General features: G+C 62.5%; 113 protein-coding genes and 1 pseudogene (2 of these 114 only partly in view). 48 read left to right on the forward strand and 66 right to left on the reverse strand.

Features of this window, described 5'->3' with window-relative positions; translation table 11 throughout:
* The 14 genes from recR to KSW38_RS01385 form a co-directional block, all read left to right on the forward strand.
* Positions 1–457, forward strand: the 3' portion of a protein-coding gene (gene recR / locus KSW38_RS01320) for a recombination mediator RecR (protein ID WP_216921891.1). The gene continues 143 nt to the left of window position 1, outside the view; only the last 457 of its 600 coding nucleotides appear in the window; its start codon lies off the left edge, out of view; the stop codon is at positions 455–457.
* A 216-nt stretch (positions 458–673) separates the two neighbouring features.
* Positions 674–1,459 carry an amino acid ABC transporter ATP-binding protein gene (locus tag KSW38_RS01325; protein ID WP_216921894.1) on the forward strand — a complete coding sequence of 262 codons (786 nt, stop codon included), beginning with the start codon at positions 674–676 and terminating at the stop codon, positions 1,457–1,459.
* A 1-nt stretch (position 1,460) separates the two neighbouring features.
* A complete protein-coding gene (locus KSW38_RS01330; RefSeq protein WP_216921897.1) occupies positions 1,461–2,105 on the forward strand; it encodes an amino acid ABC transporter permease in 645 nt (214 codons plus the stop codon).
* Positions 2,102–2,755 carry an amino acid ABC transporter permease gene (locus KSW38_RS01335; RefSeq protein WP_216921899.1) on the forward strand — a complete coding sequence of 218 codons (654 nt, stop codon included), beginning with the start codon at positions 2,102–2,104 and terminating at the stop codon, positions 2,753–2,755. Before KSW38_RS01330 ends, KSW38_RS01335 begins: the two co-directional genes overlap by 4 nt.
* A gap of 46 nt (positions 2,756–2,801) precedes the next feature.
* Positions 2,802–3,674, forward strand: coding sequence for a substrate-binding periplasmic protein (locus KSW38_RS01340; protein ID WP_216921902.1), 873 nt, complete (start codon positions 2,802–2,804; stop codon positions 3,672–3,674).
* A 140-nt stretch (positions 3,675–3,814) separates the two neighbouring features.
* On the forward strand, positions 3,815–4,720 hold the full coding sequence (locus KSW38_RS01345; RefSeq protein ID WP_216921905.1) for a dihydrodipicolinate synthase family protein: 906 nt from the start codon (positions 3,815–3,817) through the stop codon (positions 4,718–4,720).
* An 84-nt stretch (positions 4,721–4,804) separates the two neighbouring features.
* Complete coding sequence (locus tag KSW38_RS01350) at positions 4,805–5,806, forward strand: proline racemase family protein (RefSeq protein WP_216921908.1); 1,002 nt, start codon at positions 4,805–4,807, stop codon at positions 5,804–5,806.
* Positions 5,803–6,756 carry an ornithine cyclodeaminase family protein gene (locus tag KSW38_RS01355; RefSeq protein WP_216921911.1) on the forward strand — a complete coding sequence of 318 codons (954 nt, stop codon included), beginning with the start codon at positions 5,803–5,805 and terminating at the stop codon, positions 6,754–6,756. The genes KSW38_RS01350 and KSW38_RS01355 overlap by 4 nt, the downstream gene beginning before the upstream one ends.
* Positions 6,753–7,478 carry a GntR family transcriptional regulator gene (locus tag KSW38_RS01360; protein ID WP_216921913.1) on the forward strand — a complete coding sequence of 242 codons (726 nt, stop codon included), beginning with the start codon at positions 6,753–6,755 and terminating at the stop codon, positions 7,476–7,478. The genes KSW38_RS01355 and KSW38_RS01360 overlap by 4 nt, the downstream gene beginning before the upstream one ends.
* The gene (locus KSW38_RS01365) at positions 7,475–8,656 is read left to right on the forward strand and encodes an NAD(P)/FAD-dependent oxidoreductase (RefSeq protein WP_216921916.1); all 1,182 of its coding nucleotides are present in this window, start codon (positions 7,475–7,477) and stop codon (positions 8,654–8,656) included. The genes KSW38_RS01360 and KSW38_RS01365 overlap by 4 nt, the downstream gene beginning before the upstream one ends.
* A complete protein-coding gene (locus tag KSW38_RS01370; RefSeq protein ID WP_216921918.1) occupies positions 8,653–9,003 on the forward strand; it encodes a (2Fe-2S)-binding protein in 351 nt (116 codons plus the stop codon). Before KSW38_RS01365 ends, KSW38_RS01370 begins: the two co-directional genes overlap by 4 nt.
* Positions 9,000–10,460: an NAD(P)/FAD-dependent oxidoreductase gene (locus KSW38_RS23300; RefSeq protein WP_216921921.1), complete on the forward strand. Its 1,461-nt coding sequence runs from the start codon at positions 9,000–9,002 to the stop codon at positions 10,458–10,460. Before KSW38_RS01370 ends, KSW38_RS23300 begins: the two co-directional genes overlap by 4 nt.
* Positions 10,461–10,498: 38 nt before the next feature.
* A complete protein-coding gene (locus KSW38_RS01380; RefSeq protein WP_216921924.1) occupies positions 10,499–11,983 on the forward strand; it encodes an aldehyde dehydrogenase (NADP(+)) in 1,485 nt (494 codons plus the stop codon).
* Between the two features lie 2 nt (positions 11,984–11,985).
* The gene (locus KSW38_RS01385) at positions 11,986–12,183 is read left to right on the forward strand and encodes a hypothetical protein (RefSeq protein WP_216921927.1); all 198 of its coding nucleotides are present in this window, start codon (positions 11,986–11,988) and stop codon (positions 12,181–12,183) included.
* A 36-nt stretch (positions 12,184–12,219) separates the two neighbouring features.
* Here KSW38_RS01385 and KSW38_RS01390 read toward each other — a convergent pair whose 3' ends face one another.
* Positions 12,220–13,308 carry a hypothetical protein gene (locus KSW38_RS01390; RefSeq protein WP_216921930.1) on the reverse strand — a complete coding sequence of 363 codons (1,089 nt, stop codon included), beginning with the start codon at positions 13,306–13,308 and terminating at the stop codon, positions 12,220–12,222.
* Positions 13,309–13,507: 199 nt separating this feature from the next.
* Between KSW38_RS01390 and KSW38_RS01395 the strand changes: the two genes are divergently transcribed.
* Positions 13,508–14,854 (forward strand): aspartate kinase, encoded by a 1,347-nt coding sequence (locus KSW38_RS01395; protein ID WP_216921933.1) that lies wholly within the window; start codon positions 13,508–13,510, stop codon positions 14,852–14,854.
* 253 nt (positions 14,855–15,107) lie between these two features.
* Here KSW38_RS01395 and KSW38_RS01400 read toward each other — a convergent pair whose 3' ends face one another.
* From KSW38_RS01400 to KSW38_RS01415, 4 genes are read right to left on the reverse strand one after another with little or no spacing between them, the layout of a single operon-like run.
* Positions 15,108–16,376, reverse strand: coding sequence for an FAD-dependent monooxygenase (locus KSW38_RS01400; RefSeq protein ID WP_216921935.1), 1,269 nt, complete (start codon positions 16,374–16,376; stop codon positions 15,108–15,110).
* 46 nt (positions 16,377–16,422) lie between these two features.
* Positions 16,423–17,436 (reverse strand): NAD(P)/FAD-dependent oxidoreductase, encoded by a 1,014-nt coding sequence (locus tag KSW38_RS01405; protein WP_216921938.1) that lies wholly within the window; start codon positions 17,434–17,436, stop codon positions 16,423–16,425.
* 7 nt (positions 17,437–17,443) lie between these two features.
* Positions 17,444–18,346 carry an alpha/beta fold hydrolase gene (locus tag KSW38_RS01410; RefSeq protein WP_216921941.1) on the reverse strand — a complete coding sequence of 301 codons (903 nt, stop codon included), beginning with the start codon at positions 18,344–18,346 and terminating at the stop codon, positions 17,444–17,446.
* A gap of 58 nt (positions 18,347–18,404) precedes the next feature.
* Positions 18,405–19,220 carry an oxidoreductase gene (locus KSW38_RS01415; protein WP_216921944.1) on the reverse strand — a complete coding sequence of 272 codons (816 nt, stop codon included), beginning with the start codon at positions 19,218–19,220 and terminating at the stop codon, positions 18,405–18,407.
* 137 nt (positions 19,221–19,357) lie between these two features.
* On the opposite strand from KSW38_RS01415, the gene KSW38_RS01420 reads away from it, so the two are divergent.
* Positions 19,358–19,981 carry a TetR/AcrR family transcriptional regulator gene (locus tag KSW38_RS01420; protein ID WP_216921947.1) on the forward strand — a complete coding sequence of 208 codons (624 nt, stop codon included), beginning with the start codon at positions 19,358–19,360 and terminating at the stop codon, positions 19,979–19,981.
* Here the strand turns inward: KSW38_RS01420 and KSW38_RS23770 are convergent.
* Together KSW38_RS23770 and KSW38_RS01430 are read right to left on the reverse strand one after the other, a co-directional pair.
* The gene (locus KSW38_RS23770) at positions 19,930–20,172 is read right to left on the reverse strand and encodes an IS3 family transposase (protein WP_428982339.1); all 243 of its coding nucleotides are present in this window, start codon (positions 20,170–20,172) and stop codon (positions 19,930–19,932) included. The two genes, KSW38_RS01420 and KSW38_RS23770, sit on opposite strands and share 52 nt — an antisense overlap.
* A 164-nt stretch (positions 20,173–20,336) precedes the next feature.
* Positions 20,337–20,927 carry a TetR/AcrR family transcriptional regulator gene (locus KSW38_RS01430; protein ID WP_216921953.1) on the reverse strand — a complete coding sequence of 197 codons (591 nt, stop codon included), beginning with the start codon at positions 20,925–20,927 and terminating at the stop codon, positions 20,337–20,339.
* Positions 20,928–21,112: 185 nt separating this feature from the next.
* Here KSW38_RS01430 and KSW38_RS01435 point away from each other — a divergent pair, with 185 nt between their 5' ends.
* Both KSW38_RS01435 and KSW38_RS01440 read left to right on the forward strand, forming a co-directional pair.
* Entirely contained in the window at positions 21,113–23,611 is a 2,499-nt protein-coding gene (locus KSW38_RS01435) for a beta-glucosidase family protein (RefSeq protein ID WP_216921956.1), read from the forward strand.
* A gap of 157 nt (positions 23,612–23,768) precedes the next feature.
* Positions 23,769–24,068 (forward strand): DUF4193 domain-containing protein, encoded by a 300-nt coding sequence (locus KSW38_RS01440; RefSeq protein ID WP_216921958.1) that lies wholly within the window; start codon positions 23,769–23,771, stop codon positions 24,066–24,068.
* 102 nt (positions 24,069–24,170) lie between these two features.
* Here the strand turns inward: KSW38_RS01440 and KSW38_RS01445 are convergent, their stop codons facing one another.
* From KSW38_RS01445 to KSW38_RS01460, 4 genes are all read right to left on the reverse strand, one after another.
* A complete protein-coding gene (locus KSW38_RS01445) occupies positions 24,171–24,350 on the reverse strand; it encodes a hypothetical protein (protein ID WP_216921960.1) in 180 nt (59 codons plus the stop codon).
* The gene (locus tag KSW38_RS01450) at positions 24,347–24,706 is read right to left on the reverse strand and encodes a LapA family protein (RefSeq protein WP_428982340.1); all 360 of its coding nucleotides are present in this window, start codon (positions 24,704–24,706) and stop codon (positions 24,347–24,349) included. Before KSW38_RS01450 ends, KSW38_RS01445 begins: the two co-directional genes overlap by 4 nt.
* A gap of 178 nt (positions 24,707–24,884) precedes the next feature.
* Positions 24,885–25,115 (reverse strand): hypothetical protein, encoded by a 231-nt coding sequence (locus KSW38_RS01455; protein ID WP_216921968.1) that lies wholly within the window; start codon positions 25,113–25,115, stop codon positions 24,885–24,887.
* A 120-nt stretch (positions 25,116–25,235) separates the two neighbouring features.
* Positions 25,236–25,460 carry a hypothetical protein gene (locus tag KSW38_RS01460; protein WP_216921971.1) on the reverse strand — a complete coding sequence of 75 codons (225 nt, stop codon included), beginning with the start codon at positions 25,458–25,460 and terminating at the stop codon, positions 25,236–25,238.
* Positions 25,461–25,546: 86 nt separating this feature from the next.
* On the opposite strand from KSW38_RS01460, the gene KSW38_RS01465 reads away from it, so the two are divergent.
* Entirely contained in the window at positions 25,547–26,017 is a 471-nt protein-coding gene (locus tag KSW38_RS01465; protein WP_216921973.1) for a MarR family winged helix-turn-helix transcriptional regulator, read from the forward strand.
* A gap of 40 nt (positions 26,018–26,057) precedes the next feature.
* Here KSW38_RS01465 and map read toward each other — a convergent pair whose 3' ends face one another.
* Positions 26,058–26,828 (reverse strand): type I methionyl aminopeptidase, encoded by a 771-nt coding sequence (gene map / locus KSW38_RS01470; protein WP_216921975.1) that lies wholly within the window; start codon positions 26,826–26,828, stop codon positions 26,058–26,060.
* Positions 26,829–26,894: 66 nt separating this feature from the next.
* Between map and KSW38_RS01475 the strand changes: the two genes are divergently transcribed.
* The 4 genes from KSW38_RS01475 (at position 26,895) to KSW38_RS01490 (ending at position 29,121) form a co-directional block, all read left to right on the forward strand.
* Entirely contained in the window at positions 26,895–27,161 is a 267-nt protein-coding gene (locus KSW38_RS01475) for a helix-turn-helix domain-containing protein (protein WP_216921977.1), read from the forward strand.
* Between the two features lie 24 nt (positions 27,162–27,185).
* A complete protein-coding gene (locus tag KSW38_RS01480) occupies positions 27,186–27,764 on the forward strand; it encodes an SSI family serine proteinase inhibitor (protein ID WP_216921979.1) in 579 nt (192 codons plus the stop codon).
* Positions 27,739–28,665, forward strand: coding sequence for a 3-methyladenine DNA glycosylase (locus KSW38_RS01485; protein ID WP_254185949.1), 927 nt, complete (start codon positions 27,739–27,741; stop codon positions 28,663–28,665). Before KSW38_RS01480 ends, KSW38_RS01485 begins: the two co-directional genes overlap by 26 nt.
* Before the next feature lie 66 nt (positions 28,666–28,731).
* Positions 28,732–29,121, forward strand: coding sequence for a serine protease inhibitor (locus KSW38_RS01490; protein ID WP_216921981.1), 390 nt, complete (start codon positions 28,732–28,734; stop codon positions 29,119–29,121).
* Between the two features lie 64 nt (positions 29,122–29,185).
* Here KSW38_RS01490 and KSW38_RS01495 read toward each other — a convergent pair whose 3' ends face one another.
* Both KSW38_RS01495 and KSW38_RS01500 read right to left on the reverse strand, forming a co-directional pair.
* A complete protein-coding gene (locus KSW38_RS01495) occupies positions 29,186–32,353 on the reverse strand; it encodes a S8 family serine peptidase (RefSeq protein ID WP_308169265.1) in 3,168 nt (1,055 codons plus the stop codon).
* Between the two features lie 258 nt (positions 32,354–32,611).
* The gene (locus KSW38_RS01500; protein ID WP_254185950.1) at positions 32,612–35,536 is read right to left on the reverse strand and encodes an exo-alpha-sialidase; all 2,925 of its coding nucleotides are present in this window, start codon (positions 35,534–35,536) and stop codon (positions 32,612–32,614) included.
* 262 nt (positions 35,537–35,798) lie between these two features.
* Here KSW38_RS01500 and KSW38_RS01505 point away from each other — a divergent pair, with 262 nt between their 5' ends.
* Entirely contained in the window at positions 35,799–36,737 is a 939-nt protein-coding gene (locus KSW38_RS01505) for an NAD(P)-dependent oxidoreductase (RefSeq protein ID WP_216921983.1), read from the forward strand.
* Positions 36,738–36,867: 130 nt separating this feature from the next.
* Here the strand turns inward: KSW38_RS01505 and KSW38_RS01510 are convergent, their stop codons facing one another.
* The gene (locus tag KSW38_RS01510; RefSeq protein WP_144650113.1) at positions 36,868–37,158 is read right to left on the reverse strand and encodes a DUF1540 domain-containing protein; all 291 of its coding nucleotides are present in this window, start codon (positions 37,156–37,158) and stop codon (positions 36,868–36,870) included.
* A gap of 123 nt (positions 37,159–37,281) precedes the next feature.
* A complete protein-coding gene (locus tag KSW38_RS01515; protein ID WP_216921986.1) occupies positions 37,282–37,467 on the reverse strand; it encodes a hypothetical protein in 186 nt (61 codons plus the stop codon).
* A 256-nt stretch (positions 37,468–37,723) separates the two neighbouring features.
* On the opposite strand from KSW38_RS01515, the gene purS reads away from it, so the two are divergent.
* From purS to purL, 3 genes are read left to right on the forward strand one after another with little or no spacing between them, the layout of a single operon-like run.
* Positions 37,724–37,975, forward strand: a complete 252-nt coding sequence (purS, locus tag KSW38_RS01520; protein ID WP_011773385.1) for a phosphoribosylformylglycinamidine synthase subunit PurS — start codon at positions 37,724–37,726, stop codon at positions 37,973–37,975.
* A gap of 1 nt (position 37,976) precedes the next feature.
* Positions 37,977–38,750 carry a phosphoribosylformylglycinamidine synthase subunit PurQ gene (gene purQ, locus KSW38_RS01525; RefSeq protein ID WP_216921989.1) on the forward strand — a complete coding sequence of 258 codons (774 nt, stop codon included), beginning with the start codon at positions 37,977–37,979 and terminating at the stop codon, positions 38,748–38,750.
* The gene (purL, locus tag KSW38_RS01530) at positions 38,747–41,056 is read left to right on the forward strand and encodes a phosphoribosylformylglycinamidine synthase subunit PurL (RefSeq protein ID WP_216921991.1); all 2,310 of its coding nucleotides are present in this window, start codon (positions 38,747–38,749) and stop codon (positions 41,054–41,056) included. Before purQ ends, purL begins: the two co-directional genes overlap by 4 nt.
* Positions 41,057–41,140: 84 nt before the next feature.
* Here purL and KSW38_RS01535 read toward each other — a convergent pair whose 3' ends face one another.
* Genes KSW38_RS01535 through KSW38_RS01550 form a run of 4 tightly spaced genes read right to left on the reverse strand, consistent with a single transcriptional unit; the run spans position 41,141 to position 44,739 of the window.
* Positions 41,141–42,595: a putative bifunctional diguanylate cyclase/phosphodiesterase gene (locus KSW38_RS01535; protein WP_308169266.1), complete on the reverse strand. Its 1,455-nt coding sequence runs from the start codon at positions 42,593–42,595 to the stop codon at positions 41,141–41,143.
* Positions 42,592–43,095 (reverse strand): hypothetical protein, encoded by a 504-nt coding sequence (locus tag KSW38_RS01540; RefSeq protein ID WP_216921993.1) that lies wholly within the window; start codon positions 43,093–43,095, stop codon positions 42,592–42,594. Before KSW38_RS01540 ends, KSW38_RS01535 begins: the two co-directional genes overlap by 4 nt.
* Positions 43,092–44,270, reverse strand: a complete 1,179-nt coding sequence (locus KSW38_RS01545) for a GGDEF domain-containing protein (protein WP_216921995.1) — start codon at positions 44,268–44,270, stop codon at positions 43,092–43,094. Before KSW38_RS01545 ends, KSW38_RS01540 begins: the two co-directional genes overlap by 4 nt.
* Positions 44,271–44,304: 34 nt before the next feature.
* Positions 44,305–44,739 (reverse strand): hypothetical protein, encoded by a 435-nt coding sequence (locus KSW38_RS01550; RefSeq protein ID WP_216921996.1) that lies wholly within the window; start codon positions 44,737–44,739, stop codon positions 44,305–44,307.
* A 128-nt stretch (positions 44,740–44,867) separates the two neighbouring features.
* Here KSW38_RS01550 and KSW38_RS01555 point away from each other — a divergent pair, with 128 nt between their 5' ends.
* A complete protein-coding gene (locus KSW38_RS01555; protein WP_216921997.1) occupies positions 44,868–45,161 on the forward strand; it encodes a DUF503 domain-containing protein in 294 nt (97 codons plus the stop codon).
* Between the two features lie 212 nt (positions 45,162–45,373).
* A pseudogene (locus tag KSW38_RS01560) lies at positions 45,374–45,935 on the forward strand (MBL fold metallo-hydrolase); the annotation flags it as partial.
* A gap of 11 nt (positions 45,936–45,946) precedes the next feature.
* Here the strand turns inward: KSW38_RS01560 and KSW38_RS01565 are convergent.
* Both KSW38_RS01565 and KSW38_RS01570 read right to left on the reverse strand, forming a co-directional pair.
* On the reverse strand, positions 45,947–46,432 hold the full coding sequence (locus KSW38_RS01565; RefSeq protein ID WP_216921998.1) for a hypothetical protein: 486 nt from the start codon (positions 46,430–46,432) through the stop codon (positions 45,947–45,949).
* A 44-nt stretch (positions 46,433–46,476) separates the two neighbouring features.
* Positions 46,477–47,199: a VIT1/CCC1 transporter family protein gene (locus tag KSW38_RS01570; RefSeq protein WP_216922000.1), complete on the reverse strand. Its 723-nt coding sequence runs from the start codon at positions 47,197–47,199 to the stop codon at positions 46,477–46,479.
* 349 nt (positions 47,200–47,548) lie between these two features.
* Between KSW38_RS01570 and KSW38_RS01575 the strand changes: the two genes are divergently transcribed.
* Complete coding sequence (locus KSW38_RS01575) at positions 47,549–47,905, forward strand: hypothetical protein (RefSeq protein WP_216922002.1); 357 nt, start codon at positions 47,549–47,551, stop codon at positions 47,903–47,905.
* 8 nt (positions 47,906–47,913) lie between these two features.
* Complete coding sequence (locus KSW38_RS01580; RefSeq protein WP_308169267.1) at positions 47,914–48,453, forward strand: hypothetical protein; 540 nt, start codon at positions 47,914–47,916, stop codon at positions 48,451–48,453.
* Positions 48,454–49,608: 1,155 nt separating this feature from the next.
* Here KSW38_RS01580 and KSW38_RS01585 read toward each other — a convergent pair.
* From KSW38_RS01585 to KSW38_RS01625, 9 genes are all read right to left on the reverse strand, one after another.
* Positions 49,609–50,502 carry a carbohydrate ABC transporter permease gene (locus KSW38_RS01585; protein WP_216922004.1) on the reverse strand — a complete coding sequence of 298 codons (894 nt, stop codon included), beginning with the start codon at positions 50,500–50,502 and terminating at the stop codon, positions 49,609–49,611.
* The gene (locus tag KSW38_RS01590) at positions 50,502–51,527 is read right to left on the reverse strand and encodes a carbohydrate ABC transporter permease (RefSeq protein ID WP_223947838.1); all 1,026 of its coding nucleotides are present in this window, start codon (positions 51,525–51,527) and stop codon (positions 50,502–50,504) included. The genes KSW38_RS01585 and KSW38_RS01590 overlap by 1 nt, the downstream gene beginning before the upstream one ends.
* Positions 51,524–52,933, reverse strand: coding sequence for an N-acetylglucosamine/diacetylchitobiose ABC transporter substrate-binding protein (gene ngcE, locus KSW38_RS01595; protein ID WP_216922006.1), 1,410 nt, complete (start codon positions 52,931–52,933; stop codon positions 51,524–51,526). The genes KSW38_RS01590 and ngcE overlap by 4 nt, the downstream gene beginning before the upstream one ends.
* Before the next feature lie 176 nt (positions 52,934–53,109).
* Positions 53,110–53,736: a hypothetical protein gene (locus KSW38_RS01600; RefSeq protein WP_216922008.1), complete on the reverse strand. Its 627-nt coding sequence runs from the start codon at positions 53,734–53,736 to the stop codon at positions 53,110–53,112.
* A gap of 116 nt (positions 53,737–53,852) precedes the next feature.
* On the reverse strand, positions 53,853–54,263 hold the full coding sequence (locus tag KSW38_RS01605; protein ID WP_216922010.1) for an MmcQ/YjbR family DNA-binding protein: 411 nt from the start codon (positions 54,261–54,263) through the stop codon (positions 53,853–53,855).
* A gap of 23 nt (positions 54,264–54,286) precedes the next feature.
* Positions 54,287–55,165 carry a polysaccharide deacetylase family protein gene (locus tag KSW38_RS01610; RefSeq protein ID WP_308169268.1) on the reverse strand — a complete coding sequence of 293 codons (879 nt, stop codon included), beginning with the start codon at positions 55,163–55,165 and terminating at the stop codon, positions 54,287–54,289.
* An 83-nt stretch (positions 55,166–55,248) separates the two neighbouring features.
* Complete coding sequence (locus tag KSW38_RS01615) at positions 55,249–55,674, reverse strand: CoA-binding protein (protein WP_216922015.1); 426 nt, start codon at positions 55,672–55,674, stop codon at positions 55,249–55,251.
* A 9-nt stretch (positions 55,675–55,683) separates the two neighbouring features.
* Entirely contained in the window at positions 55,684–56,571 is an 888-nt protein-coding gene (locus KSW38_RS01620) for a hypothetical protein (RefSeq protein WP_216922018.1), read from the reverse strand.
* Positions 56,568–57,122, reverse strand: a complete 555-nt coding sequence (locus tag KSW38_RS01625) for an RNA polymerase sigma factor (RefSeq protein WP_216922021.1) — start codon at positions 57,120–57,122, stop codon at positions 56,568–56,570. The genes KSW38_RS01620 and KSW38_RS01625 overlap by 4 nt, the downstream gene beginning before the upstream one ends.
* Positions 57,123–57,503: 381 nt before the next feature.
* On the opposite strand from KSW38_RS01625, the gene KSW38_RS01630 reads away from it, so the two are divergent.
* The 5 genes from KSW38_RS01630 to KSW38_RS01650 all read left to right on the forward strand — a co-directional run bounded on the left by KSW38_RS01630 (position 57,504) and on the right by KSW38_RS01650 (position 63,812).
* Complete coding sequence (locus tag KSW38_RS01630; RefSeq protein ID WP_216922024.1) at positions 57,504–58,526, forward strand: LacI family DNA-binding transcriptional regulator; 1,023 nt, start codon at positions 57,504–57,506, stop codon at positions 58,524–58,526.
* A 114-nt stretch (positions 58,527–58,640) separates the two neighbouring features.
* Positions 58,641–59,615: an ABC transporter permease gene (locus KSW38_RS01635; RefSeq protein WP_308169269.1), complete on the forward strand. Its 975-nt coding sequence runs from the start codon at positions 58,641–58,643 to the stop codon at positions 59,613–59,615.
* Positions 59,616–59,622: 7 nt separating this feature from the next.
* Positions 59,623–60,582 (forward strand): carbohydrate ABC transporter permease, encoded by a 960-nt coding sequence (locus tag KSW38_RS01640; RefSeq protein WP_216922026.1) that lies wholly within the window; start codon positions 59,623–59,625, stop codon positions 60,580–60,582.
* A 40-nt stretch (positions 60,583–60,622) separates the two neighbouring features.
* Complete coding sequence (locus KSW38_RS01645; RefSeq protein ID WP_216922029.1) at positions 60,623–62,236, forward strand: ABC transporter substrate-binding protein; 1,614 nt, start codon at positions 60,623–60,625, stop codon at positions 62,234–62,236.
* 79 nt (positions 62,237–62,315) lie between these two features.
* On the forward strand, positions 62,316–63,812 hold the full coding sequence (locus KSW38_RS01650) for a glycoside hydrolase family 32 protein (RefSeq protein WP_216922032.1): 1,497 nt from the start codon (positions 62,316–62,318) through the stop codon (positions 63,810–63,812).
* Positions 63,813–64,178: 366 nt separating this feature from the next.
* Here KSW38_RS01650 and KSW38_RS01655 read toward each other — a convergent pair whose 3' ends face one another.
* Positions 64,179–64,619: an iron chaperone gene (locus tag KSW38_RS01655; protein ID WP_216922035.1), complete on the reverse strand. Its 441-nt coding sequence runs from the start codon at positions 64,617–64,619 to the stop codon at positions 64,179–64,181.
* 310 nt (positions 64,620–64,929) lie between these two features.
* Between KSW38_RS01655 and KSW38_RS01660 the strand changes: the two genes are divergently transcribed.
* Positions 64,930–65,535: a TasA family protein gene (locus KSW38_RS01660; protein ID WP_216922037.1), complete on the forward strand. Its 606-nt coding sequence runs from the start codon at positions 64,930–64,932 to the stop codon at positions 65,533–65,535.
* A gap of 197 nt (positions 65,536–65,732) precedes the next feature.
* On the opposite strand, the gene KSW38_RS01665 is transcribed toward KSW38_RS01660, so the two are convergent.
* From KSW38_RS01665 to KSW38_RS01685, 5 genes are all read right to left on the reverse strand, one after another.
* Positions 65,733–66,845, reverse strand: coding sequence for an NAD(P)/FAD-dependent oxidoreductase (locus tag KSW38_RS01665; RefSeq protein WP_216922040.1), 1,113 nt, complete (start codon positions 66,843–66,845; stop codon positions 65,733–65,735).
* Between the two features lie 48 nt (positions 66,846–66,893).
* Positions 66,894–67,937 (reverse strand): Gfo/Idh/MocA family protein, encoded by a 1,044-nt coding sequence (locus tag KSW38_RS01670; RefSeq protein ID WP_216922043.1) that lies wholly within the window; start codon positions 67,935–67,937, stop codon positions 66,894–66,896.
* Positions 67,937–68,785 (reverse strand): amino acid ABC transporter ATP-binding protein, encoded by an 849-nt coding sequence (locus KSW38_RS01675; protein ID WP_308169270.1) that lies wholly within the window; start codon positions 68,783–68,785, stop codon positions 67,937–67,939. Before KSW38_RS01675 ends, KSW38_RS01670 begins: the two co-directional genes overlap by 1 nt.
* On the reverse strand, positions 68,782–69,570 hold the full coding sequence (locus KSW38_RS01680; protein WP_216922046.1) for an amino acid ABC transporter permease: 789 nt from the start codon (positions 69,568–69,570) through the stop codon (positions 68,782–68,784). The genes KSW38_RS01675 and KSW38_RS01680 overlap by 4 nt, the downstream gene beginning before the upstream one ends.
* Positions 69,571–69,662: 92 nt before the next feature.
* Entirely contained in the window at positions 69,663–70,529 is an 867-nt protein-coding gene (locus KSW38_RS01685; RefSeq protein ID WP_216922049.1) for an ABC transporter substrate-binding protein, read from the reverse strand.
* Positions 70,530–70,709: 180 nt separating this feature from the next.
* On the opposite strand from KSW38_RS01685, the gene KSW38_RS01690 reads away from it, so the two are divergent.
* Positions 70,710–71,807, forward strand: a complete 1,098-nt coding sequence (locus tag KSW38_RS01690) for a LacI family DNA-binding transcriptional regulator (RefSeq protein ID WP_216922052.1) — start codon at positions 70,710–70,712, stop codon at positions 71,805–71,807.
* Positions 71,808–71,985: 178 nt separating this feature from the next.
* Here KSW38_RS01690 and KSW38_RS01695 read toward each other — a convergent pair whose 3' ends face one another.
* From KSW38_RS01695 to KSW38_RS01720, 6 genes are all read right to left on the reverse strand, one after another.
* Positions 71,986–72,363: a cupin domain-containing protein gene (locus tag KSW38_RS01695; RefSeq protein WP_216922055.1), complete on the reverse strand. Its 378-nt coding sequence runs from the start codon at positions 72,361–72,363 to the stop codon at positions 71,986–71,988.
* Positions 72,364–72,394: 31 nt separating this feature from the next.
* Positions 72,395–72,943, reverse strand: a complete 549-nt coding sequence (locus KSW38_RS01700; protein WP_216922058.1) for a hypothetical protein — start codon at positions 72,941–72,943, stop codon at positions 72,395–72,397.
* 89 nt (positions 72,944–73,032) lie between these two features.
* Complete coding sequence (locus tag KSW38_RS01705) at positions 73,033–74,682, reverse strand: LuxR C-terminal-related transcriptional regulator (RefSeq protein WP_216922061.1); 1,650 nt, start codon at positions 74,680–74,682, stop codon at positions 73,033–73,035.
* Between the two features lie 134 nt (positions 74,683–74,816).
* Complete coding sequence (locus KSW38_RS01710; RefSeq protein WP_216922064.1) at positions 74,817–75,959, reverse strand: App1 family protein phosphatidate phosphatase; 1,143 nt, start codon at positions 75,957–75,959, stop codon at positions 74,817–74,819.
* 30 nt (positions 75,960–75,989) lie between these two features.
* On the reverse strand, positions 75,990–76,283 hold the full coding sequence (locus tag KSW38_RS01715) for a putative quinol monooxygenase (RefSeq protein WP_216922067.1): 294 nt from the start codon (positions 76,281–76,283) through the stop codon (positions 75,990–75,992).
* A gap of 38 nt (positions 76,284–76,321) precedes the next feature.
* Positions 76,322–77,320, reverse strand: a complete 999-nt coding sequence (locus tag KSW38_RS01720) for a LacI family DNA-binding transcriptional regulator (protein ID WP_216922070.1) — start codon at positions 77,318–77,320, stop codon at positions 76,322–76,324.
* A gap of 177 nt (positions 77,321–77,497) precedes the next feature.
* Here KSW38_RS01720 and KSW38_RS01725 point away from each other — a divergent pair, with 177 nt between their 5' ends.
* The 5 genes from KSW38_RS01725 (at position 77,498) to KSW38_RS01745 (ending at position 83,233) form a co-directional block, all read left to right on the forward strand.
* Positions 77,498–78,610, forward strand: coding sequence for a substrate-binding domain-containing protein (locus KSW38_RS01725; protein WP_216922074.1), 1,113 nt, complete (start codon positions 77,498–77,500; stop codon positions 78,608–78,610).
* A gap of 18 nt (positions 78,611–78,628) precedes the next feature.
* Positions 78,629–79,675, forward strand: a complete 1,047-nt coding sequence (locus KSW38_RS01730; RefSeq protein ID WP_216922077.1) for an ABC transporter permease — start codon at positions 78,629–78,631, stop codon at positions 79,673–79,675.
* Positions 79,672–80,466 carry an ATP-binding cassette domain-containing protein gene (locus tag KSW38_RS01735; protein WP_216922080.1) on the forward strand — a complete coding sequence of 265 codons (795 nt, stop codon included), beginning with the start codon at positions 79,672–79,674 and terminating at the stop codon, positions 80,464–80,466. The genes KSW38_RS01730 and KSW38_RS01735 overlap by 4 nt, the downstream gene beginning before the upstream one ends.
* Before the next feature lie 118 nt (positions 80,467–80,584).
* On the forward strand, positions 80,585–81,544 hold the full coding sequence (locus tag KSW38_RS01740) for a carbohydrate kinase family protein (protein ID WP_216922084.1): 960 nt from the start codon (positions 80,585–80,587) through the stop codon (positions 81,542–81,544).
* A gap of 324 nt (positions 81,545–81,868) precedes the next feature.
* Complete coding sequence (locus KSW38_RS01745) at positions 81,869–83,233, forward strand: MFS transporter (RefSeq protein WP_216922087.1); 1,365 nt, start codon at positions 81,869–81,871, stop codon at positions 83,231–83,233.
* A gap of 2 nt (positions 83,234–83,235) precedes the next feature.
* Here the strand turns inward: KSW38_RS01745 and KSW38_RS01750 are convergent, their stop codons facing one another.
* The 4 genes from KSW38_RS01750 to KSW38_RS01765 form a co-directional block, all read right to left on the reverse strand.
* Positions 83,236–84,498: an MFS transporter gene (locus KSW38_RS01750; protein ID WP_216922090.1), complete on the reverse strand. Its 1,263-nt coding sequence runs from the start codon at positions 84,496–84,498 to the stop codon at positions 83,236–83,238.
* Complete coding sequence (locus KSW38_RS01755; protein ID WP_216922808.1) at positions 84,495–84,869, reverse strand: MarR family winged helix-turn-helix transcriptional regulator; 375 nt, start codon at positions 84,867–84,869, stop codon at positions 84,495–84,497. Before KSW38_RS01755 ends, KSW38_RS01750 begins: the two co-directional genes overlap by 4 nt.
* A 307-nt stretch (positions 84,870–85,176) precedes the next feature.
* Positions 85,177–86,106 carry an NADP-dependent oxidoreductase gene (locus tag KSW38_RS01760; protein WP_216922093.1) on the reverse strand — a complete coding sequence of 310 codons (930 nt, stop codon included), beginning with the start codon at positions 86,104–86,106 and terminating at the stop codon, positions 85,177–85,179.
* A 50-nt stretch (positions 86,107–86,156) separates the two neighbouring features.
* The gene (locus KSW38_RS01765; protein WP_216922096.1) at positions 86,157–86,729 is read right to left on the reverse strand and encodes a TetR/AcrR family transcriptional regulator; all 573 of its coding nucleotides are present in this window, start codon (positions 86,727–86,729) and stop codon (positions 86,157–86,159) included.
* 103 nt (positions 86,730–86,832) lie between these two features.
* Between KSW38_RS01765 and KSW38_RS01770 the strand changes: the two genes are divergently transcribed.
* Together KSW38_RS01770 and KSW38_RS01775 are read left to right on the forward strand one after the other, a co-directional pair.
* Complete coding sequence (locus KSW38_RS01770; RefSeq protein WP_254185954.1) at positions 86,833–88,074, forward strand: MFS transporter; 1,242 nt, start codon at positions 86,833–86,835, stop codon at positions 88,072–88,074.
* Positions 88,075–88,237: 163 nt separating this feature from the next.
* Positions 88,238–88,669 (forward strand): YybH family protein, encoded by a 432-nt coding sequence (locus KSW38_RS01775; RefSeq protein WP_216922099.1) that lies wholly within the window; start codon positions 88,238–88,240, stop codon positions 88,667–88,669.
* Here KSW38_RS01775 and KSW38_RS01780 read toward each other — a convergent pair.
* Both KSW38_RS01780 and KSW38_RS01785 read right to left on the reverse strand, forming a co-directional pair.
* Complete coding sequence (locus tag KSW38_RS01780; protein ID WP_216922812.1) at positions 88,666–90,060, reverse strand: MFS transporter; 1,395 nt, start codon at positions 90,058–90,060, stop codon at positions 88,666–88,668. The two genes, KSW38_RS01775 and KSW38_RS01780, sit on opposite strands and share 4 nt — an antisense overlap.
* 303 nt (positions 90,061–90,363) lie before the next feature.
* Positions 90,364–91,653 (reverse strand): adenylosuccinate synthase, encoded by a 1,290-nt coding sequence (locus tag KSW38_RS01785; protein ID WP_216922102.1) that lies wholly within the window; start codon positions 91,651–91,653, stop codon positions 90,364–90,366.
* A 520-nt stretch (positions 91,654–92,173) separates the two neighbouring features.
* Here KSW38_RS01785 and KSW38_RS01790 point away from each other — a divergent pair.
* Positions 92,174–92,806 (forward strand): uracil-DNA glycosylase family protein, encoded by a 633-nt coding sequence (locus tag KSW38_RS01790; RefSeq protein ID WP_216922104.1) that lies wholly within the window; start codon positions 92,174–92,176, stop codon positions 92,804–92,806.
* A gap of 144 nt (positions 92,807–92,950) precedes the next feature.
* On the opposite strand, the gene KSW38_RS01795 is transcribed toward KSW38_RS01790, so the two are convergent.
* The 4 genes from KSW38_RS01795 to KSW38_RS01810 form a co-directional block, all read right to left on the reverse strand.
* Positions 92,951–93,373, reverse strand: coding sequence for a DUF3151 domain-containing protein (locus tag KSW38_RS01795; protein ID WP_216922107.1), 423 nt, complete (start codon positions 93,371–93,373; stop codon positions 92,951–92,953).
* A complete protein-coding gene (gene fbaA, locus KSW38_RS01800) occupies positions 93,373–94,392 on the reverse strand; it encodes a class II fructose-bisphosphate aldolase (protein ID WP_216922110.1) in 1,020 nt (339 codons plus the stop codon). Before fbaA ends, KSW38_RS01795 begins: the two co-directional genes overlap by 1 nt.
* A 198-nt stretch (positions 94,393–94,590) precedes the next feature.
* Positions 94,591–95,304 (reverse strand): TrmH family RNA methyltransferase, encoded by a 714-nt coding sequence (locus tag KSW38_RS01805; RefSeq protein ID WP_216922113.1) that lies wholly within the window; start codon positions 95,302–95,304, stop codon positions 94,591–94,593.
* 44 nt (positions 95,305–95,348) lie between these two features.
* A complete protein-coding gene (locus KSW38_RS01810; protein ID WP_216922116.1) occupies positions 95,349–96,611 on the reverse strand; it encodes a hypothetical protein in 1,263 nt (420 codons plus the stop codon).
* A gap of 301 nt (positions 96,612–96,912) precedes the next feature.
* Here KSW38_RS01810 and KSW38_RS01815 point away from each other — a divergent pair, with 301 nt between their 5' ends.
* Both KSW38_RS01815 and KSW38_RS01820 read left to right on the forward strand, forming a co-directional pair.
* Positions 96,913–97,743, forward strand: a complete 831-nt coding sequence (locus KSW38_RS01815) for an HAD-IIA family hydrolase (protein WP_216922814.1) — start codon at positions 96,913–96,915, stop codon at positions 97,741–97,743.
* A gap of 18 nt (positions 97,744–97,761) precedes the next feature.
* A complete protein-coding gene (locus tag KSW38_RS01820) occupies positions 97,762–98,499 on the forward strand; it encodes a tyrosine-protein phosphatase (RefSeq protein ID WP_216922120.1) in 738 nt (245 codons plus the stop codon).
* Between the two features lie 129 nt (positions 98,500–98,628).
* Here the strand turns inward: KSW38_RS01820 and KSW38_RS01825 are convergent, their stop codons facing one another.
* The 13 genes from KSW38_RS01825 to KSW38_RS01885 all read right to left on the reverse strand — a co-directional run.
* Positions 98,629–99,765 (reverse strand): thioesterase domain-containing protein, encoded by a 1,137-nt coding sequence (locus KSW38_RS01825; protein WP_216922124.1) that lies wholly within the window; start codon positions 99,763–99,765, stop codon positions 98,629–98,631.
* A 106-nt stretch (positions 99,766–99,871) separates the two neighbouring features.
* Positions 99,872–100,456, reverse strand: coding sequence for an orotate phosphoribosyltransferase (gene pyrE, locus KSW38_RS01830; RefSeq protein WP_216922127.1), 585 nt, complete (start codon positions 100,454–100,456; stop codon positions 99,872–99,874).
* 5 nt (positions 100,457–100,461) lie between these two features.
* Positions 100,462–101,487: a LacI family DNA-binding transcriptional regulator gene (locus KSW38_RS01835; protein ID WP_216922130.1), complete on the reverse strand. Its 1,026-nt coding sequence runs from the start codon at positions 101,485–101,487 to the stop codon at positions 100,462–100,464.
* A gap of 160 nt (positions 101,488–101,647) precedes the next feature.
* Entirely contained in the window at positions 101,648–102,931 is a 1,284-nt protein-coding gene (mmsB, locus tag KSW38_RS01840) for a multiple monosaccharide ABC transporter permease (RefSeq protein ID WP_216922132.1), read from the reverse strand.
* Positions 102,932–102,936: 5 nt separating this feature from the next.
* Entirely contained in the window at positions 102,937–104,466 is a 1,530-nt protein-coding gene (mmsA, locus tag KSW38_RS01845) for a multiple monosaccharide ABC transporter ATP-binding protein (protein WP_216922134.1), read from the reverse strand.
* 113 nt (positions 104,467–104,579) lie between these two features.
* A complete protein-coding gene (gene chvE / locus KSW38_RS01850) occupies positions 104,580–105,704 on the reverse strand; it encodes a multiple monosaccharide ABC transporter substrate-binding protein (protein ID WP_428982342.1) in 1,125 nt (374 codons plus the stop codon).
* A 332-nt stretch (positions 105,705–106,036) separates the two neighbouring features.
* Positions 106,037–106,603 carry a gluconokinase gene (locus KSW38_RS01855; RefSeq protein WP_254185955.1) on the reverse strand — a complete coding sequence of 189 codons (567 nt, stop codon included), beginning with the start codon at positions 106,601–106,603 and terminating at the stop codon, positions 106,037–106,039.
* Entirely contained in the window at positions 106,593–107,822 is a 1,230-nt protein-coding gene (manD, locus tag KSW38_RS01860) for a D-mannonate dehydratase ManD (RefSeq protein ID WP_216922140.1), read from the reverse strand. The genes KSW38_RS01855 and manD overlap by 11 nt, the downstream gene beginning before the upstream one ends.
* Positions 107,823–107,846: 24 nt before the next feature.
* A complete protein-coding gene (locus tag KSW38_RS01865; RefSeq protein WP_216922818.1) occupies positions 107,847–109,115 on the reverse strand; it encodes a mannitol dehydrogenase family protein in 1,269 nt (422 codons plus the stop codon).
* A gap of 77 nt (positions 109,116–109,192) precedes the next feature.
* Positions 109,193–110,587, reverse strand: coding sequence for a glucuronate isomerase (gene uxaC, locus KSW38_RS01870; RefSeq protein ID WP_216922142.1), 1,395 nt, complete (start codon positions 110,585–110,587; stop codon positions 109,193–109,195).
* Positions 110,588–110,590: 3 nt separating this feature from the next.
* Complete coding sequence (locus KSW38_RS01875) at positions 110,591–111,517, reverse strand: sugar phosphate isomerase/epimerase family protein (RefSeq protein WP_216922145.1); 927 nt, start codon at positions 111,515–111,517, stop codon at positions 110,591–110,593.
* Complete coding sequence (locus KSW38_RS01880) at positions 111,514–112,704, reverse strand: Gfo/Idh/MocA family protein (RefSeq protein WP_216922148.1); 1,191 nt, start codon at positions 112,702–112,704, stop codon at positions 111,514–111,516. The genes KSW38_RS01875 and KSW38_RS01880 overlap by 4 nt, the downstream gene beginning before the upstream one ends.
* Positions 112,701–113,212, reverse strand: partial view of a sugar phosphate isomerase/epimerase family protein gene (locus KSW38_RS01885; RefSeq protein ID WP_216922150.1) — the 3' portion only. The gene runs 337 nt beyond the window's last position; the window shows 512 of its 849 coding nt (coding positions 338–849); its start codon lies beyond the right edge, outside the window — the gene reads right to left on this strand; its stop codon occupies positions 112,701–112,703. The genes KSW38_RS01880 and KSW38_RS01885 overlap by 4 nt, the downstream gene beginning before the upstream one ends.

Raw genomic sequence — 113,212 nt, forward strand, 5'->3', positions numbered from 1 at the left:
GGTGAAGGAACGGGTCAAGTTCTGCACTGTGTGCGGCAACGTCACCGAGCAGGAAATGTGCAACATTTGTCGCGATCCTAGGCGGGATCCGTCCGTCATTTGCGTGGTTGAGGAGTCCAAGGACGTTCTCGCTGTAGAGCGCACGCGTTCCTTCCGCGGCCGGTATCACGTGCTGGGAGGAGCCATCAATCCCATTGCGGGCATTGGCCCGGAGCAGTTGCGGATCCGCGAACTCCTCACACGCCTCAACGACGGCGCCATCCAGGAAATCATCATCGCCACGGATCCCAACCTTGAGGGCGAGGCCACTGCCACCTACTTGGCCCGCATGCTCAAGTCGATCGGGATCACCGTCACGCGGTTGGCTTCCGGCCTGCCAGTGGGTGGGGACCTTGAGTACGCCGACGAAGTCACGCTTGGCCGGGCGTTTGAGGGCCGACGGAACGCGCTGACGTAAGGCGGCGTGAGGACAACCAGCGCCCCGGCAGGAGCACCGTGCGGGTACTCGCCTGGAACTAGAAGCAAAGCTTCTTGATAATCGTCAATTACCGAGCATTTGGGATGCCGAAAAAGGCCCTTCCCTTTTTCTACTAGTGCCATGTACCATTTCACATATCACGTGACATGGCCCACATCTATCGACGGCCTCCAGGTCCCCACATGGAAGATCGCTATGACCCTTTCAGACATTGCAGACGGCAAACTCGCACCACGTCTGGGCATTAGGCTCGACAACATTTCAAAGCGCTACGGTGCCCACACTGTCCTCGACGACGTATCCCTGCACGTCGAACCAGGTACGGTCACCGCTCTCATTGGCCCCTCCGGCGCAGGAAAGAGCACCTTCCTGAGGTGTATCAACCTCTTGGAACGCCCGGATTCCGGCAGCATCCAGGTGGCCGGACACATCATCGAACCCGGCAAGGACGTCAACGGCCGCGACCTCGCTGCACTCCGGCAGACGGTGGGCATGGTGTTCCAGTCCTTCAATCTCTTCCCCCACATGTCCGCCTTGAAGAACATCAGCTTCCCGCAGCAGAAGGTGCTCGGGCGGAGCAAGGACGAAGCGGACGCCCGCTCCATGGAATTGCTCAAGCGCGTTGGCCTTGAGGAGAAAGCCACCCAACACCCCGGCAGGTGCTCCGGCGGTCAGCAACAACGCATCGCCATCGCCCGGGCGTTGGCGCTTGATCCGAGCATCATGCTGTTCGATGAGCCGACGTCGGCGCTGGACCCTGAGGTGGGGCTCGAGGTCCTGGCCGTCATGCGCGAACTGGCGGCCGATGGCATGACGATGATCGTGGTCACTCACGAGATGCAGTTCGCCCGGGACGTTTCAGACACCTTGGTGGTCATGGCCGACTGCAAGATCATCGAACAGGGCGATCCTCGTGCCATCATGAGCGACCCCCACGAGGCACGGACCCGGCGCTTCCTGCGTGCAGTCCTGGAGCGCTGAAATGGACGCCTTTTCCGCAGTACTCCAAGGCCTGCCCATGACCATCATCCTGACACTGTCAGCATTCGCCATCGGATTAGTAGGTGCCATTCCGCTGGCCGTCGGATTGTCGTCGTCGAACATCATTGTCCGCCTGGCTTCACGGCTCTTCGTGGACTTGGTCCGGGGAGTGCCCATCATCGTCTGGTTGTTCCTGCTCAAGTTCGGCATTCAGATCGGAACCTTCAAATTCAACCCAGTCGGCGCAGCAATCGTTGGCCTGGGCGTCGTCTCAATTGCCTACCTCGCCGAGATCTACCGAGGCGGATTGCAGGCCGTTCCACGCGGACAGGGCGAAGCGGCCAACGCACTGGGCTTGGATCGCGGCGCTGCCTTCTACGGAGTGATGGTTCCGCAAGCTTTCAGGATCGTGTCGCCATCCATCGCCACCTACCTGACGGGCCTGCTCAAGGATTCGTCGATCGCTTCCACCATCATCGTCTCCGAGATGGTCTTCCAGTCCCAGGCATTTGCCCGGCAGCACCCCACGGTTGAAGGGATCCTGCCATACATCCTGGTGGGGATTCTGTACATCGTACTGAGCCTGCCGGTCGCTTACCTGTCCCGCAGACTCGACTCCCGAATGAGGAAGGCTGTCTTCGCATGACTTGGCTTACGGAATGGGCGGGCTACCTCCCGCAGATGATGTCCGGCCTCAGTGTCAGCATCATGATCGCCGCTGTTTCGATCCTGGTGGGCTATCCGCTGGGACTTGGGCTCAGCCTCATGGTGGGCGCCAGGAACCTCGCGGTGCGCACCCTCGGCCTGGTAGTGGTTGAGGTGGGACGAGGGGCGCCCGCGCTGGTCATTCTCTACCTCTTCTACTACGGCCTGCCAAAGTTCGGAATCGCTTTCGAAAGCATCACCGCAGCGTGCCTGGCGCTCACGTGGAACGCAGCTGCCTACTCCAGTGAGATCATGCGGGCCGGCCTCCAGTCCGTGTCCCGGGGACAACTCGAAGCGTCAAGCGCGCTGGGACTCGCACGACGTGACACGTTCTTCAGGGTCATCCTGCCCCAAGGCATGCGTTCGGCCACCCCCGGGCTCATGGGCGTGGCCATCCAAATGTTCCAAGGTACGTCGCTGGCCTACGTCATCGCCGTGCCGGAGCTGATGAAGACCGCGTACAACATCGGCAGCCAGGACTTCAACTACCTCCAAGTCTTCACACTGGCGGGCCTCTGCTACGCCGCCATTTCGATGCCGGCGACGTGGATCACCGTCTTTTTCGAGAAGCGAATGGCCCGGCATGCCTGAGCACAACACTTTCAACCGTTACCAACCCAACATCACAGGAGCAATCATGATCAGCAACCGCATCAAGACAGCCGGACTCCTTACGGCGAGCGCGCTCACTCTGGGCTTAAGCGTCTCTGCCTGCGGAGGGACTTCGGACGCCAGCAGCTCTGGGTGTACGCCCAAGCACGCAGACATCCAAACCGTCGCTCCAGGCAAGCTCACCATCGGAGTCATTGATATCCCACCCTTCAGCAGTTACGGCTCCGGCAACCCGACGGGCATCGACATCCAGATCGTCAACAAGATCGCCAAGGATGAATGCCTCACTCCGGCCTACCAGCAGGCCACCTACGCCGACGCCGTCCAGTCCATCTCAGGCGGAAATATCGACCTCGCCCTCGGCACGATTGACGCCACCGAGAAGCGGCTCAAGGCCGTTGATTTCTCTGCCTCCACCTACCTCGACGGCATGGGCATCGCTTCCAAGTCCGGGGCCACCACGGTTAACGACTTGGAGAAGATGAACAAGGTGGGCACCATCGACGGCTACCTCTGGGTGGAGGACCTCAAGAAGATCTTGGGCGACAAACTGGTGACCTACCCCAGCAGCGTGGAGTTGAAGGCCGATTTCGATGCCGGTCGACTTGACGCGGACGTCGACGCCTACGGGGTTCAGGTGCTCCAGTTCAAGGATGTCCAGGGCGTGACGGTGGCCTTGGCCAACGAGAAGCCGGATCCGCGCGTCGGCGCTATCAAGAACGCCCCGGAAGCCGCGTTCCCCATCACCAAAGGCAACACGAGCCTCAAGGAAGCCCTCGACGCCGGAATTGTCGCCCAGCGCGAGGATGGAACCATCGCGAAGCTGCTCACTGATGCCGGCCTGTCAGAAGCCCTTGGCAAGGTCGCAGCCAAGCAGTACGTAGTTCCCGCCAGCTAAGGCTGGCGGAACCTCACGTCAACGAATTCGATCAGCAAAAAACCAACGATCTGTGCAATGTCACATGGTAGATTTGGCCGTGAGGTACGTCACGGCCGCAGCACACGCGCCAAGCGTGCCAACCGAGAGGACCAACCATCATGACCGAAACCCGCAAGCCGTGGCACGGAGTGCTCGTCGCCACCGCTCTGCCTTTCAACGATGACCTGAGCGTGGACTACGACGCCTTCGCCGAGCATGTTCGCTTTCTGGCAAATGCAGGCTGCCAGGGTGTGGCCCCCAACGGTTCCCTGGGTGAATACCAGACCCTGAGTGAAGAAGAACGCGCCCGCGTCATCAGAACGGCGGTGGAAGCTTCCCCCGAAGGGTTCACCGTCATGGCTGGTGTAGGCGCCTATGGTGGCCTTCAAACCCGCAAGTGGGCGGAACAGGCCGCAGAGGCGGGCGCCGGAGCCCTCATGCTGCTCCCGCCCAACTCTTACCGCGCCAACGAAGAAGAGGTAGTGGAACACTACCGCCTCGCAGCCGATGCGGGGCTGCCCGTGGTGGCGTACAACAACCCGATCGACACCAAGGTTGACCTGACCCCGAAGCTGATCGCCAGGCTGCACGGGGAAGGTCTGATCGTCGGCGTCAAGGAGTTCAGCGGTGATGTCCGCCGGGCTTACGAGATCAAGGAACTCGCACCGGACGTGGACCTCCTGATCGGGACCGACGATACTGTGGTCGAAATGGGCCTGGCTGGTGCCGTGGGCTGGGTGGCCGGCTACCCGAACGCCATCCCGGAGTCCACGCTGGAGCTCTACCGCCTCTCCACCTCCGGCGATGTAGCCGACCTTGAGCGGGCCCGCGAGATCTACCGCGACCTGCACTCGCTGCTCCGCTGGGACAGCAAGACGGAATTCGTACAGGCCATCAAGCTGTCCATGGACATCGTTGGCCTCCGTGGCGGTGCATGCCGCCCACCGCGCGGGCCGCTGAGCCCGGCGGTGCGTGACGCCGTCGTCCGCGATACCGAAACAGCCCTGGGTAAGGGCTACAAGTAACCAACCAGGTCATCCACCGCTCCGCAGCCGCCCTTGAGGACTCCTAAGAGGGCAGCTGCGGAGCAGCAGAAGGAAAGGTCCTCCATGAGAACAAGCCGCATTTTCCACGCCGTGGACTCGCATACCGAAGGCATGCCCACGCGCGTCATCACCGGTGGAATCGGGACGATCCCCGGCGTCACCATGGCCGAGCGCCGTCTGTGGTTCATGGAAGACAGCGACTGGATCCGCACCCTCCTGATGACCGAGCCGCGCGGACACGCATCGATGAGCGGGGCGATCCTCCAGCCATCCACCCGGTCGGACGCGGACTTCGGCGTGCTCTACATCGAGGTTTCCGGCCTCCTGCCGATGTGCGGCCACGGCACCATCGGCGTCGCAACCGTCTTAGTGGAGACCGGCATGGTGGAGGTGGTGGAACCGGTCACCACTGTTCGGCTCGATACACCTGCCGGCCTTGTGGTGGCCGAGGTAGCAGTCAAGGATGGGCACGCCGAGTCCGTAACCATCCGCAACGTCCCCTCGTTCGTGGACCGGCTGGACGCCACAGTGGAAGTACCCGGATTCGGCCTGGTGTCCTACGACCTGGCGTTCGGGGGAAACTTCTACGCAATCGTGGACTTGGACAGCCTGGACTTGCCGTTCGAGCGCGGCCGCAAGGACGATCTGCTTAAGGCCGGGTTGGCGATCATGGATGCCATCAACGCCACTGATGAACCTATCCATCCAGAGCGTGAGGACATCCGCGGCTGCCATCACGTGTACCTCAAAGCGCCCGGCTCCACGGCGGAGCATTCCAGGCATGCAATGGCGATCCACCCCGGCTGGTTCGACCGCTCCCCCTGCGGCACAGGTACCAGCGCCCGGATGGCACAGCTGCACAGCCGCGGCGAACTGCCAATGAATACGGACTTCATCAACGAGTCCTATATAGGCTCCCGCTTCGTCGGCCGGCTGGTGGAGGAGACCACAGTGGCTGGCCGCCCAGCGGTGGTTCCCACAGTTACCGGCCGGGCCTGGCTCACCGGAACCGCACAATACTTCCTCGACCCCTCCGATCCCTTCCCCGCGGGGTTCCTGCTGTGAACCTTCCGTACTTTGACTCGACGGCGGTGCGGGCAGCCGCTCCCTGGACCGCGGCCATCGCGGCCCTTGAGCAAGCGCTCTTGAACGTGGTCGACCCCGAGGACGACAGTGCACGGTTGTTCAGCCCCGCGCCAAACGGCGAGTTCCTGCTCATGCCAGCATCGAACCGCGAGTACAGCGGGATCAAGGCACTCACCGTCGCGCCCGCCAACCCTGCGAGGGGCCTGGAAAAGATCCAAGGGGTTTACATCCTCTTCGATTCGGACACATCGGCGCCACTGGCCACGATGGACGGCAACGAACTGACCGCCATACGCACGCCGGCCACCACACTGCTGGCCATGAAGCACATCCTTGCAGCTGACACCGGCGCCGTTCACCCACGCCCCGAGAAGGCCCACGTCCTCGTGTTCGGCACCGGCGTGCAGGCGCTCAACCACCTCCGGGCGGCGGGCGCCGTGCTCCCGGAGGCGAGCCTCGCCGTCGTGGGTCGCCGTCCGGAGCGGGTAGCCGCGCTCATCGCACAGCTGGCCAAAGAGGGCGTTCACGTCCGGCAGGGCACTTCTGCTGAGGTGGCCAGGGCCGATGTGGTCATCTGCGCAACTTCCTCCCCTACGCCGCTGTTCGACGGCGGCCTGGTTGCGCCGGGCGCTGTGGTGGCGGCGGTAGGCCAGCACGGATTGAACGCCCGGGAAGTGGATGCCACCCTCGTGCTCCGCAGTGACGTCGTAGTGGAAGGAAGGGCCTCGGCATTGCGCGAGGCCGGGGATCTTATACCCGCGCGGTCAGCTGAAGAATGGGAAGCGATCCATCCGGCCAACCTCCGAGATCTTGTCAAAGGCGAATTCGAGCGCTCGGCGGGCAAACCCTGCCTGTTCGCAGGCGTGGGGATGGCATGGGAAGACCTCGTGATCGCCAGCCTGGTGTATGAAGGAGGCACTCGACCATGAATTCCGTACAAGGAGTACTTACAGTGCCAACCAGCAACCAGCTTCCTATCGCACCGCTCGGCCGCCAGCATAGCCTTCGCGAGTCAGTGACTGAGTCACTGCGCACAGCGATCATCGCAGGGACGCTGGAAGAGGGAACCCTGTACTCCGCACCGGCACTCGCCGCTGCTTTTGGCGTGTCGGCCACACCGGTCCGTGAGGCCATGATGGATCTGACGCGCGAAGGCTTGGTGGAAACCGTCAAGAACAAGGGCTTCCGCATCACTACCATGAGCGATCGGGAACTGGACGAGCTGACAGAGATCCGCCTGCTGATCGAGCCGCCGGTGGTTGGCGATGTGGCAGGGACTGTCCCGCCCTCCGGAATCAAGATCCTGAGGTCCATGGCCGACGACATTGTGGACGCCGCCCGGGAGGGCGACCTCACCGCCTACTTGGCCGCGGACCGCACATTCCACGCAGAGCTTTTGCGGTATTCCGGCAACGGCCAACTGGTCGAACTGGCTACCAGCCTTCGGTCCCGTACGCGTCTGTACGGGCTGAAGGCCTTGAGCGAAAGCAACCGGTTGGCCGATTCCGCCCAGGAACACCACGTCCTGCTGGAGCTCGTCGAGGCCGGAGACGGAGCCGCCGCCACTGAATTGATGCGCCAACACATCAGCCACGCCCGTGGCCTTTGGGCTACCGGCGAGAATGAGACCCCACAGGAGCAGCAGACATGAGCACTACGAGCGACGTGCTCGTCATCGGCGCAGGGGTGGTCGGAGCCGCCACTGCGTACTTCGCAACCCAACAAGGCCTCACCGTAACTGTCCTTGATAAGGGCCTTCCCGCCAGCGGCACCTCGTCCGCCTGCGAAGGGAACATCCTTGTCTCAGATAAGGAACTCGGCCCCGAGCTGGAATTGACCCGCTACTCCCTGGACGTTTGGCACGGCGATCTGGCTGAGCACAAGCGCCTCTGGGAATTCGGAACCAAGGGCGGGATCATCGTGGCCTCGCATGAAAGCAGCCTGGCCTCACTCAACCGGGTGATGGCCGCCCAGGCTGGCTACGGCGTTCGCGTGGACAAACTTGACCCGGACGACCTGAGGAAAGCGGAGCCACACATCGCACCGAACGCCCTGGGCGCGGCGAGCTACCCCGAAGACTGCCAGGTCCAGCCAATGCTGGTTGCGGCGCACCTGGTCCGGTTGGCGACCCAAGCTGGTGCCCGTTTCATGGCAGATACGCCCGTCAGCGGATTTCTCCGCAGCGGCCACCGCGTTACTGGCGTTCGGACGCCACGAGGCGAGTTCTCCGCCGGAGCCGTGGTCAATTGCACCGGAACGTGGGCCGGCCAACTCGCTGCCCTCGCCGGGGTCAACGTCCCGGTTCTTCCCCGCCGCGGTTTCGTCATGGTCACCGAGCCGCTGCCGCCCATGGTCCACCACAAGGTCTATGCCGCCGAGTACATCGACAACGTGGGCAGTTCCGACGCCGGGCTCCAAGCCTCTCCAGTGGTGGAAGGTACCCCCAGCGGCACAATCCTGATCGGTTCAACGCGCGAACGCGTTGGCTTCGACCCCGCGGTGAGCACTGACGCGCTCCGGACCCTTGCGCGTAACGCCGTGGCACTCTTTCCCTTCCTTGAGCACGTCAAGGCCATCCGCCACTACCACGGGTTCCGGCCCTACTGCCCGGACCATCTCCCAGTGATAGGGCACGACGAACGCGCACCTGGCCTATGGCACGCAGCCGGCCACGAGGGTGCCGGCATCGGTCTTTCCGCAGGAACAGGCAAGCTCCTGGCACAGGCCTTGGCCGGCGGGTCGCCGGACATGGACCTGGCTCCGTTCGCCCCCGCCCGGTTCGGCACACAAGCCCCCAACAGCTCTCACCGAGAGGACGCCAAAGCATGAGCAAATACTCACCAGGAGACGAGCCGGCTGGCACGCCCGGCGAGGTCACCGTCAGCTTTAACGGACGTCCGATCACAACGTCGGCGGGCCAAAGCGTGGGATCCGCATTGGTCACCAACGGCATCACCGCCTGGCGCGATACCCGTAAGCAGGCGCGACCCCGCGGGCTCTTCTGCGGGATCGGGGTTTGCTTCGACTGCCTTGTGAGTGTGGATGGCATACCGAATCAGCGCGCCTGCTTGGTGGAAGTGTGCGAGGGCATGAAGATCGAAGGTTGCTGGGAGGGCACTGACGCCGCCGCGGTGCCTGCCAATGTCCCTGCAGGGCCCGAAGGGGGCCGGGAATGAACGCCACACTTCCGGGCACGCTAAAAGCCGACGTTGCCGTGGTTGGTGCAGGGCCGGCTGGGCTCGCTTCGGCCGTTAGTGCAGCGGAAGCTGGAGCTATCGTGACCGTTGTGGATGCGGGTTCGCAGCCCGGCGGCCAGTTCTGGCGGCATCGGCCCGAAACCATCGAGCCACATCCTGATGGCAAAGGCCACCACGGCTGGCAGACGTACAGTGACCTCCGCGCCCGTTTCGACGCGGCCCGGCAGAGCGGCAGTATCGTTTACCTGCCCGGGCGACAGGTCTGGATGGCAGAGAAGATCTACAAGGGCTTCGTTGTCCGAACGACGCCCACTGTCGCCAGCGGCCAAGCTAAAGGGGCCGACGACGGCGGCAGCACCGTCGTCGCGACCCGATTGGTTCTCTGCCCTGGAGGCTACGACCGGCAGTTGCCGGTACCAGGCTGGGACTTGCCCGGCGTGATGGCCGCGGGTGGAATCCAAGCCTTCATCAAGGGCAACGGGGTCCTGCCGGGGAAGCGTTTCGTCATCGCCGGCACGGGCCCGTTCCTCTTGCCGGTGGCGGCGGGGATCGCCGAAGCAGGCGGCGAGGTGCTCGCGGTGCTGGAGTCGTCGTCGCCGGCGGCTTGGTTGCCGCACCTCAAAGCAGCCGCGAGCGTGCCGGAGAAGGCCGTGGAGGGTGTGGAGTACGCAGCGGTGTTCGCCCGGCACCGGATCCCCTACCGCGTTCGGACCATCGTCACAGAGGTGCTGGGACGCGATTTCGCCTCCGGAGTGCGTACAGCCAAAGTGGCTGCCGACGGCCGGGTCCGGTCCGGTACGGAGCGAGTTTACGAGGATGTGGACGTAGTGGGATTCGGCTGGGGATTCACCCCGCAGATGGAGTTGCCGCTGTCACTCGGAATCGAAACCCGACTGGATGCGGATGGCTCCCTTGTGGGCCTGGTCAGCGAGCGCCAGGAATCCAGCGTCCCCGGCCTATTCCTGGCAGGTGAGGTAACCGGCGTCGGCGGCGCTTCGCTTGCGGTGCTCGAAGGCCTCGCGGCAGGTGTAGCGGCAGCCGGTGCATCAGCGACCGGCGAACAGGATGCACTACGCGCCATGGCGCGGCACCGGCGTTTCGCCGAGGCGATGCATCGTGCCCATCCCGTACCGGTCGCTTGGCAGGACTGGCTCGCCCCGGAGACCACTGTGTGCCGCTGCGAAGAAGTCACTGCGGGCGAGATCACCGAGGCCCGTGAGAAGCTGTCGGCCCGCGACTCCCGGACGGTGAAGTCCTTCACGCGCGCCGGAATGGGCTGGTGCCAGGGCCGTGTCTGCGGTTTCGCGGCCGCGTGCTTGGGCGCCGGGCCGGGCGCCGCTCCAACCGTTGAGAGCCTTTCGGCCGCCGCGAAGCGCCCGCTGGCTGCACCTGTGGGGATCGGCGAACTGGCCGACCTCAACATCACAGGCCACTGACCTTTTCCCTCTGAACTGCCTCCCGAAGGAGATTCCGCATGACCTCGATCGCCCCGGCTTCCGCCGTCGTACTCCCACACACCACAGACGCCGAACTGGAACAATTGCTGACCGCGGCCCAGACCGCGGCGGCACCCCTCGCTGCGCTCCGTCCCGGCGGGCGGGCCGCACTGCTCGACGCCGTTGCTGACGCAATGGACGCAGCAGCGGACAGGCTCGTTCCCGAGGCACAGCGTGAGACCAACTTGCCCGAAGCCCGTCTTCGTGGCGAACTCAAACGCACCACTTTCCAGCTGCGCCTCTTCGGCGAACTTTTGCGCGACGGTGGCTACCTCGACGTCCGGATCGACCATGCCGATCCCGAGTGGCCTATGGGAGCGCCGCGACCGGACCTGCGACGCCTTCGGGTACCGCTTGGCCCGGTCGTAGTGTTCGCCGCCAGCAACTTTCCCTTCGCGTTCTCCGTTGCCGGGGGCGATACCGCCTCGGCGTTGGCCGCAGGCAACCCCGTTCTGCTCAAAGCCCACTACGGCCACCCGGGTCTGTCCAGGCTCACGGCTGAGGTAGTGAGCTCCGCACTGCGCAAGGCCGGCGCTCCTGACGGCACGTTCGCGCTCATCGCCGGGACTGCAGCGGGAGCCGCAGCACTGCGGGACCAACGGATCAAAGCCGGCGCCTTCACTGGTTCCATCCCTGGTGGGCGAGCCTTGTTCGACATCGCGAGCTCCCGGCCGGAACCCATCCCGTTCTACGGAGAATTGGGCAGCAACAACCCTGCATTCGTCACCGAAGCCGCGGCCAACGAACGGGGCGCGGAGATCGCCCAAGGATTCGTGAGCTCCTTCACCATGGGGGCCGGGCAGTTCTGCACCAAGCCCGGAACGCTCTTCGTTCCTTCCAGGTCCGGGTTGGTGGAAGCACTCCGCGACGCAGTCCTGCCGCCTGCCGCTCCCCTGCTCAATGACCGCATCCAGTCCGGCTACACCGATGTCCTGCAGGATCTGCAGTCAAACCCCCGCCTCACCACACTGGCGCAGGGCACAGGTCCACTGGACAACCCGCCGGCTCCGACGCTCCTCCACACCACCGCCGCGGATATGTTCGCCGATCCGCACGCCCTCCAGACGGAATGCTTCGGACCCACCGCCGTTGTAGTCACCTACGACGATGAGTCCCAACTCGCCGGGCTCGCCGAGACGTTCGAGGGGCAACTGACGGCCACCATTCACGGAACCGACTCCTGCCAGATAGCGGCGTTGGTGGAGGTACTGGCACGCAAGGCGGGACGTGTGGTCTGGAACCAGTGGCCAACGGGCGTCTCGGTCACCTATGCCCAACAGCATGGCGGACCGTACCCCGCCACCACCGCCATCGGAAGCACCTCGGTTGGCACCGCCGCAATCGAGCGCTTCCTGCGGCCGGTGGCTTACCAGGGCTTCCCGCAACACCTCCTTCCTGAAGCACTCCGTGAGGATAATCCCGGTGGGGTGCCCCGCCTGGTGGACGGCCAGCGGGAGCAGTAGCCATGGCCGCGGTCTCGGTGTGGAGGATTCTCAGCCGACGTGTGGGCGGCGCTCTTGGCCGGGTTGTTGGCGAGCAGGATGCCGGCAGGCTGAGCTTTGGCCAAGGATTGGATGCCAGCGACTCCTACTGGTGGATCCTCGCCGGCGGGATCCACGTGCCGGGATTTGGAGACTACGAGGAGCCAACGCATGAAACATAGGCCGTAGCCGCGACTGCCGCGACCGTAAAAGAAACATCAGAGGCGGGTTCTCCGTGAGGCCAACCAGCGCCCCGGCAGGAGCACCAAGGCAGCAACCGCTGCCTGAATCACGAGGCCAGTAAGGGCGACGGGCACCGGAGGCGCAAGCTGATCACTTGATTCCCCTCCGATACACGGAACATCACGGCTCGGTCCATCGGCGGCCCACTGCAAGCCGGACAACACCCATGTCAGTTCATGCTCCTTGGGGAGCGTCTCGGCGGCGATGCTACCGAAGAGCAGGATCGGATTGGACGCTGCCAGCCAAGCAACCCACTCTGTATGCGCCACTTCCACGGGGCGGAGTTGCCCAACGCACTCGTATGCTGTGATCCGTCCCGCATCGTCCCGCTCCACGTTGATGGGCACTGACGCTTGGTCCATCACCGCCGTCCCCGGAATCAGCGCGATGGTAGCCGCTACGTTGCCCAGGCACAGGAACGTAACTAATGCCGAAGCCAAGGCAACCCCTGCAGCCGTTCGGGGCGAGCAGGCGCGGGCACCGGCGCCTATGACTCCAAACAACACAATTTCAAGAACAACAACCACGACGCCGGCACCCGCCAACGCGATCGGCCCGCCGACGGCCATGCCCACGATGAGCAGCAAGATGCCGGACGGCACCGCGAAGGCTGCCCCGCGGAACATTCCGGCGAACAGCACACCCAAGAATGTTCGAACTGTTTGACGGAAGCCCCACACTGCCCCGAGGAGAGCAGAAACGACTGCCATAAATCCGGCCATCAGTATGTACGTGGCGCTTGGCAGACTGGATTCGAACCATCCGTTGGCATCGCCGAAGGCCACCACAGCTGTGGCCATCGCCCAGGCCAGAATCAAGGCGGACGCGCACGCCAACCAGAACCACCACGATTGCAAGGACATGCGGCAGTCAACCCAGGCCTCCCGCGCAGCGACTCCAAGAATGCCGGCGATCCCAGGTTGATGGGTCAGCCTGTGTTCACTCCCCGCGGTCCCGTCATGCCGCGGAAACCGATCGTCGATTACGCCGCCGCCGATCACTTCGTATTCCGATTCGCTGCGCGCCGGCCCCGGGTCCTCCGGGTTCTCAGGAAACCTGGCCATGGCACCACGTAATGCTCATAAAAGGGATCGTACGCCCGGGGACCTGCTGCTGAAACAGACTGTGTGGCCGCCATGTGGTCACAATTCCTACCAGCCCTGCACACGGCGATAAACTGGCCAAATAAGCTACGCAGGCGTGCTCCAATTTCAATTTTGGCATGCCGCGTTCGAACCCTATTGATGCAGTGAGGGTGCGCGCATGACTATGCCCACTACCGAAGTGAAGATCGAAGAGCTCTCCGACGGAGCTGCCATTACCAAGCAGCTGATCGTTCAGAAGTTCGGCGGTTCCTCGGTTGCCGATGCTGATGGCATCAAGCGGGTCGCTCAGCGTGTTGTGGATGCGCAGAAGGCCGGCAACGAGGTTGTGGTTGTTGTTTCCGCCATGGGAGACACCACAGACGAACTCCTGGACCTCGCAGGCCAGGTTACGGACTCCGCTCCTGCCCGCGAAATGGACATGCTCCTTTCCGCCGGAGAACGAATTTCCATGGCACTGCTTGCCATGGCCATCAACAAGTTTGGCGCCTCCGCCCAGTCCTTCACGGGCTCCCAGGCAGGCATGATTACCGACGGCATCCACGGCAAGGCCCGGATTATCGACGTCGACCCCCACCGCATCCGCACCGCCCTGGACAAGGGACACATTGCGATCGTTGCGGGCTTCCAGGGCATGAGCCGCAGCACCAACGAGATCACAACGCTGGGTCGTGGCGGCTCGGACACCACGGCCGTTGCCTTGGCTGCAGCGCTCGAAGCCGATGTTTGCGAGATTTACACGGACGTGGACGGTATCTACACCGCCGATCCCCGTGTTGTGTCGTCGGCCCAGAAGATCGACCGCATCTCCAGCGAGGAAATGCTGGAACTTGCTGCTTCCGGCGCCAAGATCCTGCACCTGCGGTGCGTGGAGTACGCCCGCCGTTTCGGCGTGCCGCTGCACGTCCGTTCGTCATTCAGCCAGCACGAAGGCACGTGGGTCATCCCGGGCGCCGACGAAAAGTTCACGATTCAAGAGGGAGTTGCCTTGGAGCAGCCAATCATCTCCGGCGTTGCACACGACCGGTCCGAAGCCAAGGTCACCGTTGTAGGCGTGCCGGACATTCCGGGCAAGGCCGCTGCGATCTTCCAGGTGATCGCGGACGCGCACTCGAACATCGACATGATCGTGCAGAACGTGTCCACCCACGGCACGGGCCGCACGGATATCTCGTTCACGCTTCCCATCGTCGAAGGCGCCGATGCCTTGGCCGCCCTGCGTGCAGCTGAAGACCAAATCGGCTTCGAGAGCATCGAATACAACGAGCACGTTGGCAAGCTGTCCCTGATCGGCGCGGGAATGCGCTCACACCCCGGCGTTTCGGCAACGTTCTTCAAGGCCCTCTCCGACGCCGGCATCAACATCGACATGATCTCCACCTCGGAAATCCGCATCTCGGTTGTCACGAGCGCCGATGCCCTGGATGACGCCGTCCGCGCCATCCACGCTGCATTCGAGCTCGACGGCGACGCTGAAGCTACCGTTTACGGCGGCACGGGCCGCTAGGGTCACCAAGCCTTACAAAACAAGGAGGACCGGAGCAAGTGAACTGGTCCCCGAAAGTTGGACTCTCAAATTGGTGAGGTCTCCACTTTAGCGGCCAGCGACCGGCTCTTCTGAGAAGGCTCCGTCCCCACTTGGGACGGAGCCTTCTTCGCGTGGCGGTATGCCCGTCGTCAACAGGTGCTGTCGGCGGGCGTGTTGGCTGGCATATGCCTCTCTATGTGCTCAGGTCGACACGGTCCGCACCGGGTTGGTCTCACGCCGCAGCGGCGGCGATATCCAGACTTTTCATCCGCACGCCCGCGCTGTTGGTCCTCATCTTGGCGAGCAACCGGCCTGCGATCGGCAGCCGGGCGAGGCGTATCATCGCGGTCCGAAGCAGCAACTCGGCGCGGTTGCCTGGGGTGAAGAAACTGCGCATGTTCACACCGCTGCCGAGGTGGTGGTCGACGAACGGTCGCAGGTGGTCCTCCCAGTCCTGCAGCGCTCGTGGCACGTCATGCGGGTGGCGCTCCAGCATGGTGCCGAGCAGGTCGGCCCCGGCCAGGCCGGTGGATGCCCCCATGCCGGAGTAAACGGTCAGGCACCACGCGGCGTCGCCGACGAGCACGACTCGCCCGCTGTGCCAGTGGTCGAGGTGCACCTGTTCGGCGGAGTCGAACAGGTGGTCGGGGGCCTTCTCGAACTGGTCGAGCAGCCAACCGAGCGTTGAGCCGGTGGGCTCGGGGCCGTAGGCGGCGCGCAGCGAGTCGATGGCTGGCCGGGTGAACTGGGCGTCGACGTCGTCGGTGCGGTAGGAGAGCAGCACCGTCGGCGGACGGTCGGCGAACGGGAACACCCAGGCTGATCGGCCCTCCTCGGCCATGATCAGCCCGTCGTGTAGGCGGTAGCCGGGTACCGCCTCGGGCAGGCTGTACGCGGCGATCATGTAGTTCATTGGACGGATCGGGCTCTGCTCGGGCTCGAACGCAAGACGGCGCACCGTCGAGCGCAGTCCGTCTGCCCCGACCACCAGGTCGAACCGTTCGACGGTCGTCGTCTCCGTCGTCAGGTCGCGGATCTCTACGTCCACCCCGGCGAGGTACTGGTCTAGCGCGCTCGGCACGGTCGCGTACCGGATCTCCACTTCGTCGGGCAGGGCGGTGAAGGCCGCGTCTTCGATGTCGCCCCGCAATACGAGTCGAGACCCGCCGAACACATCGGCGTAGCTTAGACCGCGGCGGCGCCGGTCCGTGCGGTCGACTTCGTAGCTCACGGCTTCCGGAGCGACGCGATTGGGCACGGCATCGGCGATGCCCAGCCGTTCGGCGGCGGCGATCCCGGTCCCGAACAGGGCGATGAAGTATCCGCCGCGGCGCCGCTCGGGGGCCTTCTCCAGCACCACCACGTCCCAGCCCGCGCGATGCAGTCGCAGCGCGGAGGCGGTCCCGCTGATCCCGAGGCCGACCACCAGGGCCCGCTGTCGCAATGTCATGTTCTTGTCCATGGGATTGGGCGCGTCGAACGTCTCTTCAGCAGCCATCATGGGATCTCGTGCCTTTCGGGAGTGGGTGGTTTCGACGCCGGTGCGTTCAGACATGGGGTGTCGGACCCGGTCCAGCCGCGTGCAGGGCCGCGTCGGTGTCCGCTATGGCCAGCATCCTGTTGATGTCGGCCCCGGCCAGTGCGCCGGCCGCTGCGGAGGCCCCGGCCTGGGCGGTCAGATCGGTGGCGTTGCCGGCCACCCACACTCCAGGCACCTCTGTGATGCCGGCCGTGCCGGAGGCGAAGCTGCGGCCCTTGTTCGGCAGGTCCTGGTCGGGCAGGTGCAGACCTTCCAGGCCCTGGGCGCGGATCTGCAGCTGCGCGAGGACCGCGAGGATGCGGCGGGCCACGACCTGGCCGTCGGCCAGGCGTACCCCGGCGAGGGCGCCGTCGGCGTCGTTGACGACCTCGGTGACCGGGGTGTCGATGACGCGGATGCCGCGGGCGGCGAAGCGGGCGCGGTTGTCCTCGTCCAGGTCGGTGCCGTGGGTGAAGTAGGTCAGGTCCTCGGTCAGCTGACGGTACAGATACGCGTGGGCGATGGAGAGCGGGCCGGTGGCGAGGATACCGATGGGTTCGTCGCGGACCTCCCAGCCGTGGCAGTACGGGCAGTGCACCACGCTGTGCCCCCAGTGTTCGGCGAGCCCGGGCACGTCCGGCAGAACGTCGGTGAGGCCGGTGGCCACGAGGATGCGGCGGGCGGTGATGCTGCGGCCGTCGGCGAGGGTGACGGTGAACCGCAAATCTCCGTCAGCTGAGGGGGCGGCGGGCTCAGCCGAGACCACCTCGCCGAGGACGATGCGTCCGCCGTAGTGGCGCACGTGCTCCCGTCCCCGTCGAAGGATCTCGGACGGCGGGGTGCCGTCCAGGGCGAGGAGGCCGTGCACGGCTTCGGCTGGCGCGTTGCGGGGGTAGCCGCTGTCGATCACGACGACCGAGCGGCGGGAGCGGGCGAGGATCAGAGCGCCGTTCAGTCCTGCGGCGCCGCCTCCGATCACCACCGTGTCGATAGTGCCTTCGGCCAGTTCGTCGCTCGTGAATGGAGGAGTCGTCTCAGTCATGGTTTGGTCAGCCTTTCGGGTTCTGGACGGCGGTCGGGTTGGTTTCGCCGCGAGGGTCAAGTGAGCCACTCGCCACCCATGTCGCGATCCGTTCCGCAATCGCTTCGGGGGCTTCGATGTGCAGGAAGTGGCCGAGGTCGGGGACGACGGCGCGCACGTGCGGAGCGGCATATCGACGCCGGTCGTCGACGTTCGGGGGGAGGATGCAGTCATCGTCTGCGCCGTGGATGTGCAGCAGGGGCACCGTGATGGGGTGGGAGAGGCGGCGTGCAGCCTTCAGCATGCCCAGGCGGGTCATCGCCCGGTAGTACTTGAGGGGCGCGGGGAAGCTCGCTCCGAGGTGCTCGTGTAGCTCCGCGTGGAGAGCCGGGTCGAGGGTCAGGCTTGGTGACCATTGACGCCAGAGGCGGTCGATGAGGGCGAAGTCGCGGGCTCGGGCGATCATGCCGCTTCCGGGAAGTTGGAAGAAGGCCATGTACCAGCTCCGGCGGAGTTGGGCGGGGCGGGGCCGGCCGATGAATGTGAGGGGGTGGGGGATAGCGAGCGTGACTGCGCGTTTGATGCGCTCCGGCGCGGTGACGGTGGTGTCGTACGTGATGAAGGCGCCCCAGTCGTGGCCAATGAGGTCCACCTGGCGCTGGGGAGACCACTGCTCGATCAGTGCGATCACGTCGCTGGTCAAGGATGCGAAATCGAATGGACCCGCCGTCGGGGACGGGGCGTAACCGCGAAGCCAGGGCGCGAGGACGTAGCGCCCCTGGCGGCCGAGTTCGGCGAGGAACGCCTTCGCCGTCGGCGGGTGGTCCGGGAATCCGTGCAGGAAGATCGTTGGTTGACCTGTGGGGTCACCGCCCTGCAGAGCGTGAAAAGTGCCATGCGGCAAGTCGAAAGTGACGTGTTCGAAGTCCATGCGTGTTGAGCCTGTTTCGAGAGGGGTCGGACGGGAGATGCTGGTGCTGGCTTCGGTGTCAGCCGGCCAGTTGGTTGAGCTTGCGGATCTGTTTGTCGAAGGTGCGCGAGGGCACGAACCGGCGCAGGACGCTCACGCGTCCGGCCATCGAACCGGCGGTGTACCTGGGTGCGGGCTTGGAGTCCGTGGCGGCAGCGACGATCACTTTTGCGACAACATCGGGGTCATCGGCGGTACGTAAAGCGGTGGCCAGTACGTCTCGGGAGACCTCCCGCTGTGCGGAGTAGACCGGCAGGGGTGAGTCCGGTGCAAGGCTGCTCGCCTCGAAACTCGTGCTTGTAAAGGCCGGCTCGACCAGCAGCACCCGGACGCCGTGCTCGCGAAGCTCGTGGTCGACGGACTCCGAGTAGCCCTCGACTGCATGCTTGGTGGCGGCATAGATGGCCATGAAGGGGGCTGGGATCAGACCGAGTACCGAGGAGACGTTGACCACACGGCCACTGCCCTTGGCCCGCATGTGGGGCAGCACTGCGTTTGTCATCCGCATCAAGCCGAAGACGTTGATGTCGAAGACCTCCTTGGTCTGGTTGATCGAGCTTTCCTCTCCGGCCCCGACTGCGCCCACGCCTGCGTTGTTGACCAGGACGTCGATTCGACCAAACCGTTCGATCACCTTCTCGACCAGGGAATGGACCGATTCGTCGCTGGCTACATCGAGATCGAGGAACGACACCCCGGCAAGCGGGCGGGCGATCGCGGCGTTGCGGCTCGTACCGACCACCGCGAAGCCGGCGTCCACGAGGGCGCGCGCTGCCGCACGCCCGATTCCTGAGGAAGCGCCCGTCACGAGGGCCACTGGGAGAGCTGTCTGCATGTTGGTTCCTTCGGCTATAGGCGTGACTTCGCCGCGCCAGATATAGGGGGTCAGACGTTTGTGTACTGAACAGTCAACAACGTAGGTGGTTCTGTACTGATTTGTCAACTACGACCGTTCGGCTCTATCTTGTATGTATGGCGAGACCACGAACCTTCGACCGCGACCACGTTCTCCATGCCGCCGAGCGGCAATTTCGCGAGTCGGGCTACAACGGCACGAGCGTTGACGACATCAGCGCAGCCACCGGCCTAGGCCGCGGCAGTCTCTATGCCGCTTTCGACGGCAAACACGGTGTGCTGGTGCAAGCGATGGCCGGATACTTCGACCGGTTGGGAAACGTTCCGGCGAAGGTGCTCGCCGGCCCGGACGACGGCGCACTGGAACGGCTCCACGGCTATCTGCTCCGTGCCGTCCACGGGGTGCCTCTTGCCGACGATGTGCCTCCAGCTTCCGACCGGGCGGCGGCTGCGTGCTTCGCGGGCAAGATGGCTCTGGAGATCGGCGCCTCCGACGCCGAGGTGCAGCGCATTGCTGCCGAGTGTTTCTCTATGCTCGTGATGGCGGTGGCCGAGTGTGTGCGCGCGGCGCAGCGCAACGGAGACATCGACCCGGACGCGGATGCTGAAGATCTTGCATACCTCTTGCTGACCGTTATCCGCGGGACCGACGTCGTCGGTGCGTACGGCCACAGTCCTGCCCGCTTGACTCAGATTGCCGAGAGCGCGTTCGCGTTGCTGCCACGCGTGAGCCGCCGCTGAGGAGGGCGCAGCCGAGCGGCTGAACGCAACCCGGCGTTATACCAGCGGATGTATTCGTGCAGCGCTGCTGGCAGTGCCTCCGTGCTGACGACTTGGACACGGTGGAAGAGCTCTTCCCTGAGGTGTCCAAAGAAGTTCTCTACGACGGTTTGTGAGATCTTCACTTTAGCGGTCAGTGATCGGCTCCTCACTGAAAGGCCCCATCCCAAAGTGGGGGACGGAGCCGAGACCGCACCCCGGACGCTTAGCTACCTGCGGATGCTCCAGGACACGCCGTCACTGTCAGGCACTACGAGAAGCACCTCGGACAACGAACTTCTTCCATGCATAAAACTGCTCCCCGGTCCTCCTTGCATTACTGCCCGGATGGCGCCAGCAAGACGTCGATGAGCTGCCTCAGTCCCTCCGCCATGTCCACGTCTTTGTCGTAGAGCCACTGCAGCTGCAGGCCATCGAAGGCCGCAACAACCAATCTGGACAGAATGGCGGCGTCAACGTCGCTCCGGACTTCACCGATTGCCTGCCGGCGGGCAATGTCCTCACTAATGCCCTGCACCACGTTTTCGTACCGCTCTTTGAAGTAGCCATGAGAGTCATGTCCGGGATCATTGGCCGTGGCCGATGCGACAGCGTAGAGGGTAGTAAGCCCTGGCTCGTGCCGGTTCCGCTCGGCGATCGGCGGCATGAGGCTTAGCCCCACTTCCTCCTGGCCGACCCCTGCCACGGACCGCCGGTCGCGCTCTGCCAGGACTGCGGTGAGGAGTTCCTGCTTGCCCTTGAAGTAGTGGAAGAGAGTGGCTTCCTTGACCCCGACCAGTTCCGCGACGTGCTTGAGGGCTGTGCCTTCAAATCCCTCTGTGGCAAAGACATCGGTGGCCGTCTGGATGATCTGTTCCCGGCGCTCCGCACCTTTCGCGTACTGGCCGCGTGTCCTCGACGTTGACATCCGCTCAGTCTATTTCACCCTCCGAAAATCGAGGTGGACTAGATTTATCGCTCAAAAACCTAGTCATACTAGATTTTTGAGGCTAAAGTCGGTGTCAAGACCCGACGGTCCTGGGACTAGCGCCCGGAGTCTTCAACGCAGTGGACGCGGCCTTCCCCGTCACCCGTATCAAAGGAGTCAAGTAAATGAACCCCACATTGTCGGCCGCAGTCACGGCCCCGCAGGCCGGAGCGCCGGGCGCCGAGGCCCGCATCCGGGAACTCGCACAGAGCCTCTCCCTGGAGCAGCAGATCCAACTACTGACGGGAGCGGACGTCTGGGCAACCCATTCGATCCCCGAGATCGGACTGAGCCGCGTCGTCCTGTCCGACGGGCCAGCAGGCGTCCGCGGCGAAGACTTCGACGAGCGGCACGACTCAATCTCCCTCCCGTCGTCGTCCGCCCTGTCCGCGACGTGGAGCGTGGAAACGGCACACCGCTACGGACAGGTCCTCGGCCAGGAGGCCCGCCGCAAGGGCGTCCACGCCATGCTCGGCCCCACCATCAACCTTCATCGTTCGCCTCTGGGTGGACGTCATTTCGAGTGCATGAGCGAGGACCCGCGGCTCACGGCAACCATGGCCGCCGGGTACGTTGCCGGCGTGCAGTCCATGGGCGTAGGAGCGACTCCCAAGCACTACCTGGCCAACGAGGCCGAGACGGAACGCTTCACTTCCGACTCTGTAGTGGACGAACGCCCGCTGCGGGAGCTCTACCTGGCAGCGTTCGAAGACGCCATCACCGAGGCCCGCGCTTGGTTGGTCATGAGCTCGTACAACTCCATCAACGGCACCACGGCGAGCGAAAACAAGCTGCTGGAGACGCCGCTCTCCACGGAATGGGGCTTCGACGGCGTGGTGGTTTCCGACTGGACGGGAGTGCGCTCGATCGACGCCGCCAACGCCCACCAGGACCTGGAAATGCCGGGGCCGGTAGGCCATTGGGGCCCCAAGCTTCTGGCCGCCGTCAATGATGGCCGCGTCAGCCGGGAGGCCATCCTGGAAAAGGTCACCCGTATCCTCCGTCTCGCCGCCCGCGTCGGCTCCCTCGAAGGCTTCGAGCCCGCAGTCACCGGGCTCCCCGCCAAACTGGACGGGGCCGCCGTCGCGCGTGAAGTTGCCGTCCGCGGCGCCGTGCTGGTCCGTAACGAAGGCGGCATCCTGCCGCTGGACGCCGCGACGCTGAACAGCCTTGCCGTGATCGGCCACAACGCTGAAGAGGCACGCACGCAGGGCGGCGGAAGCGCCACGGTGATGCCCAAGTACACCGTCTCACCGCTTGAGGGGCTGCGCAAAGCACTGCCCGACGGCGTCAAGGTCACCTACGCGCGCGGCGCCAAGGTGGCCGAGGGCCTTCAGGCGTTCCCCCGGACTTCCCTGCACAATCCGGTCTCCAACGTCCCGGGGATCCGCGTTACGTTCCTCGCAGAAGACGGCACAGAGATCTCGGGCGAAGACCGCCTGGCGTCACACTTGATCTGGTTCGGCATCGGCATCCCGGAAGGCGCCGCCATCATCCGGATGGAAACCGACTGGACAGCCGACTCTGCAGGTATCCACCACCTCGGAGTGGGCACAGTGGGGCACATTCGCCTCTCGCTGGATGGAGCCGAAGTCTTCAACGACGAGATCCAGGACGACACTGACGTCCTGGGTGCCGCCCTCTTCGATCCGCCCAAGACTGTTCACGCCGTTCGGACCGCAGCCCGCCAGCAGGTGCGTATCGAAGCCGCATACCGTCTGCCCAAGGAACAGATCATCCCGTTCACGGCAATCCTGCTGGGTGAAGAAACCGTGGTGGCGGATCCGCAGGCCGAAATCGACGCAGCGGTGGAAGCCGCCCGGGCTTCCGATGTTGCCGTGGTGGTCGTGGGAACCAATGCAGCCATCGAATCCGAGGGCTTTGACCGTAAGAACCTGGACCTCCCCGGGTTCCAGAACGACCTCGTAGAAGCTGTCGCGGCGGTCAATCCACGCACGGTGGTGGTTGTGAATTCGGGTTCACCTGTGGTGATGCCGTGGCTCGGGAAGGTAAACGCGGTGCTGCTGGGCTGGTTCGGCGGTCAGGAGTTCGGCAGCGCGATTGCAGACATCCTGCTTGGTGCCGAGGAACCTGGCGGCCGCCTCCCAACCACGTGGCCGGCAGCCTTGGAGGATGTCCCGGTCCTGAACACCACTCCCGTGGACGGCAAAGTGGTGTACTCCGAGGGAATTCACGTGGGCTACCGGGCGTGGCTCAAGCAGCAGGGCGAAGGTGGTCCTGCTCCGGCGCTGCCTTTCGGCTTCGGGCTCGGGTATACGACATTCGAGTTGGGCACCGCCCACGCACCACAGTCGGTCACGGCCGGCAACGATGTGGTTGTGCACGTCCCGGTGAAGAACACCGGCACGCGTACGGGACGTGAAGTGGTTCAGGTCTACCTCGAGCGCACCGATTCCGCTGTGGAACGTCCGGTCCGTTGGCTGGCAGGCTACGCAGGAACCCACCTTGCTCCAGCGGGGACTGACAGCGTCGAAGTCCGGATCCCGGCAAGGGCTTTTGCGCATTACGACGGCGGCTGGCAGTTTGAGCGTGGAAGCTTCCGCTTGCTGGTGGGTCGCCATGTTGCGGATAGCTTCCAGACTCTGGACATCGAGGTGCGGTAATAATAGAGGGCAATTGGCGCGGCGTGGCGGCCTTTTTTGGGCCGCCACGCACGTGGTTTTCGCCACAAGCGCCGTATCTGGGGTATGGTATGGAATTTTCATGGCATGCTGTACGTTGCATACCCGGTAACCCCCTAACACGAAGAGGCATCAAAAAGTGGCAGCCGACTACGACGAACTCCGTACCGATGTAAAAGAGAACCAGGAGCAGTCCCTCCAGGCGCTCCAGTCCGCCAGCGCCCCCACGGCCAAGAGCGTGGTTCTTGAACTCGACGAAACTGACGGCCTGGACGCCAACGGTCCCGGCGGCGAAATCGTCGCTGAAGAACTGATCATCCAGGTGATCCCCCAGGCAAACGACGAGTTCACTTGTAACTCATGCTTCCTGGTCCGCCACCGTTCGCAGATTGCCCGCGAAAAGGATGGCGTCGCCTACTGCACTGACTGCGAAGGCTAAAGACGGCCACCACCCCGGCGGAACATGAATCGTCAGGGAGTGCCGCCGTCGGGATTAATTGCGGAAGGACCGGAGCACGTGCTCCGGTCCTTCCGCAATTAACTACTTGTCGCCCGGTTCCTGTCTGCCCTCCTGATCGGGCTCGGACAGTCGCTCCTCGTCGGTGTATTCAGGTGCGACCACCGGCGAAAGAGCGTCACCAAGCAGACCGGCAGCCTCTCTGCCATCCTCTGGAGCAGGCCGGTCCGGCGACTTGTCGTCCTCCAGCGGAGTGTCCGTCATAGCCCGCCTCCTTGTCCGCCGATCATCTTCTGGCGTCGGCGATTGCTCACCCTGAGTTGAAGAATCCGCGCACCGCCGGCCAGCGCCACCAGCACGCCTCCTCCAACAGCTGCGATGAACAGCGTGGTGCCGAGGGCGAGCGCCCCTTCCAATCCGAAGAACCGAACGGTGACCATGTCCTGGTTCTGGACGAAGAAGACGATCAACAGGACCAACACCACCAGGCCCACAGCTACGGCCACCCAGATTGCTGCTGTCCGTGTGGGGCGGGAATTGCCCGGAGCCACCCGCGACTGTGGGTAGTCCGCCCGTCCAGGACCTCCCCGGGCCATTGCGGCATCATCTTGAGCGCTCATTGACAGCCCCCTCATTTCCCAGAACGTATGCGTGCTCACCACATGTCCATGCACTCATATAATAAGCATGCTTATAAGTGGCTCAACAGTGGCCCAGGCATAAGGGCTGCCCTACATAAGGAAGGACCGGAGTTCGCGGTCCGGCCCTTCGGTATTTGGGTGCCGTTGTTACTGTCGGTCACACGCTGTAGTCGGTTGAAGTTGGCCCGGGATCGTCGTTGCGGACGGCGTAGTGATGGCCTTCCGAGTCGGTCTCAACGTCGAAGTGCTTCAAATCTTCCTCGGAAGCCGTTTCGAAGTCGTCGTGCTTATGCACAACAGGGGCATCCGTGTCCCCATGGGTTGCTGGTCCGAATACGGACTGCAGCCGCTCGGTCACGTGCTGAAAGTTTTCCAACTTGCGTCCCATGTTCTTCCACCTCCTTTCAACGGGAGAGAGAAAAGCGGCAGGACGGCGCATGCCGTACCAGTACGCCAATTTTACGCCCGCGGACCCGAAAAGGCGCGGAATCCCAACGAGCGAAAAGGCTTAGCGCAGGGACTTGTCGTCCGGATTACGGGGAACCACGTACGTGCTGCCATCCGGACGGCGAAGGGTTTCCCATTGCTGGGTCTCCGCTTCGCGTTGGGCCAGGAGCCTGCGGTTGGCCTCGGTCATTTCGTGATCGATGGAGCTGCTGTGTGCGGGGCCAAAGATGATCCTCAGCTTTCCGGTAGCGCGCATGAACTTCTGGGTAAACGATTCCTTTGCCACGCGGATCGACTCCTCTTTTAGACGCTTCAACGAGTTCATAGTACGCTAACAATTAGTGCACTAACTAATTGGGTGGGAAGGCAGTCATGACCCAGACGGATGAGACAAGCCAGACCAGCGAAACTGACGACCTCCTATTGGAACGCCAGCTGTGCTTCGCACTGACGGTTGCCTCGCGGAGCGTGGTGGGTATCTACAAGCCCATCCTCGAGCAACTAGGGCTCACCCATCCGCAGTACCTTGTGATGCTTGCACTCTGGGAGCGGAGCCCCAGGACTCTTAAGGACATCAGCGACAGCCTCCTCCACGAACCCGCCACTTTGTCCCCACTCCTGCGCCGACTCGAGGAAGCCCATCTCATCACCCGCGAGCGCGTACCCGGCAACGAGCGGGCTCTCGCCGTCAAGCTGACGGAAAAGGGGGCAGCGCTTCGGGATCAGGCAACGGCGGTTCCTGGTGCAATCCGGGAGCGCCTGCAGCTCAGTCGTGAGGAGGTGGCCGAACTCCACCAGGCTATGACCGGCCTCATCGCGGCAACCCAGCGCAGCGGCACCTGAGACCCAGCGCAAGGCAACCAAGCGCCACCCGGGTCCCGGCTCAGCGCGCCAACGTGAGAATCTCGGCCCCGTCGTCGGTGATGGCTATTGTGTGCTCACTGTGGGCTGTACGGCAACCTGTGGCGCTTCTCAGCGTCCAGCCGTCGTCATCGGTAACAAGCTCGGCGGTGTCCGCCATAACCCAAGGCTCCAGCGCCAGGAGTAATCCGGGACGCAATTTGTATCCACGGCCCGGCCTCCCGGCATTGGCGATGTGCGGGTCCTGATGCATCGTCGATCCGATGCCATGACCACCGAACTGGGTATTGATCGGGTATCCGGCCGCACTGAGGACCGAGCCTATGGCATGGGAGATATCACCGATGCGGGCGCCAGGTCCGGCCACGGCTATCCCTGCGCTCAAGGCCCGCTCGGTTGCGTCGATCATTGCCAGGCTGTCCGGGGGCTTTGAATCGCCCACTGTGAAGCTGATAGCAGAGTCCGCAGCGACCCCATTCTTGGAAACGGCGAGGTCCAGGGACACGAGGTCGCCGTCAGCAAGTGTGTAGTCGTGAGGCAGTCCATGGAGTACAGCGTCATTGACGGACGTGCAGATGTAGTGCCCAAAAGGACCGCGTCCAAAGGACGGCGAATAGTCGACGTAGCAGGATTGGGCCCCGGCATCGACGATCATGGCTCGCGCCCATTGATCAATCTCCAAGAGGTTGACGCCCACCATGCTGCGACTCTTCATCGCTTGAAGGATGTCGGCCACCAAAGCACCGGCCTCCTTTGCCCGATGCAGTTCGGTGCGGCTCAGAATCTCGATCATGCGGCGCCTTTCCCGTTCAACCAATAACTATCCCGGCCATATTATCCCGGTATTAGAATTGGAGCCATGGTCAGATTGCCACTCACAGCTGAAGAGGTCGAACGCGGGCAGCGTCTCGGCGCCATGTTGCGTCGTGCCCGGGGAAGGCGCTCCATGCTGGAAATTGCACTTGAGGCCCAGGTTTCACCGGAGACACTGAGGAAAATTGAGTCCGGACGTGTGGCCACCCCGGCGTTCCAGACCATCGCAGCGATAGCCGATGTCCTCGGGCTGTCCCTCGATGAGGTGTGGGCAGGGATCAGCCAGCCCGAAAGCATTGCCGCACCGGCATAAAATGGCAGCAACCAAGGAGACTCAATGCGCTCGCGCTTCGTTCGGCCCCTCATAGCGGCGCTGGCCCTCGCTGGCCTGGCCGGCTGCTCGGGCACCCCCGCCCCGGGTGGGTCGAGCAGCGCTACCTCCGCGCCGTCGTCGTCCGTCAGTCCCAGCGCCACGCCCTCCAAACCAACGCCAACCCAGGTGCCCACAACCCTCGGCCCCGAAGACACAACACCGAACCCCAGCCTCCCGGGGGTAACGTCCACGCCGGGACAGGGAAACGCTGAACTCTCCATCACGGTGCTTGAGTCCGCCGACGCAGCACCGCAGCACTACACGCTCGTCTGCATCGATGGCGCCCCGGCAGCCGAAAGCAAACACCCCACCGCGGATGCGGCCTGCACTGCGCTGAAGAATAATCCTTCGCTGCTCAGCCACGCACCCGTCAAGAGCGACCAAGAGTGCACGCAACAGTTCGGCGGACCCCAAACGGCCAAGGTAACCGGCGCGGTTGACGGCAGGGAAATTTCCGCTTCCTTCAGCCGCACTGACGGCTGCCAAATCGCCTTGTGGGACGCGGCCAGCGCCATCATTGGTTCCAGTGGTGGAGCAGCTTAGGCCGCAGCACCTCCCCCAAGAGCATTGGCTCGGGTTGGAGGCCGCCCATCATGCACGCGTCGCCCGGTACGCCGACCCCTATTTGGCCCGCCGGTCGGCAGGACAGAAACATCCCGTGGAGGACTTCCTCTTCACCTACTACACCCAGAAACCCGGCCAATTGCTTCGCTGGCATCCCGGCGACGGTGTGGTGTTAAGTGGCGGACGTGCCCTTGAGCGCGCAAACTGGAAGTTCTACCGCATGCTCGACGACGGCGACCTCGCCGCCGTCGGACTGCCGCCAGGTACCCCCGCGGTCACCTTTGACAGGGAGAGTTTCATGGCCCAACGCGCCGAGGCCGTCAGCTTCGCCGGCGTTATCCTCAACGGCACCGCGAAGCGCCCGGGTCAGTTCGGCTGCTTCGGCCTCCATGAGTGGGCAATGGTGTACCGGCAGGAGAAATTCGAGTTGCGGCATGAGTACTTGAAACTGCGGCTTGGCGCGGAGGGCACTGACACTGTGGTGGAGCAGAACCGTATCCGCTGTTCCCACTTCGATGCGTTCCGCTTCTACACGCCGGACGCTGTCCCGCTGAACGAGCTCACGCCCACCCGTGAAAACCAGCGCACCATGGAACAACCGGGCTGCCTCCACGCCAACATGGACCTGTACAAATGGGCCTACAAACTGACTCCGGCGCTGCCGAGCGAGTTGGTGATGGACTGCTTCGAACTGTCATGGCGGATCCGGACCATGGACATGCAGGCGTCCCCTTACGACCTCGAAGAATGGGGCTACCCGCCCATCAGGATCGAGACACCGCAGGGCAAGGCCGAGTACGTTGAGTACCAGCGGGCTTTTGCGGCCGAATCCCAGACGCTGCGGGCCCGCGTGCTTCAGGCAATCCAACCGCTTCTTTAGAGGAGTCGGATCGTCCCCCTGGGGACTCCTGCCGCCAGCACCCGCCGCCACCAGCGAAAGGTAACCATGGTTTCTCCCGACAACAGCGAGTACGACGTCGACCTCACCGTCACGCTGACAGAGGCACCAGGCGCCGCATCGAGGGAGTTCTACTTGCGGTCCGCACAAGGCGTTCTGTCTTCGGAGCCGGACTCGATCGAGTCGAACCTTCTGGACGCGACCGCGGCCCTTGCCGCCGTCGAGCAGTTTGGCGAGGAAGTGTTCTTCCCGGTTCCGCGTCCGGACCGGATCTGCACGCAACAGTACGGGGGCCCGCAGGTGGCCCTTGTGACAGGTTGGTTCCGTGGGCGGAAGGTCCACAGCAAGCTCAGCCGGACCGATGGCTGCGAGATCGCGCGCTGGCGGGCCATGGCACCACTTCTGGGCGGCACGGGAGGATCCACCGGCGCGGTCTGACTTTGCGCGGACGGCTGACGCCCTTGAGATAGGGCGTCAGCCGTCCACAGATTCCACGAACGAGCTAGCTTGCGTTGTTGCTTTGCGTTGGCTCGTCTCCGCGGATCTTGTTGCCCTTCTTTTCCTTCTTTGGGTTTTCGACATCCGGAACAACGGCGGCACCGCCAGGACTCACCACTACTGTGACGAAGCTGGGTTCGCTGGTGCCCTCGAACGTCAGGCGTCCGATGTAGGAGCCCGGCATGAGGTTGGTCCAGTTCAGCGAGATGGTGCCGGCCTTGCCGTTGGCGAGGCGGATCGGGTTGGGCGTCACCGTGGCGTTGCCCTCGTTGGCTCCCAGGACCGCGGCATCAACTGTTGCCTTGGTGGGCTGCTTGTTGGGGCTTGCGTAAAGGTTGGCGAAAACGTAGTAGTCGCCCGGCTCGGGATCGGGCACTGTGACGGATTCGCTGGCCGAGCCGGTCGCGGACGGGAGCTGCTGACCCGTTGGGGTCAGAACGAGCATGTCGAAGTCCGCTGCTTCGTCGGAGGATATGACCGAGAACTTGGCCAAGGCACTGTTCTCCCCCACAGTCACCTTCTTGACGAAGTTCGAGGCATTGGTCTCGCCGGCAAAGGGACCCGGAACCAATTCAATTGCTGAGGAATCCGCCTTGGACAGCCCATCAACCGTGACTCCCACCGGTGCATTGGTGCCGGAGACGATGTTGATGGCTGCTGAGCCGTTGGGGCCTGTTCCCGTGAAGGCCATTGCCTTATCCGCGATGACAGATTGCGGACGGACGGCAATGGGCGAGGTGACGGTCTTGTTTGCGCCCTGCCAACTCAGTGAACCCATGGCGAACTTGCCCAAGGCTGCATTGTTGTTCTCAAACTGCACCTTGAAGGTCTTCTTTTCGCCCGCAGCGCCAAAGTTCAGCACGTTCGGGGTGACCTTGACGTTGACACCGGGAACGTTGACGGAAGCGCGGTAAAGGCCCGGTGTCAAGGCGGTAACTGTCCGCGTGACCTCGATCTTGCCGGCCAGGTCACCCAGCGCAAACGAGGCGACGTTCATGTCCCGCGGCTGCGTGGTTCCCAGTCCCTCAATGCCGAGGTCCATGCCCGTGCCCTGAACGAATTTGAGGTAGTCCTCGGTGGTTGCGTCGTAAACCAGCCCCGGGCTGAGCACCTTGGCGGGGTCAACCTGGCCTGCGCCGGTGGCGAAGACATCCTTGTTGACGGCCCCGTTGGCCAGTTTGACCGGACCGGCCGTGGTCATCATGGCCGATTTCACGGTTGCCGGTGACCACTGCGGGTTCTTGCCCAGGATCAGGGCGCCGAAACCAGCCACGTGTGGGGAAGCCATGGACGTTCCTGACAGGAAACCAAAGTTGTCTCCACCGGTTCCGATGGGCGAAACGCCTGCAAGGACAGCGACGCCGGGTGCTGATACGTCAGGCTTTAGAAGATCGGAATCTGTTGCCAGCAACGGGCCGCGGGACGAGAATCCAGCGATCTGCGGCTGGGGCTCAGCGGGCAGTCCCGTGGTGTCGTGGTCCAGCAGGGATACGGTGATCGCCGGGTTGGCCGTCACCTTGTCCTTGATGGTCTGCGTAGCCGGAGGGTTCACGTGGACAGTGGGAACAGCATGCTTGTCCGTGTCCAGCGACGATTCCGTCAGGTTCACGAGGATCATTCCGACGCCACCGGCCCGGAGGACCTCCGCGCTCTTGGCGGTGCGGTCAACCACGCCACGGTCACAGACAACAACCTTGCCGGAAACCTTGGCCGGATCCAGCGAGCCGGGAGCACACAGGGCCGCGTTACCTGCACCGCTTGCAGCGTTGGTGGAAAGCACGACGCCGGCCCCGCTCACCTCGTGGTTCATGATGCTCGCTCCGCGGAATTTGCTCCCATCGGAGAATTCAATGGTGCCTTGCAATTCCTGCGAGAAAGAGGTCGCAGCCACAGTGGTCAACCAGGGTGCTCCGTGATTCACGGTACTGGGGGTTGGTCCGGAATTTCCGGCGGAGGTTGCTACGAAGATCCCGGCCGATGCAGCGGAAAGGAAAGCCAGCGATACGGGATCGGTAGTGGATGTGGTGGAACCGGAGATGGAGTAGTTCAGCACATCCACGCCGTCCAGGATGGCCTGTTCAATGGCATCCACCGAAGCGGAGCCGTAGCAGCCGCCCGTCGTCGGATCTGTGTCTTCCCAGCAGACCTTGTAGATGGAGAGCTTGGCGGCGGGAGCGATGCCGCTGGTGATGCCGAAGCTGCGGCCGTCCACCACGGCGTCGACGTTGCCGTTACCCGCCGCTGTGCTTGCGGTGTGGGTGCCGTGGCTGTCCACGTCGACGGGCGAGATGACTTCCTCGGGGGCACGGTTTTCCCGGGGGACACTTCCCAGGAAGCCATCCGCGAAGTAGTGGGTGCTGAGGACCTTGGAGTTGCAGGCGCTGCCGTCATAGCTGGCGCCTGTGTCCGTGCCGGGCTGGCATTCGCCGATGAAGGTATCGCCGTCGGCCTTCAGCATCGCGATCTTGCCGTCAGCGGTCCGGTAAGGGACGCCCACCTGGGGGTCGCCGACCAGTGGGCCGACGGGATCGCCGGCGAAAAAGGGATTGGAGGGTGTGTATCCGGTGTCGATGACACCAACGACGGTGCCCTTGCCGGCGTTCTCCTGGCCTCCGTATTGCGTTGCCCAGGTGCCGTTGGGGCCGCTAAGTTTCAGGAAGTCAGTGGTGGAGTAGTCAGGTGCGTACTGTGTGTCCGGTGCGACCATCAGGACCTTGGGGTCCTTGGCCAGGCTGATGGCCTGGTCTGCCGTGAGGTTGGCGCTGAAGCCGTTAACGGCGGTGGTGAAGTCACGTTCAATGGTGACGTTTTCCTGCTCCGCGACTTCCTGCTGCGCCTGTTGCAGATGTTTCTGGTAATCCTTCACCTCCGCGCTGCCGGAATCGAGCTTCTTGCCCTCTTCCGGTTTGGTGGGCGCAAGACCCGGCGTGCCGCCGTCGTATGTAGCCGCAGGCTTTTCTGCCAGGACAACCATGTAGCGGCCGTCCTTGTAGGCGCTGGGGTCAAGGTTCTTCTTGACCACGCCTGTCTGGTTCCCGGACTCCTTCTCCGGGGAGGGAGCTGCCTGGGCCGGCAACGCCACGGAAGAGAGCAGCAACGGCAAACCCACGGCGAGGGCCGCTGCCTTTCGAAGCCCCCCGCTTCTGACGAAGCTCTTTCCTTGTGATTTCACGAGTGATAGCACCTTTCACTGAGTGAGGCCCAGGCTCCATCGCCAAGGCCTGTCAACTGGAGATGGCTGCTTTTTTGACAGGTCCTGTCAAAACAAAGCAACCATCCGAGTCACAGAGTACAGAGTGAGAGGGAAATATGACATACAGCACAGTTTGTGAATTTTGTCGCGTCACCGCCGCAAATTCGCGTCACATGACGGCAAAACAGCGGACCGCAGGAAAGTTTGTGCGGTCCGCTGTTTGCCCAGGCGCTGCGTCTAGCCCTTTGGCGTCACCTGCAGCCGATCAAACGAGAGCTGCGTACCGTCCTTATCCAGGACCACAACATCGTCACGGCCATTCTTTACATCCGATGGAAGAATGAATTCCACGGTGTTATCCGTGGTGGGAAAGACCCATCCGAGTCGGTAACTGTCCTTGTTCAGATACACGTAGTACCACTGCCCGTATTCCAAGCCCTTCAAAGTCACTTTCTGGCCATTGCGATACTTCTCCCCCGTGCCCAGATCAAACGACGCCGTTTGGCCGTCGAGGTCCTGGACAATCAGCGCGGGCTCGGTGTCCGGCTTTGCGGGCTGGACGTTGAGGGCCAGCGCGGCGCCTTCGGCAGTGGCGGCCACTTCCTTGGTGCCGTTGTGCGCCGTCGCATCGAAAGTTACGGCGGCGAGGCTTCCGGCTGCGACGTCCCCGGCAGTAAGCACATGGACACGCGTGGCCGTCGCAGTGCCGCCAATGGGCAGGGCAGTTTCAGTGATTCCAGACCCCGTAGCCTCAAGCCCCGTCAGCGCCACATTGCCGGCGTTGCCCACGGTGTAGGTGTACGTCACAGGATCTCCTGCGCTGGCGAAGCGGTCACCGTCTGCGTCTTCCCAGACCGCGGAGACTGTTCCTTCAAGCTTCGGTTCGCGGATTTTCAAGTCCACCTCGCCGCCGTCGATCCCGTAGTTCCTTGTGCTCTGGCCCGCCGAGCCGACTTGCCAACTGGTGGTTGGAACGAAGAAGCCCTGGTCGACTTCCTCAGCGGTCACGGTGTGGCGCGGCGTGGCGCACTGGTAGCTCTGCCCGGCCGGCAGGGTGAGGTAACGGCAATTGCCGGGCCCCTCAGGGACGAAGGGGCTGAAGTTGCCGGCGGTGGGCACCACGTTTTCCACGAGCGGACCCGTGTTCTTGACTGTGAACGTGTAGGGGAAAAGGTCGCCTGGCGCGTAGGGCTGGGTTGCGAGGTCACGCCCGACGTCGGTACGCGCCCCGCTGATGTCCGCTGCCACCAGGCCGTCGCGCAGGGCCACCGCAGCGCCGGTGAACGGAACCGTTTTGGTGAGCGACGGCGTCGAGCTGGCTGTGATGGTGAAGCTCGCCTCGGGCACGAAGTAGCCGCGCTCGATGTCCGCGGCCGTCAGCACATGCTTGGCGGTAGTGCAGTTGTAGCTGGCGCCGGCGGCCAGGTTATTGAACCGGCAGTTGGGTGCAGTCGGTGGCAGGAAGCCGGAGTCGAAGCTCCCCGAAACAGGTACGGCGTTTGCCGTGACGTTGGACGTGCTCTTCACTGTGAAGGAGTAGCTGAGCGCCTCCCCGGCCTGATACGGATTGGCCACAACATCACGCGCAGGCGCAGAGCCTGTGATGGTGAGCCCCACTTGCGGGGCCGCCGGGACCGTCGCCGTGAAAGTGAACTGCGAAACCCTGCCATCCGCCGTCGTAAATGCTGCGTTAAGGTTCTGCGGACCGCTGGCGTTCGCCGGAGCGGTCAGCGCTACGTTGACGGTCACCGAGGCACCAGGCGCGACGTCGGGAACCGGCACCGTGGTGGCCGACCAGCCGCTCGGCGTGAAGACGGTGGCGTTGGCGCCGGAGATCGTGGTGGCCTCCTGGTTGGTGACCGTCACGGCGACTTGCTGGGTTGCTCCCGGAGCGGTGGTGACGGCAGGGACGGAAAGCGGTGCGCAGACATAGTTCAGCCAGGCGTCGTCGAACTTCGCGAAGGGCATGTTGTCCGTGTAGTTGCCCTCGTAAAGGACGCCGAACTTGCCGTCCTCCATACGGGTCACCGTGGAGTAGGCGGAGAAGCCGGAACGAATGGTTCGGACGCCCGGCCAGGTGGCGCCGTCGTCACACGATACCCGGGCCGAGACGTTCTCGCGGGCGGTCTTGGAATTTGCGTTGGTGAAGATCAGCTTCCTCGCGTCCGCCGAGCCTTGGGCGGCGTTCGGGAACATCCGGGCAATGGCACCGTTGTTGGCTGGATCCGGCAGCTCCGTGTCCTGGGTGACCGGACCGTAAGTGGCACCACCATCCGTGGAGATTGCCACCTTGCGGTAGCCCTGGTTGGCGTTGTCGCGGGAGTTCAGCAGGACCCTGCCATCGGAGAGTTCAACGGTTTTGTTTTCGTCCATGCGGTCACCCACGTTGGCACCCTTGTGCCAGGTGACGCCATGATCGTCCGAGTAGACGCTGTAGGCCTGGATCTTGTTGGTACCGTCGGCCTGGCGGACATCTCCCGCGTACTGCTGGATGAGTCGGCCCTTGTGCGGCCCGTATTTGAGCTGGATGCCTTCACCCGAAGAGGCGAAGTTGGAACGTACATCGCCCACCACAGGGTTGCTCTTGCTGGTCCCGGGCTTGGTGACATTGGTGATGAGCCGTGGCTGGCTCCACGTAACGCCGCCATCAGAGGACTCGATAACCGCCGAGGAGATCACGGTCCGGTCTGCGTCGTCGTTGCCGAACTGGCTGCCGCCGAAACCTTGGTCTTTGGAATAGACGAAGAAGGCGAAGACTTTGCCTGCCTCGGCGTCGTAAATGTATGAGGGGTCGCTGTAGCCGTACTTGGGGCCGCTGGCATCGGCGACGTGTCCGGCCGCAATGACCTGCACAGGGCCCCACGTCTGGCCGCCGTCTGTGCTGCGGCGCTGCACGATCGAGTTCGGGTTGGGAGCATCGGCGGCTGAGCCGGGACGGCCATCCCATGCAGCCAAGACCACATTGTTGCCCAAGTAGGTGAGTGCAGGAATCCGGTAGAAGAAGTTCGCGGCTGTGCGATCAGCGGCGAGATTTGCTTCGGCGAAACCGCCAGGGGCGGCTGTGGGGTTGTTCGGTGGAATCGGGGCGGCCGTAGCCGGAAGACCCAAGCTGGCCAGGAGGGCGAGGCTCAGGGCTCCAGTGGCTGCGATGCGTGCGAGCAATTTTGTGTCCTTTCGAAGCTGCGCCGAGATGGCTTTTCGCGCCAATGCTTGGCTCAAACATTGGCGCTATCTGCCATCTCGCGGTGTGCGGGGATCGATTCGATTCGGCGATATACCTCGTATTACGTGCCACGTCGAACGTCCTACAACCATATGGTGCTGGTCGTCACATTGCTAGGGATGAAGTCGGGGAAGCCTCGCGGCCCCATGTCGGGCTAACCTCGTGGACGTACTGGCATTACCTTCTAGCGATGGAGCTGCAGTGAAAATCCTTGTCCCCAACACCATCAGCCTGGATCTTTCCAACTCCGGCGAGGACGTGTTCGTTTACAAGGTGGATGAGCCCGTTCCGGACGAGCACGTTGACGCGGAGGTCCTGGTTGTCTGGCAGAACACCGGCGCCAACCTCGCGGACGCAGCCAAGCGGATGACCGCGCTCAAACTCGTTCAGACCCTTGCAGCCGGACCGGATTCCGTGCTGGCAGCGGGATTTGGAACCAACGTGTCTATCGCGTCAGGTCGCTCACTTCACGACGGTCCAGTGGCCGAGCACGCCTTGGCCTTGATCCTCGCTGCCGTCCGTCGGCTGGACGTACTGCACGACGCACAAAGGACCGCCACATGGGACCGCGCCTACAACGTGGCCCAGTCGGCTGCCGCCACGGAACAGCAGTACACGCTCGACGGCGCGAACGTCACCATTTGGGGGTTCGGCTCCATCGCGGGACGACTCGCTCCCCTGCTGGCAGCATTGGGCGCCAAGGTCACCGGCATCGCGAACTCTGCCGGCGAGCGCTACGGATTCCCCGTGGTGGCAACCGAGAATCTTCCGGAAATCCTGCACACCACGGACGTCCTGGTCTCGATCCTGCCGGCCGTTCCGGAAACGGAGAACGCCCTGAACGCGGAGATCCTTGAGGCACTGCCCGATACCGCGGTGTTCATCAACGTGGGCCGCGGAGCCACCGTCGATGAGGATGCCCTCGTAGCCGCGCTGCACGAGGGTCGCCTCCGGGCGGCTGCATTGGACGTCACCAAGGAAGAGCCCCTGCCCGCAGACTCCAAGCTCTGGAGCTCCCCAAACCTGATCATCACTCCGCACGTGGCAGGCAACCGCCCCAAGGGCTCAGCACAATTGGTCCTGGCCAACATCTCGGCGCTCCGGGAAGGAAGCGACCTGACCAACCTCGTGGACCGCTGATCCCAACTGGGTCGCATTAGAGCGCGTTTAGAGCCGTCTAAACGCGCTCAGCTGCTACCTAGTTGGGTGAACGTGCGCGAAAAAGTGGGCCCGCCCACCAGGACGGACCCACTTTCGTGAAAGATAAGAGTCAGGCGTGCTCGTAGGTCAGGCAGTCGGCAGCCTCGCGGCCAGGGCCGACCCTGACGTCGTGGGCCTCGCACATGAGGTTGTTGTTGTGAACGCATTCGGACCGCTGGCAAGCACCCACGTGGGCAAGGACCTTGGGAAGGCCGCCCATTGCGTTGGTGTCGATGAACGTGGCGCAGGAGGCGTGGTCCTGCGATCCACCAATGGTGATTCCAAAAGCAGTGCATCCATCATGGTTGAAGCCGCAGCTGCCGACGCTACAGGCGGATACTTCGGCAATGTGTTCGGTCATTGTTCCTCCTGGTTGGATCCGGATTTAACGAAGGGCCTGGACCCCACGTGTAGTCCCTAAAGTACGCCGCCTTGGCCGGATTTAACCCGAAGGAATAGCGCATTTGTGCGTGCGCTAATGCCGTTATTTGCCTGGTGTGCGGAGCGCGTCGCTGATCTTCGCGCGCGTTTCCTTATCCAACGGGGCTGTCATGTGGTGTTCCCTCGCCGCCTTGTCAGCCTTGATTTTCTGGATGACCATTCGTCCCAGACCCGCAAAAACAGCTGCGACTACGACGCCCAGCACCATCGACCTCGGTTTCTCCGCCATGCCACAATCCTAGTGACGGGCGCCACGCCCGGCGAGTGCCGCCGTCGGGCTTTCATTGCTCCCAATTTGGTGGCGATCGGCGGGGGGTCCTCGCGGAATCCGGCTGAATAGGGTATGCGCGCCCGTCCCGGTAAGATAGGTGTGCAAGCTCGCGGAGCGCCCCCACGCTGTAAGAAACTCAGTTGAACGGCGTGAGACGGCACCTCCGCGGCAGCCTTATTTAAGGTTCACCCAACTCACGCACAGGAGTTACCGGATGCCCCGGATCGTCGTTGACGTCATGCCCAAGCCCGAGATTCTGGACCCCCAGGGGAAAGCCATCGTGGGTGCACTGCCCCGCCTCGGCTTCAACAGCTTCAGCGCAGTCCGTCAGGGCAAGCGTTTCGAACTGACAGTCGACGGCGAGGTGACCGACGCTATCCTGGCCCAGGCCCGTGAGGCCGCAGAGACCCTCCTGTCCAACCCGGTGATCGAGGATGTTGTCAACGTCGAGGTCGTCGAGGCCTGATATGACATCGATCCCCCTGATTGGCGAGGCCGTGGCCGTCGCCGCTGAGCCCCGTTTGGCCGGTGCCAAGATCGGCGTCGTGACCTTCCCCGGCACCCTCGACGACCGCGACGCCGCCCGTGCAGTGCGGCTTGCAGGCGCCACGGCGGTTCCGCTCTGGCACGCAGATACCGAACTGGGCGATGTTGATGCAGTCATCATCCCCGGTGGTTTCTCCTACGGTGACTACCTCCGTGCAGGCGCTATTTCGCGTTTCGCGCCGCTGATGACCAAGATCATCGATGCTGCCAACTCTGACGCGAAGCTCCCGGTTTTGGGTATTTGCAACGGTTTCCAGATCCTGACCGAGTCGCACCTGCTGCCCGGTTCCATGATCAAGAACGACCACCTGAAGTTCATCTGCCGGGACCAGACGCTGCGCGTGGAGAACGCCAACACAGCCTGGACCCTGGACTACGCAGACGGCCAGGAAATCGTTGTGCCGCTGAAGAACCAGGACGGCCAGTACATCGCCGACGAGAAGACCCTGGATGCCCTTGAGGCTGAGGGCCGCGTGGTTTTCCGCTACGTAGGCTTCAACCCGAATGGCTCCCGCCGCGACATCGCAGGCATCTCCAACGCCACCGGCAACGTGGTTGGGCTCATGCCCCACCCTGAGCACGCGGTTGAGGTCGGTTTCGGACCTGAGTCCCTCGATGGAATCGGTGGCTCCGACACCGACGGCCTGGGCTTCTTCACCTCCGTTTTGAACAAGATTGTGGGAGGCGACAAGTGACCACGGAAACCACCAAAAAGTTCAACATCGATACTGTTGAGCACGCTGCCAAGACCCCGGACACGGAACTCCCGTGGGCTGAGCTGGGCCTGAAGCAGAACGAATTCGACGAGATCGTCAAGGTCCTGGGCCGCCGCCCCACCGGCGCCGAGCTCGCCATGTACTCCGTCATGTGGAGCGAGCACTGCTCCTACAAGTCCTCCAAGAACCACCTCCGCCAGTTCGGCGAGAAGGTCACCGAGGAAATGAAGAAGGACATGCTGGTGGGCATCGGCGAGAACGCCGGCGTCACCAACCTTGGCGACGGCTGGGCCGTGACGTTCAAGATCGAGTCCCACAACTCGCCGTCGTTCGTTGAGCCGTACCAGGGTGCCGCTACCGGCATCGGTGGCATTGTCCGCGACATCATCTCCATGGGCGCACGCCCGGTTGCAGTGATGGACCCGCTGCGCTTCGGCGCGATCGACCACCCGGACACTGCCCGCGTCATGCACGGTGCCGTTGCCGGCATCGGTGGCTACGGCAACTGCCTCGGCCTGCCGAACATCGGCGGCGAAATGGTCTTCGACTCCGTCTACCAGGGCAACCCACTGGTGAACGCACTCGCTGTCGGCGTCATGCGCCACGAGGACATCCGCCTGGCCAACGCCTCCGGCAAGGGCAACAAGGTTGTCCTCTTCGGCGCCCGCACCGGTGGCGACGGCATCGGCGGCGCTTCGGTGCTGGCCTCGGAGTCCTTCGACGACACCAAGCCTTCCAAGCGCCCCGCTGTCCAGGTGGGCGACCCCTTCGCTGAGAAGGTCCTCATTGAGTGCTGCCTCGAGCTCTTCAAGGGCTCCCTGGTTGAAGGCATCCAGGACCTCGGCGCTGCAGGTATTTCCTGTGCCACGTCCGAGCTCGCCTCCAACGGCGACGGCGGCATGGAGGTCGAACTGACCTCTGTCCTGTTGCGCGACCCCACGCTGACCCCGGGCGAGATCCTCATGTCCGAGTCGCAGGAACGCATGATGGCCGTGGTCACCCCCGAGAACATCGAAGCTTTCGAAGCTGTGATGGACAAGTGGGCCGTGGAGTACTCCTGGTTGGGTGAGGTCACCGATACCGGTCGCCTCATCATCACCTGGGAAGGCGAAGTAATCGTCGACGTCGACCCCCGCACCGTTGCGCACGACGGCCCGGTCTACGACCGCCCGTTCGCACGCCCGGAATGGCAGGACTCGGTCCAGGCGAACTCCTTCACCGGCTCCGTCGAGGATGCCGGCCGTCCTTCCGCTCCGTCGGAACTGGCTGCAGCCGTTACTGAACTGGTCGCTTCGCCGAACATGTGCAGCAAGGACTGGATCACCAAGCAGTACGACCGCTACGTTGGCGGCAACACTGCCATGGCCTTCCCGGATGATGCCGGCGTGGTCCGCGTTGACGAGGAAACCGGCCTGGGCGTTGCCTTGGCTACCGATGCCAACGGCCGCTACACCTACCTTGAGCCGTATCAGGGAGCCCAGCTCGCGTTGGCCGAGGCTTACCGCAATGTGGCCACCTCCGGTGCTGTTCCGATGGCCGTCAGCGACTGCCTGAACTTCGGTTCCCCTGAGGACCCGGACGTCATGTGGCAGCTGGCCGAAGCCATCCGTGGCCTCTCGGACGCCTGCATGGAACTCGGCATTCCCGTCACCGGCGGCAACGTCTCCCTGTACAACCAGACCGGCACCACGCCGATCCACCCCTCCCCTGTGGTGGCAGTCCTGGGCAAGCTCGACGACGTCGCCCGCCGTACGCCGTCGGGTTGGCGCGAGGATGGCCAGGCAATCTACCTGCTGGGCACCACCGCAGCAGAACTGGACGGTTCGGAATGGTCCAACCTGCGTGGACACCTCGGTGGCCTGCCGCCGAAGGTCGACCTCGCAGCTGAGCGCCAGCTTGGTGAGATCCTCATCAACGCTTCCCGCGACGGCATGGTTGACGCCGCACACGACCTCTCCGAGGGTGGCCTTGCGGCCGCACTGGTGGAGTCGTCACTGCGCTACGGCGTTGGCGCCCGGATCGCCCTCGAGGAACTCCTGGAGCGCGACGGCGTGGACCTGTTCACCGCACTGTTCTCCGAGTCCCAGGCCCGTGCAATCGTCTCGGTGCCGCGCTCCGAGGAAGTCCGCTTCAAGGACATGTGCACCGCCCGCGGCTTCGCCCACCTCCGGATCGGCGTCGTTGATGCTGCCAGCGCGAAGCTGGAGATCAACGGCGTGGACGAGCTGTCCTTGGACGCTCTCCGCGAAGCACACGAGGCCACCTTGCCGAAGTACTTCGGCTAAGCCTCCCCGCCGCTAAGCAACGCGGGGTCACTTACGGCCCATAAATCCCCTCGGGATGGGCCATAAGTGACCCCGCGTTTCTGTTTAAGCGGGCCAAGTCTGTTGCTGGGAGAGCTGGTCCGTGAATTCCGGTCCGGGCAGAGGTCGGCCGAAATAGTAACCTTGTCCGCTCGTGCACCCGATGCTTCGCAGCGCTTCGGCCTGTTCCGCCGTTTCGATTCCTTCCCAGATTCCCTGCAGTCCGCAGGAGCGGATTACCTGTTGGATCGCGGCAAGGAAACCCAACTGGGTACTGTCCTTGCTAAGTTCCTGGACGAACTGCCGGTCCACTTTCACCGCGTCCACGGGAAGTTTTCGCAGGTATCCCATGGACGAGTAGCCTGTTCCGAAGTCGTCGATCTCCAGTCCGACCCCCAAGCGGTGCAGGCTCGCCAAGGTGTAGCGATCCAGCTCGTTGTTCTGGATGATAGCGCTCTCGGTAAGCTCCAAAACCAGTGATTCCGGCGGCAGACCCGTCTTGGCCAACGCGTCCCGCACATCGTCCACGAACTCCAGGCTTTGCAGATCCGCAGCCGAGACGTTGATTCGCATCGAGAAACCGTGTTGTGCCGTCAAGGAGTTCTCCCGCCACTGACGCAGTTGCTCCACAGCCGCCCGGAGCACCCAGCGGCCCAACTCCGCGATCAAGCCGCTGGCCTCTGCAACAGGGATAAAATGGTCCGGCATGATGAGGCCACGCACAGGGTGGTTCCAGCGGACCAAAGCCTCGCTGCCCTCAATCCGGCCGGTAGCCAGCTCAACGATCGGCTGGTAAAAGAGGACCAGCTGGTCCGAGCGGATGGCTTCCCGGAGCTCCCCCACGATCTGGCGTTGGAGTTGCCGGGCATGAAGCGTGGAGGGATCGAACACCTTGAGCTTGTTCCGGCCCTCGCTCTTGGACTCCTCCATCGCCATATCGGCCTCCTGGAGAAGGTCCTCCACGCTGTGGTGCGGCTCGGCAATCCGCAGGCCCATGCTGGCACCGCAGCGGACACTGCTGTTCCCGAGGTCGATGTTGGGTTCCAGCGCCGCAAGGATACGGTTCCCGACGGCGGCCGCCCGGTTTTGCGGCGTGGCGGGCAACAGCACGGCGAATTCGTCGCCGCCCAGGCGGGTTACGACGTCGTTCTCCCTCACCGCCGAGCGGATCCGCATCCCCACCGTGACCAGAATCTGGTCCGCGGAAGCATAGCCAGCAGACTTCTTGAGTCCCTTGAAGCCATCCAGGGTAAGGAGGAGGAGCGCGGCCGGGGTTGCGCCCCTGGCAGCAGCCTCCTGGGCTTCAATGAATGCATCCGTCAAAGCCACGCGGTTGCCAAGTCCCGTGAGGGCATCCGTGAAGACTTCCCGCCGCTGCTCGTGGCGTGCGCGGTGGAGTTCCTCCATCAACGCCCTGATGTTCCGCTCCAGTTTCCCGATCCGAGCGTCAATGTCGGCCGGGAAGGAGCGGGTGGGATGGATTCCGCTGGGCTGGGTTGCGCTGGGCTGGGTTGCGCTCACGACGCTTCCATGCGACGCAGGGTATCGTCGGCTACGGCTTTCGGTTTGGCGACTGGGTTGCGGCGTTCGTCGAGGAAGAGCCGGTACGAGGCGACATCGAGTCTGCCGTCTCCTTCAATCGGAGTCCCGGCCCGGTACACGTGGGTAATCCATGAGCCTCCGAGAATGGCCTCAATCCACGCATCGCATTCAGCCAATGGAAGGGGTACGCGCGTTCCGGTGTTTCGCCGGTGGCCGGCGATGGAGACCGTAATGCAACTGCCCAGGAGGCCCTTATCGGCGGTGAACCATGCAAGTCCCTCGACATCGGCCACGATGGTCAGGTTTGCGCTGTCGTCGCCTACGGACTGGACAGGTTGCATCCGCACAGAACGCCGGGCCACGTTCAAGGCCGCGGGTGTTCCAGCCTGGTACGGAGCACTGGTGATGTCTTGCCTGAAAGCACTTAGTTCCTGGTTGTGCTGGATCTGGATCCGGGTGGTGAGTTCATTGATTGTCATGATCGTGCCTCGTCAGCGATAGTGGCCGCCTGGAGGCGGTCGGCTCCTACAATCCGGTTTCTTCCCTGTGCTTTGGCGCTGTACAGGGCTGCGTCTGCCACCTCGATCATGGAGGTGAGGTCTGGGGCAGCAGGGGTGCTTGCCGTGACTCCGTAGCTGATGGTTGGGAAGGACACGCCCTCCGGAACCTCGGTGGAAGCCATACGGCGGCTGATCTCGACCGCAATGCTTTGGGCCCGCTCCTGCGTGGCTCCGGGCAGGAAGAGAACGAATTCTTCCCCGCCGTACCTGCCGATGAGATCCGTAGACCTGACCGAGGACGTGCAGGCCTCGGCGAAAGCCTTCAAGGCGGCGTCCCCAGCGCGGTGACCGTGGGCGTCGTTGACCAGCTTGAAGTGGTCCAGATCAGCCAGGACTATTGCTGCACCGGACTCATTGGCGCGAAGTCGTTTGAGTTCGGTGGATGCGAGATCCAGGAAGGCTCCCCGGTTGAGAAGACCCGTCAGGTGGTCCTTGGTGGCCCGTTCCTTCAGGCCCTTGATCAGTTGGTCGCTGCTCAGTGTGGTCATGCTGAAGGACACCGTTACCAGCAGCACCAAGGACACCAGGCCAGAGGGCCCCGGACCAAAATAGCTACGGAATGATTCGCTGTCTGGCCCTTGCAACGCGTAGACGCCCCAGCGGCCCAGATAGTAGATGGCCAAAAGTCCGGCGGCCAGGGACAGCGCTTTGTGCACTTGCGAGTGGGTCGCCTTGATGAACCACAAGTCACGTGCCGCCAGTGAGATGCCAAGGGTCATCATGGCCAGGTACACGAAGCCGCCGGACCACACGTTGGAGCCGGGGCTTTCCAACACGGAGGCCACGGCAGTGATGACGGGAGCGACGGCGAGTTGCCATGGTGCAGCTTTAAGGTCCCGCAGCGTACGGGCACCCGCCCAGACGCTGAACGCTCCGGCCACCACCAGGACGTTGCCGAAAGGGTTGGCCCAGTGCTGGGCCGATGTTCCGTTCAGGAGGAACGCCGTGTTTCCCAGCATGAACTGCAGCAGGGCCAAGCTCCACCAGCCGGCGTAGGGCGACCGGGTGCGGCGGTACGAGGCGACGAACAGCGCGAAGAGCGTCAATGTGACCACGCCGAGGGCTATCCTCACCGAAAACGAGTCAAGCACCATTGTTCGCTCCTGCCGATTGGTCCCACGCCAATTTCTAACATGTCAGGGTTCCTGTCAAAGCGGAGCCTTTCCACATGTTGGTCGTGCCGGGAACCTTGTAATACCCGCGGATTTCGTAAGTCCACGTGCCTACAGGCTGAATTCCGGACCTATAGGACTTTCCGGCATTTTTGCTAAGGTCGCCGGTGAATTCCAAAGTCCCGGAGGGGCTGTATAGCTTGATCTCGTGATAGTTCGCGCCAGGAACTTCCGCGAAGGAATTCACATCCACGGCGACCTTGGCACCGTTCGACGAGCAGGTCATGACCACGTCTACGCTGGCCGGGGACACAAGACGCATGGCCGAGAACTGAGGATTGGCATTCTCGGTCGCAGAGAACGCAGCAAGTGCGGCGGCAGGCGCGGCCATCATGGAAACAGCGACGGCGGTTACGCCCGCGAGTGCGCGCCAGGTATGGTTCTTGCTCATGCCGCCCGCCCCCTTAGCTGCTTCCGGCCCTGCTCTTGTTCCAGTCTGATCGGGCTGGATCAATCCCGGTGCGACATTTCCTCAAGATTGGCTCAGGATTACAGTCCGGAGACTGCTCATAATGAACCATGTGGATCGGTTGGATTGAATTCGATGTGCTCCTGGGCGATGTCCATAGCCTCAAGGAGAAACGCTCTCTCGTACGGCCCCTCGTTGCTGAACTCAAACGCCGCTTCGAAGTGTCCGCCGCCGAGACCGGATTGCAGGACCAATATCGCCGGACTTTGCTGGGGGCAGCACTGGTGGCGCCTGACCGCGCGCACCTCAAGGAAGTGCTCGACGCCGTCGAACGGTTCGTCGCTGCCCGGCCCGAGCTTGAGCTGCTCAGCGCAAGGCAACGGGAGCTGCACAGCGAAGACTAGGTGTACAGAATCCCGCGAGGTTAGTAGCCGATGACCGCCAGCCGCGTTGAATCCAGATGGCGTGTGGAATTCGGTGTCCGCACGCGGAGATCCCCTGGATGTTCTGACCCCCCCTCTTAAAGCAACGCGGGGTCACTTACGGCCCATAAATCCCCTCGGGATGGGCCGTAAGTGACCCCGCGATGCTTCTATGTCTTGTCACGCGGTCGGAGGGCAACATCCGCATCAAAGCCGTGCACACCCCGGAGCACCTTTCCTTCCTGGTCACCGACGGCGCGTTCGGCGACCAGCCCGGCTACCAGCTCTCCGGTTGTTCTCCGGCGATCTGGGCCGGCCGGACCTGCTGGACGAAGCAGCCGGCGGCGTGGGCACCCGCTTTGAGGGGGCAAATCAGCTCTTTTGCCAGCCTGCGGGATAACTTCCTGACACTGCCAGACTACGTTCAGGTCCACCCAGCGCACGGCGCCAGCAGCGACTGCGGCAAGGAACTCGGGGCCATCCCGTCCCCACGGTGGGCTACGAACGCCTGTACGCCTGGTGGGGCCCCTACCTGGGAGCCAACGACGAGCAAGACTTCATCGACGAACTCCTCGACGGCCAGTCCGACGCCCACGCCTACTTCGGCCGCATGAAACGCGAAAACCGTGAAGGCCCGGCCAGGGTGAGCGCATCCCGCTGCCCAAACTCTCCACCGGGACCGTCTCCGCGGCCCTCACCGCCGCCTCCGGCGCAGTTGTAGCCGTCCGGATGCGCAGCAATGACGATCTGCGGGAAACGTCGATGCCCTAGACTCCGCCCCACACCGAGGCCGAGCCAGAGTGGCCGGTCACAACGGCTTCGTAAATCAGGAACAGCCCAGCAAGGGCCCCGAGAACGGACGTGGCGGGGACAGCCCAGCGGGCGGCCAGCAGGCGGCCGGCTCTGCGGAGCGGCAGCCAGCGGCTCACGACAAAGGGAAACGCGGCAAGAATCTGCGCGGCGGCCACGATCAGGAAGATCACTGTGACATACCGGAAGAAACTGCCTTGCTCTGCGTGCTCCCGGACGAGATCCGAGGCGGGCTTGGTCTTCTCCAGCTGCTCACCGGCTTCCGCGGTGAGGATGGACAGCGGCACCAAGGCAAGGGCCAGGATACCAAGCGGCCAAGCTAAGTAAGCCCTGCTGCGGCGGCCGAGCGCGAAGACCACCGCCATCAGACCCGCCAGCGGCGCGAGGACAACTACTCCGTGGACCAAGAGAATGTGGGCTGGAAGGCCAGCGATTTCCACCATGCAAAGCTCCTCAGGACTGGGACACCGGATCAGGCGTGCTGGTCTCAGGCTATCCCTGTGGTGCCCAGCAGCAGGCCAACGGCATAGGTGAAGGCCATGGCAAGGGCGCCCCCGATGACCAGGCGCAGGGTGGCCTTCCGTTTCGAGCTGCCGCCGATCCTGGCGCTGACCGTGCCGGTAATGACCAACGCCACCACCACGGCCACGAACGTCGACGGGACCCGGATCTCGGCCGGCGGGAGGAGGATGGCCAGCAGCGGCAGCACCGCGCCGACGGTGAAGGCGATCGCCGAGGCGAAGGCCGCATGCCAGGCATTGACCACCTCTGCCTCGTCGATCTTCAGTTCAGCCTCCAAGTGCGCGCCCAGGGCATCATGCTCGGTGAGTTCGCTGGCCACCGTCCGCGCCGTGGCTTCGGTGAGGCCCTTGGTCTGGTAGATGGCCGCAAGTTCCTCAAGCTCGCCGGCGGGATCATCACGGAGTTCCTGTCGTTCCTTCTCGATCAAGGCCCGCTGGCTATCGCTCTGGCTGCTGACCGAGACGTATTCGCCAAGGGCCATGGAAACGGCACCGCCCACAACGGCGGCTGTGCCCGCCACCAAGATGGGTGTGACATCGTTGGTCACCCCGGCGACGCCGACAACCGTGGCCGCCACGGACACGATGCCGTCGTTGGCTCCAAGTACGCCCGCGCGCAGCCAGTTCAGGCGCGCTGAGATGTTGTCGTCGTGCGGTTCGTTCGGGTGCTGCTTCAGCAACTCAGTCATAGTGAAAAGTAAAACATCGGCGTCCAGGCCCGGCTATGCCGGAATACGCCCCTGCCGGGACCCAAGACCGCCCCACCCCACTCCAGTTGAGCGCCCCAGCAGGCTTCTCGAAGCGACAAATAGCGTAGCTAGAAAGCCGCCATTTACAGCCACAAGTGCCACCCGACACCGATCCGTTTGGGCTTCTCGGAGGCGAACGTAATGTCTTGAAAAGCTCTAGATTTACAAGACATCAACGAGCGTGTGATGCCGCTGCGAATTGCCCTCTCCTGAAACCTGGCGCTGGCTTCCAATTCTTCGGGCCGGAATACCCTAAGCAACAGCTGCCCGCCGTGTTGTTCTTGATGGCATGGGAAGAAATCAGGTGGCCCTGCGGGCGGTCAAAGCCTTTCATACTCTGGCTTGGTTCAGTATCGAGGCCTGCATGGTCTATCTTCTATATGCGGGATTCCGCGGGAAGACCGACAGGCGAGCCGCCACTGCCGCTGCAGTTGTAGCTGGGGAAACGCTCATCTTCGTGGGCAATGGCTTCCATTGCCCCCTGACCCCCTTGGCGCGACGGCTCGGTGACCCGACCGGCTCCGTCACAGACATCTACCTGCCACGCTGGTTCGCGCATAACCTCCCTGCCATTCACGTTCCTTTACTCGTCCTGGCCATAGTTCTGCACCGGCGGAATTTCAGGAAGCACCACCGCAAATCCTAGGGTCCCTGGTGCCGAGTTCAGAATGGTCCCTCATCGCAAAGCCCCGCCACCCCTGTGAATCCGTGAGGTGGGCGGGGACTTTGGACTCCGTCGCCGTTTCACTCCTGTGCCTTGTCAGGCCCAAAGCAGCCCGGATTTTCGTCGGCGTCTTCTTCATCATCATGGCCGTGGGCGTCAACGCCGCGCTAAGTATCGCCGCCCCGGAGCAGTTCGTGAAACTCGGTACGGACAGCCCACTGACTCCTCTCTACCGCTGGTTCTTCGAAAATGTTGTCGCTCCAACACCCCAACTCATTGGGATCCTCGCTGCGGCTGGCGAGAGCGCGCTGGGGCTGCTCATTCTCAGCGGGGGCAGACGGGCGAGACTCGGGCTGCTCGGCGCGATCATTTTCCTGATCTTTATCACGCCTCTGGGAATCTGGACGCTGCCCAATCCGGTGCTGGCAAGTGGTCTGGCGTGGCTGCTGACAAAGGAGCACCCGAGGAACCTGTTGAGCGTATTCCGTTCACCACGGCCCAGGACAGCTACCGAGGGAACACTGACATGACATCACAAAATAGGCTCACCATCGCCCTTGAGGATGTGGGAGGCACCTCCTGGTGGGCGAGCATTCTAAGCACCCTCGGCTCCCAATACGGAAACACCCAGCAGCGGTTTGTGGGTCAAGTCGACGGAAAGACCCTTTACAAGAGCCCCACATTTCCTGTAGCACGATCGGTCAATCCCCCTCCGCCAGAGGAAGCATGGGCTCCGGGGATGACGGCAGCACTTGCCGAATTGAGGCGGGACCTAGCCAGAGACGGCTGGGTACAAGTCTCTGAGGATGGGGATCCCCCGTTGCCGGTGTATGAGCGCAAGTGAACCTTCCCCTGTTAGCAGTGGGCGGTGTCTCCGGACTCCTCGCAAACGGGACTACTCTCGGCGCGGCGTCAGCTCCCACACGTTGCCGAGGCCGCCATTCTGCCTTTGGGCTTGCCGTGGGCGCGGTGACGGGAGCTTAGTCCCTAGGACCACGCGGCCTCGACGAAGACGCTGAAAAGTAGGAAGTGAGGTGGTCCCTTGCGTAAGCGATCATCACCAGTGTGTTCCTCGGCCGTATTCTCGTCCGTGTCGCTGGCTTAGTCCTCCTCGCGGCAGTGTTCGTGATCGCGGCGTGGGGTGATCGCGGAGTTGTTCGCCTGGACAGGTGCCAACGGCCCACAGACACCCCTTATCGCCATCTGTACTCCGGCCTACCCTGGCGGCAGGGAAAATCCCTGCCGGGGTGGTCGGGAACTTCTCACACTCGATTTGTAGGTTGGTACCGGCGTCGCTGATGGCGAAGGTGCGGGCGTGAGAGTCCACGCCGATGACGAACGGGCGGGTCTGCGCAACGATAGTCAACGCGGCCACCCTCCTGCTTTCGAACGGACAGGACAGGCCGCAGCACGACCGGCACTGGACTTGGGAAGAGTCACTTCGAGGCAAAGCTATGATGAGCCACAACCTCCAGAGGCTGGGCAAGCCTCTGATCAAGCCACCGACGTGGTAAAGATCAGCACCGGCCGCTCTACCCAGCACGGACAAATCGGGGAAAACACGCCCACGATGGGGCAATTGTTTCTTCGAGTCACGCGCCAAGCAGAACGACCGGCATCAACACCGCCAGCTAGTCCCAGACCAGCCACTGCAAGACTCACAGTTGTTTTTTAGCGGGCGTGTGCTACTTCGAGGTGCCCTGTGAAACCGAGCCTTGCAGCTGGCGCTGGAAGATAACGTAGACGATCAGGACCGGAACCACCGTGACAGTGACCGCTGCGAAGAGTGCCCCGAAGTCCACGGCGTACCCCATCTGGCCGGCGAAGGCAGCGAGGCCCTGCGAGAGAACGCGCGGCCCGGCAGCGTTGATGGATACAGGGATGAGGAACTGGTTCCACAGGCCCAGGAAGTTGAAGATGGCAACCGAGGCGAGGCCCGGCTTGGCCATCGGCAGCATGACCTGGAAGAACGTGCGCCACTCCCCTGCGCCGTCGAGTGCTGCTGCTTCAGTGATTTCGTGCGGCAGCGACTTGAAGAAGGAGAACAGGAAGAACACTGTGAACGGCAGCGCGAAGCCCACGTACACGATAATCAGGCCCGGCAGGGTGTTCAGCAGTCCGATGTTCTTCAGCACGAAGAACAGCGGGACCATGGCGAGGAAGATGGGGAACGTCAGGCCGGCCAGCATGAGGTAGTAGATCGCCCGGCTACCCGGGAACGTGTACCTCGCCAGGACGTAGGCGCACATGGCACCGAGCACCATGACGATCACCAGCGCCGAACCCACCACAACCACCGAGTTCAGGAAGTAGCTCCCGATCCCGGCCTCACTCCAGGCCTTCACATAGTTATCGAACCGCCACTGCGAGGGCAGGGCGAATGGGGAGGCGAAGATCTCGCTGGATGTTTTGAAGGAGGACATGAACGTCCACAACAACGGCAGGATCACGATGAGCGACCAAATGGTCAGCGCAGTGTGTGAAACAGCGCCCACGAGTTTGTCCCCGGGCGTAGTGGCGGGCTTGCGCGGCTGGAAGTGCAGCGACTTCATTTCAGGGGTTGAGACTTTTGTTGTCATTAGATGCTCACGTCCTTGTCGCCACCAGTGAGCCGGTTAATCACGAACACCAGGCCTGAGAAGATCAGGGTGGCCACAGCCAGGACAACGCCCATGGCGCTGGCCAGTCCGAATTGCCCCTTGCTGAAAGCTGTGAAGAACAACTGCTGTGCCATCACGAGCGTCGAGTTGTCCGGACCACCGCCGGAGTTCAGTGCCGCCATGTAGACGAACGCGTCGAGCGCCAGGATGCCCATATAGATGTAGGCGGTCTGGATGTTATCCCTGATAAGCGGGATGGTAATGGACACGGCAGTACGGAGCCTTCCCGCGCCGTCGATCCTTGCGGCCTCGAACAACTCAGCAGGAATGCCTTTGATACCGGCCACGAAAAGGACCATGTAGAAGCCAACGAAACCCCAGACAATCACGAACATGGTGGCGGTCATGGCCGTGTTCTTATCGCCCAGCCACGCGAAGTCCTTGAACTGGTCAAGGCCCATGCCGGTCAGGATCCCGTTGAGCAGGCCACCGGATGGATCATAGATCTGGCCCCACATGATGCCGATCGCGATGGCAGGAATGGTGTACGGGAAGAACGAGACAACACGGTAGAAGCTGGAATTGCGTAGGCCCTTGATCTGGCCCTTGCTGCTCCCGCCAACGGTCACCATGGTGGCGAGCACCAGGCTCAGAATGATGGTGACGATCGGCAGCACGATGACCAGGAGGATGTTGTTCCCCATCGCCTTCATGAAGATGTCGTCCGAGAAGATCCTGGCGTAGTTATCAAAGCCGATGAAGTTCTGTGTGGGCGAAAAACCCGACCAGTCCGTCAAGGAATACCCGAAGGCCTGGATGAACGGCCAGATCACGAACAAGAGATAGATCGCCAGCGGCAGGCCAAGGAACACCGCGAAGAAGCTGACCTTGTCCCAGGTCAGCGGCTTGCGCCGGCGCCTCACCACAACCGGTGGGGCCATGGCCGGAACGACGGCGGCCAGGCCGTCGTCGTTCCGGCTCTGCTTGGTTTTCACTACGGTCACTTCACTTCAATCTTCTTGACCGAGCTGTCGTTGCGGACCTTGTCGGTGATGTTCTGGAGGGCGGAGGTCAGCGTCGCAACGTCCGACTTGCCATCGAGGAAGGTGTTCCAGACGACGAGCTGGTCCTTGTTGGTGCCGTACAGGTCGATGAAGTTCCAGGTGTAGATGTTCTCGCCTGCATCGCTGAGCAGCTTTGTCTGGGAGACCAACGCCGTGGAGCCGAAGCCATCGGCCGGGACGGTGTCCTTGACGATGGTGGGAGCAAGCTTGGTCTTGGCAAAGTTGGTAGCAGCTTCCTTGGAGAGCATGACGCGGAGCAATTCCTTGCCGCCGGCAACATTCTTGCCTTGGGAGGGAACCACGTAAGGCTCGCCGGCTGCACTGTGCAGCGAGGCGTACGGCTTCTTGGGGCTCGCACTCACTGAGGGAACCGGCGCACCCGTCATCTTGAAGTCCGCCTTGGTCTGGTCCTTCATCTCGTTTTCGATCCACGAACCGGACGGGTAGAACACTGCCTCTTGGGCATTGCTCCACTGGGCCTGCGCTGCCGTGAACTGCGTTCCGGAACCGCCGGGCTTGAAGTAGCCCGCCTTGATGATCTTGTCCATGGCCGTGAAGACGGACTGGATAGCCGGGTGCGACCAGCAGTCTGCCTTGAGGTTCTCCAAGGCCAACCGGACGTCGTCGCCACCTTCCTTGATAGCGGAAGCGATCGCCATTTCCTGGTAATAAGTGGCAGCTTCCTTGCCCCAGAGGAACAGGTACTTGCCCTTGGCCTTGGCCTGCTCACCCAGTGCGTACATTTCGTCCCAGGTCTTGGGAACGGTCCAGCCGTTTTCCTTGAGCAGGGAGTCCGAGTACCACATGGCGTAGACAGTGAGCACATAGTTCAGGGCCGCCAGCTTGCCCTCGAAGGTCCCTGGAGCGAGAACGCCGGTGTACAGGGTGTCCTTGATGACCTTGCCTTCGAGGTTCTTGGCCTCCACCACGCTGGTGAGGTCCTCGAGCTGCGCCAGGATAGTGCTGAAGCCAATGGCCTTTGCACCGGAGTTGTCGATCAGGTCCGGCGGGTTGCCGCCGACGAAACGCGGCTGGAGCTCCTGCGCGATGTCCGTGGACGGGGCAATCTTGGCGGTGGAACCCGAGTGGGCCTTTTCGAAGGCCTTGCCGGCGAACTCGACGTAGTCGATGCCGTAGCCACCCTTGAAGATCACGGCATCGACGGTGGACTTATCCGCCATGCCGAAGGGGTTGGTGTCAGAGACGGCGCCCGTGGGCCCGGCGCTGGTGCCGCCACCACCTGCTGCACACGACGCAATGGATCCCCCCATGGGGACGAGCACCGCAGCTGCGAGTGCCCCGCGGAGGAATCCGCGACGGCCAAGGGACTGGTGCTGAACGTTCATTTTCGTAACCCTCCAGTGACTCGTAATGTCGACTGTTGCGGCAGGCGCCGGAAAGTCGGACAGTCTGGGTTGGCCACTCTGCAGTGCCAACCTTCGTGTGACATACTTCACCACGAATGATCGAAAATCAATATTTCTCGGCAGTTTCGATCAACATTTGTCAAAGCGTGATCTTTCTACGGACCTTCCGCGAGGGCCTTTCCGCACTCGGTAATCGCTTCCCGGGCGAGCAGCCTTTGCCGCTCAGTTCCCAGTCGTTCCGCCCATTGTTCAGCTAATTGGAACTCCACCAAGGCCTCGGTGAAGCGCCCGTTACCGTGCAGAAACCAACCGAGGCTTGTGTGCAAAACAATCATCCATCGCTTGGTTCGCTCATGATGGGCCGTGGAGGCATACTCGAGGCCGCTCCGCATCCAGGCCTCGGCATTGGCGGTATCCGCAATCGAGAGCATATGCAGCGCGTCCACCGCCAGGAACTCCTCACCGAGGTGGTCAGCCAACTCGGCAGCCTGCTCGAGGAGTGGCACTGCCATCGCGGCGTGCCCGCCGGCGTTCAAAACCCGCCCGCGCTCCAGGAGCACGCGCACGCCCACTGTGGGTTCGTCGCCGTCGATTCCGTCAAGGAGTGCATCGGCTTCCTCGAGCCGACCCTGCAAACCGATGGCCCGCCCAAGCTGGGTTGTAAGCTCCGCCCGCTCATCGGCGTCGTAGATTTCCTCCAGCATGGCTGCACGAAACCTGGCTTCGGACGCTGCCGGATCGCCAAAGTTCCATAAGTGGTCCAAAGTTCCCTGATCCAGCATCAACCCGCTCCTGACCAGCTTCAGCTGCGCCCGTTGGCTTGCACTATCAATGTAGCCCCATGTCAGCGGCGTGGGGAGAGGGTGGGGGGCCGTGTCAGGCCCGGGGCATTCCGGCTTTAGAGACCAGGACGGCTGACGAGGCGCGCCCAGCCGAGCTGTTCCTGTTGCTTCCGGCTTAGCGTAGCCACCACCAGATCATACGAGTCCTCCACCATGTCCCGGATCATGTCGTCGGGAAGGGCTCCATCCAGCCGGACGCCGTTCCAGTGGGTCTTGTTCATATGCCAGGCGCCTGTGATCTCGGGATGCGCTGCCCGGAGTTGCTCGGCCAACGCGGGCTCGCACTTCAGGCTCACCGACCAATTGTCAGGATCCATGGCTGAAAGCGCGAACATCTTGGCCTCGTGCCGCGCTCCACCAGCGACGGCGGCCCGCACCTTGAACACGGACGTTTCCGGTCCGAAGGGGAAGTCTTCAAAGGCCCCGGGAAAGCCCAGGCAGATCCGGCGGAGCTGGGAAACGTCCATGGAGAGAGCCTACCCGGGCAGCCCTACGCCACGCCTAGGAAATCCTCCAGCAGCACCACTTCCAGGCCCGCGGCCAGCTGCGCAGCACGGAACGCAGCGAAGTCCGCGGCGAACTCGGCACGGAAATGCATCAGCACGATGTCGCCGGGACGCAGGGAGTTACCCACCTGGTAGTCCATTTTTCCGGCGTTCGCCTTCGCCTCCCACGTGATGATCGCCTTCATTCCGGCAGCCGCAACCGCCTGGCGCATGACGTTGGAATAGGCTCCGCCCGGGGGCCGGAACAGCGTGGGACGCCGGCCATAATGCTGAAAGGCGTAGTCCTGCATGCCCACGATGTCGTTCAGCTGCTGCTGGTACCCCCACTGCCGCACCATATTGATGTTGTGCGTGACGGTGTGGTTCTCCACAAGGCTGCCTTGCGCCTTGAACGCGTTGAAGAATGCGGGGTTGTCGGCGATGGTGTCCCTGGTCAGGAACAGGGAAGCCGGGTAGTCATAGTCAGTCATGAGCCTGACCGATTCCGGGGTCTTAATATTGCCGTCGTCGATCGTCAGGAACACTACCGGGTGCTTGGTCTCGATCTTGGTGATCACTGGCGCAAGGCCGCCAACGATCGGCGGCAGCTGGTAATCGGGGATGAACGTCCGCCGGATCCGCTTCGTGGCGGTGGGCGTTGGGGTTGGCGCTGCACTGTACGACGGCGGCACCTCGCCACCGACGGACAGCGCACCGTTCGGGCCCGGCACCTCGGGCGAGGCAGACGCGGAAGCAGGCGACAGCTCCGGCGTCGTGGTTTCAGGTGCTGTGCTTTCGGGTGCAGCGCAGGCACTCAAACCGGCAACGAGAGAAGCCCCGAATGCCCCTAAAACGGCCCGCCTGGCAGGGGTGGAATTCGGCACCGCTGAATGGTTGCCACACATGGCCGTCCCTCGAGGTCAAAGAATGATTCAGCTGCAGATTAGCAAAGGAATCGACCTGGCGATTACAGGCCGTAATGCCAGCCTTCACGTGCCGGGCACGAATTGACCACGACGTCCAGACCTGCATCCCTGGCGCGCTGGACGGCGTCGTCGTCAAAGACGCCCAGCTGCAGCCACACAGCCTTGGCGCCGATGGCGATTGCCTGATCAATAACTGCGCCCACCCGTTGGGAGTTAACGAAGCAGTCAACGACGTCAATGGGGTGTTTCTCCGCAGGAATATCCGCGAGCGACTTGTATCCCTTTTCGCCATGGACATCCTCGCCCTTGAGGTTCACGGGGATGATCTCCATGCCCATGCGATCGCGAACGTACAAGGAGACGTCGTATGCGGACCGCCACTCATTGTTGCTAAGCCCGACGATTGCCCAGCATCCTTTTGTTCGCATCAATCGTTCCACCACGGCCGGATCGTTGACATGCATCATGAAACAAGCTTAGTGTCCCGCGCCCCTAGCCCACTGTTTCAGCTTGTCCACGAAGGACTGGGACTGTTCGTGAGCCGGCTTCCCGCCCAGCGATGGGAGTGCCTGGGTTGGTTTATTACCGTCGGCGGGCGTGGGCGTAGCCGGCGCGGCGGTTGGTTCAACAGTCTCGAGGAGGCTCGCCTGCCCAAGCACCGACTCGTAAAGCTTTGCCTCAAGCTTTAACTCCCGAGGTTCTGCTTCTGCAGGTTTCGTCTGGCCGGTGCGGGGTAACTCGCTCGCCGCGCCCGAAACCGGGACGTTTGCGACGGCGTCCGCTTGCGCCCCAGGGGCTGGCTGCACTCCCTGCGGTGGCTGCACTCCGGGCGCTGGCTGGACTCCATGCTCTGGCTGAACAGGCGTCTGGCCTGACGGTACGGCAGCGTCGGAAGTCCCCGGAGTTCGCGGCACCGCGGGTGATTCGGTGGCTGGCGGGAGGGCGGCGGGATCCACTGGGGGCGCTGGTTCGGTGCTGACCTTCGGAGCATCAGGCGTGGGCAGTGCTGGCGCTGCGGCCGAAGGTTGCGGAGCGAAATTGCCCAGCAGTTCATCGACGAACGTAGGCGTACGGGTGAATCCGGAACTGGCAGCGGCCACACCACTTACGCCGAGTCCCATAGCCGCAACCACGGCTACGCTCACCACAGCCGTCCGGTGCTTGTGTCGCCAACGGCGCTTGCTGACTTCATCGTGCGGTCCGGCGAGCATCGCGGCCAGCGCCGCATTCGGGGCGGGTGCTGGGAGGTTCGCGAAGGAACGCATGGAGAGCAGGGCCTGCCGGAGGTCGGGCGCGTCAGTGGGCGCGGCGTCGAGCATGAGCTCGTCGACGATATCTTCGCGTTCCATATCCCTGTATGTCATGAGGACACGTATTCCTTTACTACCGAATGCTCACGGAGCGTCATCAAAGCCCTGCGCTGCAGTTGCTTTACCGCGCCGGCGGATTTCCCCATGATGTCGGCCACCTGCTCCACGGTCAGGCCTGCCACGATCCGGAGGGCCAGGACCTCCCGTTGATCGTCCCCGAGGTAATCAAGGAGCTTCATGACCTCGCGGGGAGCCAGGAGGCCCATTGCCTCGGATTCGGCAGAACCCGCTTGGCGGGGATCGCGCTCCGGTGCGAACTCGTGGTGTTCCGGGGCCCTGCTTTGCTTCCGATGCTCATCCACCATGCGGGCGTGGGCCACGGAAAAAACAAAGGTCCGCAATCCGCCCGCACCGCCTCGGATGTCATCCAAACGGGGCAGGACAGCAAGGAACACGTCCTGTGTAATGGCCTCGGGATCTGAGACGCCTTTAGCCGTCAGGTAGCCGAGAACCGGTCCGGCGTACGCCTGGTAGACGGCGCTGAACAGTTCCGCGTTATTGCCCTTGAGCGCATGGAGCGCTTCGTCGGTCAATGCGTCGGTCACAGTTAAGAGACTTTCGATCGGCGGCAGGTCCGGGGCTTGGAGCCAGGTCATCCGCCTTTGCTCGACGGGCAACCCACCAAGGCTATCTGCTCAACCGGGCCACCCCAAGGATGGCTCATCATGTCTCTCAAAATCTCATTAAGAAAGAGAAGAACCGAGCTGGAACATGATGGGGGACAAATTCCAGCTCGGCCCTTTCAAAGACGTAATCGTCGGGGTACGCCAAAGGGTTACGCGAGGTACGAACTTTTTTTGAATCATTTCCTGTGGGACCAGTTCGGGCCCGCCGTCAGGCCATGGCCATCAAACCATTGACAGATACAAAACGTTTTGCATACAGTGATCCAAGGCACATACAAAACGTTTTGCAAAGGTGAGTCAATGACGACCAAGGTCAACATCAAGGACGTAGCGAAGGCAGCTGGAGTTTCCGTCACCACGGTTTCCCATGCCCTGAGCGAGACGCACCGCTCCCGTGTCAACGCTGAAACGGTGGCCCATGTGCAGTCCGTGGCAGATGGGCTGGGCTATGCGCCCAATCGACTGGCCAGCGGGTTGCGGAACCAGCGGTCCCAGATCCTGGGACTGGTGAGCGACGAGATCGTCACCACCCCCTTCGCAGGGGCGATGCTTCAAGGGGCTCAGGATGCGGCCTCGGAGCTCGGCTATCTGCTCATGGTAGTCAACTCCGGTCTGGACAATGAATTGGAAAGGCGCGAAATCCGGGCACTCAAGCAGCACCAAGTGGATGGCATCATCTACGCCCGGATGTACAACCACTCCGTCTCGATCCCTGAAGAACTCCGGGGAAGTCCCATCATCCTGCTCGATGCCACCTGCGATGATCCGTCGGTGTCCTCCGTAGTCCCTGACGAAGTCGGCGCCGGTGTAGCAGGCGCGGAGTTGCTGATTGCCGCCGGCCACCGCCGCATCGGCATGATCAACAACCACGACGATATCCCGGCCGCCCACGGGCGCTTGGAGGGGTTCCTCGCGGCGCTGAGCCGCCACGGTTTGTCCTGCCACCCTGATCATTACGTTGCCACGTCGCCCAGTACCGAGGATGCCAGAAACGGCGCCTTGAAGGTGCTGTCGCTCCCTGAGCGGCCCACCGCACTGTTCTGTTTCCGTGACCAGATGGCCATGGGCGCCTACCAAGCCGCCGCTCATCTTGGCCTCAGTGTTCCCAAGGACGTCTCAATAGTGGGCGTTGATAACTTGGACATCGTCGCGGACGGACTCTGGCCAGGCCTGTCAACCATCGCGCTCCCCCATTACGAGATGGGGCGGTGGGCCGTCCGAAAGCTCCTCGAAGAAGTGGAGAACTCCCAGGCGCCCCGTCTGCAGGAAAGGATCTCCTGCCCACCGGTTATCAGGGCCTCTGTTGCCCATCCCGGGCACTGAATCCAGCTTTCGGTCTCTCCCCTTCCCCAAACTTCAACCCAGCCCATAACCCCGTGGGTCCATGGGCTATCCCCTCATGGAAAGAAATTCTATGAAAACCTCAAAGGAAATACCGTGAGCCGCACCATCACAGCTCGCAGGAAATCGACTCCCAAGCCCACCGCAGCCAATCCACGAAAACCAGTCGCGGCACGTTTGAAAAGGGTTCTCCGGGCTTGGCAGTTATACGTGCTATTGACGCCTGCTTTGGTCTACATTCTGATCTTCAAATACTGGCCCATGTATGGGGTCCAGATTGCCTTCCGGAACTACAACCCTGTGGACGGTTTCACCGGCAGTCCTTGGGTGGGCCTTCAGCACTTCGTCCGGTTTGTGAACTCCTACCAATTCGGCCAGGTCCTTGGCAACACGCTCTGGATCGCCGTCCTTGGCTTGCTGGTGGCTTTTCCGATTCCGATCATTCTGGCGCTGCTCGTCAACCAGCTCCAGAGTGAACGGTTCAAGAAATTCACCCAAACTGTCCTGTACTCCCCTGCTTTCATCTCCACCGTGGTGGTGGTGGGCATCATGTTTGTCCTGCTTTCACCCAGATCGGGCTTGGTCAACAACGCGATCCAACTCGCCGGTGGGGAGCCCGTGTTCTTCATGGGCTCAGCAGAGTGGTTCCGGCCTATCTATGTCATTTCGGACGTGTGGCAGAACGCCGGTTTCGCCATGATCGTGTATCTGGCTGCCTTGGCCGGTATCGACCCGGCCCTGCACGACGCTGCCAAAGTGGACGGCGCCAACAAACTCCAGCGCGTCCGGCACATTGACCTGCCGGGGATCATGCCCGTTATCACGGTCCTGTTCATCCTGGCGATCGGCAACCTGCTCAACGTTGGTTTCGAAAAGGCCCTGCTCATGCAAACAAACCTGAACTTGTCCACATCGGAAATTATCCAGACGTACGTCTACCATGCTGGCCTGCAGCAAGCCCAGTTCAGCTACTCGGCAGCCATCGGGCTGTTCAATTCCATCCTCAACCTTGCACTCCTCCTGACCTTCAACTGGGTGGCGCGCAAGGCCAACCAAGCAACCCTCTGGTGATCCGGCTATGACTATAAAAACCGCCTCCGAACCCCAACGCACGCTGCCCGCCTCGCAGACCGTCGCCAAACGCACCTTCTCACTGCGTGACAAATGGGCCGACTCCGCGTTCAACATCATTGCCATCACCGTTCTCCTGCTCTCGATCGCGGCAGTGGTCTACCCTCTGTACTTCATCGTGATTGCTTCGGTCAGCGATCCGAATGCCGTCTACGAAGGAAAAGTCTGGCTGTTTCCCTCGGGCGTTACGCTGGAGGGCTACCAACGCATCTTCGCTGACAGCCGCATCTGGAATGGCCTTGGCAACACTGTGATCTACACCGTGCTTGGCACGGCAGTCAGCGTGACCACCATCCTGTTCGGTGCCTACGCCCTTTCCCGCAAAGACATGCCCGGACGGAAGCTGCTCATGCTTCTGTTCGTCATCACCATGTTTTTCGACGGAGGCCTCATCACCAAGTACCTGGTAGTCCGGGACCTGGGCATGCTGAACACGATCTGGGCCGTCGTGCTGCCGGGCGCGGTCGGAGTCTGGAACCTGATTATCGCGCGGTCATTCTTCGAGCACACCATCCCGAACGAGCTTAGGGAAGCAGCCCAAATGGACGGGGCCAACGACTTCAAGTTCTTCTTCAAAATGGTCCTGCCCCTGTCCAAGCCCTTGATCATGCTGATGATCATGGTCCATGTCGTGGCGCACTGGAATTCCTTCTTCGATGCCCTGATCTTCCTCAACGACGACTCCAAATACCCTCTGCAGCTGGTGCTGCGGAACATCCTCATCCAATCGGATGTCTCCTCTACCGGCACCACCGGTGGCGACATCGAGTCCTACGCCGCAGCACAGCGGATCGCCGAACTCACCAAGTACGCCATGATCGTCGTCTCCAGCCTCCCGCTCATGATCGCCCTTCCCTTCATGCAGAAGCACTTCACCAAAGGCACCCTGATTGGTGCCGTCAAGTAGCACCGGCTATTCCCAACCCCAACCTAGAAAAGGAAAGACCATGGCACACCGCCGCAAACTCGCCGTCCTCGGCGCCCTGATGGCCGGAACGTTGACGTTCACTGCCTGCTCGGGCAACAGCCGGGACAGCACCCCAGACATCAAGGACGCCTCCGCAGATTTCGGATTCCAGGAAACCGGTCTTCCGATCGTGAAAGACAAACTCACGCTGACCTTCTCGGGTACCAAATCCGCCCTGGCCCCCGACTACAACACAATGTCCCTGGTGCAGCAATGGGAAAAGGACACCAACGTCCATGTTCAATGGGAGAACCTGCCCGAAGCAGTCTTCAAGGAAAAGAAGAACCTGATCCTCGCCAGCGGGGACCTGCCCGACGCCTTCTTCAACTCCGGTCTGACCGATTCCGAAATCGCCACTTACTCGGCAAGCGGCACACTCATACCGCTTGAAGGACTCATCGAGAAGAACGCACCCAATCTCTCCAAGCTCCTCGCAGACCGGCCCGACATCAAAGCCGCGATCACCTCTTCCGACGGCCATATCTACTCCCTGCCCTCCATCGAGGAACTCGGACTGGTGCAATTCCCCAACGAGATCGCGATCAACACCTCATGGCTGGCCAAACTGGGCATCCCGATGCCCAAGACCATCGACGAATTCCACGACGCCCTCCTCGCGTTCAAGACACGCGATGCTTCCGGGACGGGGAAGACCATCCCGCTCAGCTTCATGCCCGGTTCCTGGTGCGGAGACATTGTTGACCTGATCGCCGCCCTCGGTGAGGTTCCGGACAACATGGACCACCGCATCGTCCAGGACGGCAAGGTCATCTACACCGCCACGCAGGAAGGCTACAAGAAAGCCATCCAGACGCTGCACGAGTGGTACCAGGAAGGACTGATCGACCCCGAGTCGTTCTCCCAGGACGACAAGGCATACCTGGCCAAGGGCAAAGCCAGTACTGAAAACCTCGGATCCTTCGTCTGGTGGGAAGTCAAGGAAATGGTTGGCGCGGACCGTGCCGGCAATTACTCACTCGTTCCCGTGCTCGAAGGTGTCAACGGCAAGCACCTCGCCAGCCAATCCAACAACCAGGAGATCGCCCGCGGCGCGTTCGCAATCACCCGGGCCAACAAGTATCCGGCAGCCACAATGCGCTGGGCCGACCATCTCTACGACCCCGTACAGTCTGCCCAGGCCAACTGGGGCCCCATCGGAGAGACACTGCAGAAGGACGCCGCCACCGGCCTGCTGACCCAGATCCCCGCACCGGCAGGCACCAGCGAAGGTGAACGCCGCCAAAAAGTCGCCCCCGGCGGACCGAAGGCCAACACGGCAGAGAACTTCAAGAACGTGGTGGCCCCGGAGCCCCGGGCAGCCGAACGGCAAAAGACCGTTGAGGACAACTACAAACCCTACGCTGCCAACGACGGCTACCCGCCCGTGGCCTTGTCCAACGAGGAACTGCAGCAGATCAGCACCGTAGAGGCCGACGCCGCCTCGCTGGTGAAACAAAACACCGCCAAATGGATCGTCTCCGGCGGCATCGAGACCGAATGGGACGGCTACGTCTCCCAGCTGAAGAACATCGGACTCGACAAAATGATCGAGGTCTACCAGCAGGCCTACGACCGCTATAAGAGCAACTCCTAACCCTCCACGGCCGGGCAGGACAGGCCTGCCCGGCCGCTGGTTGACTTCTTCCGCAGCATAAGAAAAGAGACCTTCATCCATGACCGCCGTATCCGCCCCGACACGTGAAGCCTTCCGACCGGCAATGCACTACGCCAGCAAAGACACGTGGCTGAACGATCCCAACGGGCTGATCTTCCACGACGGCACCTATCACCTCTACTACCAGAACAACCCCTTCGGGAATGTCTGGGGAAACATGTCATGGGGCCACGCCACCTCAACCGATCTTCTCGACTGGACCGAGCAGCCAGTGGCCATTGCCTGCGACGAGGTCGAGGACATTTTCTCCGGAAGCATCGTCCACGACGCCGGGAACACGAGCGGATTCGGCACCGAATACACGTCCCCGCTCGTAGCGGTTTACACCAGCGCCTACAAAGGCTCCTCCCAGCACGCCGGCATCCAGGCACAGTCCCTCGCATTCAGCACCGATGGCGGCTACACGTGGACCAAACATGACGGAAACCCCGTGCTGAACCGCAACTCACCCGAATTCCGTGACCCCAAAGTGTTCCGCTACAACAGCCCGAATGAAGCCTACTGGGTCATGGTCGCCGTCGAAGCTCAGGACCACACCGTGGTCCTGTACCGTTCCCATGACCTGAAGACCTGGGACTACCTGAGCAGTTTCGGACCGGCCAACGCGACCGGTGGCGTGTGGGAATGCCCTGACCTGTTCCCGCTGCCCTTGGACGGCAACGAGGACCAACTCAAATGGGTCCTCACGGTCAACCTCAACCCCGGCGGCCCCAACAGCGGTTCCTCGGGACAGTACTTCGTTGGCCACTTCGACGGCGTGACCTTCACTTCCGAAACCACCGTCACAGACGGGATGCAGGACCCCTTGCGACTTTCCGAGTACCAATGGCTGGACTGGGGCAGGGACTACTATGCAGCCGTGTCATTCAATGACGCGCCCGACGGACGCCGGCTCATGATCGCCTGGATGAACAATTGGCAATACAGCAGCGCCATCCCCACCTCGCCCTGGCGTAGCCCGATGTCCCTGGTCCGCGAAGTCTCCCTTGTGACCGTCAACGGACAACCGCGCCTCAGTCAAGTGGCCGTGTGGGAGAAGGAAGGGTCTCCAACCAGCACCGTTGCCTATGAAGAGCTCGACGTCGACGGCATCCTCCCCCTTGATGGCGGCGCTGCAGTGCAACTCATCGACGTGAGGTTTGTCCCTGGCTCCGCCGAGGAATTTGGGCTCATCGTCCGAGGCAACGGCGCCAAGGGAACAAGAATAGGGATCAGGCCCGGCGATGGTCTTATCCATGTGGACAGAACCGCCTCCGGCAACACCGCCTTCCACGAGTCCTTTGCATCAATGGACACCGCTCCCTTGCAGTCCGAAGACGGAACCTATTCACTGCGCATCTTCGTTGACCACTGCTCAGTGGAAGTGTTCGCCCAAGACGGCCAAGTCACCCTCACCGAGCTGATCTTTCCGGCCCCCGACAGTGTGAGTGTATCGGCGTACGCCACAGGGGGTTCAGCGACAGTTCCTTCGTTAGAGCTCACGTCGTTGGCCTGACAGCGGGCATTGCGGAGTTCTGTAGCTGACGCGCCGGCAGGAGTAGGCTGAAAAAACCAACCCTGAGTTCCAAAGGAGAGATGATGACGCTTCCTCCGACTCACGAACCTGAGCCGTTCCCGCCGGAACCGGGACCGGTCCAGCCACCACCGGATCCCACTACCCCGTTCCCGCCCAGCCCTATTCCGAGTCCAAATCCGACGCCCGGGCCGCTCCCGGTTCCGGATCCTGGTCCCGTTCCACCACATCCAGACCCCACACATCAGCCGGATCAGCCGCCAAGTTAGGCTGGTTTTGGATTAACGAGTACGACGGCGGCCGTCACCTACCAAGGTGAAGGTCGCCGTCGTCGCCGGTTCCGCTCCGCTAGCCGACCGCTCTCTTGATCAGCTCGACGATCCTTAATTCAAGCTCCGGGGTGAGCTCAGTCAGGGCATACGATGTTGGCCACATGCTGCCGTCATCGAGCATCGCGCTCTCTTCGAAGCCGAGAGTGGCATACCTGCTCTTGAACTTGTCTGCGCTCTTGAAGAAGACGATGTTCTTTCCGTCTTTGGCATACGCCGGCATTCCGTACCAGGTCTTCGGGGAAAGCTCCGGCGCGTGCTCCCGGATCAGCGCGTGGAGTCGCTGCGCAATGGCCTTGTCTGCCGGCGGCATCTCGGCGATCTTTTCCAGGACATCGCTCTCGCCGTCGGCTTTGGAAGCCTTCTTGGTCTTTTTGAGTTCTTGCGCACGCTCCTTCATCGCGGCGCGTTCGTCCTCGCTGAATCCGTCGTAGGACTTGGTAGTTCCGGTCTCCGTCATGGCAGGCCCCTCTCGCTGCTGGAAATCGTTCGGATATTTCAACGATAGGTCCGCGCCAAGCACCGGGCTTCTTCAAAACTGCTCGACTTCTTCAAGACTGCTCAGACGTATCCAAGCAGCTCAAGGGAGCACGACGTTTTCGATCGGATGGACGGGCAAATCCCTTGATCTTTTCCTGAGCGAGTGTTGATGGACTGCAGGAGTGGTTCTTGATCCGGGCCCGGCACAGTGTTTCTTGTCAGCCACTCAGGGCCGGCAAACCAAACGGCCGACCCGGTAGCGGTGGCCTCCCGAAAGGACACTGATTCCCATGGCCATCAGCCTCAAGACCACCTCCGGCAAAGTCCTCGCTTCCGTCGCACTGCTCGGCACCGCAGCCGCCGTGGCCGGCATGGGAACCTACGGCGCGTTCACGTCCTCCACCTCGGCCAGCCAGCAAGTCACCGCCGGCACCGTCACCATCGCCCTGGGCACCGGAGCGAACAACACCCTCAACGTCCCCATCGCGGGCCTGCTGCCCGGAGACAAGGTCGAAAAGCTCGTCACCCTGGCCAACACCGGCAACTCGGATTTGAACAACGTCACCCTCACCACCTCCGCCGGGGCCACCGCCTCCCTGCTCACCACCGACGTAAGCAACGGCCTGCAGCTGACCATCGAGAACTGCTCGGTCGCCTGGACCGGCGCCGCAGCCCCCTACACCTGCTCCGGCACCAAGACCACGGTCATGGCCGCCGCCCCGGTCATCACCGCGAACAAGGTCCTGAACAACCTCACCGCCCTGGCCCCGGCCAAAACCGACTACCTCAAGGTCACCACCGCGTTCCCCACCACCGCGAACGACACCTTCCAAGGCGCCACCAGCACCATCGGCTTCGCCTTCACCGGCACCCAACGCACCGAAACCACCAAGTAACACCAGTCCAAGAATCAACAAACAGAGCCCCGCCGGGCCTGGTCGGTTTCCTTCCCCCCAGCCCGACCAGTCCCGGCGGACTATTTCCCATAGAGACTCCAACGGCCCCGACACGCTTATGCAGACGGCGTATCGGGGCCGTTGGCCCTTGTTAAGGAGGCTTGTTTAGTTGAGGCGGCTTATAAAAGGGGTAACCGCTAGGAGAAACGTCCTGGCCGGAATGTTGCCAGCATAGGGTGCTTCTTGCCTGTCAGGATCTCTCCGGACAACAGCTCGCCTGCAATGAGTCCCAACGTGGCGCCCGAGTGCGTGAAGGCTACAAAGCACCCGGGCACTTGGCCCAGTTCACCGAAGACGGGCTCACCATCGCCGGGGATGGGCTTGTAGCCGATCTTCCAGGACGCAGGCTTGAGTTCCGGGTTGCCGGCAATCAGCTTGGAGGATTCGTCCGCAAGTTCCTGGACAACCTCGTCCGGGATGCTGAAGGAGCCGTCGGCGTGTTCGGTGATCCGGTCTTCATACCAGTCGTGGTCCAGGGCGAAAGTGTTCCCCGGGTTGGGACGAACGGCCGCACGTGGCGTATTCATCACTGCCTTCACCTGGTGCTCCACGGGTTTGGTGACCACCAGCATGGAGACCGGGGAACCATTGGGGATTTCCACACCGAGCGGCTTCACGACGGCGGGCGTCGCCGCACCGCAAGCGACGAGCACGGCATCGGCTGAATAGGTCTCCCCTGAAGCAGTCTCGACGCCGCTGGCCCGGCCACCGTCGAGCGTCACCTGGACTTTACCCGCGTTGAGGATGAGCTGGCCACCGAGGGCGTGGAACTCCTCCATCAGGAAGTTGACCAGGTCCGGCAGGCTGACCCAACCCTCACCAGGGTTGAAGATGGCGTTCTCGGGAACAGCGCTGGCGTCGATGCCGGGCGTCACCGATGCGATCTCTTCAGGGGCGAGAAGTTTGGAGTCGTACCCAATCGACTGTTCGTAAGCGTGGCGGGCCTCCGTCACCTCACGCTGGCCGGCCGCGTTCCACATGAGGCCTCCGCCGAACTGCAGCCACTCGCGGGTGGGATCGGCGGCGAACAGTGTCCGGTACCGATCCACGCCGGCCAGGCGCAGCTGGTGGTAAGGGGTGGACCTTTCGCCGGCTGAGTTGAGCCAGGACAGTGAACGGCCCGTGGCCTCGCTTGCCAGGCCCTGCTCGGTAAGGAGCGTCACGGAAGCTCCCCCGCGGAGCAGGTGAACGGCGGTGGAAACGCCCAGGATGCCGCCCCCGATGACGGCGACGTGCTTGGTGGAGGACATAGTTCTCCCTTTCTTTCGTGCTTGTGGATGTTTGGGACGCTCTTGCGCTTACGCGAAGGCGTGGATGTTTTCGATGATTTTGAGCGTTTCCAGAGCCTCGGCCGGGGCGACGGGGAGCCGCCCTTGGCCACGGAGGCAGGCTGCCAGTTCTGCGTAGAACTGCGGGTAGGCGCCCTTTTCTGCAGGTAGGGGTGTGGCTGAACCGTCAACTCCCAGAAGCCCCCAAGACTCCTGGGGGTCGTTGCCATAAGAAGCGTCCGACGGCGTGACACCGGCTGCGAGTGCAGGTTCCTGGCTGTCGAGTCCCCATTTGGTGTAGCCCGCTTTTGATCCGAGGACGTGGAACCGCGGGCCAACCTGGGCCGCCATGCCGTTCATCCACAGCCGGGACCGCACCCCTGACTCGTGGAGTAGGGACACGAAGGCCTCAGTGTCCGCCGCGCCGGGATGGGGGCCATGGTTTGCGGTTTCGCCGTAGCTTTCCTCCACAGGTCCGAACAGCTGGATGGCTTGGTCGATCAAGTGGGCGCCCAGGTCGTGCAGGATGCCACCGCCTTCGGCAAGTGTTGACGTATCGCGCCAGTTCCCGAAGCCTTCGGGCCGCCACCATTCAAACCGTGACTCAAAAGTCCGTACTTCGCCCAGCGCCCCTTCCTGCAGCAGTTTGCGCAACGTCAGGAAGTCGGCGTCCCACCGGCGGTTCTGGAAGACCGTTAGCTGCACACCGGCGTCGGACGCGCGCACGGCCAGTTCCTCACCGTGGGCGACGCTGGTGACGAAAGGCTTGTCCACCACAACGTTCAGGCCGCAGGCGATCGCAGTGGCACCGAGTTCGAGGTGCGTGAGCGGTGGCGTTCCCAACACCACGAGATCGAGGCTGCCAGCCAGGGCGAACATCTGCTCCGGGGTGGGCACGATGCGTGCTTGCGGGTAGAGCCGCGCGGCCTCTGCTGCACGTTCCGGGTCCGCCGTCACGATGACGTCCAGCGAATAGTTCGGATCTGCTGCGATCAGTGGGGCATGGAAGACCTTGCCTGAGACGCCAAACCCGACGACGGCGGTCCGGATCGGTGCGGCTGTTGACTCTCCCATCACAGGACTTCCGAAAGGAAGCGCTGCAGGCGTTCGCTGCGCGGGTTGTCGAAGAGTTCGGCCGGGGTGCCGACCTCCACCACTTCGCCCTCGTCCATGAAGACCACTTGATCGGCAACCTTGCGGGCAAAGCCCATCTCGTGCGTGACCACCAGCATGGTCATGCCGCGGCGGCCGAGGCCAGCCATGAGGTTCAAAACACCTTTGACGAGTTCCGGATCCAGCGCGCTGGTGGCTTCGTCGAAGAGCATGACTTCGGGTTCCATGGCGAGTGCACGGGCGATGGCTACGCGTTGCTGCTGACCGCCGGAGAGGTCGCGTGGCCGGTGGTCGGCGCGTTCGGCGAGGCCCACTTCCGCGAGCCGGCGCTGGGCTCGTTCCCGTGCCTCCTTCTTGGACATTCCCTTGACGCTCCAGAGTGCGAGGGCCACGTTCTCGAGGGCTGTGTGGTCCGGGAAGAGGTTGAAGTGCTGAAACACCATGCCGATGCGGGCGCGGAGGATGTCCGGCTTGACCTTGAGGGCGCTTTCGCCGGCCAGAAGCACGTCCCCGCTCTTGGGTTCGTGCAGACGGTTGACGCCGCGCAAGAGGGTGGACTTGCCGGAACCGGATGGACCGATGATGCACGTGGTGGTTCCCGGGGCAACAGTGAGGCTCACGTTGCGGAGGACCTCGACGTCGCCATAAGCCATGGTTAGGTTCCGCAGTTCCAGGCTGGAGCCGTGGAACGTCTGGACGTCGGCGGCGGGGTTGTTTGAGGCTGCCTTGTCCTTGGCGGTTGACTTGTCTGCCGACATGTTGGTGCTGGTGCTGCTGCTGGCAGTATTGCTGCTGCTTGTGAGGTTCACGTGTTGCTCCCGGTGATGAGCGGCGATGCCGCGTCGAGTTCCTTGACTTCCTTCAGCCCGCTGGTTGGGGCTGCGGGACGGCGGCGCCCGGTGCGGAACTTGTTGTCGAAGTAGTTGACCAGGTGGGTCAGGGGCACAGTGATCACCAGGTAGAAGATGCCTGCCATGACCAGCGGTGAGAGGTTGCCTGAGAGCACTGCAGCGTCCTGGCCCACACGGAACAGTTCACGTTCGCTGACCAAAAGCCCCAGGAAGTAGACCAAGGAAGAGTCTTTGACGATTGCAATGAACTGGTTCACCAGGGCGGGCAGCACCCGGCGTACGCCTTGCGGCACCACTACCAGTGCCATGGACTTTGAGTAGCTCATGCCCAGGGCGCGGCATGCCTCGCCTTGGCCTTTGTCCACGCTCTGAATACCGGCACGGAAGATTTCTCCGATGTAGGCGCTGGCGATCAGGCTCAGCGCGATGATTCCCAACGGGTAGGGCGATGGTCCAAACACTGACTGGCTGAACCGCGCAAAGCCCTGGCCGATCAGGAGGATGGTGAGGATTGCGGGCAGGCCACGGAAGAGGTCTGTGTAGATCCTCGCCGGGATACGCAGCCACTTGGACCGCGAGATCCCCATGACGGCCACCACCATGCCCATCACTACGCCGAGGATGGTTGCTGCGATGGAGATGATCAGGGTGTTGAGGAGTCCAACTCCCAGGAGTTGGGGCAGTACTTCGATCATCGAATCGACATCGAAGAACGTGCGGCTGATGGTATTGAGCCAATCCATTGAGTGCTCTCAGACGTTTGTTGGTTTTTCGGGATGGCCGGGCGGGCTGCGGGTGTGGCGCGCCCGGCCATGTTGTTGAGTTGGCTGTCGCGCTACTTGGCAGCCGTTGGCGACGGGCTGGAGGTCTGCTCGGCCTTGGGCAGGTACTGCTCAGGCATCGGCGAGCCCGGGAACCACTTCTGGTAGAGCTTCTTCCATGTGCCGTCTTCCATGGCCGCGGCAAGGCCCTTGTTCAAGGCTTCCTTGAAGGCGGGCTTGTTCTTGGCAATGGCAAAGCCTGCCGGGGCGTCGAAGGACGGGATGTCAGCTGCACTGACCAGTCCGAACTGCTCCTGGTACGCCTTGGCTGCCTCGTAGTCCAGGAAGTGGGCGTCCACTGCGCCGCTGTTGACGGCGGAGATTGCGGTGTTGTTGTCCGGGAAGCGGACCAGCTGGGCGGAGGTAAAGTTCTTGACCGCGTAGGCTTCCTGGAGCGTGCCCTGGACGACGCCCAGGCGCTTGCCGGACAGGCCGTTGACGTCCTTGATGCCTGATGTCTTGGTGGTGATGACAGTCAGGTATCCAGCCAGGTAGCCGTCGGAGAAGTCAACGGTTTCCTTGCGCTTGTCCGTGATGCCAATGGCTGCGACGCCGACGTCGAACTGTCCATTGGCTACGGCAGCGAGCAGGCCGGAGAAGTCCTGTCCGGTGAAGACAACCTTGTCCACGCCGGCACGGTGGGCTACGTCCTTGAAGAGTTCAACATCGAAGCCCGTGAAGTTACCCGAGCCGTCCGTGAAGGTATACGGCTTGGCATCGCCGAGGCTTGCGACCCGGATGGTTCCGGGTTCGATCAGGCCATAGGGGTTCTCGGCCGAGCTCGAGGTCCCGGCGGAGGATCCGCCGCAGCCGGAGAGGGCGAGGATAGCCGCCAGCGCTGCTGCTGCGAGCGCTGCCGGGCGGAAGTTCAGTTTGATCACAGCGTTGTCCAATCGTGGGAGGGCCAGCGGTGCTGTCTGGGCCGCTTTTGGGGTCTAACTCGATGCGGGGTCTTGTTGAGTCCGGTCTCAGCCCCTAGGATTGAGACCGGACTCACATCGATTGATGAAAAATGTAGCGGAAGTCACAAGCCGCGTCAACACCACTTCGGAAAGGTGAACATGAGCAGTGAAGGATCCCGACGGCGGGACGTAACGGTTGCCGACGTCGCCAAAGCCGCGCAGGTCTCCAAGGCCCAAGCCGCCCGCGCGTTAGGCAACTATGGTGCTGTCAGCGAGGACGTCCGGGAGCGGGTTCTCGCCGCTGCCGAAGGGCTTGGCTACCGCCCCAACGAGCTTGCGCGAAGCATGAACACCGGCAAATCCAACACCATTGGCGTGGTGGTGGGCGATATCGAAAACCCGCACTTCGGCCTTGCTACGAGGGGCATCACCGACACCGCAAAGAAGAGCGGCTACAACGTCATCCTGATCAACACCGATGAAGAACGGGCCGCCGAGGTGGACGCCGTGCAGGTGCTCTTGGACAAGCGCGTTGACGGGCTGATCGTGGCTCCGGCCTCATCCGTGGAAACCGCACACCTGAAGGAAGTCCGCGACTCTGGCCGGCCCCTGGTCCTGCTGGACCGCGCCGCCGAGGGACTCGATGTCGAGACCTTTGCCGTGGACATGGGCACCATCTCCTACGAGTCCACCAAGTACCTCATCGAAGCAGGTCATCGACGCATCGCCTTCGTCTCAACCGTTCGGACAGACGGGCCTTACGTCGCGGGGATGTCGCTGGATTCCTCGCAAATCTCGGACCGTCTTGAGGGAATCCGCCGTGCGTTCGAAGAGGAAGGCCTCAGCCAGCCGATGGACCTGGTCCGGCTCAATGCCGGCGACGCCGATTCCATCATGCGAATCACCCGTGACCTGCTGAAGGGACCGGACGCTGCCACGGCCATCATTGCCTCCGACGGCCTCATTGCCTTGAGCGTTGTGGAGGCTATCCAGGAATCAGGCCTCTCCATCCCCTCGGATGTTTCCCTGATCATGTACGACGATTTCGCCTGGACCCGGCTCACCACTCCCCCACTAACCGTCATCGCGCAGCCCGTCTACGACATGGGAATGGCTGCCGCTACCGCGTTGATCCGGCAGATTGAGGGCAGGAAATCTTCCTCACCCGCTGGACCGCCGTTGGAGGCACGACTCGTGCGGCGCGGCTCAGTCGGTTCGCCGAAGGACGTCGGCGTGCTCAGCCAGGCTGGCAGCTAGCCACTGCCAAAAACCCTTGCGCGGCTGCAGAAGACGACCACACTGGAAGCATCAGGTGAGGAAGCGGAGCGCGCATCGAATCTGCAGAGAGCGTTGTCCTAGCCCGGAAACCACGACGTCGGCAGCCATTCCCGCGGGGCTGTCCGCCGCCGTCGTGAATCCTGGCTTAACTGCCAACCTAGCCAACTTCCGATTGCAGGTTCTGCTCGACCACAGCCAAGGTGCGGGCGAGTTCTTCCGTAGGACTGAACTCCACCAGGATGGTCCCCGGATCAAGCTCATCAGTGTGCCCTGGCGGCGTGTAGTACGCCTCGCCGGCTTCTACGATCTCGTCGCCATCAGGCAGGTGCATAGTGAGTCGGCCCTTAACAACGTAACCCCAGTGGTGGCTTTGGCACCGGTCATCCGGCAGACCCTTATAGAACGGCGTGAAGTCGCCTCCCTCTTCGAACCTTTCGAAGGCGATGGTGTATCCGTCCGCCTCCCGATATCGGCCCTCATAGCCGGTCATGCGCTCAACGCGGGCGCTTTCGTCATCAATCGATAACTTTGCCATTGCCTTGCTCCTTCTTTGTGATAGCGCGGGTTCAGGCCCGCACCGAGGTTTCAGCCGCAGCGATGAGCCGGCCCAATCCTTCCTTGTTTGCCCGCGCCCACTCGTGCATTGCGAGTGACCTGAGAACAGGAAACCCAAACATGGCCAGCGGACCCGGCAGCCCACTGGCTCGCACCAGCCGGCAGGTGTAGCTGACGTCGCTCTGTTCCGCGGCCGCTTCAATTTCGTAACGGTGGACCAAGAGCCAAGAAGCCTTTGTCCCATGCTTTTTTGACTCCACAGCGGACTCCGTGACCCGTTCAAACATCCAGGGCCGAAGCGCTTCCGTGACCACAGACGAATCCCTCATCCGGCAGATTCGGTCCTCAGCCGTCGAGGTAAACTCCGTTCCGGCGGTTGCCTGCCCTGGAGGGGCCTGCATAGACAGAAGCGTGGATGCCTCGGCCCCTCCCCACAACATGTGATGGGACAGATTAGCGAGGACGTCGAAAACGATGTCCGCCGGGACAGTGGCATGTTGATGGACTGTCACAGCGATTTCATGATTGAGGACGTTGCCTGCTGTTGATTGCTGCTTCATTCCGCACCTCCCAATGGTGTTTTGCGGATAGTCAAAGCATGCGGCGACGGCAGCGGGAAAGGATGGGGAGCATCCCCTATTTAAGGGCCCTACTCTTTATGGGATTGACGCAGGGCGAATGCTGCCGCTTCGACCCGGCTGCGCAATTGGAGCTTAGCGAGGATGCTGCTGACGTGGTGCTCGGCCGTCTTGGCGCTGATGAACAGGCGATCAGCAATCTCGCTGTTAGTCAGGGCCTCGGCAAGTAAGCTGAGCACTTCGCGTTCGCGCCGCGATAACAGCCCCAGCGCTTTCGGGCCCGTGCGGGCGGGGCCGCCAAGGGCGCGAAGAAGCACTGCGGCCTTGTCTGCCATACCGCGGGCGCCCGCCTCGTCGAATGCCGCGAGTGCCGCTCCCGCCTCGTGTACGGCCACCCCAGGGTCCGTCTCCCGCAGCGCTGTGGCCAGCGATAGATGGGCGCTCGCGGCCTCAAGGGGCATGTTGAGCTCGCCAAAAATTGAAATCGCTGCGTCCAGCCGTTCACGTGCCAAGGCCACATCCCCCAGGGCGGCTGCGACACGACCAGCGGCGAGGTGCGATGCCGCTAGTGACCGGGGCCATTGCGTCTTGGCTGCGACTTCATCAAGGCGTTCGGCTGTTGCCCGGGCCTGGCCATGGTCACCTTGTGCCAACTGGACGTCAATAAGCAACGCGAGTAGCGGCACCGTGAGCAGACCACCGCCGATGTAATGGATCTGGCGATGAAGCAGTGCAGCCGCGACCGCAGTGTCGCCCACCGCAAGCCGGACTGCTGCCGCTGCGCGAAGCGCGTCCGGGCGGTCCTCGAAGCCCGCGAGCAGTCGGTTTGCCTCCTCCACCCGGCCCTGCAGCAGCCGCAGTTCCGCCAGTTTGGCGGCAGGGTGCACACAACGTGCACGATGACCGCCTTGGTCCAATTCATGCAGCGTCTTGGTGAGCCAGCCCTCGGCACTCGCGATGTCACCAGCGGCCAGGAATATCTCCGCGCAACACGTGCCGCAGAATTCCAGCAATGCCGGATGGCCTGTACTGTGCATGAAGCGCAGCAGGGTCTTGTTCCACTGGCTGAGTCGAGATGTATCGCAGGCTTCTTCGCTGGCGCGCGTCACCATGCAGCACACGTCGCCGAAGATCATTTGGTCGTGAACTTCCCCAGCGGTTGCCACTACCATCGCCTCATCAACGAGCGTCATTCCTTCCAGCACGTTGCCGGAGGCTATCGTCCCCAGGCCCAGGAGGGCGAGGGCCATGGCTTCAAGGTCCGGGTCATCCCAATTTCGCGCAAACCCAAGCGCAGTCCTGGCATCATCACCAGCAGAGGCTGGGTCGGCCTTGAGCAGACCGCGCGTCAGCGCCATCCAGCCCCGCTCGACGCCTTCCGGCAAGCGGAACGCAAGGCCCTCCGCCCGTGCCAGCCAACCCCGGCTGACCGCCTCGCTACCCAATGCATCGGCGTACTCGCGGGCCAACCACAAAGCCGCACGAAACGCCGGAGGGTCTTGGCCCAGCCGACGAAAACCGGCGTAAGCAGCTGTGCGCTCCGCAATGGAACGATCAACGTCGCGAAGCCACCACAGCGCGCGTCCCAATCCATCATGCGCTGCAGGATCATCCTGGATCAGCAGCACGGACTCGAAAGCCTTCGCGGCTGCATTCCAATCGGAAGCAGCGAGGAAGTGATCACCCGCAGCCAGGCCTTCAGATACCGAGGCATTGACCATGTGTTCATTCTGCTCTTGGCGGTGGCTGCACCAACAGCCCTGCGGGGTCCCGGCCCGCCCTGCACACGTGCGCCCGTGCACTTCAACCCGTGGTGGAGTTCAGCCGGTTCTGTAGTTCAAACCCGTTCTGGAGTTCAGTCGCCTTCCTCCGGCTCATCGGCAGAGCGCACGGGGCTGTAAATGATGCCCAGTTCCTCGAGTTGCGCGGACATCCCGGCACCGTCCGGAGCATAGATCCAGGGAATTCCCGGCGTGGGCTGGCCTCCGGACTTCGACCTACCGCCGGCGAGCACCGCCTCACCTACTGAGAGCTGCCGGATGGCGATCGCCCTGACATTCTGCGGGTGGCGGTGTGCAAACTCGGAATAGATGGCTTCGTCGTGCTGTCCGTCGTCCCCTACGAGCAGCCACTTGATGCGGGGAAACTCTTCTGCCAAGCGTTCCAGCGAAGTGCGCTTGTGCTCCCTGCCGCTTCGGAACCAGCGGTCCGGCGTAGGTCCCCAGTCCGTCAACAGCTTCGGGCCCGCGGGGTACAAATTGCGGGACAGGAACCGTGACAACGTGGGCGCCACATTCCAAGCCCCGGTGGACAGGTACAGCACGGGAGCCGTCGGTGCCGTCCTGGCGATCCTTTCGTACAGGACGGCCATCCCCGGGGTCGGTGTCCTCGCATGCTCATTGAGCACGAAGGTGTTCCAGGCCGCCAGGAATGGTCGTGGAAGGGCTGTCACCATCACGGTGTCGTCAATATCGGAGACCACACCGAAGCCTGCGTCGTCCGCTACGACTTCCACGGGAGCTTCGACCGTCCTGGAACTCCCGGATTGCAGTGTGATCGTGTGCCAGCCGGGGTTCAGGGCTGCCTCAATGCGAACATCGACGACGCCCCCACGATCGGCTTCGACGTCATGGACGGTGCCTGCAATGTTTACCTGCACGGCTGCATGCGCGACCGGTGCGCTGATGAAGTTCCGCCACCCGCGCATGCTCTCCTGCAAGGGATTGGCATGACCTGCGGCGTCCCGGGGGTCGCTGCGGACAACCCTGGCCAGCACCCGCACCCAGGAAGTAGTTCCGTAACCCGTGTAAGGGATGACCGTTTCCACTCGACCCCGCCGGATGGCGACGCGCGTCTGGAACCTCAGCCACGCGTCGTCGAGCCTGACGGCAAGATGTCGGCGCTTGCCGTTTCCCGGCGTCGGGCCGCTTCCCGGCGTCGGGGGCTGGGCGTCGTCGCTCTTGGGCAAAATGCGCGGTTTCTCAGGACGGGGAAACATGCCTCCAGTCTGGCATGGCCGGGCGTACGCCTACGATACGGGCGTGAGCCAGGTGAGGACGGATCCGTCGCCTTCGATGTGTTCTGCCAATTCCGCGTTGAACTTTCGGCCGTATTCTGCGGTGATGTGCTCCTGGAAGGCTTCCTCGTCGCGGTAGACCTCGAACACGAAATATTCCCGCGGATTTGTTTCCCGGGTGTAGGGAAGGAACGTGACATTGCCCGGTTCTTGCCGGACGCGCCCAGCGAGTTCTGTCATCATTTCAGCGACCTTGGTTTCGCTGCCTTCCTTGACGGTGAATTCTGCGTACAGGGTTTTGGTCATGTCCAGTCCTTTGATCGATTGAATCGGGATTGCTTTAGTCAGTTCCGGGGCAATATCTCGCCGGAGCCCCTGGGGATGAGTTCCGTAGGGACGATATACGTCTGCGGTGCGCGGTCATCGCCGTCGATCCTTGCAAGGATCCGCTCGGCAGCGAGCTTTCCGATGCGTTCAGGGTGCTGGGCAACCACGGTGACCCCCGGCTCCATCATGTCCGCGAGGGTGAAGTCGTCAAATCCGACCAAGGCAACCTCATGCTGCAAACCGAGGGATTTCAGTGCCCGCATGGCACCGAACGTCACCAGGTTCTGACTGGAGAATATCGCCGTAGGGGGGTTCTCTGAAGTGAGTAGTTCGTGCGCAGCCCGGAGGGCCGTTTCCTCGTCGTGAAGATTCTCGCGGACCGCAACGGTGGAGGTCGCGATGCCGGAGCTGCCGATCTCGTTCAGGAAACCTGCCCGCCTTTTTACAGCGGTCTGGATATCAGTCCGGTCCCCAAGGTAGGCCAGTCTGGTGTGGCCGTGCTTGATGAGATGCGTGGCTGCCGTCGCGGAGCCCACTTCGTTATCCGTGACTACTGCATCCGCCTCGATGCCCACCGGCTCGCGGTCGATGAACACCAACGGCAGATCCCGGGAGTGTTCCGGGATCATGTAGGCCTGGCTCTTGGCGATCGTGGTCAGCACAAGACCATCCACGCGACGTCCCAGGAAAGCTGAAATCAGCTTTCTTTCGCGGTCCGGATCGTCATCCAGGCTTGCGGCGAAAACTGCAAGTCCCCGGGCACCGAGGGCGTCTTCCATGGCGCGGTGAATCTCGCCGCTAAAGGGGTTGGAAACACTCGGAAGCAAGAGACCGATGGACTGGGTCTTGCGTCCGGAACGCTTCAGGCTGCCGGCTGTGATGTCCAGGTGGTACTGAAGTTGCTCCGTTGCGCGCAGTACCCGCTGACGGGTTTCCTCCGAAACCCCGGGTTCATCGTTCACCACCCTTGAAACCGTCTTGATGCCCACCCCGGCAAGATCAGCAACGTTTTTCATCGTGGGGGGCTTGCGCGCAGGGTCGGGTTGGTAACGATTAGACATCGTTGTCAACGAATTACTCCTCAACTTCAATTAACACTTGACTGCACTGTGTGAGCTTGGTTACATGTTACCTGACAACGTTGTCATGGGGGAATCACTCGCCATGAGCAGCCACAAAAAACAGGAGTTTCAATGTTGAGTTCCAAAGCCTCGAGGTCGGCAAAGACCCGTCTTCTTGCCGCTGGTGCAGTCCTGACGCTGGGCGCACTGAGCCTGACTGCCTGCGGCGGCGGCTCCTCGCCTTCATCCAGCGCGAGCAGCGATGAAAAGATCGGCGTTTCGCTGATCGTGAAGACCACCTCCAACCCGTTCTTCGTCTCCATGCAGGATGGCGCCAAGAAGGCTGCCGAGGCTGATGGTGTTGATCTCAAGCTTGCTGCCGGCAAGGCCGATGGAGATGAGGACACCCAGATCCAGGCCATTGAAAACGCGATCTCCAAGGGTGACAAGGGTATTCTCATCACCCCCAACGGCCCGTCCGTAGTGGATGCCCTGAAGAAGGCCAAGGACGCCGGCTTGTTCGTCATCGCCCTGGATACCCCGCCGGACCCCGCCGACGCCGCCGACATCACGTTTGCCACGGACAACTTCGCCGCGGGTGAGCTGATCGGCAAGTGGACCGCCCAGCAACTGGCGGGCAAGAAAGCTGTGATCGCACTTGTGGACCTCTTCGATGACAAGGTTGTGTCCGTTGACTATAACCGTGACCAGGGCTTCCTGACCGGCTTGGGCATCGACACCGCCGATAAGAAGAAGAACGGCGACGAAGCCAAGACGGGCAAGTACACCGGCGGCAAGGGTGGCGAGTACGAAATCGTCGGCAGCCAGGCCTCCCAGGGCGCCGAAGACGGTGGGCGTACCGCGATGGAGACCCTGCTGGCCAAGAACCCCAACATCAACGTCGTTTACACGATCAACGAGCCTGCAGCTGCCGGTGCCTTCGAAGCACTGAAATCCGCGGGCAAGGAAAAAGACGCCCTGATCGTCTCCGTTGACGGCGGCTGCTCAGGCGTGAACAACGTCAAGTCCGGCGTAATCGGCGCCACGGCACAGCAGTACCCGGTGAAAATGGCCGAGCTTGGTGTCAAGGCCATTGTTGACCTCGCAAAGACCGGCAAGAAGCCTGCCAACTCCGAGGGCCTGGACTTCTTCAACACCGGAGTGGAGCTTGTCACAGACAAGCCCGTAGACGGCGTGAAGAGCATCACCACCACCGACGCTTCCCAGATCTGCTGGGGCAAGTAAGTTCAGGAGCAACCTAAAGTGACCCAGCAACAGACAGCCGGCCCCCCGAGCGCCGGGCACGCTGACTTGGCCGAGGAATTCCTCGACCGCCAAACGCCCCTCAGCAGAATCCGCAACATTCTCCACCGCTACCCCGCCCTCAGCCCGGCAATTGTCCTGCTGATCGCGGTGGTGGTCTTCGGACTCCTCAATGACCGCTTCCTGCGGGTGGAGAACCTCTCCCTGATCACCCAGCAGGTTGCGGTGGTGGGAACTCTGGCCGTTGCCCAGACCCTCATCATCCTGACCGCCGGAATCGATCTCTCCGTCGGCGCCGTCATGATCCTGTCCTCGATGGTGATCGCGCAGATGGCTGTCGGCAGTGGTGTCCCAGGTCCGCTGGCACTCATCGCCGGCTTGATTGTAGGACTTGCGGCAGGTGCATTGAACGGTTTCCTTGTGACACGTTTCCGGCTCCCGCCGTTCATCGTCACGCTCGGAACCCTGAACATCTTCATCGCCCTGACCCTGCTCTACTCCGGCGGCAGCACCGTCCGCGGATCCGCCATGCCCGGTGTACTCACCTGGCTTGGAAGCACCTTCCCGATCGGGCCGGTGCGTATCTCCACCGGCGTCGTCATGATGCTCTTGCTCTACACCGCCGTCGCCTTCATCCTGGGCAAAACCGCCTGGGGACGGCACGTCTACGCCGTAGGCGATGACAAGGAAGCAGCCCGTCTGGCCGGTATCCCCGTCAACCGTGTCCTCATGAGCGTCTACCTTGCCGCAGGCGCAGTCCTTGCGGTCGGCGCATGGATCCAGATCGGCCGTACCAACGCCGCAAGCCCCAACGCCGGCGTCGATCTGAACCTGGACTCCATCACCGCCGTCGTGATTGGCGGAACCAGCCTCTTCGGTGGCCGCGGCTCCATCTGGGGTTCCTTGCTCGGAGCGCTGATCGTCGGTGTCTTCCGTAACGGCCTCTCCCTCGCTGGCCTGGATGTGCTTTACCAGACCCTCGCGGTGGGCATCCTGATCATCATCGCCGTGTCCGTCGATCAGTGGATCCGAAAGGTCAAGTCATGACCATGACAGAATTTGAAGCCTCACACACCGAAACCCGCGAGCCCATCCTTAAAGCCAGGAACCTCGTGAAGACCTTCGGCCGGGTGGTTGGCCTCGACGGCGTCAACCTGGACCTCTACCCCGGCGAAGTCCTGGCCATCATCGGCGATAACGGTGCCGGTAAGTCCACGCTCATCAAGTGCCTCACCGGCGCCGAAGTTCCGGACACGGGAGAACTCTTCGTGTCCGGACAGCAGGTGCACTTCAAGCGGCCACAGGACGCCCGGGTCCACGGCATCGAAACGGTCTACCAAAACCTGGCCGTCTCGCCGGCCCTCGATGTCGCTTCGAACCTGTTCCTCGGCCGTGAAGAGCGCCTTCCCGGGCCATTGGGAAGCCTGTTCCGGATCCTCGACACCAAAGGCATGCGCAGAAAGGCCAAGGAAGAGCTCACCCGGTTGGGCATTTCCACCCTGCAGGACGTCACTGTACCGGTGGAGAACCTTTCCGGTGGCCAGCGCCAGGCAGTCGCTGTCGCCCGCGCCGCGGCATTCGGATCCAAGGTGGTTGTCCTTGACGAACCGACGGCGGCACTGGGCGTTCGTGAATCCAACCAGGTACTGCAGTTGGTCCGCGACCTGCGCGACCGCGGCTTGCCTGTCATCCTGATCAGCCACAACATGCCCCACGTGTTTGACGTTGCAGACCGGATCCACATCCAGCGCCTGGGCAAATGCGCGGCCACCATCACCCCGCAATCCCACACCATGACCGACGCGGTCGCCATCATGACAGGTGCGGCCAAAGCCTGACAGGCGCCGCCCACCTTCCGTTCCAAACGGAGCCCCCTTCTCCGTCCGCGGACCTGCCCACAGGTCCGCGGACGGATCCACACCCGGCCATCCAGCCGGTACCGACGAAAGAACCGAGATGCAAAAGCCTCCCCCCGGCACCTCTGCACATGACCAGCTGGATGTCGTTGTAATCGGCGAAGCCCTGATTGACATCGTCAACACCCCCGAAGGATCCATCAGCTATCCGGGAGGATCCCCGGCGAATGTCGCCTATGGCCTTGGCCGGCTCGGCGTATCCACGGGGTTGCTCACAGCGATCGGCGAAGACGACCACGGGAACGCCATCGCCAACCACCTCCAGAGCGCAGGCGTCCGGCTTCTTCCCGGGTCGACGTCCCTTGAACGCACAGCCACCGCTACCGCAACACTCGCAGCTGATGGCTCGGCCAGTTACGAGTTCGATATCGCCTGGGAGTTGGCTCCGGTAGCGCCTGCCATGGTCCCGAAAGTCCTTCACACAGGATCCATCGCCACTTTCCTGGCCCCGGGAGCCTCCACCGTTCGCTCTCTCCTTGAGCAAGGCCACAAGTCGTGCCTGGTCACCTATGACCCCAATATCCGCCCTGCCCTGCTTGGCAGCCATGCCGAGGCAAAGAGTATCTTCGAGGACCTGCTTCCTCTCACGGACGTCGTAAAACTCAGCGACGAAGATGCTCACTGGCTCTACCCGACGTCGTCTCCGGACGAGGTCACGTCCCGCCTGCTCGCCCAGGGTGCGCGCCTTGCCGTCATCACCCTCGGCGCTGACGGCGCCCTCCTCGCCACACAAAGTGCGAAGTTCAACATCCCCTCCGTGAAAACCGAGGTTGCTGACACCATCGGCGCCGGCGACTCCTACATGTCCGCCCTCATCTTCGGCCTTTTGGCGGAGGGCGAAGAAGGATTTGCGCCGGGAGCCCTGGAAAGCATTGGGCAGACGGCGTCAATGGCCGCAGCAATCACGGTCAGTCGCTCGGGCGCCAACCCGCCCACCGTTTCGGAACTGCAGGCACGGCTGGGCATGTCCCTCAGCGCCCCCCTTGCTGTTGCGCCGTAATTAAGGTCCTTCCCTGATGGCCTGACTCCTGAATAAACGGCTAAATCACGACGGCGGCTGGTCGCCTTTCGGTTTCGAAGAACCAAGGTTCTTTGGGAACCGTGGCGACCCGCCGCCGTCGTGCGTTTCCCGTCGGTCAACCTGACAATCCCTCTACAGCAGCCTTTGACGTATCGCAGGTCACATCGTATGATTAATGAATCGATTCAAGAATTGGATCAATCCATATAGCAACCTTCCTCATGCTGAATGAGCACCGCATTGTTCAGTCCTGGATTGGAAGAGTTTTTGTTCCTTGCCAACGACGACACAGGAGTTCAGCGAATGACCGTCACGCACCGGAGGGATACCCCTTCCACCCAGGACGACACCATCGGCCACGACACCATCGGCCGGAAGGACCCGAAGAAAGCCGCAATGAGCGGCTGGATCGGAAGCGCGCTGGAGTACTACGACTTCGCGCTCTATTCACTGGCTGCGACGTTGCTTTTCCCCACGATCTTCTTCCCCACGGAGAACCCAACTGTGGGTATCATCGCTTCCCTGGCCACCTATGCCGTGGGGTACGTTTCCCGCCCGCTCGGCGCAGTGGTCCTGGGTGCCTACGGTGACAGGCATGGTCGCAAGAAAGTTCTCGTCTTCGCAATGCTGCTCATGGGGTTCGCTACCTTCGCGGTAGGACTCCTGCCAACCTATGGACAGGTGGGGCTTCTTGCCCCCGTCCTTCTGGTGATCCTCCGCTTGATCCAAGGCTTCGCCGTTGCGGGCGAGCTCGGTGGTGCCAGCGCGATGATCGTAGAGCACTCCCCCGATGCAAGGCGCGGCTTCTTCGCGAGCTTCAGCCTTCAGGGCACGCAGGTGGGCTCCATCCTCGCCACGGCTGTCCTCATTCCGCTGGCCGCTCTCCTGCCTGATGACCAGTTCCATTCCTGGGGCTGGCGGCTGCCTTTCCTCCTCAGCGCCGTCGTGATCCTGGCCGGGTACATCATCCGCCGCCGCGTGCAGGAGCCCCCCGCCTACCTGGCGCAGCCGGAAGCGCCCAGCACCAAACGCCGGTTCCCCCTCGCAGACCTCCTCCGCACCCACCCGTGGGTCCTGGTCCGCTGCGTTGCGATGACCTTCACGAACGTCATCGGCATGGCCACCCTGATCTTCGGCGTTTCCTTCGCCACCCAGAAAAGCTATGGCAACGGCTTCTCAAGCAGTGAATTCCTCTGGGTGACCATGGCAGCAAACGTAGCCGCAGTGGTGACTATCCCATTGTTCGGGGCACTGTCAGACCGGATTGGCCGGCGGACGCTCATGGTTGCAGGCGGGATCGCGGGCGGCTTGCTGACTTTCGTGTACCTGTGGGCGATCGAACAGGGCAGCCTGCCGCTGATCTTCGTCTGCGTTGTCATCGTCCAGGGCATCCTGTTCCAGATGTGGAACGCCACCTTCGCCACGTTCTTCCAGGAGCAGTTCCCCATGCGGATGCGGGTGACGGGCTTCGCAGTCTCGCAGAACATCGGCCTCATGATCGCCTCATTCTTCCCGAGCCTGTTCACGGCCATGGCTCCTCCCGGATCAGCGAACATCCCGTTGGTCATCGGCCTGACCACTCTGGGCATCTGCCTCGTCTCAGCGTTGGCAACCCTATTGTCCTCGGACACTAAGGGAAAGACACTCGAGGACCTTGAGGTCCGCTAGCCTCAGGACGCTTGGGCTGCCCGCCTCCCCAGCCACGCATTGCGCACCTGTTCACGAAGTGTCTTTTGGCTGCGGCGGCTGACCAGGACCACGCAAGCGACGGCTGTCAAAAGGACCACCACGCCGCCGGATGCCACAGCCCAGCGGGCGCCGAATTCCGTGCCAATCCAGCCCATGAGGGGCGCTCCGACTGCCGTGCCGCCTTGCAGGATGGCGAGGTACAGGGCGAGGACGCGTCCACGGAATTGGGGTTCAACGGACAACTGGATGGTGGTGTTGCAGCTGTTCAAGAAGGTGATGGACGCCAGTCCTACTGGAACAAGCACTGCCGCGTAAATCCAGAACGACGGCGAGATGCTCGCCAGGACTGTAAAGGCGCCGAGGCTCAGGGCACCGCCCAACATGAAACGGAGCCTGGGGCCGGACCTGCGGGCCGCAAGCAACGCGCCTCCTAGCGTTCCCACGGCCATGATGGAACCAAGGAAGCCAAACTCCTCCGGCCCCATGCCAAACTCCGCCGTGGACATCAAGGCATTCGTCACCTGGAAGTTCATGCCAAAGGCACCCAGGAGGCCCACCATCAGCAAAATGAGGACCAGGTCAGGGCGTTGACGCACGTACCGGAGGCCCTCGGATAATTGGTGCTTGCCGCGGGCCACTGGCGTTGCCGGCTCCAGCTCCGTGGCCCTAACCCGGCCCAAAGAAACAAGGACGGCCACAAAGCTCGCCGCGTTGAGAAGGAAAACTGGCCCGGTGCCGATCCATGCAATGAGCACACCCGCGATGGCAGGCCCGGTCAGCCGGGCGCTGTTGAAGGACGCAGAGTTCAGGGCCACTGCATTGGAGAGCTTGTCCGGACCAACAAGTTCTGACACGAACGCTTGACGGGCCGGACCGTCGATGGCCGCGGCCAACCCCAAGGCAAGGGCAGCGAGATAGACGTGCCACAACTGGGCCACACCCATTACCACCAGAAGGCCGACGACCAGCCCGCAGATTCCCATGGCCGTTTGGGTCCAGAGGAGGATCACACGCTTTCGGTATCGGTCAGCCAGGACGCCCGCATAGGGCCCAAGCAGGAGCATGGGCAGGAATTGCAGTGCTGTGGTGATGCCGACTGCCGTTCCCGAGTGATTCGTGAGGACCGTCAGAACCAGCCAGTCCTGTGCCACCCTTTGCATCCAAGTGCCGACGTTGGAGACCAGTGCACCACCAGCCCACAGCCGGTAATTAGGACTTTCGAGGGCACGGAACATGGCACTCACTTGGCGCTCATCTCCTGCATGATGTGCGCGGCCCGGCTGAGGGTCAGGCGGTCCTCCTCGCTGAGTCCTGCTACGCGCTGGGCCAGCCAGGCAGTCCGTTGGCTGCGGGCCTCGGCCAGAACTTCCTGACCTGCGGCAGTGATGCTGATGTGGATCTGGCGACCATCTTCGGGATGCGCCTGCCGAGAGACGAAGCCCTGCGCGGACAAGGCGTTCACGATGCGGGTCATGGACGGCGCCTGGACGTGCTCCAACTCCGCCAATTCCCGGAGCGTCTGCGAACCGGAGTTGAGATGTGCGAGCACCGTGTACTGCCCGGGAGTAATGACATCACCGGTGGCTTCGATGCGGAGCCTGCGGGATGTTCGCATGACCGCGGTTCGGAGGTCGATCGCAAGGAGGTCCGCTTGGATGTCCTCCGCCTGGATATCCGGGGTTCCCTCGCCGGAAGGAGTGGCTGTTTTGTTGGCCGCGGTCAATGGAAGGCGCCTCCTGAGGTCGCATAATAGTTAGCAGTGCTAATTAGCTACGCTAACTATTATGTTCCTCCCCCAACCGGCTGTCCACGGAATGTGAGCAAGCTGGCTCAGGCAACAGGCGTCTAACTAGGCGACGAGCCTGCGACCGTTCTCCATGACGGCGACCAGCAGCCGTCGTGATTACACCTGAAAGCAGTGATCAACCGCCATGCTGGACGGCAATAACGATCTTTCCGCGAGTATGGCCTTCCATGTTGAGCCGGAAGGCGTCCGCAGCCTTGGCCAACGGGAGTGATTCTGCCACCTCGACCTGGATTCTGTGCTCATCAACAAGATCTGCGAGCTCCTGCAGCTCGGCACCAATCGGCTTCACCCACATCCAGGTGCCGCCGTGTTCTTCTACCTCGCTATCGGCAATGGAGGCGTGTCGGCCACCTTCTGCCAGAACCTCCAGGGTTGCCTTGAGGTTTCCACCTACGAAATCGGCTACAACGTCTACACCGTCCGGACGCAGGTCCAGTACCCTCGCCGAAAGTCCTTCGCCGTACGACACCGGTTCGGCGCCGAGGGAACGAAGGAAATCGTGGTTCCGCTCCGAAGCCGTCGCGATAACCCGCGCTCCGAGCGCCACGGCAATCTGGATGCCAAGGGAGCCAACGCCACCGGAACCACCGTGGATCAGCAGCGTCTCCCCCGGCTGGAGACCGAGGCGCTTGAGGACTTGATACGCCGTCAGCCCTGCCAGGGGAAGTCCGGCAGATTCGTCCCATCCCAACGATGCCGGCTTGCGGGCAAGGAGCCGTTCGGGCAACGCAATGAACTCTGCAAAGCTGCCTCCGTGGACATAGTCCTTGCGGCCGTATGCAATGACTTCGTCCCCGGGCTGGAATTGCGGGGCGTCAATTCCCACCGATTCCACAACGCCTGCCACGTCCCAGCCCGGAATGGCCGGGAACTGAAGGTCCATAACGGAGTCCAGGTACCCAGCCATGATCTTCCAATCCACCGGGTTCACAGATGCCGCCCTGACTCTTACCAGGACCATGCCCGGCCCCACTTTGGGCATCGGCTGGTCAGTCAGTTCCAGCACGTCCGGACTTCCGTATTCACTGTAGGTAATCGCCTTCATGCGAGCGTCAACCCCAGCGGTGGTGAAGCTATTCCTACCGGGGCTTAACGTCAGACGGCGCGGGGTGAGTTTTCCAAAACCATGGAAGCCAGTTCCTTGGCCAAGCGGACAGCCCCCGGCTGGGCATCCAGGTGCGAGTTGGACACCGCTCCGTCATAGAGCAGGCGGATGCGCGCCGCGACATCTGCTGGATCGGCAAACCGGGCCTCTTCGCAGAGCAAGAGGATCGCGTCGGAAAGCCAGTCGCGGAACGTTTTCAGGGCTTCAGCCTCGACGCTTCCCGGGAGGGCTTCTGCGTTGGCATTGGCAAACGGGCAGCCCTTGTACCCGGGCGAGGTCACCGCTTCGTGAAGAGAATCAAAGATGGCCAACAATTTCGCTGTGGGCTCGTCAAGCCCAGCCTGGTGCCTGGCTATCCGCTCACGGCGTTGCTGATCCCGGCCCGCCAAGTAGGCAGAAATCAGCTCGTCTTTGCCGGAAAAGTTGTAGAAGAGCGAGCCTTTGGCCACGCCGGCCTCTTCGATAACCCGGTCGATCCCAACTGTGTGTACGCCCTCCGAGTAGAACAGTTTGTCCGCAGCATCAAGGAGGCGTTGACGAGCAGGCACCCTGGTAGTCACCATGCATTCCAGCATATCAGACAGGTCTGTCTAAAAATTCTTGACTTAATTGAACAGACCTGTCTAACTGGGAAGAGTTAGACCGACCTGTCTAAGGAGACTTCCCTTGCACCGTTCCATCCCACCCAAACCGGCATTCGCTGGGCTGGCGCTCGTTTTTGCGGCGTTCTTCTTCGCCGCCGGCGCACCCACACCTTTGCTCTCACTACGTCAACAGGAATGGGGATTCTCAGCCGGCACCCTGAGCTTCGCATTCTCCGTCTACGCCCTTGCGCTGCTCGCCGCCCTCTTGGTGGCCGGCTCGCTTTCGGACCATCTGGGTCGTCGGCCTGTCATGCTTCTGGCCCTTTATGGAGAACTCATCTCCATGGTCATGTTCCTGGCCGCGCCCACCATCACATGGGTGATCCTTGCACGGGCCCTGCAGGGGATCGCCACCGGCCTTGCAACCGGCGCCTTCAACGCCGCGATCCAAGAGCAGGCCCCTGGCTCCCTCAAGAAACTTGCCGGCAATCTCGCCGGCGCGTCCGTCGCGGGCGGACTAGGACTGGGAGCGTTGGTAACTGGCGCAGCGGTTCAGTTCACGGCTGACGCCAACACCTTGATTTTTGCCATCCTGGCGGGGGCCATGGTCCTCGGCATCATCTTTGTCAGTTTCACCTCCGAGACAGCCGTGACACGCCCGGGCGCAGTCCGTTCCCTCACCCCGCGTCTGAGCATTCCCGGCAAAATACGCCGGGAGTTCGCCGCAGGCCTCCCCCTTCACATCGCCGGGTGGATGTTTCCAGCCCTCTTCCTTGGCCTCTCGCCGGCGCTGCTCCGGGTCCACTTTGCGCTGGACGGTGGCCTGGTGGCTGGTTTCACCGCCTTCCTTGGCCCGTTCTCAGCCGCGGTGGCAAGCCTGGTACTTGGCCGCTACCCCGCCCGACACAGCTCGCTCGCCGGGGTCTCCTTCATTCTGCTCGGGATCCTGGCGGTCCTCTTCGGAATCAATGCAACATGGCTCCCCGCGGTCTGGGTCGGAGCAGTACTGGGCGGAATTGGGTTCGGCGGATCGTTCGGTGGACAGATCCGACTCATCGCACCGCACATTCAGCCGCATCAGCGCGCCGGGGTATTCGCCAGCATTTACGCAGCCGCATACTTGGCGTTCAGCGTGCCGGTCATCATCGCTGGCCAACTCGCGCCCGTGTGGGGGCTCGTGCCGACCTTGCTGGCATACGGAGTGACCCTCGCTGCCTTCGCTGCCGCTGGCGTCGTCATCCAAGCGGCGCTGTTGAAATCTGAATCCACACCCAAGCCTGCCCCAGCGCGATCCCCTGTGACGGCCAACAGCCGGCCGGATTGATACCCTGCCGCTGGCTTTCGGGGCGTACGACGGCGGGCGGCGGCTCATCAGCGCAACGCCGCCTGCCGCCGTCGAGCGTTTCACGCCGGGTGGTTCACCTGCGTTGACTGGGCGTTTCGGAGGGAGGACGCTGTGAGAAACCCGCACTTGTGGAGGAGGAGTCATGGATCCCCGGGAGGAATTCCTCGCGTGGGCTGAACCTGCCCTGCACGCAGCCGAGTCCGCGCTTGTCAACGGGGACCCCTCGCGCCGCATTGAAATGTGGTCCCACCGCGAGCCAGTAAGCCTGTTTGGAGCAGTGGGCGTCTCGGCCACAGGGTGGACCCAGCTGGAACCGACGTTTCGGCGAGTAGCAAGCCGGCTTACTGACGGCCAAGACGTCACGTTGGACGTTATGGCCTACGACGTCGTGGGAGACATGGCGTACACCGCCGCCGTTGTCCGCTTCACCGGCACCATTGACGGAAGCGCTCCCCGCCCGTTCGCCCTTCGCGCCACCAGCGTCTTCCGTCGCGAGGAAGGTGAGTGGAAAGTCATCCACGAACACACCGACTTCGTCAGCCCGGAAGACACGATGCCAAGCGGCGGGTCCTAATCCTGCGACGGCGCAACACCGGTCTTGGCAGCCGTTTGGGCGGCGATGGCGTCGTCCGCCTTGGAGGGCATCGCGACGACGGCGATGACAGTAAGCACCGCACTCACCAGCACGGCCAGGAAGACGGCGGTGGAAGCGGACACCGTTGTTTGCGGATCGGGGCCGCCGCTGGGGCCGCCGGCATAAATGGCATTTGCGATCGCACCATAAACGGCCACGCCAATCGAACTACCGATGGAGCGGGCAAAAAGATTTGTGCCGGTAACTACCCCGCGCTCGTTCCATTCAACGCTCGACTGCGCGGCGATCAGGCTCGGTGTCGCGACCAGCCCGAGTCCCAGGCCAACAATGAAGCAGGCCACGGCCACCAACAAAACGTTGGGTGATGAGGCGGTGAGGGCAAGCACGGCAGCGCCGATGACCGTCACGGAAATACCGATCAAAGCCGTCCTTCGGAACCCGATCCGAAGATAGAACCGGCCAGCCTGGGACGCACTGATTGGCCAGCCGACCGTCAAGGCTGCCAAAGCGAGTCCGGCAAAGACCGGGGAAGTCGCCAGCGCTCCTTCGAGGAACGTTGGGACGTACGAGGTGAGACCAAGAATGGCTGCGCCAACGCCAAAGGAGATCATCGCCGTCGTCGCCAGCAGGCGGCGGGAAACAACCCACGGTGGGAGGACAGGCTCAGCCGCTCTCCTCTCTACGAAGAGGAAGGCGACGAACACCAACGCGCCGACGGCAAACACCGTGATGCTTATGGAGGAGTTCCAAGGCCAGGCTTGGCCGCCCTCAAGCGCTCCCAGGATGAGCAAGCTTAGCGAGACCGTTAGGAGCCCTGCTCCCAGATAATCGACCCGGTGTTTCGTCCGCTCGACGTTCTCGTGGAATGTCCGGACCAACATCCATCCGGCCAGAAGACACAGCGGGATGTTGATGAAGAAGATCCAACGCCAAATGCCCAAGGAAGAAAGAATGCCTCCCAATGTCGGTCCAACAACGGACGATACCGCCCAAACGCTGGCAAGGTAGCCCTGTACCTTCGCCCGCTCCGCGAGCGTGTAAATATCCCCGGCAATGGTGATGGACACCGGCTGGATGGCTCCCGCGCCGAGGCCCTGAAGCACCCTGAAAGCGATGAGGGCGGGCATACTCCAGGCCAGCCCGCACAGGATGGAAGCCAGGAGGAACAGGCCGATCCCGCTGAGGATGATCGGCTTGCGGCCCACGACGTCGGACAGCTTGGCATAGACGGGCACGGAGACTGCCTGCGCCAACAGGTACGCCGAAAAAAGCCAAGGAAAAGACGTGAAACCGCCGATGTCATCCACAATCGATGGCACCGCCGTGGCGACTATCGTCGCATCAATGGCCACCAGCCCGGTGGAGAGCATCAGGGCAATGAGGATGGGTCCCCGGCGGGAACGGAACCCGACTCCGTCAGCAGCAGTTTCTGTAGTCACTTATCCCGTCCCGTCGTCATCTCAGCTTGTTCGCGCACATAGCTTTCGGCCCCGAATGGCGTAACCGCGCGCGTCGCCGAAATAGTCCCGGGAACGCGCAACTTTCGAACGAGGCCTAGCAGTGGGTGCATCCCAGGGCTAGCGACAACGACGGCGGGCCACCCCAAGGTTCCTGAGGAACCAGCGTTCCAAAGAACCAGGGGTGACCCGCCGTCGTCGTAAATTCAGTAAAACTTAGTCGTTGATCAGATCATGCACAACGATCGTCTGGTCGCGGTCCGGTCCGACGCCGATGGCCGAGAACCGCGTACCGGAGAGCTTTTCCAAAGCCAGCACATAGTTGCGGGCATTCTCCGGAAGGTCCTCCATGGTCCGGGCGCCGGTGATGTCCTCAGTCCAACCGTCGAAGTACTCAAAGATCGGCACCGCGTGGTGGAACTCGGTCTGCGTCATCGGCATTTCGTCGTGGCGGACGCCGTCGACGTCGTAGGCAACGCAGACCGGGATCTGCTCGATGCCCGTGAGGACATCCAGCTTGGTCACGAAGTAGTCCGTGAAGCCGTTGACGCGGGAAGCGTGGCGCGCCAGCACGGCGTCGTACCAACCGCAGCGGCGGGGACGGCCGGTGTTCACACCAAACTCGCCACCGGTCTTCTGCAGGTAGACGCCCATCTCGTCGAAGAGTTCCGTGGGGAACGGGCCGGCGCCAACGCGCGTGGTGTAGGCCTTGATGATGCCGATGGAGCGCGAAATGCGGGTGGGTCCAATGCCCGAGCCAACGGAAGCACCGCCGGCCGTCGGGTTGGAGGACGTGACGAACGGGTAGGTGCCGTGGTCGACGTCGAGGAACGTGGCCTGGCCGCCTTCCATGAGCACAACCTTGCCCTCGTCCAGAGCGTTGTTGAGCTCAAGCGTGCTGTCGATGACCAGCGGGCGGAGACGCTCTGCGAAGGACAGGAAGTATTCCACGATCTCGTCCACCACGATGTCGCGGCGGTTGTAGACCTTGACCAAGAGTTCGTTCTTCTGGCGCAGGGAGCCTTCCACCTTCTGGCGGAGGATCGATTCGTCGAAGACGTCTTGGACGCGGATGCCCAAGCGGGCCACCTTGTCCATGTAAGCCGGACCAATGCCACGGCCCGTGGTTCCGATGGCGCGGCTGCCGAGGAAGCGCTCCGTGACCTTGTCCAGGACCTGGTGGTACGGCGCTACGAGGTGTGCGTTGGCCGAAACGCGCAGACGGGAGGTGTCCGCGCCACGGGCTTCAAGGCCGTCGATTTCCTGGAAGAGAGCCTCGAGGTTCACCACGCAGCCGTTGCCAATAATGGGAATTGCATTGGGGCTCAGAATGCCCGCGGGAAGGAGCTTCAGCTCATACTTCTCACCGCCAACCACCACGGTGTGCCCGGCGTTGTTGCCGCCGTTGGGCTTAACCACGTAGTCAACACGGCCACCGAGCAGATCGGTAGCTTTGCCTTTGCCTTCGTCGCCCCACTGGGCTCCGACGATCACGATAGCGGGCATGGGATCCTCCCCCATTCTTTCGGGCGAGACCAAGCCGGATGGCCAGGACTCGACGCCGTACATGAGAATGCCCCGACTTACCGGTGCAGCCTGCCGCATGGCAGCATACGCAAGAGTTTCGGGGCTCTTACCAGCCAAGTTTAGCCGATGGGGCCTGAAACTCTGGTGTCAAGGAGTGTCCCGGGGACGTTTAGCGTCAGTTTGGAGTACGCCGGTGACGATTCACAGATTGGTGCAGGAACCACCAGCCCTTCGAAAGCGGAGATGGCGGCAGCGGACGATTCTCGTCTCCACATATCCGGAATCATGCCGGAATTCGCGCCCCACTGTCGAGACGTCCGCCACGATCCCGGGCAACACGCCGTGTCTCATTTGGGGGCGCGCCGAAACAGGGTGCTGCAGCGCCCATAGTCCGGTAAGGTTAGTTAGCCCCCAACAGCACCCTTTGAGGTTCGGCAGCGGCATGCCTGCGGCCCCTTGGATAGGTGCGCGCAGTAACACCTAGGAGACCAAACCCCTGATGCAAGACCTGGCGACTGAATCACCCGAAGAACTCCTCTGGAACCGCCGCTACGAACCCCACATCGCCGAGGTCAACGGTCTGTGCGATTCCCTGAAGGAACAGAAGCCAGGCAGCGAGGTCCTCTACATCGACCCCGCCCACAGCATGGACGACTGCCGTATCGTCAGCCTTTTCTCCAACCAGCGCACCAATTCGGGCGAGGGCTTCATCGCCCCGGGCGACGAGGAAGCAAGCACCCGCATGCTGGGCATGCAGTGGCAGCTGGGCCTCCGCCCCGAGCTCATGATGCCGTGGAACGCGTACCCGTGGATCGAGCCCAACGAGGAACCGGGCAAGCTGACACCGGCAAACATCACCGAAGGCCTCAAGCCGCTCCTGCGCTTGCTGGCGATCCTGCCGCGCACGTCGGCCCTTGTGGCACACGGCAATGAAGCGCACCGCCTTGCCGACCAATTGATGAAGGCTGCCCCCGCCAGCATCGCCCGCCGCGGCTTCAAGACCTTCAAGGTCCGTTCCCTTGGTGGCCGCTCCTTCGCCGGCACACCCGCCCGCCAGCAGGAATACCTGGACGCCATCCACAGCGCATACGCCGAGGCCATGGCACGCACGGGCATCCCGCGCAAGGCTTAGTCTCCCCCAACTGAGTCGCATTTGTGCGCGTTTTGAGCGCTCGAAACGCGCACAAATGCGACCTAATTGGGCGGGTTAACGACGACGGCGGCCCCCACCTTTTGGTGAGGGCCGCCGTCGTCGTTTGCTTAAGCAGCGCAGGCCTTAGCTGGCCTCGATCGCTGCCTTGGCCTTCGGGTCTGAGTCGTTGAGGAACTTCTCGATCCGCTCGGGCTCTTCGGGCTCGCCGATTGCAGCGGCGGCACGACCCAGCGCGTAGAGCGCGCGCAGGAAGCCCTGGTTGGGCTCGTGCTCCCACGGGATGGGCCCGACGCCGCGCCAACCGTTGCGGCGCAAGGAGTCCAGGCCGCGGTGGTAACCCACGCGGGCGTAAGCGTAAGAGTCGATGGTGCGGCCCTCAGCCCAGGCTTCCTCGGCGAGGATTGCCCACAGAAGAGACGACGTGGGGTTTTTCTCCACGAGGTCCAGCGCTTCCTTGCCGAGAGCCAGGTGCTGGTAGATCTCGGTTTCGGCGGGCAGGAGCGTGGGCTCCGGCCCCATCAGGTTCTTCCGGAATTCGTCGGACATTAGAACGTCTTGCCGACCGATCCGAGCTGCTGGGCTGCTTCGACGATGCGCGCGGCCATGCCGGCTTCGGCGGAAGCGCCCCAGACACGGGGGTCGTAGGTCTTCTTGTTGCCCATTTCGCCGTCGACCTTCAGGACGCCGTCGTAGTTGGAGAACATGTGGCCGGCAACCGGGCGGGTGAACGCGTACTGGGTGTCGGTGTCGATGTTCATCTTGATGACGCCGTAGGAAACAGCGTCAGCAATTTCCTGCTCCGTGGAGCCCGAGCCGCCGTGGAACACGAGGTCGAACGGGTTGTCCTTGCCGATCTTGGCGCCGACCTCGGCCTGGATCTGCTTGAGCAGTTCGGGGCGGAGCTTGACGTTGCCCGGCTTGTAAACGCCGTGCACGTTGCCGAAGGTCAGGGCCGTGAGGTAACGGCCGTTTTCGCCGGCACCCAAAGCCTCGATGGTAGCGAGAGCGTCTTCGGTGGTGGTGTAGAGCTTCTCGTTGATTTCGTTCTCAACGCCGTCTTCTTCGCCACCGACGGTGCCGATTTCCACCTCAAGGATGATCTTCGCTGCAGCTGCGCGCTCAAGCAGTTCGCGGCCGATGCGCAGGTTGTCGGTGAGGGTCTCGTGCGAGCCGTCCCACATGTGCGAGTTGAAGATCGGGTCCTTGCCGGCCTTGACTGCTTCCTCGGAAGCTGCCAGCAGCGGGAGGACGAAGTCGGCCAGCTTGTCCTGCGGGCAGTGGTCCGTGTGGAGGGCGATGTTGACGTTGTAGTTCTTGGCAACTTCGCGGGCGAACGCTGCGAAACCGAGCGAACCGGCAACCATGTCCTTAACCGAAGCGCCGGACCAGTAGGCTGCGCCACCGGTGGAAACCTGGATGATGCCGTCGGATTCGGCCTCGGCGAAACCGCGGATCGCAGCGTTCAGAGTCTGCGACGACGTCACGTTGACCGCGGGGAAAGCGAATCCGCCAGCCTTTGCGCGGTCGATCATCTCGGAGTAAATCTCTGGGGTTGCAATGGGCATGGTGACTCCTATGCTGAATTCGTCTGTGGGTTGGTAACCCTGGAGTAGACCGCTTACGGCTAGCTCCCATCCTAGCGATATCCGCCGGGACGCCGTGTTTCGGGTCACTGGGGCTCTTAACACTTCCGCCGAGTTGGCATTTAATGACAATCCTGCGCGGGCGGTTTGGATTGTCATTAAGTGCCATCTCGGCGGGAGTTAGACAGGCTGCTGGAACACGTGCCGGCGAACCCAGGCGTGCATCGCGATCGCCGCAGCCGAGGCAGCATTCATGGAACGCGTGGAGCCGAACTGCTCAATGGACAACGTAGCAACAGCGGCTTCATGGACCTCGGGTGTGAGGCCCGGGCCTTCCTGCCCGAACACCAGGACGCACTTTTCCGGGAGGTCGTAGGTCTCCAGGGGCACGGAATCCGGGAAGATATCGATGCCGATCACGGCAAGCCCCTCCCCCTGCGCCCACTGGACAAACTCCTCGACGGTGGGGTGGTGGCGGACGTGCTGGTACCGGTCGGTGACCATCGCCCCGCGACGGTTCCAACGGCGTCGACCAATGATGTGGACCTCTTTGGCGAGGAACGCATTGGCTGTGCGCACAACCGTGCCGATGTTGAGGTCGTGTTGCCAGTTCTCAATCGCGATGTGGAATTCGTGCCGCTTGGAATCCAGGTCCGCGACGATCGCCTCGTGCTTCCAATACCTGTACTTATCCACCACGTTGCGGCGGTCACCATCCCTGAGCAGGTCCGGGTCCCAGTGCTCGCCAACCGGCCACTCGCCTTCCCAGGGCCCGACGCCGACCTCCGGTTTCGCTTCAGTCCCGCCTTCTGCCATTGTCCTGTCAACTTCCACGGTTCCGTCAGGGGAATGGGCAGGGGTGGGCAGGGCTGTGTTGGGGGGAAGGTCAGTCACCCCTCAACTTTAGCCCTGCCCGGTCTTTGCTCTTTGCCCGCCGGCTAGACCATCTTCCACTTGTTGATGCGGTACGAGTTGGCCAGCTGCTCCATCAGGCCAGGGTGGGCGTCCCAATAGGTCTTGTGCCCGCTAACGCCCAGCATCTGCGGCGTTCCCCACGGTGTGACCGAGAACAGGTTGACTGCCTGGATTTCTTCCCCACGCGCGTTGGTGCAGGTGAATCCAATGACCACGGCAGCGCCACGACGGAATTCGCGAATCTCGGGCATCGAGGTCTTGAAATCCGAGGTGCACTTGTGGCCAACCAGGTTCTGGGGCAGCTCGGTGGCAGTCATGCCCTTGTACCGGGCCTCGATATCTTCGATCGCGGCCTTGATCTCTTTCGGATCCTTGCCGAACTTGCCTTCGTCGGACTCGGCGAAGAATGCATATGCGAGAGCAATGCCGTCGCCGTCCGCCTCCACGGTGCCTTGGGCCTTCTTCTGAATTTCTTCACCGGTGGTGGGGTCCTTGGTGATTCCGAAGGATTCGTCGTGGGTCCACTCGGCCAGGTACTGGAAGGAAGATTCGCCCGTGACCCACTTGCTGAACAGCGGGTCGCCGTCGGCCGGGACATTCGTCGGGCCAGCGAATTCTTCCCACACGCTGGGCAGCGGGATGGCACCATCCGGAATCTCAGAGGAGGCGGTTGCGTCGCCAGACGGCTCCGCAGACGGGTCATCGGACGGCTCGGCTGCCGCGTCCGACGCTTCGTCGGAGGCACTGGCCGAAGGCACGGGACTCTCTACGGCCACCGGTTTGGTCACCGAAGGAATCAACCATGCGAACACAACTACCAGCGCAATGATCACGACGACGGCGACCCCACCGAGGATCAGGAACAGCGCCTTCTTGTTGTGGTCGCCCGGGCCCTGGCTGGGTCCGCCGGGCTGGCCGGGGTAGCCCGGTTGACCTGGATATCCAGCCTGGCCGCTGCCCTGCTGCTCCGGGTAGCCGCTGCCCGGCGGCGGGAAACCAGGCTGACCCTGCTGCGCCTGTGGGTAGCGGTGGACAGTTTCCGCGAACTCGCCGTCAACGTGCCCCTGCTGGGTTGGGAATTGTTGCGCGGGGAAAGCCTGGGTGGGCGCCGGCTGTGTCGGGAAAGCCTCCGTCAGGCCTTCCTGCGCCTGCCCTTCCGGCTGATACATGGGCTGGGTCTGGTCCGGTTGATACTGCCGGTATTGCCCCTGCCCGGTGTCGTAGCGTGGCTGCGGCACGCCGTCGGGATTGTACGGAGGCTGCGGCACTCCATTGTTGTTGCTCATGACAGGCCCTTTCAAACGTGTTGAGTACCGGCGTATCTGGGGATATCCGGTTATCGATCCAGTAGTGGGGACCTGCTGAAGTGCGGCGACACAAAAAATCCACCATGTCGATCCCCCGACCCACGGTGGTGGCACGCCTGCGCCGGAACAAGCGTAGTTCAGTCCGTCGAGTAGCGGGCAAGTCACAGTGGTTTTCCACATGGGTAGAACTACCCACATAGCGGAATGCCAAGGATGTTTAGCCGCTCGAATGATGAAAGACTGGGAAGCAGTGCATGACCAAACCCAGCCGGAGGCAAATATGGCAGAAGAATCCTCGCCCCACACGTCCGCATCGGTTTACCGGAACGGCCACGAAATCGAATGCTGGCTCACGGACATGGACGGCGTGCTGGTTCATGAAAACCAGGCAATCCCGGGTGCAGCCGAGCTCATCCAGCGCTGGGTGGATACATCCAAGCGCTTCCTGGTCCTGACCAACAATTCCATCTTCACTCCGCGGGACCTCGCAGCCCGCCTCCGCGCGTCCGGGCTGGAAGTTCCGGAGGAGAACATCTGGACGTCCGCGCTGGCCACGGCCCAGTTCCTCAAGGACCAGGTCCAGTCCTCTGATTCCGGCAACCGCGCCTACACCATCGGCGAGGCCGGCCTCACCACCGCATTGCACGAGGCCGGATTCATCCTGACGGACACGGAACCTGACTTCGTGGTACTCGGCGAGACCCGCACCTACTCTTTCGAAGCGATCACCATGGCCGTCCGCCACATCCTGGCCGGCGCCCGTTTCATCGCGACCAACCCTGATGCCACCGGTCCTTCCAAGGACGGCCCCATGCCGGCAACTGGCGCAATCGCGGCAATGATCACCAAGGCAACGGGCCGCGAGCCGTACATCGTGGGCAAGCCGAACCCCATGATGTTCCGCTCGGCCATGAACCAAATCGACGCCCACTCGGAGACCACGGCCATGATCGGCGACCGCATGGACACCGACATCGTGGCAGGAATGGAAGCCGGGCTCCACACCGTCCTGGTGCTCAGCGGCATCACCCAGCGCGAGGAAATCGTGTCCTTCCCGTTCCGCCCCAACCAGATCCTGAGCTCCGTAGCCGATCTCAAGAGCCAGATCTAAAGCCAAAGGAGTCCCGTCATGGCTGTGCTCAACCTCCGTCCTCTGGCCGGTGGCCGGATACTGAGGGGGAGCCAGCCGTTTGGCCTGGATGCTGCCGCGACATCTGGATTCCTGGCGGAGCACGGCATCCAGGCCATCATGGACTTGCGCAGCGAGCTCGAGCGGTCCTTCGTTCCGTGGCTGGTTTCAAACGGCTCCGCCCCTTTGAATGCAACCAAGCCCGACGGCGGTGGCGGGAGTACCGCCGTCGCCGCGCCCGGCGTCGAGCTCATCCACAATCCGCTGGACCCGAACGCTGTGGCGGGTTCGTTGCAGGCAGTGCAGACGCCGGAGGACCTGGGCAACCTGTATTTGGGCTGGATCCGCGTCCGGCCGGAGTGGGTTGCCGATGCCTTGCGTCCTGTCGCGGAAGGCAAGCGCACACTGGTTCATTGTTCATTGGGCAAGGACCGGACCGGAGTGGTGTCGGCGATCGCACTGATGGCCGCGGGTGAATCGGACGAGGCCGTAGTGAAGGATTACACGGCCACCACCCGTAACCTTCCGAACCTTCTGCAGGTCATGGCCGAAACGTGGCGGCTCCACGTCCCCTCCACGCCCGCACAATATTTCAGCCCCGACCTCATGATCCTGCAGAGCCCGGAAGCGGCGATCCGGCATTTCCTGGTCGGCTTCGCGCGGGAGTTCGGAGACGCCCGCGGCTTCCTGCGCGAGGCCGGCCTCACCGCCGTCGAGGTTGACGCGCTGCGAGGCTGAAGCACTGGGGAATGAAGAAGCTTCCTGACCCTCTTTGACGCCGCGGGAGCCAAAAAACAACCCATTCACGCTGATTGCAGCCCTGAAAACAGCCAAACAAGGTCAGGAACCCAAGCCCAGCAAGAAAACCTAAGCCGGCCGGATAACCCGTCCATTTGGCTCCTGGTAGGACGGCTCCTGGGGGGCAGGCGGCAGCGGTTCCAGCTCATTCTGGACCCGCTCCAACAGGGGCCGGTAAACATCGGCACTCCACTGCGGGCTGGCGTGTGCTGGCCGCGCACCCTCCGTGCTCAGCACGGGGAGCTTCATGTTCGACGCGAAGACCTTGCTCCACCCCGCCCGCGCGGACTCGTAGTTGACCGTGTTGTCCTTGGAGTTGCCGAGGAATGCCATTTTGGCCGAGCCTATTTTGCCGGCGAAACGCAAGCCGTCGAAGTGGTAGATATACGCAGACTCCGTCTGGATCAGCACGCTGGACGGGGCGATCGGCGAGAGCTGCTCCAGGCTTTGGTCCAGGATCTGCCGCCAAGTGCGCTCGTCCTTGTGGACCACGCGCTCCCCCAGTTCGTAGCCGCCACGCAGGACTGACGGGATGCGGAAGCCATTCTCATAAAGGAACACCACGCCGTCGAACCAGCTCTGATCCAGCACATCAGCGCGGCTGAAGGGACTGGAATCCAGCACGATCAGCTGGGTCTCCACACCATGCAACTCCAGCAGACGGGCGGCAACTTGCGTGGCGAGCATCCCACCGAAGCTGTGGCCATAGAAATACAGCTTCTCCAGCCCCAGCTCGCGCACGTGAAGAATGAGTTCGCGGACGATCTCGTCAACGTCCAGGCCAAGGTTGGAATACCCGACGGCGGCAAGTCGGCCGCGCTGGTGCAGGGCCGGGCGCAGTGAGTTCAGGATCCACTGTGCTTCCTCCCAGCTGGTTTTGTACCCGGGAAAGAGGATCCAACTGGCCTTGGGAAAGTAGAGATCCGAGTAGGAATCCGGGACGCGGAGGATTTTGGTGGCGCGCCGCTCGGCCTGCACGCGCCGGGTAAACAGCATGTCTCCTGCCAACGCCAGCGAAACCCCTGCAGTGATGAGGAAGTTGCGTCGGGATGTCCGCTTTATCCGCGAAACGTTGGGCAGGATCCGAGCCCAGTCAGCCGGATCGGCAGCATCCCCTGAGACGGATCCGGGCATGGCAGAGCCCGCGCCGGGGAGGTTTTCGTTCACCTCCGGCGGAGCCTGGAGCTTCCCTACTTGAACGTCCACGCAGCTAGCATAGGCTTCGCGGGCACTGCCTTACAGCCCCGTAGTTTGTGCGCAGTTCCTGCCCCTAAAATACGCTTTTAGGGGCGTCGCCCTGTACACAAACTCCCTAGTTGAGGCCCAGTTCGTCCTTGCCGAAGGCAAAGAGGTAGGGCACGCCGGTTTCGGCTTCGATCTTCTCTTTGGCGCCGGTGTCCCGGTCCACGATGACGGCGACGGCAACCACATTGCCGCCAGCCTTACGGACTCCCTCGACGGCGGTCAGTGCGGACCCGCCGGTGGTGGACGTGTCCTCGAGGACAACCACGTTGCGGCCTTCCACCGAAGGACCTTCCACCTGGCGTCCCATGCCGTAGGACTTCTGGGCCTTACGGACAACGAATGCGTCCACGGCGCGGCCGGCGTCTGCGGCGGCGTGCATGACAGCGGTACCCACGGGGTCGGCACCCATGGTGAGTCCGCCAGCGCACTCAACCGGGATCCCGGCGTCGTCGATCATTGCCAACATGACCTGGCCCACCAGTTTGGAGGCCTCGTGATGCAGGGTGATGCGGCGGAGGTCGATGTAGTAGTCAGCTTCCTTGCCGCTGGAGAGGATCACCTTTCCGCGGACCACCGCCAACTCTTTGATGAGTTCAAGAAGGCGGGCACGGGCGGTTGCAGTGTCTGCTGCGGGGGTACTGGTGGAAGTCATGGCTTCTAGTTTAGTGGCGACCGAGCTGGGCTAAGCGCAGGGGCAGCTGTCGTTGCACGAACAACCAGCCTGGGATTCACGATCTGTTCCTCGTTGCCTGCTTCGCTATCCAACTGCTGGAGTACGGCGGACATGCAACGGCGGCCGAGTTCTTCAAAGTCCTGCTTGATGGTGGTCAGTGGCGGCAGGAAGAACGCAGCTTCAGGCTGATCGTCGTAACCCACCACGCTGATGTCTTCGGGGACACGCAACCCGGCTTCCTGGAGGGCGCGAAGGACTCCCACAGCCATTTGGTCGTTCGCGACAAAGACGCCGGTGACATTGGGCTGATCGTCGAGTTTGCGCTGTTCGATGAGCGCCAGGCCTGCGTCGTATCCCGAGGCCGCATCCCATCCCCCCTGGAGAAGAACGTGGGCCTCCAAGCCAGCGTTGCCAAGAGCCTCCTGCCATCCCTTGATGCGCTCAGCCGCGTCAATCCAGTGCGGCGGACCGGAAATATGTCCGATGTGGCGGTGACCGAGCCCGATGAGATGTTCCACTGCCAACCGCGCTCCCAAACGCTGGTTTAGTGAAGCACCCGTCAGTTGGTTCCCGGTTCCGGCGCCCACGGCCACCATGGGAAACGGGACGACGACGTCGCGGAGGGCAGCAAGGACATCCGGATGCGGAACGAGGATGACTACCCCCTCCACGGATTGATTGCGAAAATGGGCGATGGCGTCGTTGATGCTGTCGCCGGTCACTTCGCGGAGGTTGGCGATGCTGACGAAATAGCCTGCTTCCCGGCCCGCCTGTTCGACTCCGAGCAAGGTGTTGGCAGGTCCGTACTGACCGGTTTCGCAGGCCAGCACGCCTATGGTCCGGGACCGTCGCGTCACCAGGCTGCGAGCCGCCGTGTTGCGCCTGTATCCAAGGCTGGCGATTGCCGATTCCACGCGTTCCTTGGTCTGGCCGCTGACATTGGGGTGGTTGTTCAGGACACGTGAAACGGTCTGGTGCGAGACCCCGGCCAACTTGGCTACGTCCCCCATGACGGGTGGCCTATTCGGTGTTGCCCCGGGAGACATCCGCACCTCACTTTATGGATTCGTATGGCGTGCTTGGGCAGGATTGGCCCGCATCCGGCTCTTCATTCTGAGCAGGACAGCTCAGCCTCGGAGCGGGATGCAGGCCAATCCCGGGGACTTTTTGCTACTTGGCGTCTACCCGCACAGGTTCAGTCTTGGCAGGTTTGGTAGCTTCGGTTGCCGGAGGCGTGGTCTTCCACTTGAAGCGGCGGCTGAGTGAGGATCCTCCACCAGCACCCGTCCGGTTCTTGTTGAAGATGTCGAAGCCGACGGCAAGGAGGAGAACCAGGCCCTTGATGAGCTGCTGGTAGTCGGTTCCCAGGCCGAGGATGGACATACCGTTGTTTAGGACGCCCATGATGAGGCCACCGATCATTGCTCCCGCAACGGTACCGATGCCGCCTTGGACGGCCGCGCCACCGATGAAGGCGGCAGCAATAGAGTCCAGTTCAAAGCCGGTACCGCCTGCAGGCTGGGCAGAGTTCAGTCGGGCTGTGAACACCAAGCCGGCCAGGGCGGCGAGGACGCCCATGTTGACGAAGAGCCGGAAGGTTACCTTCTTGGTCTTGATGCCGGAGAGCTCTGCTGCGTGCAGGTTGCCACCGATGGCGTAGGTGTGGCGTCCGAAGATGCTGTTATTCATCAATGCCGAGTACAGGATCACGAGGACTGCCAGCACGATCAGCACGATCGGCGTTCCGCGGTAGCTTGCCAGGAGGAACGTGATGATGAGCATGAGCACGGCAATGAAGCCGTTCTTGACCGCAAACCATGCCATCGGCTCGTTCTCAAGGTTGAACTTGCGACGGACCCGGCGTTCCTTGATGGCTTGGAAGAGGATGGCTGCGGTGCCGCCAACGCCCAGGATCACGGTGAGCCATTCCAGTACGGATGTGCCTCCGGAGATATCGGGGAGGAAGCCTCCACCGAGCGCCCGCAACTCGTTGGGGAACGGGGTGATCTGCTGGTTCTTCAGGGTAATGAGCGTCAGACCGCGGAAAATGAGCATGCCGGCCAGGGTGACGATGAAGGCGGGAATGCCCACATAGGCAATCCAATAACCCTGCCAGGCACCCACCAAGGCACCCACCAGGAGACAAGCCGGGATGGCCAGCCACCATGCCCAGCCCCAGTGCACGATCATCACGCCGGCGACAGCACCGATGAACCCGGCGATGGACCCGACGGAGAGGTCGATGTGGCCGGCGATGATGACCATCACCATGCCAATAGCGAGGATCAGGATGTAACTGTTCTGGACCACCAGGTTGCTGACGTTCTGGGGTTCAAGCAGGATGCCGTTGGTCAGGACCTGGAAGAGGATAACGATCAGGATCAGGGCGACGAAGATGCCAACCTGGCGGAGGCGGCTTGTGAGGAAGCCAAGGGATTCTCGTAGGGCGGACATGTTGGCTATTCCTTCTCTTGAGTCATGAAGTGCATGAGGGTTTCCTGGGTGGCCTCGGCAATGGGGACCTCGCCGGTGATGTGGCCAGCGGACAGCGTGTAGATCCTGTCGCAAATGCCCAGAAGCTCAGGCAGCTCCGAGGAGATCACGATCACGGCTTTCCCGGCGGCCGCGAGTTCATTGATGATCGTGTAGATCTCGAACTTGGCGCCGACGTCGATGCCACGGGTTGGTTCGTCCAGGATCAGCACGTCCGGATCCGAGAACATCCACTTACTCAGCACTACTTTCTGCTGATTACCGCCGGACAGCTTGCCGGTGATGGCTGCCACGGATGGGGCCTTGATGTTCATGCTCTTGCGGTAATGGTTGGCGATGGTGGTCTCTTTATTGCCATCGACCCAGCCACGTTTGGCCAGCTTGTTCAGCGCTGCCATGGAGATGTTCCGTTTGATGTCCTCAATGAGGTTCAGGCCATAGTGCTTGCGGTCCTCGGTGGCGTAGGCAATGCCGTGATCGATCGCGTCGGAAACGGTGGACGTGTCGATCTCTTCGCCATACTTATAGACCCTGCCCGAAACGGCTCGTCCATATGTCCGGCCGAAAACGCTCATTGCCAGTTCCGTGCGGCCCGCGCCCATAAGGCCGGCCAAGCCCACCACTTCGCCCTTGCGGACATTCAGGTTGGCGTTGTGAACCACGATGCGGCTGTGGTCCTGGGGATGCTGAACGGTCCAGTCTTCAATGCGGAGGACTTCCTCTCCGATGTTCGGAGTGCGGTCCGGATAGAGGCTTTCAAGGTCGCGTCCCACCATGCCGCGGATGATGCGTTCCTGGGTGATTTGGCCCTGGTCCAGCCGCAGGGTCTCAATGGACTTGCCATCGCGGATGATAGTGACGGCGTCGGCCACCTTGCGGATCTCGTTGAGTTTGTGGCTGATGATGATGCTGGTGACGCCCTGGCCCTTGAGGTGCAGGATGAGGTCCAGCAGGTGGTCCGAGTCTTCATCGTTCAGCGCAGCGGTTGGCTCGTCCAGGATGAGGAGCTTCACCTCTTTGGAGAGCGCCTTGGCAATCTCCACGAGCTGCTGCTTGCCAACACTGATGTGCTGGATGGGTGTGACGGGGTTTTCGCTCAGACCTACACGGGCAAGCAGCTTGGCGGCTTCGAGGTTGGTTTTCCGCCAATCCACCCAGCCGTTGTTTGCCAGTTCGTTGCCGAGGTAAATGTTCTCAGCGATGGAAAGGTACGGGCTAAGGGCCAGCTCCTGGTGGATGATCACGATCCCGCGCTTCTCGCTGTCCGAGATGCTGTTGAATTCGCAGGGTTCGTTCTCAAAAAGAATGTCGCCGTCAAAGGAGTTGTGCGGGTACACCCCGGACAACACCTTCATCAGGGTGGATTTCCCGGCGCCGTTCTCTCCACAGATGGCGTGGACTTCGCCGCGGTTTACATCCAGGGTGACGTCCTGAAGGGCCTTGACCCCGGGGAAGGTCTTGGTTATTCCTCGCATTTGAAGAATGGGTACGTTCATCGTCAATTCCCACTGACTGGTTGGAACTTGGCCTGGCCGGGGATTCGGCCGGCTCATGGTGGGTTGTGGCCCCGCCCCGCTTTGGCAGCGGGACCACAACCCGAAGGAAGTGCTTACTTGACGTCGGATTCCTTGTAGTAGCCCGAGTCGATGAGTTCCTTCTTGTAGTTGTCCTTGGTGATGATGACGGACTTCAGGAGGAAGGCCGGAACAACCTTGACCTTGTTGTTGTAGGTCTTGGTGTCGTTGGTTTCCGGCTCGTTGCCCTTGAGCACGGCGTCAACCATCTTCACGGCCTGCGCGCCGAGCTGGCGGGTGTCCTTGAAAATTGTGGAGTACTGCTCGCCGGCGATGATGGACTTCACGGAGCCCTTCTCGGCGTCCTGGCCGGTAACTACCGGCAGCTTTCCGGTGGAGTAGCCACCCGTGCTGGTCAGGGCGGAGATGATGCCGATGGAGAGGCCGTCATACGGGGAGAGCACGCCGTCCAGCTTGGTGCCGGAGCTGTAAGCCGAGGTCAGGATGTCTTCCATGCGCTTCTGGGCAACGGGTGCCTGCCAGCGCAGGATGGCTGCCTGCTCGAACTTGGTCTGGCCGCTGGGAACCTTCAAGGTGCCTGCATCGAGGTAGGGCTTGAGGGTGTCCATGGCGCCGGTCCAGAAGAAGTTGGCGTTGTTGTCATCCGGGCTTCCGGCGAAGAGCTCCACGTTGAACGGGCCCTTGCCTTCAACCTTCTTGCCACTTGCGTCCATCAGGCCAAGGCCGGTGAGCAGTGACGTAGCTTGCTGGACACCTACGGTGTAGTTGTCGAAGGTGGTGTAGTAATCAACGTTGGGCGTTCCGTTGATGAGGCGGTCGTAGGCGATGACCTTAACGTTCTGTTCCTTGGCCTTGGCCAGGACGTCCGTCAGCGTAGTGCCATCAATTGCTGCGATGATCAGGGCTTTGGCGCCCTTGGTCAGCATGTTCTCAATCTGGGAGACCTGCGTAGGGATGTCATCGTTGGCGAACTGAAGGTCAGTCTTGTAACCAAGGTCCTTCAAGGACTTCTCAACGTTGGCGCCATCGGCGATCCAACGCTCGGACGTCTGCGTCGGCATCGAAATGCCGACCAGCGAATCGCTGGGCTTGGCGGTGCTGCTGGATTCTGCAGCTCCTCCGCGGCTACCGCAGCCCGTGGCTCCCACGGTCAAGGTAAGGACAACCGCTACGGCGCCCAGGAGTTTCTTTAATCTCACGATGCTCTCCTTCCGCGGCAGCATTGCCGCGAACTCTGATGCAGCCGGAGCATCTGTGCGTCCGGCACGGTGAAGCTGGGGTGGCCTGTGTGCTGGGGGCGGCACATGCCACTTCAAAGTGATACGACAGCCATTGTGAACGCTAACAATACTGCGGGTCAAGTGGATTGGATCACAATTTGGTTATACCCCTACTCGGGAGTAATCCTTGCGGAAAATTCTTGACTTGAATCGTTGTTAGCGTTCACAATTGGCGCTCGTCCGTGTCGACGTCGCACACAAGAAAACCCGGCACCGCCTTGTGGCCAGTGCCGGGCTTCCAGTGCTTCGGCCTAGGACCGTGCTCCTTCGAGGGCTGCGACTACTCTGTCCACGATCTTCTCCACGGATTGGGCGATGTCCACAACGATTCCGGCTTCGTCGGCCTGCAACGGCTCCAGCGTTGCGAGTTGCGAATCCAGCAGCGACACCGGCATGAAGTGTCCCGGGCGTGCCTTCATGCGTTCATCCAACAACTCCCGGCTGCCGTGCAGGTGCACGAAAAACACGGACGGATCGCCTGTGCGGATGATGTCGCGGTAGGTGCGCTTGAGCGCGCTGCAGGCAATCACAAGAGCAGAGTTCGACGCCGTGAACCGCCTCCCGATTTCGGCCAGCCAAGGTGCCCGGTCCTCATCGTTCAGCGGAGTACCCGAGGCCATTTTGTCGATGTTCGACTGCGGGTGCAGCGAATCGCCGTCGAGGAATTCGGCTCCGAGCCGCTCAGCGACGGCTGCGCCCACAGTGCTCTTGCCGCAGCCCGCTACACCCATCACCACAATGTGCTGATGGGTGCCGCCGGCAGAAACGGAGACACCAGTCATGGCTGCTTCACCAGCCATGTCCGCTCTACCAGTCATGAACAGTCCCGTCCACGAGTCGGTTGTAGGGCAGGTAAGCCTGCTGATACGGGAAAGCAGCGGCGGCTTCCTCGTTGAACTCAACACCGATGCCTGGCTCATCGCCCGGGTGCAGGTAGCCGTCCTTGAACGTCATGGACTGCCGGAAGACCTCGTTGGTCTTGTCCGAGTGCTGCATGTATTCCTGGATGCCGTAGTTGTGGATGGCCAGGCCAACGTGCAGCTGGGCAGCGAAGCCCACCGGGGAGATGTCCGTGGGGCCGTGGAAACCGGACTTGATCTGGTACTGCGCAGCAAAATCCATGACCTTCTTCAACGGGGAGATACCGCCGAAGTGGGTGGAAGCTGCACGAACGTAGTCGATCAACTGTTCCTTGATCAGGGTCTGGTAGTCCCACACGGTGTTGAAGATTTCGCCGATGGCCAGCGGCGTGGTGGTGTGCTGGCGGACCAGGCGCAGGCCTTCCTGGTTCTCGGCCGGCGTGCAATCCTCCAACCAGAACAGGTCATAGGGCTCCAGCGCCTTGCCAAGCTTGGCTGCCTGAATGGGTGTCATGCGGTGGTGGCCGTCGTGCAGCAGCGGGATTTCCGGGCCGAACTCATTGCGCACGGCCTCGAACACGGTGGGCAAGTGGCGCAGGTAGGCCCGGGTGTCCCAGTCCTCCTCCAGCGGGAAGTTGCCACGGCCGGCGGGCTCGTAATCGTACCGTTCCCCGGACGCCTGGGCCTGGGCGGCAACACCGTACACGGCCTTGATGCCTGGGACCGCGGTCTGGATCCGGATGGACTTGTAGCCCAGTTCCAAGTGCTCGCGCACCGAGTCGAACAACGACGGGATGTCAGAACCCGAGGCATGCCCATAGGCACGCAGCCCGTTCCGGGAAGCACCACCCAGCAACTGGTAGACCGGCATGCCGGCCACCTTGCCCTTGATGTCCCACAACGCCATGTCCACCGCAGCAATCGCCGCCATGGTCACCGGACCACGGCGCCAGTACGAGCTGCGGTACAGGAACTGCCACGTATCCTCGATCCGGTGCGGATCCTTGCCGATCAGCAGCTGCGCAACATGCTCCTTGAGGTACGCGGCGACGGCGAGTTCCCGGCCGTTGAGCGTTGCGTCGCCGATGCCCGTCACACCGTCCTCCGTGGTGATCCGCAGGGTGACGAAGTTCCGTGAGGGGCTGGTCACGAAGACTTCAGCGGCAATGATTTTCATGGTCGAGGATCCTTCCGATGGATATTAAGCGTGGGAGATGGTGACGGCCAGAGGGTCCTGGAGCCGATGAATCTGCGCAACGAGGGCAGCATCCCTGGCGAGCCCGGGATTGACCAGCGCCAGCAGCGCTGCGGTGCGGTGTTCGCCGTCGAGCGTTTTCGCTTCCCTGATCCCGGCGGCGAGCGGGTCTTGGAAGTCATCTGTGGAGGACAAGTATGCGATCCAGGCTGCGATCATCCGCGCGGCACCGTCTCCTGTACGGCCGGCAGCACGTTCGGCGTCAAGGACCGGCAAAGCCCGCAGGCGAAGCTTGGTGGTCCCGTCCATGGCAATCTGGGATAGATGGTGGGCGATCCGGGCATTTCCGAACCTTTCCAACAGTGCCTGGCGGTATTCCGGAATTTCCAGCGCATCACCGGGAATGTGGTGCGACGCTTCGTCCCAGAAATCTTCCACTGCCTTGCGGCACACCGGATCGGCAAGGGCCTCAGCCACTGTTGAATGGCTCCTGAGCTGCCCGGCATAGGCCAGGATCGAGTGCGCACCGTTCAGCAACCAGAGCTTCCGGTTCTCGTAGGGCTCAATGTCATCGACAAAGACTGCCCCAGCGTCTTCCCACTGAGGGCGGCCCGCTGGAAAGTCGCCGCTGAGGATCCAGTTGTGGAAGGGCTCAGTGACCACCGCAGCTTGGTCCCGGTAACCGCACTGCTCAGCGACTGCGGCCACGTCATCCGGAGTTGTCCGGGGTGTGATGCGGTCAACGGAGGTGCTGACAAAGCTGACGTTGGAATCGATCCATGCCGCCAAGTCCGCATCCTTGGCGCGCGCAAGGACACCCATGGCCTGCCGCGCTACGGTTCCGTTCTCGGCGAGATTGTCGCAACTCACGACGGCGAGTGGTCCCGTCCCAGCGTCCCTGCGGGCGGCGAGGGCGGTCACCAGACGGGCCAACGGCGTCGAGTTGTCATCCATGTCGGAATCAACCGCAGCGTATGCGGCCTCGGTGATGGTGAGCGTGACAATGGCAGTGTCCGGTGCAGCCACCAACTCCGCCAACCGTCCGACGTCGGCCCCGTCCACCGCCTCCGCGATGCTGCCGATGACCTCGAACGAGTCGCCTATGCCGGACCGCTCCACCACTGTGAACAGGCCGTCCTGTTCCGCCAGAACTGCTGCGGCCTCGGGGCGGCGGCCGGTGAAGGCGGCGATCCCCCATTGGGCAGAATCGCCGGCATGCTGCGTATACCAGGCCTGGTGCGAGCGGTGGAACGCGCCAAGGCCCAGATGCACCATGCGCACCGGCGGTTTGGGCACGGGCCTCTCGGTACGGTTGAGCCGCGGCAGTTCCGCCGACCGGCCCTGCTCGGCACTCACAGTTTGAACACCCTTCGTGGCGAAGAATCGACGACGTCGACAATCAACTCGTGGGCGCGGTCCTCGCTGATGCGGTGCTCGGCAACGAGCCGCGCGAGGAAGGAGGCTTCGATCCGGCGTGAGGCATCATGCCTGGCGGGAATGGAGCAGAACGCGCGGGTGTCGTCGATGAATCCGGAAGACCTGGAGAAGCCGGCGGTCTCCGTAATGGCCGAACGGAAACGAAGCATGGCATCCGGCGCGTCCAGGAACCACCATGGAGCCCCGATGTACACGGACGGGTAAAAGCCCGCAAGCGGCGCGAGTTCGCGGGAGAAGACGGTCTCGTCCAGGGTAAACAGCACCAGATGGAAGTCCTTCGCTGTCCCGAAGTCCTGCAGCAACGGTCGGATGGCCTCCGTGTAGTCCACGGCAAAGGGGATGTCGTGGCCAGTGTCCGCGCCGAACGCCTCAAAAGTGGGCTGGTGATGGTTCCGATACGAACCGGGGTGGATTGTCATCACCAGGCCGTCCTCCACGGACATCCTGGCCATCTGGTACATCATGTGTGCTTCGAAAACGTCGCGGTCCGCGGCTGTTGCTTGGCCGGACCGGGCGCGTTCGAACAATCTTTCCGCCTCAGCAGCGTCCAGCTTGAGCGTGGCAGGGGTGCGGACTCCGTGGTCCGCCGAGACCGCGCCATGCTCCACAAAATAGCGACGGCGGTTTTCCAGTGCCGTGAGGTAGCCGCGGTAGCCCGTGCCGCCGTCGGACGCTGTTTCAATGAGGCGCTCAACGTTGGTTCCCCACGACGGATGGGCGATATTCAGGTACGCATCCGGGCGGAAGGTTGGCAGGACCCGTCCATGGAATGAAGGATCAGCCGCGAGCGCACGGTGGCTTGCGAGGTTGTCCAGGGGGTCGTCAGTGGTGGCAAGTACTTCGATGTTGAAGTCTTTGAAGAGCTCGCGGGGGCGGAATCCCGGCTCGGCGAGCTTTGCGGTCATGGCATCGAAGGTGGCATCGGCCGTGTCCGCACTCAAATCGCCCGGCAACCCAAAGACTGTCTCGAACTGGGTCCGCAGCCAGTATCCGGAAGCCGTGCCGTCAAAGAGAGGCAAGGATTCGCAGAAGAGCCGCCAGACCTCCCGTGCCCCGGCACCCGGCTGGAGCTGTTCCAGCGGTACGCCTGAGGCGTGGATGAGCCGCGTGACATAGTGGTCCGGAGTAACAAGCAATGCGGCCGGATCCGGGAACGGGGTGTTCTGCTCGATCACTGCAGCATCAACGTGCCCGTGCGGGGAGATGATGGGGAGGTCCTGGACCCTGGCCAGCAACGTGCGGGCTACGGAACGCGTTCCGGGGTCCGCTGGCAGCAGCCGGTCCGGGTGGGTGGCAAGCGACTCGGTCATGGGTCAGCCTTTCGAGGTGGAGCCGGCGGGAAGGCTTGCGTTGACAGTCAATCCGGCGAGCGCGGCGGCGCGGCGAAGGAAGTCCAGGTTGCCGGCTGTGCGCTCTGTGAGTGGAAGGTCGGTGGAGAAGTCCTCCACGGTTACCCATGCGTCATAGCCCACCTGTGCCAGGGCCTTGAAGTACGCCAGGACGCTCCCCTGCCCCTCTGTGAGTGGAGCCCACTCGTTCACCCACACCGCTGCACCTGCCTCGTCACGCTCATCAGCGCGGACCCAACGGGCATTCTTCACGTGGACGTGTGCCAGGTATGGGCCCAACAATTCCAGTGCCGGCAGCGGGGATTCCCAGCCTTCGATCAACAGGTTGCCAAGGTCATGGATGACGCCCACATGATTCGGATCAAGGCCCTCAAGGAGCCTGCGCGCCGACGACGCGGAGGCTGTCACCGTGCCATGGTGCAACTCGACGAGCGCTTTGACACCGTGGTGCGCAGCCCTGCCGGCAACCCATTCATAGTGCTCACGCGTCGCGTCGAAAAGCTCCGGGTAGGACAGCCCACTCGGCTCCTGCCCGCCCATGGTCGAGTTGCCCAGCGGCAGCACATTGACCCTGACTTGGCGGGCGCCCAAGGCGGCGGTCGCCGCGAGAACCCTTTCGACGCCGTCGTGATCGTCGCACCGTGCGTAGCCGCCCAAGCCGGAGTACTCGAGTCCGGCCTCGGAGGTGAGCCGCGCGATCTCAGGAAGCGAGTCCTCGAGGCCAGTCATCGGCCAGGTTGCTTTGTTTCCTGCCCAGAAGCCAGGTTCCCGGGCGTCGGCCTGGTCCGTGACACGCCATTCGATGCCGTGCCAGCCTTGGGCGGAAAGTTCCGACACCGCTTGCTGCGGAGTCCAATCCGGCGTCGAGGCTGTGAAGACGGAGAATTTCATGCCGTAACCTCCTCGAAGTGGCCGTTGCCGGTACGCACCTCAACGTCGTTGTATTTACCAGCCAGCACATCGGCGATCAGGACCGGGCGGCCGAGGGTTGCCGAGACGTATAGTGCCCGGACCGTGGCCAGCGCGGTGACGGCGTCTTGGACGGTGACTCCCGCGGGGCGACCCTGCTGGATAGCGTCTACAACATCGCGGTACTGGCGAATGTGGCCGGCGGGATAAACGGTTGGGTCCAGATTCGTCTGCTGCGGGGGTTCAGGGAATTTGGCCAGTTCCTCTTCGGCCTGGTTGCCGCCGCCACGGATGCCCATGGGCCCGCTGTCCGCATCTCCGTTCGGGTCAGCAGCATGGAAGTATTCGAGGCTATCGTTGTCGATCACTGCCGAACCCTTGCTTCCCATGACCTGGAGCCGAACGGTCAGGCCAGGGTAGGCCGCGGTCGTTGCGTGCAGGACAGCGAGCGCGCCGGACTCGAACGTGAGAGTTGCCACGGCGGTGTCCTCCACCTCCAGGTCCGTGTGCGCCAGGAGCGCGGTCTTGGCGCTGATTTCCACAGGCCGTCCGAGGAACCACAGGAGCAGGTCCACGGTGTGCACGCCCTGGTTCATCACGGCTCCCCCACCGTCCATGGCCCACGTTCCACGCCAGGCACCGGAATCGTAATAGCCCTGGCTGCGGTACCAGCTGACGGAAGCGATGGCGGACGTCAGCCTTCCGAAGCGGCCTTCGCGACGGGCCTGGTCCACCACGACGCTCGCGGGATCGAAACGGTGTTGGCTGATGACGCTTGCTACGAGTCCTTTGGCTTCGGCAGCCTTGGCAGCGGCGACGATCTCGTCGGCGTGGTCCAGGTTGACGTCGAGCGGCTTTTCGATGACCACGTGCTTACCGGCGTCGAGGACTTCCAATGCCTGCTGGATGTGAAGCCCGCTAGGGGTTGCGATGATGACGAGATCGACGTCGGCACTGGCGAACGCTTCGCCCAGAGTCCGGAAGGTGGCTGGCTTGGCGGAGCCGCCGTCCGCGATCTCCTGGGCTAGCGCATCTGCGGCTTCCGGGATCTCGTCCACCAGTGCGGTGACGCGAAGCTCGGGCAGTTCTCCGACCGCTGCTGCGTGAGTCCGGCCAATAGTGCCGCAACCGGCAATGGCGACGTTGATAATTGGGATTTCCGTGCTCACTTGGTTTCCACTCCTGCTTCATTGACGATCTTGGCGAACGCGCGGGCTGCCATCCCGAAGGCGGTGGGTCCGGAGAACCCGCCCAGTCCGTGCGCCCCGGCCAGGTGTGGTTCCAGGCTTGCGAATCCCACGAAGCCATCGGATTTCAGGGCCTCAACGGTGCGCAACACATCGCCGTCGCCCTCCCCTGCAGGAACCACGACGCCGTCGGCGAACCGCGCGTCCTTGACCTGCAAGTACTCAAGGTGCGGGCGGAGCTTGGCGTAGCCTTCGTCGAACGGCTTGACGCCCACTTGCACGAAGTTGGCCGGGTCCCAGGCGACCTTCAGCGCTGGCGACGCCACCGATTCGATGATGTCCAGGACACGGTCCGGGGTGTCCCCGAAGATGTCCTTTTCGTTCTCGTGAAGCAGGACAACGCCAGTTTCTTCGGCCACTGCAGCGAGGGCACGCATCCGCTCAATGACGTCGTCGCGGATGCTCTCCACTGCCACGTCCTCGCCGTAGT

The organism is Paenarthrobacter aromaticivorans, from assembly GCF_019038615.1.
Lineage (GTDB): Bacteria > Actinomycetota > Actinomycetes > Actinomycetales > Micrococcaceae > Arthrobacter > Arthrobacter aromaticivorans.

Bases quoted from the DNA above. Each gene is read 5' to 3' on its own strand.
- KSW38_RS01605 (WP_216922010.1), bottom strand. From the start codon at position 54,263: ATGGACGTTTCCCAGCTCCGCCGGATCTGCCTGGGCTTTCCCGGGGCC.
- KSW38_RS01405 (WP_216921938.1), bottom strand. From the start codon at position 17,436: ATGACTGAGACGACTCCTCCATTCACGAGCGACGAACTGGCCGAAGGC.
- KSW38_RS01655 (WP_216922035.1), bottom strand. From the start codon at position 64,619: ATGACGGAGACCGGAACTACCAAGTCCTACGACGGATTCAGCGAGGAC.
- KSW38_RS01780 (WP_216922812.1), bottom strand. From the start codon at position 90,060: ATGCTCTCCACCGGGCTGGTGGCCATTGATGCGACGATAGTCGCCACG.
- KSW38_RS01745 (WP_216922087.1), top strand. From the start codon at position 81,869: ATGACCGTCACGCACCGGAGGGATACCCCTTCCACCCAGGACGACACC.
- KSW38_RS01410 (WP_216921941.1), bottom strand. From the start codon at position 18,346: ATGGACTTCGAACACGTCACTTTCGACTTGCCGCATGGCACTTTTCAC.
- KSW38_RS01660 (WP_216922037.1), top strand. From the start codon at position 64,930: ATGGCCATCAGCCTCAAGACCACCTCCGGCAAAGTCCTCGCTTCCGTC.
- KSW38_RS01785 (WP_216922102.1), bottom strand. From the start codon at position 91,653: ATGCCCGCTATCGTGATCGTCGGAGCCCAGTGGGGCGACGAAGGCAAA.
- KSW38_RS01820 (WP_216922120.1), top strand. From the start codon at position 97,762: ATGGCTGTGCTCAACCTCCGTCCTCTGGCCGGTGGCCGGATACTGAGG.
- KSW38_RS01465 (WP_216921973.1), top strand. From the start codon at position 25,547: ATGACCCAGACGGATGAGACAAGCCAGACCAGCGAAACTGACGACCTC.
- KSW38_RS01475 (WP_216921977.1), top strand. From the start codon at position 26,895: ATGGTCAGATTGCCACTCACAGCTGAAGAGGTCGAACGCGGGCAGCGT.
- purQ (WP_216921989.1), top strand. From the start codon at position 37,977: ATGACATCGATCCCCCTGATTGGCGAGGCCGTGGCCGTCGCCGCTGAG.
- KSW38_RS01420 (WP_216921947.1), top strand. From the start codon at position 19,358: ATGGCGAGACCACGAACCTTCGACCGCGACCACGTTCTCCATGCCGCC.
- KSW38_RS01360 (WP_216921913.1), top strand. From the start codon at position 6,753: ATGAATTCCGTACAAGGAGTACTTACAGTGCCAACCAGCAACCAGCTT.
- KSW38_RS01480 (WP_216921979.1), top strand. From the start codon at position 27,186: ATGCGCTCGCGCTTCGTTCGGCCCCTCATAGCGGCGCTGGCCCTCGCT.
- KSW38_RS01430 (WP_216921953.1), bottom strand. From the start codon at position 20,927: ATGTCAACGTCGAGGACACGCGGCCAGTACGCGAAAGGTGCGGAGCGC.
- KSW38_RS01540 (WP_216921993.1), bottom strand. From the start codon at position 43,095: ATGACAATCAATGAACTCACCACCCGGATCCAGATCCAGCACAACCAG.
- KSW38_RS01555 (WP_216921997.1), top strand. From the start codon at position 44,868: ATGTGGATCGGTTGGATTGAATTCGATGTGCTCCTGGGCGATGTCCAT.
- KSW38_RS01335 (WP_216921899.1), top strand. From the start codon at position 2,102: ATGACTTGGCTTACGGAATGGGCGGGCTACCTCCCGCAGATGATGTCC.
- KSW38_RS01855 (WP_254185955.1), bottom strand. From the start codon at position 106,603: ATGACTGGTAGAGCGGACATGGCTGGTGAAGCAGCCATGACTGGTGTC.
- KSW38_RS01390 (WP_216921930.1), bottom strand. From the start codon at position 13,308: ATGGCCAGGTTTCCTGAGAACCCGGAGGACCCGGGGCCGGCGCGCAGC.
- KSW38_RS01455 (WP_216921968.1), bottom strand. From the start codon at position 25,115: ATGGGACGCAAGTTGGAAAACTTTCAGCACGTGACCGAGCGGCTGCAG.
- KSW38_RS23300 (WP_216921921.1), top strand. From the start codon at position 9,000: ATGAACGCCACACTTCCGGGCACGCTAAAAGCCGACGTTGCCGTGGTT.
- map (WP_216921975.1), bottom strand. From the start codon at position 26,828: ATGATCGAGATTCTGAGCCGCACCGAACTGCATCGGGCAAAGGAGGCC.
- KSW38_RS01340 (WP_216921902.1), top strand. From the start codon at position 2,802: ATGATCAGCAACCGCATCAAGACAGCCGGACTCCTTACGGCGAGCGCG.
- KSW38_RS01740 (WP_216922084.1), top strand. From the start codon at position 80,585: ATGCAAAAGCCTCCCCCCGGCACCTCTGCACATGACCAGCTGGATGTC.
- KSW38_RS01565 (WP_216921998.1), bottom strand. From the start codon at position 46,432: ATGGTGGAAATCGCTGGCCTTCCAGCCCACATTCTCTTGGTCCACGGA.
- KSW38_RS01630 (WP_216922024.1), top strand. From the start codon at position 57,504: ATGACGACCAAGGTCAACATCAAGGACGTAGCGAAGGCAGCTGGAGTT.
- KSW38_RS01700 (WP_216922058.1), bottom strand. From the start codon at position 72,943: ATGAAGCAGCAATCAACAGCAGGCAACGTCCTCAATCATGAAATCGCT.
- KSW38_RS01680 (WP_216922046.1), bottom strand. From the start codon at position 69,570: ATGGATTGGCTCAATACCATCAGCCGCACGTTCTTCGATGTCGATTCG.
- KSW38_RS01435 (WP_216921956.1), top strand. From the start codon at position 21,113: ATGAACCCCACATTGTCGGCCGCAGTCACGGCCCCGCAGGCCGGAGCG.
- KSW38_RS01835 (WP_216922130.1), bottom strand. From the start codon at position 101,487: ATGGGGGACGTAGCCAAGTTGGCCGGGGTCTCGCACCAGACCGTTTCA.
- fbaA (WP_216922110.1), bottom strand. From the start codon at position 94,392: ATGCCCATTGCAACCCCAGAGATTTACTCCGAGATGATCGACCGCGCA.
- KSW38_RS01365 (WP_216921916.1), top strand. From the start codon at position 7,475: ATGAGCACTACGAGCGACGTGCTCGTCATCGGCGCAGGGGTGGTCGGA.
- KSW38_RS01775 (WP_216922099.1), top strand. From the start codon at position 88,238: ATGGATCCCCGGGAGGAATTCCTCGCGTGGGCTGAACCTGCCCTGCAC.
- KSW38_RS01650 (WP_216922032.1), top strand. From the start codon at position 62,316: ATGACCGCCGTATCCGCCCCGACACGTGAAGCCTTCCGACCGGCAATG.
- KSW38_RS01370 (WP_216921918.1), top strand. From the start codon at position 8,653: ATGAGCAAATACTCACCAGGAGACGAGCCGGCTGGCACGCCCGGCGAG.
- KSW38_RS01415 (WP_216921944.1), bottom strand. From the start codon at position 19,220: ATGCAGACAGCTCTCCCAGTGGCCCTCGTGACGGGCGCTTCCTCAGGA.
- KSW38_RS01690 (WP_216922052.1), top strand. From the start codon at position 70,710: ATGAGCAGTGAAGGATCCCGACGGCGGGACGTAACGGTTGCCGACGTC.
- KSW38_RS01585 (WP_216922004.1), bottom strand. From the start codon at position 50,502: ATGACAACAAAAGTCTCAACCCCTGAAATGAAGTCGCTGCACTTCCAG.
- KSW38_RS01620 (WP_216922018.1), bottom strand. From the start codon at position 56,571: ATGACATACAGGGATATGGAACGCGAAGATATCGTCGACGAGCTCATG.
- KSW38_RS01345 (WP_216921905.1), top strand. From the start codon at position 3,815: ATGACCGAAACCCGCAAGCCGTGGCACGGAGTGCTCGTCGCCACCGCT.
- mmsA (WP_216922134.1), bottom strand. From the start codon at position 104,466: ATGAACGTACCCATTCTTCAAATGCGAGGAATAACCAAGACCTTCCCC.
- KSW38_RS01325 (WP_216921894.1), top strand. From the start codon at position 674: ATGACCCTTTCAGACATTGCAGACGGCAAACTCGCACCACGTCTGGGC.
- purS (WP_011773385.1), top strand. From the start codon at position 37,724: ATGCCCCGGATCGTCGTTGACGTCATGCCCAAGCCCGAGATTCTGGAC.
- KSW38_RS01810 (WP_216922116.1), bottom strand. From the start codon at position 96,611: ATGAGCAACAACAATGGAGTGCCGCAGCCTCCGTACAATCCCGACGGC.
- KSW38_RS01395 (WP_216921933.1), top strand. From the start codon at position 13,508: ATGACTATGCCCACTACCGAAGTGAAGATCGAAGAGCTCTCCGACGGA.
- KSW38_RS01490 (WP_216921981.1), top strand. From the start codon at position 28,732: ATGGTTTCTCCCGACAACAGCGAGTACGACGTCGACCTCACCGTCACG.
- KSW38_RS01790 (WP_216922104.1), top strand. From the start codon at position 92,174: ATGCAAGACCTGGCGACTGAATCACCCGAAGAACTCCTCTGGAACCGC.
- KSW38_RS01720 (WP_216922070.1), bottom strand. From the start codon at position 77,320: ATGAAAAACGTTGCTGATCTTGCCGGGGTGGGCATCAAGACGGTTTCA.
- mmsB (WP_216922132.1), bottom strand. From the start codon at position 102,931: ATGTCCGCCCTACGAGAATCCCTTGGCTTCCTCACAAGCCGCCTCCGC.
- KSW38_RS01400 (WP_216921935.1), bottom strand. From the start codon at position 16,376: ATGATGGCTGCTGAAGAGACGTTCGACGCGCCCAATCCCATGGACAAG.
- KSW38_RS01875 (WP_216922145.1), bottom strand. From the start codon at position 111,517: ATGAAATTCTCCGTCTTCACAGCCTCGACGCCGGATTGGACTCCGCAG.
- KSW38_RS01760 (WP_216922093.1), bottom strand. From the start codon at position 86,106: ATGAAGGCGATTACCTACAGTGAATACGGAAGTCCGGACGTGCTGGAA.
- KSW38_RS01735 (WP_216922080.1), top strand. From the start codon at position 79,672: ATGACCATGACAGAATTTGAAGCCTCACACACCGAAACCCGCGAGCCC.
- KSW38_RS01380 (WP_216921924.1), top strand. From the start codon at position 10,499: ATGACCTCGATCGCCCCGGCTTCCGCCGTCGTACTCCCACACACCACA.
- KSW38_RS01350 (WP_216921908.1), top strand. From the start codon at position 4,805: ATGAGAACAAGCCGCATTTTCCACGCCGTGGACTCGCATACCGAAGGC.
- KSW38_RS01385 (WP_216921927.1), top strand. From the start codon at position 11,986: ATGGCCGCGGTCTCGGTGTGGAGGATTCTCAGCCGACGTGTGGGCGGC.
- KSW38_RS01615 (WP_216922015.1), bottom strand. From the start codon at position 55,674: ATGATGCATGTCAACGATCCGGCCGTGGTGGAACGATTGATGCGAACA.
- KSW38_RS01815 (WP_216922814.1), top strand. From the start codon at position 96,913: ATGGCAGAAGAATCCTCGCCCCACACGTCCGCATCGGTTTACCGGAAC.
- KSW38_RS01665 (WP_216922040.1), bottom strand. From the start codon at position 66,845: ATGTCCTCCACCAAGCACGTCGCCGTCATCGGGGGCGGCATCCTGGGC.
- KSW38_RS01510 (WP_144650113.1), bottom strand. From the start codon at position 37,158: ATGACCGAACACATTGCCGAAGTATCCGCCTGTAGCGTCGGCAGCTGC.
- manD (WP_216922140.1), bottom strand. From the start codon at position 107,822: ATGAAAATCATTGCCGCTGAAGTCTTCGTGACCAGCCCCTCACGGAAC.
- KSW38_RS01710 (WP_216922064.1), bottom strand. From the start codon at position 75,959: ATGTTTCCCCGTCCTGAGAAACCGCGCATTTTGCCCAAGAGCGACGAC.
- KSW38_RS01575 (WP_216922002.1), top strand. From the start codon at position 47,549: ATGGGAAGAAATCAGGTGGCCCTGCGGGCGGTCAAAGCCTTTCATACT.
- KSW38_RS01330 (WP_216921897.1), top strand. From the start codon at position 1,461: ATGGACGCCTTTTCCGCAGTACTCCAAGGCCTGCCCATGACCATCATC.
- KSW38_RS01795 (WP_216922107.1), bottom strand. From the start codon at position 93,373: ATGTCCGACGAATTCCGGAAGAACCTGATGGGGCCGGAGCCCACGCTC.
- KSW38_RS01445 (WP_216921960.1), bottom strand. From the start codon at position 24,350: ATGACGGACACTCCGCTGGAGGACGACAAGTCGCCGGACCGGCCTGCT.
- KSW38_RS01725 (WP_216922074.1), top strand. From the start codon at position 77,498: ATGTTGAGTTCCAAAGCCTCGAGGTCGGCAAAGACCCGTCTTCTTGCC.
- KSW38_RS01715 (WP_216922067.1), bottom strand. From the start codon at position 76,283: ATGACCAAAACCCTGTACGCAGAATTCACCGTCAAGGAAGGCAGCGAA.
- uxaC (WP_216922142.1), bottom strand. From the start codon at position 110,587: ATGACCGAGTCGCTTGCCACCCACCCGGACCGGCTGCTGCCAGCGGAC.
- KSW38_RS01550 (WP_216921996.1), bottom strand. From the start codon at position 44,739: ATGAGCAAGAACCATACCTGGCGCGCACTCGCGGGCGTAACCGCCGTC.
- KSW38_RS01645 (WP_216922029.1), top strand. From the start codon at position 60,623: ATGGCACACCGCCGCAAACTCGCCGTCCTCGGCGCCCTGATGGCCGGA.
- KSW38_RS01600 (WP_216922008.1), bottom strand. From the start codon at position 53,736: ATGCTGGATCAGGGAACTTTGGACCACTTATGGAACTTTGGCGATCCG.
- KSW38_RS01755 (WP_216922808.1), bottom strand. From the start codon at position 84,869: ATGCGAACATCCCGCAGGCTCCGCATCGAAGCCACCGGTGATGTCATT.
- KSW38_RS01765 (WP_216922096.1), bottom strand. From the start codon at position 86,729: ATGGTGACTACCAGGGTGCCTGCTCGTCAACGCCTCCTTGATGCTGCG.
- KSW38_RS01545 (WP_216921995.1), bottom strand. From the start codon at position 44,270: ATGGTGCTTGACTCGTTTTCGGTGAGGATAGCCCTCGGCGTGGTCACA.
- KSW38_RS01670 (WP_216922043.1), bottom strand. From the start codon at position 67,937: ATGGGAGAGTCAACAGCCGCACCGATCCGGACCGCCGTCGTCGGGTTT.
- KSW38_RS01695 (WP_216922055.1), bottom strand. From the start codon at position 72,363: ATGGCAAAGTTATCGATTGATGACGAAAGCGCCCGCGTTGAGCGCATG.
- KSW38_RS01640 (WP_216922026.1), top strand. From the start codon at position 59,623: ATGACTATAAAAACCGCCTCCGAACCCCAACGCACGCTGCCCGCCTCG.
- KSW38_RS01865 (WP_216922818.1), bottom strand. From the start codon at position 109,115: ATGGTGCATCTGGGCCTTGGCGCGTTCCACCGCTCGCACCAGGCCTGG.
- pyrE (WP_216922127.1), bottom strand. From the start codon at position 100,456: ATGACTTCCACCAGTACCCCCGCAGCAGACACTGCAACCGCCCGTGCC.
- KSW38_RS01450 (WP_428982340.1), bottom strand. From the start codon at position 24,706: ATGAGCGCTCAAGATGATGCCGCAATGGCCCGGGGAGGTCCTGGACGG.
- KSW38_RS01705 (WP_216922061.1), bottom strand. From the start codon at position 74,682: ATGGTCAATGCCTCGGTATCTGAAGGCCTGGCTGCGGGTGATCACTTC.
- KSW38_RS01570 (WP_216922000.1), bottom strand. From the start codon at position 47,199: ATGACTGAGTTGCTGAAGCAGCACCCGAACGAACCGCACGACGACAAC.
- KSW38_RS01515 (WP_216921986.1), bottom strand. From the start codon at position 37,467: ATGGCGGAGAAACCGAGGTCGATGGTGCTGGGCGTCGTAGTCGCAGCT.
- ngcE (WP_216922006.1), bottom strand. From the start codon at position 52,933: ATGAACGTTCAGCACCAGTCCCTTGGCCGTCGCGGATTCCTCCGCGGG.